This window comes from Nocardioides lianchengensis (assembly GCF_900101465.1).
Lineage (GTDB): Bacteria > Actinomycetota > Actinomycetes > Propionibacteriales > Nocardioidaceae > Nocardioides > Nocardioides lianchengensis.
In genome coordinates, this window is record NZ_FMZM01000010.1 from 112,406 (window position 1) to 224,739 (window position 112,334).

Annotated in this window: 115 protein-coding genes and 2 tRNA genes (1 of these 117 cut by a window edge); 36 read left to right on the forward strand and 81 right to left on the reverse strand. The window is 72.1% G+C overall.

What is annotated here, in order from left to right; genetic code table 11:
• On the forward strand, positions 1 to 949 hold the 3' portion of the coding sequence (locus BLT76_RS18095; RefSeq protein WP_090859374.1) for an AMP-binding protein. Its footprint begins 569 nt before the window's first position; the window shows 949 of its 1,518 coding nt (coding positions 570–1,518); the start codon falls outside the window, past its left edge; it ends in the stop codon at positions 947 to 949.
• Positions 950 to 953: 4 nt separating this feature from the next.
• Entirely contained in the window at positions 954 to 1,715 is a 762-nt protein-coding gene (locus BLT76_RS18100) for an SDR family NAD(P)-dependent oxidoreductase (protein WP_090859375.1), read from the forward strand.
• A gap of 187 nt (positions 1,716 to 1,902) precedes the next feature.
• Here BLT76_RS18100 and BLT76_RS18105 read toward each other — a convergent pair whose 3' ends face one another.
• Complete coding sequence (locus tag BLT76_RS18105) at positions 1,903 to 2,850, reverse strand: helix-turn-helix transcriptional regulator (protein ID WP_090859377.1); 948 nt, start codon at positions 2,848 to 2,850, stop codon at positions 1,903 to 1,905.
• Positions 2,851 to 2,921: 71 nt separating this feature from the next.
• Between BLT76_RS18105 and BLT76_RS18110 the strand changes: the two genes are divergently transcribed.
• Positions 2,922 to 4,376 (forward strand): flavin-containing monooxygenase, encoded by a 1,455-nt coding sequence (locus tag BLT76_RS18110; RefSeq protein ID WP_090859379.1) that lies wholly within the window; start codon positions 2,922 to 2,924, stop codon positions 4,374 to 4,376.
• Positions 4,373 to 4,975 (forward strand): acetoacetate decarboxylase family protein, encoded by a 603-nt coding sequence (locus BLT76_RS18115; RefSeq protein ID WP_090859381.1) that lies wholly within the window; start codon positions 4,373 to 4,375, stop codon positions 4,973 to 4,975. Before BLT76_RS18110 ends, BLT76_RS18115 begins: the two co-directional genes overlap by 4 nt.
• 146 nt (positions 4,976 to 5,121) lie before the next feature.
• On the opposite strand, the gene BLT76_RS18120 is transcribed toward BLT76_RS18115, so the two are convergent.
• Positions 5,122 to 5,652 (reverse strand): Dps family protein, encoded by a 531-nt coding sequence (locus tag BLT76_RS18120; protein WP_244509467.1) that lies wholly within the window; start codon positions 5,650 to 5,652, stop codon positions 5,122 to 5,124.
• 126 nt (positions 5,653 to 5,778) lie between these two features.
• Between BLT76_RS18120 and BLT76_RS18125 the strand changes: the two genes are divergently transcribed.
• The gene (locus BLT76_RS18125) at positions 5,779 to 7,488 is read left to right on the forward strand and encodes a GMC family oxidoreductase N-terminal domain-containing protein (RefSeq protein ID WP_090859384.1); all 1,710 of its coding nucleotides are present in this window, start codon (positions 5,779 to 5,781) and stop codon (positions 7,486 to 7,488) included.
• Here the strand turns inward: BLT76_RS18125 and BLT76_RS18130 are convergent.
• From BLT76_RS18130 to BLT76_RS18160, 8 genes are all read right to left on the reverse strand, one after another.
• Entirely contained in the window at positions 7,464 to 9,125 is a 1,662-nt protein-coding gene (locus BLT76_RS18130) for an acyl-CoA synthetase (protein ID WP_090859386.1), read from the reverse strand. The genes BLT76_RS18125 and BLT76_RS18130 overlap by 25 nt on opposite strands.
• A gap of 96 nt (positions 9,126 to 9,221) precedes the next feature.
• Positions 9,222 to 9,854 carry a sulfotransferase family 2 domain-containing protein gene (locus BLT76_RS18135; RefSeq protein WP_170867129.1) on the reverse strand — a complete coding sequence of 211 codons (633 nt, stop codon included), beginning with the start codon at positions 9,852 to 9,854 and terminating at the stop codon, positions 9,222 to 9,224.
• A 226-nt stretch (positions 9,855 to 10,080) separates the two neighbouring features.
• A tRNA-Ala gene (locus BLT76_RS18140) sits at positions 10,081 to 10,153 on the reverse strand.
• Positions 10,154 to 10,196: 43 nt separating this feature from the next.
• On the reverse strand, positions 10,197 to 10,844 hold the full coding sequence (locus tag BLT76_RS18145; protein ID WP_170867130.1) for a histidine phosphatase family protein: 648 nt from the start codon (positions 10,842 to 10,844) through the stop codon (positions 10,197 to 10,199).
• A complete protein-coding gene (rsfS, locus tag BLT76_RS18150; RefSeq protein ID WP_090859390.1) occupies positions 10,841 to 11,218 on the reverse strand; it encodes a ribosome silencing factor in 378 nt (125 codons plus the stop codon). The genes BLT76_RS18145 and rsfS overlap by 4 nt, the downstream gene beginning before the upstream one ends.
• Positions 11,215 to 11,796 (reverse strand): nicotinate-nucleotide adenylyltransferase, encoded by a 582-nt coding sequence (nadD, locus tag BLT76_RS18155; protein ID WP_090859636.1) that lies wholly within the window; start codon positions 11,794 to 11,796, stop codon positions 11,215 to 11,217. The genes rsfS and nadD overlap by 4 nt, the downstream gene beginning before the upstream one ends.
• Before the next feature lie 40 nt (positions 11,797 to 11,836).
• Positions 11,837 to 11,995 (reverse strand): hypothetical protein, encoded by a 159-nt coding sequence (locus BLT76_RS25810; RefSeq protein ID WP_170867131.1) that lies wholly within the window; start codon positions 11,993 to 11,995, stop codon positions 11,837 to 11,839.
• 28 nt (positions 11,996 to 12,023) lie between these two features.
• On the reverse strand, positions 12,024 to 13,283 hold the full coding sequence (locus BLT76_RS18160) for a glutamate-5-semialdehyde dehydrogenase (RefSeq protein ID WP_090859391.1): 1,260 nt from the start codon (positions 13,281 to 13,283) through the stop codon (positions 12,024 to 12,026).
• Between the two features lie 31 nt (positions 13,284 to 13,314).
• Here BLT76_RS18160 and BLT76_RS18165 point away from each other — a divergent pair, with 31 nt between their 5' ends.
• Both BLT76_RS18165 and BLT76_RS25815 read left to right on the forward strand, forming a co-directional pair.
• Positions 13,315 to 14,064, forward strand: coding sequence for a ZIP family metal transporter (locus BLT76_RS18165; protein ID WP_090859392.1), 750 nt, complete (start codon positions 13,315 to 13,317; stop codon positions 14,062 to 14,064).
• A 20-nt stretch (positions 14,065 to 14,084) separates the two neighbouring features.
• On the forward strand, positions 14,085 to 14,255 hold the full coding sequence (locus BLT76_RS25815; protein WP_170867132.1) for a hypothetical protein: 171 nt from the start codon (positions 14,085 to 14,087) through the stop codon (positions 14,253 to 14,255).
• A gap of 70 nt (positions 14,256 to 14,325) precedes the next feature.
• Here the strand turns inward: BLT76_RS25815 and BLT76_RS18170 are convergent, their stop codons facing one another.
• The 4 genes from BLT76_RS18170 to BLT76_RS18185 form a co-directional block, all read right to left on the reverse strand.
• Complete coding sequence (locus BLT76_RS18170; protein ID WP_090859394.1) at positions 14,326 to 15,279, reverse strand: electron transfer flavoprotein subunit alpha/FixB family protein; 954 nt, start codon at positions 15,277 to 15,279, stop codon at positions 14,326 to 14,328.
• Positions 15,280 to 15,295: 16 nt separating this feature from the next.
• Positions 15,296 to 16,075, reverse strand: coding sequence for an electron transfer flavoprotein subunit beta/FixA family protein (locus BLT76_RS18175; protein WP_244509468.1), 780 nt, complete (start codon positions 16,073 to 16,075; stop codon positions 15,296 to 15,298).
• A gap of 159 nt (positions 16,076 to 16,234) precedes the next feature.
• Positions 16,235 to 16,564: a hypothetical protein gene (locus tag BLT76_RS18180; protein ID WP_090859398.1), complete on the reverse strand. Its 330-nt coding sequence runs from the start codon at positions 16,562 to 16,564 to the stop codon at positions 16,235 to 16,237.
• A gap of 59 nt (positions 16,565 to 16,623) precedes the next feature.
• Complete coding sequence (locus BLT76_RS18185; protein ID WP_090859400.1) at positions 16,624 to 17,403, reverse strand: enoyl-CoA hydratase/isomerase family protein; 780 nt, start codon at positions 17,401 to 17,403, stop codon at positions 16,624 to 16,626.
• Positions 17,404 to 17,460: 57 nt separating this feature from the next.
• On the opposite strand from BLT76_RS18185, the gene glgX reads away from it, so the two are divergent.
• Positions 17,461 to 19,635, forward strand: a complete 2,175-nt coding sequence (gene glgX / locus BLT76_RS18190; RefSeq protein ID WP_218856223.1) for a glycogen debranching protein GlgX — start codon at positions 17,461 to 17,463, stop codon at positions 19,633 to 19,635.
• 115 nt (positions 19,636 to 19,750) lie between these two features.
• On the opposite strand, the gene glgP is transcribed toward glgX, so the two are convergent.
• The gene (gene glgP, locus BLT76_RS18195) at positions 19,751 to 22,339 is read right to left on the reverse strand and encodes an alpha-glucan family phosphorylase (protein ID WP_090859402.1); all 2,589 of its coding nucleotides are present in this window, start codon (positions 22,337 to 22,339) and stop codon (positions 19,751 to 19,753) included.
• 237 nt (positions 22,340 to 22,576) lie between these two features.
• On the opposite strand from glgP, the gene BLT76_RS18200 reads away from it, so the two are divergent.
• From BLT76_RS18200 to BLT76_RS18225, 6 genes are all read left to right on the forward strand, one after another.
• Positions 22,577 to 24,568, forward strand: coding sequence for an alpha-1,4-glucan--maltose-1-phosphate maltosyltransferase (locus BLT76_RS18200; protein WP_090859405.1), 1,992 nt, complete (start codon positions 22,577 to 22,579; stop codon positions 24,566 to 24,568).
• Between the two features lie 80 nt (positions 24,569 to 24,648).
• Positions 24,649 to 26,385: a maltose alpha-D-glucosyltransferase gene (gene treS, locus BLT76_RS18205; RefSeq protein WP_211753060.1), complete on the forward strand. Its 1,737-nt coding sequence runs from the start codon at positions 24,649 to 24,651 to the stop codon at positions 26,383 to 26,385.
• On the forward strand, positions 26,382 to 27,806 hold the full coding sequence (locus tag BLT76_RS18210; protein ID WP_090859409.1) for a maltokinase N-terminal cap-like domain-containing protein: 1,425 nt from the start codon (positions 26,382 to 26,384) through the stop codon (positions 27,804 to 27,806). The genes treS and BLT76_RS18210 overlap by 4 nt, the downstream gene beginning before the upstream one ends.
• On the forward strand, positions 27,806 to 29,980 hold the full coding sequence (gene glgB, locus BLT76_RS18215; protein ID WP_090859413.1) for a 1,4-alpha-glucan branching protein GlgB: 2,175 nt from the start codon (positions 27,806 to 27,808) through the stop codon (positions 29,978 to 29,980). The genes BLT76_RS18210 and glgB overlap by 1 nt, the downstream gene beginning before the upstream one ends.
• A complete protein-coding gene (locus BLT76_RS18220; RefSeq protein WP_244509469.1) occupies positions 29,977 to 30,675 on the forward strand; it encodes a transporter substrate-binding domain-containing protein in 699 nt (232 codons plus the stop codon). The genes glgB and BLT76_RS18220 overlap by 4 nt, the downstream gene beginning before the upstream one ends.
• A 10-nt stretch (positions 30,676 to 30,685) precedes the next feature.
• Positions 30,686 to 31,447, forward strand: coding sequence for an NUDIX hydrolase (locus BLT76_RS18225; protein WP_090859417.1), 762 nt, complete (start codon positions 30,686 to 30,688; stop codon positions 31,445 to 31,447).
• Between the two features lie 51 nt (positions 31,448 to 31,498).
• Here BLT76_RS18225 and BLT76_RS18230 read toward each other — a convergent pair whose 3' ends face one another.
• Positions 31,499 to 32,443: an EamA family transporter gene (locus BLT76_RS18230; protein ID WP_090859420.1), complete on the reverse strand. Its 945-nt coding sequence runs from the start codon at positions 32,441 to 32,443 to the stop codon at positions 31,499 to 31,501.
• 73 nt (positions 32,444 to 32,516) lie between these two features.
• Between BLT76_RS18230 and BLT76_RS18235 the strand changes: the two genes are divergently transcribed.
• Complete coding sequence (locus BLT76_RS18235) at positions 32,517 to 33,413, forward strand: LysR family transcriptional regulator (protein WP_090859421.1); 897 nt, start codon at positions 32,517 to 32,519, stop codon at positions 33,411 to 33,413.
• Positions 33,414 to 33,613: 200 nt separating this feature from the next.
• Here the strand turns inward: BLT76_RS18235 and BLT76_RS18240 are convergent, their stop codons facing one another.
• On the reverse strand, positions 33,614 to 34,573 hold the full coding sequence (locus BLT76_RS18240) for a co-chaperone YbbN (protein ID WP_090859424.1): 960 nt from the start codon (positions 34,571 to 34,573) through the stop codon (positions 33,614 to 33,616).
• 33 nt (positions 34,574 to 34,606) lie between these two features.
• Complete coding sequence (locus tag BLT76_RS18245) at positions 34,607 to 35,812, reverse strand: acetyl-CoA hydrolase/transferase family protein (RefSeq protein ID WP_090859426.1); 1,206 nt, start codon at positions 35,810 to 35,812, stop codon at positions 34,607 to 34,609.
• A gap of 178 nt (positions 35,813 to 35,990) precedes the next feature.
• On the opposite strand from BLT76_RS18245, the gene BLT76_RS18250 reads away from it, so the two are divergent.
• Positions 35,991 to 37,145, forward strand: coding sequence for an endonuclease/exonuclease/phosphatase family protein (locus BLT76_RS18250; protein WP_211753050.1), 1,155 nt, complete (start codon positions 35,991 to 35,993; stop codon positions 37,143 to 37,145).
• A 245-nt stretch (positions 37,146 to 37,390) separates the two neighbouring features.
• Here the strand turns inward: BLT76_RS18250 and BLT76_RS18255 are convergent, their stop codons facing one another.
• The 3 genes from BLT76_RS18255 to BLT76_RS18260 form a co-directional block, all read right to left on the reverse strand.
• The gene (locus BLT76_RS18255) at positions 37,391 to 37,912 is read right to left on the reverse strand and encodes a PH domain-containing protein (RefSeq protein ID WP_244509470.1); all 522 of its coding nucleotides are present in this window, start codon (positions 37,910 to 37,912) and stop codon (positions 37,391 to 37,393) included.
• On the reverse strand, positions 37,909 to 38,055 hold the full coding sequence (locus tag BLT76_RS25820; protein WP_170867133.1) for a hypothetical protein: 147 nt from the start codon (positions 38,053 to 38,055) through the stop codon (positions 37,909 to 37,911). Before BLT76_RS25820 ends, BLT76_RS18255 begins: the two co-directional genes overlap by 4 nt.
• A 118-nt stretch (positions 38,056 to 38,173) precedes the next feature.
• Positions 38,174 to 38,674, reverse strand: a complete 501-nt coding sequence (locus BLT76_RS18260; protein ID WP_090859642.1) for a VOC family protein — start codon at positions 38,672 to 38,674, stop codon at positions 38,174 to 38,176.
• 58 nt (positions 38,675 to 38,732) lie between these two features.
• Between BLT76_RS18260 and BLT76_RS25825 the strand changes: the two genes are divergently transcribed.
• Complete coding sequence (locus tag BLT76_RS25825) at positions 38,733 to 38,900, forward strand: hypothetical protein (RefSeq protein ID WP_170867134.1); 168 nt, start codon at positions 38,733 to 38,735, stop codon at positions 38,898 to 38,900.
• A gap of 4 nt (positions 38,901 to 38,904) precedes the next feature.
• On the opposite strand, the gene meaB is transcribed toward BLT76_RS25825, so the two are convergent.
• Together meaB and BLT76_RS18270 are read right to left on the reverse strand one after the other, a co-directional pair.
• Positions 38,905 to 39,867, reverse strand: coding sequence for a methylmalonyl Co-A mutase-associated GTPase MeaB (meaB, locus tag BLT76_RS18265; RefSeq protein ID WP_090859430.1), 963 nt, complete (start codon positions 39,865 to 39,867; stop codon positions 38,905 to 38,907).
• Positions 39,851 to 41,050, reverse strand: a complete 1,200-nt coding sequence (locus tag BLT76_RS18270) for an acetyl-CoA C-acetyltransferase (protein ID WP_090859432.1) — start codon at positions 41,048 to 41,050, stop codon at positions 39,851 to 39,853. Before BLT76_RS18270 ends, meaB begins: the two co-directional genes overlap by 17 nt.
• A 145-nt stretch (positions 41,051 to 41,195) precedes the next feature.
• Between BLT76_RS18270 and mce the strand changes: the two genes are divergently transcribed.
• Positions 41,196 to 41,633: a methylmalonyl-CoA epimerase gene (gene mce, locus BLT76_RS18275; protein ID WP_090859434.1), complete on the forward strand. Its 438-nt coding sequence runs from the start codon at positions 41,196 to 41,198 to the stop codon at positions 41,631 to 41,633.
• Here mce and BLT76_RS25445 read toward each other — a convergent pair.
• From BLT76_RS25445 to BLT76_RS18295, 4 genes are read right to left on the reverse strand one after another with little or no spacing between them, the layout of a single operon-like run.
• Positions 41,560 to 41,889, reverse strand: a complete 330-nt coding sequence (locus BLT76_RS25445; RefSeq protein ID WP_139175667.1) for a hypothetical protein — start codon at positions 41,887 to 41,889, stop codon at positions 41,560 to 41,562. The two genes, mce and BLT76_RS25445, sit on opposite strands and share 74 nt — an antisense overlap.
• 51 nt (positions 41,890 to 41,940) lie before the next feature.
• Positions 41,941 to 42,801 carry a 5-oxoprolinase subunit C family protein gene (locus BLT76_RS18285; protein ID WP_211753052.1) on the reverse strand — a complete coding sequence of 287 codons (861 nt, stop codon included), beginning with the start codon at positions 42,799 to 42,801 and terminating at the stop codon, positions 41,941 to 41,943.
• Positions 42,798 to 43,427 carry a 5-oxoprolinase subunit B family protein gene (locus BLT76_RS18290; RefSeq protein ID WP_090859438.1) on the reverse strand — a complete coding sequence of 210 codons (630 nt, stop codon included), beginning with the start codon at positions 43,425 to 43,427 and terminating at the stop codon, positions 42,798 to 42,800. The genes BLT76_RS18285 and BLT76_RS18290 overlap by 4 nt, the downstream gene beginning before the upstream one ends.
• Positions 43,424 to 44,185 (reverse strand): LamB/YcsF family protein, encoded by a 762-nt coding sequence (locus BLT76_RS18295; protein ID WP_244509471.1) that lies wholly within the window; start codon positions 44,183 to 44,185, stop codon positions 43,424 to 43,426. The genes BLT76_RS18290 and BLT76_RS18295 overlap by 4 nt, the downstream gene beginning before the upstream one ends.
• Before the next feature lie 101 nt (positions 44,186 to 44,286).
• Here BLT76_RS18295 and ccrA point away from each other — a divergent pair, with 101 nt between their 5' ends.
• From ccrA to BLT76_RS18310, 3 genes are all read left to right on the forward strand, one after another.
• Entirely contained in the window at positions 44,287 to 45,642 is a 1,356-nt protein-coding gene (gene ccrA / locus BLT76_RS18300) for a crotonyl-CoA carboxylase/reductase (RefSeq protein WP_090859648.1), read from the forward strand.
• Positions 45,643 to 45,783: 141 nt separating this feature from the next.
• A complete protein-coding gene (locus BLT76_RS18305; protein WP_244509472.1) occupies positions 45,784 to 47,022 on the forward strand; it encodes a coiled-coil domain-containing protein in 1,239 nt (412 codons plus the stop codon).
• Positions 47,019 to 48,155: an AI-2E family transporter gene (locus BLT76_RS18310; RefSeq protein WP_090859443.1), complete on the forward strand. Its 1,137-nt coding sequence runs from the start codon at positions 47,019 to 47,021 to the stop codon at positions 48,153 to 48,155. The genes BLT76_RS18305 and BLT76_RS18310 overlap by 4 nt, the downstream gene beginning before the upstream one ends.
• Positions 48,156 to 48,162: 7 nt before the next feature.
• On the opposite strand, the gene BLT76_RS18315 is transcribed toward BLT76_RS18310, so the two are convergent.
• On the reverse strand, positions 48,163 to 49,134 hold the full coding sequence (locus tag BLT76_RS18315) for an EamA family transporter (protein WP_244509473.1): 972 nt from the start codon (positions 49,132 to 49,134) through the stop codon (positions 48,163 to 48,165).
• Positions 49,135 to 49,182: 48 nt separating this feature from the next.
• On the opposite strand from BLT76_RS18315, the gene BLT76_RS18320 reads away from it, so the two are divergent.
• Entirely contained in the window at positions 49,183 to 49,722 is a 540-nt protein-coding gene (locus tag BLT76_RS18320; protein WP_090859446.1) for a CGNR zinc finger domain-containing protein, read from the forward strand.
• Between the two features lies 1 nt (position 49,723).
• On the opposite strand, the gene BLT76_RS18325 is transcribed toward BLT76_RS18320, so the two are convergent.
• Together BLT76_RS18325 and BLT76_RS18330 are read right to left on the reverse strand one after the other, a co-directional pair.
• Complete coding sequence (locus BLT76_RS18325; RefSeq protein ID WP_090859448.1) at positions 49,724 to 50,500, reverse strand: alpha/beta fold hydrolase; 777 nt, start codon at positions 50,498 to 50,500, stop codon at positions 49,724 to 49,726.
• Positions 50,501 to 50,510: 10 nt separating this feature from the next.
• Entirely contained in the window at positions 50,511 to 51,278 is a 768-nt protein-coding gene (locus tag BLT76_RS18330; protein WP_090859450.1) for an endo alpha-1,4 polygalactosaminidase, read from the reverse strand.
• 32 nt (positions 51,279 to 51,310) lie between these two features.
• Here BLT76_RS18330 and BLT76_RS18335 point away from each other — a divergent pair, with 32 nt between their 5' ends.
• Positions 51,311 to 51,811: an SRPBCC family protein gene (locus BLT76_RS18335; protein WP_090859452.1), complete on the forward strand. Its 501-nt coding sequence runs from the start codon at positions 51,311 to 51,313 to the stop codon at positions 51,809 to 51,811.
• 196 nt (positions 51,812 to 52,007) lie between these two features.
• On the opposite strand, the gene BLT76_RS18340 is transcribed toward BLT76_RS18335, so the two are convergent.
• From BLT76_RS18340 to BLT76_RS18350, 3 genes are read right to left on the reverse strand one after another with little or no spacing between them, the layout of a single operon-like run.
• On the reverse strand, positions 52,008 to 54,470 hold the full coding sequence (locus tag BLT76_RS18340; RefSeq protein ID WP_139175670.1) for a hypothetical protein: 2,463 nt from the start codon (positions 54,468 to 54,470) through the stop codon (positions 52,008 to 52,010).
• 27 nt (positions 54,471 to 54,497) lie between these two features.
• Positions 54,498 to 56,297, reverse strand: coding sequence for a 3-hydroxyacyl-CoA dehydrogenase family protein (locus BLT76_RS18345; protein ID WP_090859456.1), 1,800 nt, complete (start codon positions 56,295 to 56,297; stop codon positions 54,498 to 54,500).
• A gap of 35 nt (positions 56,298 to 56,332) precedes the next feature.
• Entirely contained in the window at positions 56,333 to 56,827 is a 495-nt protein-coding gene (locus BLT76_RS18350) for a GNAT family N-acetyltransferase (protein WP_090859458.1), read from the reverse strand.
• 35 nt (positions 56,828 to 56,862) lie between these two features.
• Between BLT76_RS18350 and nucS the strand changes: the two genes are divergently transcribed.
• From nucS to BLT76_RS18365, 3 genes are all read left to right on the forward strand, one after another.
• Positions 56,863 to 57,549: an endonuclease NucS gene (gene nucS / locus BLT76_RS18355; protein WP_090859460.1), complete on the forward strand. Its 687-nt coding sequence runs from the start codon at positions 56,863 to 56,865 to the stop codon at positions 57,547 to 57,549.
• 65 nt (positions 57,550 to 57,614) lie between these two features.
• A complete protein-coding gene (locus BLT76_RS18360; protein WP_090859462.1) occupies positions 57,615 to 57,986 on the forward strand; it encodes a hypothetical protein in 372 nt (123 codons plus the stop codon).
• Between the two features lie 5 nt (positions 57,987 to 57,991).
• A complete protein-coding gene (locus tag BLT76_RS18365; RefSeq protein ID WP_211753054.1) occupies positions 57,992 to 58,315 on the forward strand; it encodes a DUF952 domain-containing protein in 324 nt (107 codons plus the stop codon).
• On the opposite strand, the gene BLT76_RS18370 is transcribed toward BLT76_RS18365, so the two are convergent.
• On the reverse strand, positions 58,258 to 59,370 hold the full coding sequence (locus BLT76_RS18370) for a sensor histidine kinase (protein ID WP_090859465.1): 1,113 nt from the start codon (positions 59,368 to 59,370) through the stop codon (positions 58,258 to 58,260). The two genes, BLT76_RS18365 and BLT76_RS18370, sit on opposite strands and share 58 nt — an antisense overlap.
• Before the next feature lie 9 nt (positions 59,371 to 59,379).
• Entirely contained in the window at positions 59,380 to 60,291 is a 912-nt protein-coding gene (locus BLT76_RS18375) for an FAD-dependent oxidoreductase (protein WP_090859467.1), read from the reverse strand.
• Between the two features lie 72 nt (positions 60,292 to 60,363).
• Between BLT76_RS18375 and BLT76_RS18380 the strand changes: the two genes are divergently transcribed.
• On the forward strand, positions 60,364 to 61,422 hold the full coding sequence (locus tag BLT76_RS18380) for an alpha/beta hydrolase (protein ID WP_090859469.1): 1,059 nt from the start codon (positions 60,364 to 60,366) through the stop codon (positions 61,420 to 61,422).
• On the opposite strand, the gene BLT76_RS18385 is transcribed toward BLT76_RS18380, so the two are convergent.
• The 6 genes from BLT76_RS18385 to BLT76_RS18410 all read right to left on the reverse strand — a co-directional run bounded on the left by BLT76_RS18385 (position 61,419) and on the right by BLT76_RS18410 (position 65,997).
• Positions 61,419 to 61,943 (reverse strand): ferritin, encoded by a 525-nt coding sequence (locus tag BLT76_RS18385; RefSeq protein ID WP_090859471.1) that lies wholly within the window; start codon positions 61,941 to 61,943, stop codon positions 61,419 to 61,421. The genes BLT76_RS18380 and BLT76_RS18385 overlap by 4 nt on opposite strands.
• A 32-nt stretch (positions 61,944 to 61,975) precedes the next feature.
• On the reverse strand, positions 61,976 to 62,164 hold the full coding sequence (locus tag BLT76_RS18390) for a hypothetical protein (RefSeq protein ID WP_090859473.1): 189 nt from the start codon (positions 62,162 to 62,164) through the stop codon (positions 61,976 to 61,978).
• A 65-nt stretch (positions 62,165 to 62,229) separates the two neighbouring features.
• Positions 62,230 to 62,787, reverse strand: coding sequence for a hypothetical protein (locus tag BLT76_RS18395; RefSeq protein ID WP_139175673.1), 558 nt, complete (start codon positions 62,785 to 62,787; stop codon positions 62,230 to 62,232).
• A gap of 70 nt (positions 62,788 to 62,857) precedes the next feature.
• Positions 62,858 to 63,451, reverse strand: a complete 594-nt coding sequence (locus BLT76_RS18400) for a histidine phosphatase family protein (protein ID WP_090859477.1) — start codon at positions 63,449 to 63,451, stop codon at positions 62,858 to 62,860.
• A gap of 4 nt (positions 63,452 to 63,455) precedes the next feature.
• Positions 63,456 to 65,459: a protein meaA gene (locus BLT76_RS18405; protein WP_090859479.1), complete on the reverse strand. Its 2,004-nt coding sequence runs from the start codon at positions 65,457 to 65,459 to the stop codon at positions 63,456 to 63,458.
• 229 nt (positions 65,460 to 65,688) lie between these two features.
• Positions 65,689 to 65,997 (reverse strand): STAS domain-containing protein, encoded by a 309-nt coding sequence (locus BLT76_RS18410; protein WP_090859481.1) that lies wholly within the window; start codon positions 65,995 to 65,997, stop codon positions 65,689 to 65,691.
• Between the two features lie 151 nt (positions 65,998 to 66,148).
• Between BLT76_RS18410 and BLT76_RS18415 the strand changes: the two genes are divergently transcribed.
• Complete coding sequence (locus tag BLT76_RS18415; RefSeq protein WP_090859482.1) at positions 66,149 to 66,724, forward strand: cob(I)yrinic acid a,c-diamide adenosyltransferase; 576 nt, start codon at positions 66,149 to 66,151, stop codon at positions 66,722 to 66,724.
• Position 66,725: 1 nt separating this feature from the next.
• The gene (locus BLT76_RS18420; protein WP_090859484.1) at positions 66,726 to 67,670 is read left to right on the forward strand and encodes a lytic transglycosylase domain-containing protein; all 945 of its coding nucleotides are present in this window, start codon (positions 66,726 to 66,728) and stop codon (positions 67,668 to 67,670) included.
• Here BLT76_RS18420 and BLT76_RS18425 read toward each other — a convergent pair.
• The 26 genes from BLT76_RS18425 to argS all read right to left on the reverse strand — a co-directional run bounded on the left by BLT76_RS18425 (position 67,667) and on the right by argS (position 92,557).
• Positions 67,667 to 67,954 carry an Rdx family protein gene (locus BLT76_RS18425; protein WP_090859486.1) on the reverse strand — a complete coding sequence of 96 codons (288 nt, stop codon included), beginning with the start codon at positions 67,952 to 67,954 and terminating at the stop codon, positions 67,667 to 67,669. The genes BLT76_RS18420 and BLT76_RS18425 overlap by 4 nt on opposite strands.
• 1 nt (position 67,955) lies before the next feature.
• Entirely contained in the window at positions 67,956 to 69,146 is a 1,191-nt protein-coding gene (locus BLT76_RS18430; RefSeq protein ID WP_090859488.1) for an MFS transporter, read from the reverse strand.
• A 37-nt stretch (positions 69,147 to 69,183) separates the two neighbouring features.
• Positions 69,184 to 69,627: a DUF2550 domain-containing protein gene (locus BLT76_RS18435; protein WP_090859490.1), complete on the reverse strand. Its 444-nt coding sequence runs from the start codon at positions 69,625 to 69,627 to the stop codon at positions 69,184 to 69,186.
• 127 nt (positions 69,628 to 69,754) lie between these two features.
• Positions 69,755 to 70,150 carry a F0F1 ATP synthase subunit epsilon gene (locus BLT76_RS18440; protein ID WP_090859492.1) on the reverse strand — a complete coding sequence of 132 codons (396 nt, stop codon included), beginning with the start codon at positions 70,148 to 70,150 and terminating at the stop codon, positions 69,755 to 69,757.
• Positions 70,150 to 71,607 carry a F0F1 ATP synthase subunit beta gene (atpD, locus tag BLT76_RS18445; RefSeq protein WP_090859494.1) on the reverse strand — a complete coding sequence of 486 codons (1,458 nt, stop codon included), beginning with the start codon at positions 71,605 to 71,607 and terminating at the stop codon, positions 70,150 to 70,152. Before atpD ends, BLT76_RS18440 begins: the two co-directional genes overlap by 1 nt.
• A 5-nt stretch (positions 71,608 to 71,612) precedes the next feature.
• Positions 71,613 to 72,542: a F0F1 ATP synthase subunit gamma gene (locus tag BLT76_RS18450; protein ID WP_090859496.1), complete on the reverse strand. Its 930-nt coding sequence runs from the start codon at positions 72,540 to 72,542 to the stop codon at positions 71,613 to 71,615.
• Between the two features lie 7 nt (positions 72,543 to 72,549).
• A complete protein-coding gene (gene atpA, locus BLT76_RS18455) occupies positions 72,550 to 74,193 on the reverse strand; it encodes a F0F1 ATP synthase subunit alpha (RefSeq protein ID WP_090859498.1) in 1,644 nt (547 codons plus the stop codon).
• Between the two features lie 47 nt (positions 74,194 to 74,240).
• Positions 74,241 to 75,053, reverse strand: coding sequence for a F0F1 ATP synthase subunit delta (locus tag BLT76_RS18460; protein ID WP_090859501.1), 813 nt, complete (start codon positions 75,051 to 75,053; stop codon positions 74,241 to 74,243).
• A complete protein-coding gene (locus BLT76_RS18465) occupies positions 75,053 to 75,604 on the reverse strand; it encodes a F0F1 ATP synthase subunit B (RefSeq protein ID WP_090859503.1) in 552 nt (183 codons plus the stop codon). The genes BLT76_RS18460 and BLT76_RS18465 overlap by 1 nt, the downstream gene beginning before the upstream one ends.
• Positions 75,605 to 75,641: 37 nt before the next feature.
• On the reverse strand, positions 75,642 to 75,845 hold the full coding sequence (gene atpE, locus BLT76_RS18470) for an ATP synthase F0 subunit C (RefSeq protein ID WP_056908071.1): 204 nt from the start codon (positions 75,843 to 75,845) through the stop codon (positions 75,642 to 75,644).
• Between the two features lie 60 nt (positions 75,846 to 75,905).
• Positions 75,906 to 76,757, reverse strand: coding sequence for a F0F1 ATP synthase subunit A (gene atpB / locus BLT76_RS18475; protein ID WP_244509474.1), 852 nt, complete (start codon positions 76,755 to 76,757; stop codon positions 75,906 to 75,908).
• Between the two features lie 43 nt (positions 76,758 to 76,800).
• Positions 76,801 to 76,962 (reverse strand): AtpZ/AtpI family protein, encoded by a 162-nt coding sequence (locus BLT76_RS26430; protein ID WP_244509475.1) that lies wholly within the window; start codon positions 76,960 to 76,962, stop codon positions 76,801 to 76,803.
• Positions 76,963 to 77,079: 117 nt separating this feature from the next.
• Positions 77,080 to 77,577, reverse strand: a complete 498-nt coding sequence (locus BLT76_RS18485) for a hypothetical protein (protein WP_090859508.1) — start codon at positions 77,575 to 77,577, stop codon at positions 77,080 to 77,082.
• Between the two features lie 123 nt (positions 77,578 to 77,700).
• The gene (locus BLT76_RS18490; protein ID WP_090859510.1) at positions 77,701 to 78,849 is read right to left on the reverse strand and encodes a glycosyltransferase family 4 protein; all 1,149 of its coding nucleotides are present in this window, start codon (positions 78,847 to 78,849) and stop codon (positions 77,701 to 77,703) included.
• Between the two features lie 3 nt (positions 78,850 to 78,852).
• A complete protein-coding gene (locus BLT76_RS18495) occupies positions 78,853 to 79,512 on the reverse strand; it encodes an L-threonylcarbamoyladenylate synthase (protein WP_090859512.1) in 660 nt (219 codons plus the stop codon).
• A 40-nt stretch (positions 79,513 to 79,552) separates the two neighbouring features.
• Positions 79,553 to 80,416, reverse strand: a complete 864-nt coding sequence (gene prmC / locus BLT76_RS18500) for a peptide chain release factor N(5)-glutamine methyltransferase (RefSeq protein WP_090859515.1) — start codon at positions 80,414 to 80,416, stop codon at positions 79,553 to 79,555.
• Complete coding sequence (gene prfA, locus BLT76_RS18505; RefSeq protein ID WP_090859517.1) at positions 80,413 to 81,486, reverse strand: peptide chain release factor 1; 1,074 nt, start codon at positions 81,484 to 81,486, stop codon at positions 80,413 to 80,415. The genes prmC and prfA overlap by 4 nt, the downstream gene beginning before the upstream one ends.
• A 93-nt stretch (positions 81,487 to 81,579) precedes the next feature.
• Positions 81,580 to 81,795 carry a 50S ribosomal protein L31 gene (gene rpmE / locus BLT76_RS18510; protein WP_090859519.1) on the reverse strand — a complete coding sequence of 72 codons (216 nt, stop codon included), beginning with the start codon at positions 81,793 to 81,795 and terminating at the stop codon, positions 81,580 to 81,582.
• Positions 81,796 to 81,911: 116 nt separating this feature from the next.
• Complete coding sequence (locus BLT76_RS18515; protein ID WP_090859521.1) at positions 81,912 to 83,516, reverse strand: sensor histidine kinase; 1,605 nt, start codon at positions 83,514 to 83,516, stop codon at positions 81,912 to 81,914.
• Between the two features lie 8 nt (positions 83,517 to 83,524).
• Positions 83,525 to 83,896, reverse strand: a complete 372-nt coding sequence (locus BLT76_RS18520) for a response regulator transcription factor (RefSeq protein WP_090859523.1) — start codon at positions 83,894 to 83,896, stop codon at positions 83,525 to 83,527.
• Positions 83,897 to 84,003: 107 nt separating this feature from the next.
• Positions 84,004 to 85,995, reverse strand: coding sequence for a transcription termination factor Rho (gene rho / locus BLT76_RS18525; RefSeq protein ID WP_090859525.1), 1,992 nt, complete (start codon positions 85,993 to 85,995; stop codon positions 84,004 to 84,006).
• A 227-nt stretch (positions 85,996 to 86,222) separates the two neighbouring features.
• Positions 86,223 to 87,128, reverse strand: a complete 906-nt coding sequence (thrB, locus tag BLT76_RS18530; protein ID WP_090859527.1) for a homoserine kinase — start codon at positions 87,126 to 87,128, stop codon at positions 86,223 to 86,225.
• Positions 87,125 to 88,210 carry a threonine synthase gene (thrC, locus tag BLT76_RS18535; RefSeq protein ID WP_090859529.1) on the reverse strand — a complete coding sequence of 362 codons (1,086 nt, stop codon included), beginning with the start codon at positions 88,208 to 88,210 and terminating at the stop codon, positions 87,125 to 87,127. Before thrC ends, thrB begins: the two co-directional genes overlap by 4 nt.
• Positions 88,207 to 89,502 (reverse strand): homoserine dehydrogenase, encoded by a 1,296-nt coding sequence (locus BLT76_RS18540; protein ID WP_090859531.1) that lies wholly within the window; start codon positions 89,500 to 89,502, stop codon positions 88,207 to 88,209. Before BLT76_RS18540 ends, thrC begins: the two co-directional genes overlap by 4 nt.
• Positions 89,502 to 90,899, reverse strand: coding sequence for a diaminopimelate decarboxylase (lysA, locus tag BLT76_RS18545; protein WP_090859533.1), 1,398 nt, complete (start codon positions 90,897 to 90,899; stop codon positions 89,502 to 89,504). The genes BLT76_RS18540 and lysA overlap by 1 nt, the downstream gene beginning before the upstream one ends.
• A 2-nt stretch (positions 90,900 to 90,901) precedes the next feature.
• Positions 90,902 to 92,557 (reverse strand): arginine--tRNA ligase, encoded by a 1,656-nt coding sequence (gene argS / locus BLT76_RS18550; protein WP_170867135.1) that lies wholly within the window; start codon positions 92,555 to 92,557, stop codon positions 90,902 to 90,904.
• A 129-nt stretch (positions 92,558 to 92,686) separates the two neighbouring features.
• On the opposite strand from argS, the gene BLT76_RS18555 reads away from it, so the two are divergent.
• A tRNA-Arg gene (locus BLT76_RS18555) sits at positions 92,687 to 92,759 on the forward strand.
• A gap of 59 nt (positions 92,760 to 92,818) precedes the next feature.
• Here the strand turns inward: BLT76_RS18555 and BLT76_RS18560 are convergent.
• Genes BLT76_RS18560 through BLT76_RS18570 form a run of 3 tightly spaced genes read right to left on the reverse strand, consistent with a single transcriptional unit; the run spans position 92,819 to position 95,039 of the window.
• Positions 92,819 to 93,505 (reverse strand): HNH endonuclease family protein, encoded by a 687-nt coding sequence (locus tag BLT76_RS18560; protein ID WP_090859537.1) that lies wholly within the window; start codon positions 93,503 to 93,505, stop codon positions 92,819 to 92,821.
• Positions 93,499 to 94,398, reverse strand: coding sequence for an LCP family protein (locus BLT76_RS18565; RefSeq protein WP_090859539.1), 900 nt, complete (start codon positions 94,396 to 94,398; stop codon positions 93,499 to 93,501). The genes BLT76_RS18560 and BLT76_RS18565 overlap by 7 nt, the downstream gene beginning before the upstream one ends.
• Positions 94,395 to 95,039: a hypothetical protein gene (locus BLT76_RS18570; protein WP_139175675.1), complete on the reverse strand. Its 645-nt coding sequence runs from the start codon at positions 95,037 to 95,039 to the stop codon at positions 94,395 to 94,397. Before BLT76_RS18570 ends, BLT76_RS18565 begins: the two co-directional genes overlap by 4 nt.
• A gap of 177 nt (positions 95,040 to 95,216) precedes the next feature.
• Here BLT76_RS18570 and BLT76_RS18575 point away from each other — a divergent pair, with 177 nt between their 5' ends.
• From BLT76_RS18575 to BLT76_RS18590, 4 genes are all read left to right on the forward strand, one after another.
• Entirely contained in the window at positions 95,217 to 98,975 is a 3,759-nt protein-coding gene (locus BLT76_RS18575) for a multifunctional oxoglutarate decarboxylase/oxoglutarate dehydrogenase thiamine pyrophosphate-binding subunit/dihydrolipoyllysine-residue succinyltransferase subunit (RefSeq protein ID WP_090859543.1), read from the forward strand.
• Positions 98,976 to 99,003: 28 nt separating this feature from the next.
• Complete coding sequence (locus tag BLT76_RS25830; RefSeq protein ID WP_090859545.1) at positions 99,004 to 99,180, forward strand: DUF6104 family protein; 177 nt, start codon at positions 99,004 to 99,006, stop codon at positions 99,178 to 99,180.
• A 238-nt stretch (positions 99,181 to 99,418) separates the two neighbouring features.
• On the forward strand, positions 99,419 to 100,048 hold the full coding sequence (locus tag BLT76_RS18585; RefSeq protein WP_090859547.1) for an acetoacetate decarboxylase family protein: 630 nt from the start codon (positions 99,419 to 99,421) through the stop codon (positions 100,046 to 100,048).
• A gap of 13 nt (positions 100,049 to 100,061) precedes the next feature.
• Positions 100,062 to 100,466: an MmcQ/YjbR family DNA-binding protein gene (locus BLT76_RS18590; protein WP_090859549.1), complete on the forward strand. Its 405-nt coding sequence runs from the start codon at positions 100,062 to 100,064 to the stop codon at positions 100,464 to 100,466.
• A 168-nt stretch (positions 100,467 to 100,634) separates the two neighbouring features.
• Here BLT76_RS18590 and BLT76_RS18595 read toward each other — a convergent pair whose 3' ends face one another.
• The 3 genes from BLT76_RS18595 to BLT76_RS18605 are packed head-to-tail and all read right to left on the reverse strand — an operon-like array spanning position 100,635 to position 103,056.
• A complete protein-coding gene (locus tag BLT76_RS18595; RefSeq protein ID WP_090859552.1) occupies positions 100,635 to 100,841 on the reverse strand; it encodes a hypothetical protein in 207 nt (68 codons plus the stop codon).
• An 11-nt stretch (positions 100,842 to 100,852) separates the two neighbouring features.
• Positions 100,853 to 101,956, reverse strand: coding sequence for a fatty acid desaturase family protein (locus BLT76_RS18600; RefSeq protein WP_090859554.1), 1,104 nt, complete (start codon positions 101,954 to 101,956; stop codon positions 100,853 to 100,855).
• A 23-nt stretch (positions 101,957 to 101,979) separates the two neighbouring features.
• On the reverse strand, positions 101,980 to 103,056 hold the full coding sequence (locus tag BLT76_RS18605; RefSeq protein ID WP_090859556.1) for a ferredoxin reductase: 1,077 nt from the start codon (positions 103,054 to 103,056) through the stop codon (positions 101,980 to 101,982).
• Between the two features lie 125 nt (positions 103,057 to 103,181).
• Between BLT76_RS18605 and BLT76_RS18610 the strand changes: the two genes are divergently transcribed.
• Positions 103,182 to 103,799, forward strand: a complete 618-nt coding sequence (locus tag BLT76_RS18610; RefSeq protein ID WP_211753058.1) for a TetR family transcriptional regulator — start codon at positions 103,182 to 103,184, stop codon at positions 103,797 to 103,799.
• Here BLT76_RS18610 and BLT76_RS18615 read toward each other — a convergent pair.
• The 8 genes from BLT76_RS18615 to BLT76_RS26435 form a co-directional block, all read right to left on the reverse strand.
• On the reverse strand, positions 103,777 to 104,784 hold the full coding sequence (locus BLT76_RS18615; protein ID WP_090859559.1) for a lysylphosphatidylglycerol synthase domain-containing protein: 1,008 nt from the start codon (positions 104,782 to 104,784) through the stop codon (positions 103,777 to 103,779). The two genes, BLT76_RS18610 and BLT76_RS18615, sit on opposite strands and share 23 nt — an antisense overlap.
• Positions 104,781 to 105,560, reverse strand: coding sequence for an META domain-containing protein (locus tag BLT76_RS18620; RefSeq protein ID WP_090859561.1), 780 nt, complete (start codon positions 105,558 to 105,560; stop codon positions 104,781 to 104,783). The genes BLT76_RS18615 and BLT76_RS18620 overlap by 4 nt, the downstream gene beginning before the upstream one ends.
• Positions 105,560 to 106,807, reverse strand: coding sequence for an arginine deiminase (locus BLT76_RS18625; protein WP_090859563.1), 1,248 nt, complete (start codon positions 106,805 to 106,807; stop codon positions 105,560 to 105,562). The genes BLT76_RS18620 and BLT76_RS18625 overlap by 1 nt, the downstream gene beginning before the upstream one ends.
• A 25-nt stretch (positions 106,808 to 106,832) precedes the next feature.
• Entirely contained in the window at positions 106,833 to 108,284 is a 1,452-nt protein-coding gene (locus tag BLT76_RS18630) for a basic amino acid/polyamine antiporter (protein ID WP_244509476.1), read from the reverse strand.
• An 86-nt stretch (positions 108,285 to 108,370) separates the two neighbouring features.
• On the reverse strand, positions 108,371 to 109,042 hold the full coding sequence (locus BLT76_RS18635) for an SDR family oxidoreductase (protein ID WP_090859565.1): 672 nt from the start codon (positions 109,040 to 109,042) through the stop codon (positions 108,371 to 108,373).
• On the reverse strand, positions 109,039 to 110,007 hold the full coding sequence (locus tag BLT76_RS18640) for a zinc-binding dehydrogenase (RefSeq protein WP_090859567.1): 969 nt from the start codon (positions 110,005 to 110,007) through the stop codon (positions 109,039 to 109,041). The genes BLT76_RS18635 and BLT76_RS18640 overlap by 4 nt, the downstream gene beginning before the upstream one ends.
• 23 nt (positions 110,008 to 110,030) lie before the next feature.
• On the reverse strand, positions 110,031 to 111,224 hold the full coding sequence (locus BLT76_RS18645; protein WP_090859569.1) for an NAD(P)-dependent malic enzyme: 1,194 nt from the start codon (positions 111,222 to 111,224) through the stop codon (positions 110,031 to 110,033).
• Positions 111,225 to 111,388: 164 nt separating this feature from the next.
• Positions 111,389 to 111,670, reverse strand: a complete 282-nt coding sequence (locus tag BLT76_RS26435) for a S24/S26 family peptidase (RefSeq protein ID WP_244509477.1) — start codon at positions 111,668 to 111,670, stop codon at positions 111,389 to 111,391.
• An 89-nt stretch (positions 111,671 to 111,759) separates the two neighbouring features.
• On the opposite strand from BLT76_RS26435, the gene sodN reads away from it, so the two are divergent.
• Positions 111,760 to 112,233 carry a superoxide dismutase, Ni gene (gene sodN / locus BLT76_RS18655; protein WP_244509482.1) on the forward strand — a complete coding sequence of 158 codons (474 nt, stop codon included), beginning with the start codon at positions 111,760 to 111,762 and terminating at the stop codon, positions 112,231 to 112,233.
• The last annotated feature ends 101 nt before the right edge of the window (positions 112,234 to 112,334 follow it).

Sequence of the window (112,334 nt, forward strand, 5' to 3'; positions counted from 1 at the left end):
GTGGGAGGGCCGGCCGGTCTACCTCGCGCTGGCCCCCCTGACCCACGCCGCCGGCGTCCTGTGCTTCCCGGTCCTCGCGAAGGGCGGCGAGATCGTCGTGATGCGGCAGCCGGACGTCGGGGACTTCCTCGAGCACCTCGAGCGCCACCGCGTCACCCACACGTTCCTTCCGCCGACGCTCATCTACATGGTGCTGGCCCACGAGGCGCTGGAGCGCACGGACCTCACCTCGCTCCAGTGCTTCTGGTACGGCGCCGCACCGATGTCGGCCGCCCGCCTCGAGGAGGCCCTGATGAGGATCGGCCCGGTGATGGCGCAGCTGTTCGGCCAGACCGAGGCGCCGATGATGATCTCGACGATGGCCCCCCGCGACCACTTCCGCGCCGACGGCACGGTCGCCCGCGAACGGCTGTCATCAGCGGGGCGTCCGGCTCCGCTGGTGACGGTCTCCATCATGGGCGAGGAGGGTCGCCTGCTGCCGCCGGGCGAGCGCGGCGAGATCGTCGTGCGCAGCTCGCTGGTGATGGCCGGCTACCTCCGCGATCCCGAGGCCACCGCCGAGGCGTCGGCGTACGGCTGGCACCACACCGGCGACATCGGCTACCTCGACGAGGACCAGTACCTGTTCATCGTCGACCGGGCCAAGGACATGGTCATCACCGGCGGCTTCAACGTCTACTCCTCCGAGGTCGAGCAGGCGGTGATGCAGCACCCGGCGGTGCAGGACTGTGCGGTGGTCGGCCTGCCCGACGAGAAGTGGGGCGAGCGGCTCACGGTGGTGGTCCAACTGCGCCCCGGCCAGGACCTCGACCCGGCCGACCTGACCGCGTCGGTCAAGCAGCGGCTCGGCAGCGTGAAGACCCCGAAGCAGGTCGAGGTGTGGGACGACCTGCCCCGCTCCAAGGTCGGCAAGGTGCTGAAGTCGGAGATCAGGAGCGCCCTACAGTGACCGCATGACCGTTCCCGACATGTTCCGACTCGACGGCAAGGTCGTCGTGGTCACCGGTGCCTCCAGCGGCCTGGGGGTCGCCTTCGCCCAGGGCTTCGCCGAGGCGGGCGCCGACGTCGTGCTCGGCGCCCGCCGGGTCGACCGGCTCGCCGACACCGCCGCCCTGGTCGAGGCGACCGGCCGGAAGGCCCTGGCGGTGGAGACCGACGTCGCCGACCCGGAGGCCTGCACGAACATCGTCGCCCTGGCCGTCGAGGAGTTCGGCCACGTCGACGTGCTGGTCAACAACGCCGGCGTCGGCACGGCGGTCCCCGCCACCCGCGAGACGCCCGAGCAGTTCCGCGGCGTCATCGACGTCAACCTCAACGGGTGCTACTGGATGGCTCAGGCCTGCGGCCGGGTGATGCAGCCGGGCTCCAGCATCATCAACATCTCCTCGGTCCTGGGCCTGACGACCGCCGGCCTGCCGCAGGCGGCGTACGCCGCGTCCAAGGCGGGCCTGATCGGTCTGACCCGGGACCTGGCCCAGCAGTGGACCGGACGCAAGGGCATCCGGGTCAACGCGATCGCGCCCGGCTTCTTCACCTCCGAGATGACCGACCAGTACCCGCCCGGCTACCTGGAGTCGCAGAACCAGCGCAACCCCAGCGGCCGCAAGGGCGACCCGCGCGAGCTGGCGGCGACCGCGGTCTTCCTCGCCTCGGAGGCCGGCGGCTACATCACCGGCCAGACCCTCGCCGTCGACGGCGGCATGACCATCGCATAGGTCCTCGGGACCGAGGAGGTCATCCTCGTCCACCACACCCACTGCGGGATCGGACGATCGACCACCGCGTCGACCGCTATCCGGACGCCCCGAAGCTGTAACGCGATGTTCGCCGCACTAGGTACGCGCTGCAGCGCGTACCTAGTGCGGCGAACATCGCGTTACAGCTCGGCGGCCGCGGCCCGGGTCAGCCGCGATAGGCACCCGGCGTCGTCCCCGTCCACCGCCGGAAGGCGTGGGTGAACGCGGCGGCATCGGCGTACCCCAACCGGGCCGCGACGTCGGCGACCGGGATGGTCGCGCGGCCACCGAGCAGCGAGCGGGCCAGCGCCGAGCGGACCTCGTCGAGCAGCGCCTGGTAGCTCGTCCCCTCGGCACTGAGCCGCCGCCTCAGGCTGCGCTCGGTGAGCCCCAGCTCGGCGGCGACGGCGCCCATCGGCGCCCCGTCCGGCAGCTGCTGGGTGATCAGGACCCGTACGTCGCCGACCACCCCGGCCCGCTCGCGGCGAGGGGCCACGACGTCGCGGCACAGCGCCTCGGCCACCTCGGCGGAGCCGCGCGTCGGCAGCGGGCGGTCCAGCTCGCGGACGGCCAGCGAGATCCGGGCGACGTCCTCGCCCGGCACCAGCCGGGCCCCCACCCCGCCCGGCACCAGCCCCGCCAGCACCACGTCGATCGCGGTCGCGTCGCGTGCGACCAGGAACGACCGCACGTCGCGCGGCAGCCGCGTGCCGTCGACGGTGATCTCGACGCGGTCGCCGACGACGTCCGCGCGCGGGATCGCGAAGGTGTAGCTGAGGTCGATGAACCGCAGGGCCAGGTCCATGGCGTCCAGGACGGTGCGGCTCGCCAGCAGGCCGAAGCCGAAGACGCCGAAGCTGGCCGGGCGGTACGTCGCCCCCACGTCCGCGCCCGCCCCGGGGAAGTGCCGCTGCAGGGTGCGCACGACCCGCAGCTCCTGGGCCGCGGTCACCTCGCGGTCGGGGACGTCGAGGTCGGCCAGGCCCAGCCCGGTCCCGGCCAGCAGGGCCGCGGGCTCGGCGCCGCGCGCCGCGGCGTACCGGACGAGGTGGGCGATGCCGGCGACGGCCCGCGGGAACTCCCAGTCCTCGGCGGCCGGCGGCGGGAGACGCATGTCCGGAATTATCAACCATGAGGTCAACACCCCCTCCCCCCGACCCCGCGCGGATTCGTAGCGTCCTCGTCATGGGACAGCCGCGCGTGGTCGTGATCGGGGCCGGCTTCGGCGGCCTCGGCGTCGCGCACGCGCTGCGCGAGCAGGGGCTGAGCGACGTGACCGTGCTCGAGCGGGCCGACGGGGTCGGCGGGGTGTGGCGCGAGAACACCTACCCGGGCGCCGCGTGCGACGTGCCGTCGCCGCTCTACTCCTGGTCGTGGGCGGTCAAGCCCGACTGGAGCCGGCGCTACGGCACCCAGCCGGAGATCCTCGACTACCTGCGCTCGGCCGCCGCGGACGACGGACTGCTCGACCTGGTCCGCACCGGCGTCGAGGTCACCGCCGCGACGTACGACGAGAGCACCCGGCGCTGGCGCGTCGACACCGCCGGCGGGACGTCGTACGACGCCGACCTGGTCGTCGCCGCGCTCGGTCAGCTGTCCCAGCCCGTGGTGCCGCGGATCCCGGGCCGGTTCGACGGCCCGGCCTTCCACTCCGCCCAGTGGCGCCACGACGTCGACCTGACCGGGAAGCGGGTCGCCGTCATCGGCACCGGCGCGAGCGCGATCCAGCTGGTGCCCGGCATCGTCGACCGGGTGGCCGCGATGACGGTCTTCCAGCGGTCCGCGCCGTACGTCGTCCCGAAGCCGGACCAGGCCTACCACCCCCGCCACCACCGGCTGTTCCGCCGCTTCCCGGCCCTGGTGCGGGCCGAGCGGCGCGCGTGGTTCTGGCTGACCGAGCGGTTCAACGCGGCCCTGTCCGGCGACTCCCTGATCAGCCGCCCACTGCTCGCGACCCTCCGGCTGGCCTGGCGCGGGCACCTGCGCCGCCAGGTCTCCGACCCCGCGCTGCGGCGACGGCTGGTCCCCGACTACGCGCTGGGCTGCAAGCGGCTGCTCTTCTCCAACGACTGGTACCGCGCGCTCGACCGCCGACACGTCGACGTCGTCACCGAGGAGGTCACCGGCCTCGAGCCGACCGGCGTCCGCACCGCCGACGGCCGGCTGCACGAGGTCGACGCCGTCGTGTGGGGCACCGGCTTCGCCGCGACCCGGTTCCTGGACCCGCTGACGGTCACCGGCGTCGCCGGGCGCGATCTGCACGAGGCCTGGTCCGACGGCGCCCGCGCCCACCTCGGGCTGAGCGTGCCCGGCTTCCCCAACCTGTTCTGCATCTACGGCCCCAACACCAACCTCGGCGGCAGCTCGATCATCAACATGCTCGAGGCCCAGGCCGGCTACGTCGCCCAGGTCGCGCGCCGGATCGCCGACGGCGGGGCGCAGGTGGTCGGCGTCCGCGCGTCGTCGTACGACGCCTACGACCGCGAGATGCAGGAGCGGCTGGCCCACAGCGCGTTCGCGGGCTGCGACAGCTGGTACGTCGACGGCCGCCGGATCACCACCAACTGGCCGGGCCTGGTCGCGGAGTACCGCGCCCGGCTCGCCGCCGTCGACTGGGACGACCTCGAGGAGGTCTCGTGACCGCCCCCTATCCCCCCGAGCCCTGGGACCTGACCGGCGTCGGCCACGTGACCCTGTGGCGGGTGCCGGTGGACGCACTGCCCCCGCTGCCGTTCTCGGCCACGCCGCTCGCGGTGCGCGGCACGGCCCTGGCCGCCACCGCGTTCGTGTCGTACGACGACCGCGGGCTGATGGCCTACGACGAGCTGCTCGCCGGCGTGGTCGTCCGCACCGGGTGGAAGGTCGGCATCTCGATCACCGACATCTGGGTCGACAGCGAGACCTCGATGCTCGGCGGGCGTGCCCTGTGGGGCATCCCCAAGGACCTCGCGACCTTCGGGCCGCTCTTCGCGGAGACGGCCACCGGGCCGATCGCCTCCGCCTCGTTCTCCCCGCGGCGGGGACGGGTCCCCGTCCCGCCCCTGCTGCGGGGTACCACCGTCCAGACACGCGCGGGACGCACCCTCGTCAGCCCGATCCGCGCCGGCGGCCGGGTCCGCTCCGCGCAGGCCACGTGGTCACTGGACGCCGATGGCCCGCTCGCCTGGGTGCGAGCGGGCCGTCCGGTCACCTCGGTCGTGGCCGAGGACTTCTCCATGCGCTTCGGTGCCGCTGGTTGAGGTGCCCCGAAGCGACGAAGGAGCGGAGGGGCCTCGAACCCCGAGCCGGTCCCGAAGCAGGCTCGGGTAGGCGCCGGCTGACGACTCACCAGGCTTCGAGGCTCAGGACTTCGTCCTTCGCACCTCAACCACCGTGGCGCGTGACGTCAGCGGTGCACGGGGCGCGGCAGCGACTTGCCGGCGACCCGGTTCTCGGAGTCGATCATCCAGGCGAGCTGCTCGAGTCGCTCGAGGATGGCGTGGATGATGTCGGCCGAGGTGGGGTCCTCGGCGTCGACCTCGTCGTGGATGCGACGCGCGGTGCCGGCGACGGCGTAGAGCGCGCTGCCGATCAGGTCGACGGTCTCGGAGGTGTTGACCTCCGCGGCCGGGAACTCGGCGAGGCTGGTCTGCGCGGCCACGGTGGCGGCGCGGGCGTCGGGCTCGGCGTAGATGGCGCGCATCCGCTCGGCGACGGTGTCGGAGAACTCGCGGGCGGCGTCGACCACCTCGTCGAGGGCGAGGTGCAGGTCGCGGAAGTTGAGGCCGACGACGTTCCAGTGAGCCTGCTTGCCCTGCAGGTGCAGGTCGGTCAGGTCCACGAGCAGCTGCTGCAGGTGAGCGGCGAGGGTGGGCGAGGCCTGGAAGGCGGGGCGGGCGACGTGGGTGGGGGCGCCGGCGTGCAGGAGGTCGGACACGTGTGGTTCCTTTCGATCGGTGACGTTCTCACCTAACCACCTTTTCTGGATCGATTCCAGAAAGGTGAGGCTAGCCTCAGCGGGATCCCGACGACCGCCGTCCGGAATCTGTCGTACCGTCCCGGCATGACCGCCCACGACTCCCCCCACGACTACGACGTGCTCGTCATCGGCTCGGGATTCGGGGGCAGCGTCGCCGCCCTGCGCCTCACCGAGAAGGGGTACGACGTCGGCGTGCTCGAGGCCGGGCGCCGCTTCGCCGACCACGAGTTCGCCGCGACCTCCTGGGACAGCAAGCGGTACCTCTTCGTCCCCGCGCTGCGGATGTTCGGCATCCAGCGCTTCCACCTGCTGCGCGACGTGCTGGTGGTCAGCGGCGCGGGCGTCGGGGGCGGCTCGCTGGTCTACGGCAACACGCTCTACCAGCCCGGCCGCTCCTTCTACGACGACCCGCACTGGCGCGACCTCACCGACTGGGAGGCCGAGCTGGCGCCCTGGTACGACCAGGCCCGCCGGATGCTCGGGGTCACGACGTACGACCGGGTCACGCCCGCGGACCGGGTGATGCAGGCCGTCGCCGAGGACCTCGGGGTGCGGGACGGCTGGCGCCCGACCGACGTGGGCGTGGTGCTCGGCCCCGAGCCGGGCACCCCGGTCGGCGACCCGTTCTTCGGCGGCGTCGGACCGGAGCGGCACACCTGCCGTCACTGCGGCGAGTGCATGACCGGCTGCCGCCACAACGCCAAGAACACCCTGGTCAAGAACTATCTCCACCTCGCCGAGCGCGCCGGGGCGGTGGTGCACCCGCTCACCACCGTGACCGCCGTACGACCGCTGCCCGGGGGCGGGTACGCCGTCGAGACGCACCGCACCGACCGGCGCCGGGCCCGGCGTACCTTCACGGCCGGACACGTCGTCCTCGCGGCCAGCTCGCTCGGCACCCAGCAGCTGCTGCACGCCCAGCGCGACGCCGGCAGACTGCCCCGCCTGTCCCCGCGACTGGGCGAGCTGAGCCGGACCAACTCCGAGGCCGGGCTGGCGGTGCGCGCCCGCGGCGACGACGTCGACTACACCGAGGGCGTGGCCATCACCTCCTCGATCCACCTCGACGAGCGGACCCACGTCGAGCCCTGCCGCTACGGCCGCGGGTCGAACACGATGGGGCTGGCGATGGCCACGATGACCGACCCCGAGCCCGGCCGGAGCCGGCTGGGGGTGATGCTGCGCGCGATGTGGCGCGGACGACGCGACCTGCGCCGGCTGCACGACCCACGCGGCTGGTCCGAGCAGACGATCGGACTGCTGGTCATGCAGACCGACGACAACTCGCTCACCACCTACACCCGGCGCCGACGGCTCGGCCGCGGCCGCGTGATGACGACCCGCCAGGGCATCGGCGAGCCGAACCCCACCCACCTGCCGGAGGCGAACCTGGTCGGCCGGCAGGTGGCCGAGCGGATGGGCGGCATCCCCGGGGCCGGCTGGAACGAGGCCTTCGACGTCCCCATCACCGCACACTTCCTCGGCGGCTGCCCGATCGGGCTGACCCGCGAGACGGGCGTCGTCGACCTCTACCACCGCGTCCACGGGTACGACGGGCTGCACGTGATGGACGGCTCGGTCGTCGCGGCCAACCTCGGCGTGAACCCGTCGCTGACCATCACCGCGATGGCCGAGCGGGCCGCCTCGCTGTGGCCCAACAAGGGCGACCCGGACCCGCGGCCGGCCAGCGGCTACGTCCGGCTGCCCGCGGTCGCGCCGCGGGCGCCCGTCGTACCCCCGACGGCGCCGGCGGCGCTGCGGCTGCCGCTCTACGTCGTGGACGCGACCGACTGACCGGCCTGCTCCTTGGCCCAGCGGTAGTCGGCCTTGCCCGCGGGCGAGCGCTGCACCGACGGCACCCGCACGATGCCCTTGGGCAGCTTGTAGCGCGCGACGTGCCGGGCGCACTCGGCGACCAGCTCCTCGTCGGTGACGTCGCTGCCGTCCTCGAGCTGCACGATGGCGACCACCTCGCTCCCCCAGCGCTCGGAGGGCCGACCGGCGACGACGACGTCGCGGACCGCGGGATGGGCGGCCATCGCCCGCTCGACCTCCTCGACGAAGATCTTCTCGCCTCCGGAGTTGATGGTGACGCTCTCGCGACCGAGCAGCTGGATCCGGCCGTCCTCGAGCAGGTTGGCCCGATCGCCGGGCACCGCCCAGCGGACCCCGTCGATGACCGGGAAGGTGCGGGCGGTCTTGGCCGGGTCGCCCAGGTAGCCGAGCGGGATCTGGCCCTTGCGGGCCAGCCAGCCGCCGGACTCCCCCGGCTGCAGGACACGGGTCAGCAGGTCGTCGACGACCGTGGTGTCGGGGTTCTGGGGCGTGAAGACCATCGCCTCGCCACTGCCGCCCTTGCCGACCGCCTGGCTGGCCTGCAGCCCGGTCTCGGAGGCGCCGGCGGAGTCGAGGACCATCACGTGCGGCGCCACCGCGAACAGCCGCTCGCGCACCGTCGGCGTGAGGGCGGCGCCGCCGTTGCCGAGCGCGAACAGCCCCGACAGGTCGTACGACGTCCGCTCCATCTCCTCGACCAGCGGCCTGGCGATCGCGTCGCCGACCGTCGGGATGCTGGCCACCCGCTCCCGGGCCGCCAGCATCAGCGCGTTGGCCGGATCGAAGCGGTGCACGTCGTCGGGGAAGACGATCCGACCGCCGGAGGTGATCGCGAAGAAGGTCGACCACTGCGCCGCGCCGTGCATCAGCGGCGGGATCATCAACAGCCCCATGCCGCCGTCGGCCGCCTTCGCCGCCTCGCCGATGGCGTCGTACGACGCGAACGGCTCGCTGGCCCCGAACGGGGTGCCACCCATGGAGTTGACGTAGATGTCGGCCTGGCGCCACAGCACGCCCTTCGGCATGCCGGTCGTGCCGCCGGTGTAGATGAGGAACAGGTCGTCGCCGCTGGGCGTCGGCATGCCCGCGGCGGGCGGCGGCGTGCGCACCGCCTCCTCGTAGTCGACCGCCCCGGGGAGCAGCGCGTTGCCGGACCCGTCGGCCACCTGGACCAGGACTCGGAGGCCTGGTAGGCGGTCACGCACCGAGGCGACCATCGGGGCGAACTCCGCGTGGTAGACGAGCCCCTTCGTGTCCGCGTCGGAGAGCAGGTAGAGGAGCTCCTCCTCGACGTAGCGGTAGTTCACGTTGAAGGCGGCGGTGCGGGAGCGGTAGCCGGCGACCATCGACTCCAGGTACTCGGGCCCGTTGCGCAGGTAGATCCCCACGTGGTCCTGGCCCGACTCGTGCCCGGCCAGGTCGGCGCGCTCGGTGTGGCAGCCGAGCCCCTGCGCCACCAGGAAGTGCGCCAGCCCGTCGACACGCCGGTCCATCTCGGCGTAGGTCACGCGCCGGTCGCGCCAGACCACCACCTCCTGGTCCGGGACCGCGGCGGCCACGGTCGCGAAGACGGTCGAGAGGTTGAAGTCGGTCATCGGTCGCTCCCTGCAGTGACGTAGAACACGTTCTAGTCACGATAGGGGAATCGCCGTCACCCCGCAGCCGGCCGTTCCACTCGGGGCCGGCGCACGTCAGCCGGTCGGCAGCGGGTAGCCGAACCGCTCGAAGTCCGCCCGGTAGAAGTCGGCGAGCTCGGCGGCCAGCACCGGCGACACCTCGACGTCGTCGCTCGAGACCCCGACCCGGCGACTGTGGGAGGCGCGCGGCAGCCGGCCCTCCAGGCCGAGGTCGAAGCGCGCGTTGAGGTCCGCGACCACGCGCTCCAGCCCGTCCTCCAGGCGGTAGACCTCGGCGTCCGGGAGGAGGAACTCCGTCTGGGGACGCAGGTGGTTGTCGTGGACGAAGGGGTCCTCGTCGTACCGCGCGCGCGCCCAGCGCCACCAGGACAGCACCTGCGGGGCCGCGTTCCGCGCGTTGGCGCCGTGGCGCATGACGTACTCCGACCGGAATCGCGCGATCGGGTCCCGGACGACCAGGAACCGGGCGTCGAACCGGTCCAGGTGGAGCAGCTCGCCCAGCAGGGTCGCGTGGTAGTGCTGGGGCGAGCAGCGGATCAGGTCGAACGTGTCCGGGTCGGAACGCCGCGAGGCACGGAGGTGCATCGTCCAGCCCGACTTCCCGAACAGTCGCTCCAGGCTGGTGCCGCCGGTCTTCGGGACGTGCGCGAAGAGGACGGCCCGCCCGTCCTTGAGGAAGACCGGCACGTCAGCACCACGTCCCGTTGGCTCTGCCGACTCCACGTTCCCGCACGGTGCACCCCGTCCACAGCCCGACTTCAGTGATAGGCGAAACCTTTCACGAATTCCTGTGAGGAGCATCAGGAGGGATGCTCAATGAGACGAGGGGATGCCGGGAGCAGACGGCGTCGGCGGGGACGCGCCCTGAAATGACGAGAGGGCGTGGTCCGCAGACCACGCCCTCCTCATCGAGTGGAGCTGAGGGGACTCGAACCCCTGACCCTCTGCATGCCATGCAGATGCGCTACCAGCTGCGCCACAGCCCCATCAGTTCGCTCTTCGGTCTCCCGTCGAGCAACCTGCGGAATATTAGCCAACCGATGTCGCCGATGTGAAATCGGGGGTCGGTACGCCCCGGTTGTAGGCCTCCAGAGCCAGTCCGTCGGACCCGGGTCGCTCGACCAGGACCACCCAGCCACAGTTGCCGAGACCCCGCAGGGAGCGGTACTGGTCGGCCGGCCAGTCCAGCAGGCCGCCGACGGCGACCCGGATCGCCGCACCGTGCGAGACCGCGATCCCGGTCTCGCCGGGAGCCAGGGCGCGGCGCAGGTCGGTGACGGCGGCGACCATCCGGTCGCGCACGTTGGCCGTCCGCTCAGCGCCGGGCACCGCGTCGTACTGGCCCTGCCGGAACTGCGCGAACTCGACCGGGTCGAGCGCGGCGTACTCGTCGTGGGTCAGGCCCTGCCGCTCCCCCAGGTGGGTCTCCCGCAGCCGTGCGTCGTACGACGCCGCGAGGCCGGTGGCCTTCTCGACGTACGACGCCGTGTCCCGCGCGCGGGCGAGGTCGGAGGACCAGAGCAGCGTCGGGTCGAGGGTCGCCAGGACCGGCGCCACCGCCTCGGCCTGCGCGCGCCCGGTGTCGTCGAGGTCGGCGTCGATCTGCCCCTGGACGCGGAGCGCCTTGTTCCAGGCGGTCTGGCCGTGCCGGAGCAGGACCAGGCGCCGCGGGGTCACTGCTCGCGGGAGGTGACGTCGGCGGGCAGGGCGATCGACGGGCAGTCGCGCCAGAGCCGCTCGAGCGCGTAGAACTGCCGCTCCTCCTCGTGCTGGACGTGCACGACGATCTCGCCGTAGTCGATGAGGACCCAGCGTCCGTCGCGCTCGCCCTCCCGGCGGATCGGCTTGGCCCCGATCTCGCGGAGCTTGTCCTCGACCTCGTCGACGATGGACTTCACCTGTCGGTCGTTGCCGGCCGAGGCGAGCACGAAGGCGTCGGTGATGGCCAGCTGCTCGCTGACGTCGAAGGCGATGATGTTGGTGGCGAGCTTGTCGGACGCGGCGCGGGCCGCGGCGGTCACGAGCTCGAGGGCGTGCTCGGTGGCAGTCACTGCGAATCCTTGGGGTAGAGGTGGTGCTTGCTGATGTACTGCACGACGCCGTCGGGGACGAGGTACCAGACCGGTTCCCCGCGCCGGGCGCGCTCACGACAGGCGGTCGAGGAGATGGCGAGCGCCGGGATCTCGACGACGGTCACGCGGTCGGCCGGCAGCGCGGCGAGCGTCTCGGCGTCCATGGTGTAGCCGGGCCGTGTGCAGCCGACGAACTGGGCCAGCTCGAAGAGCTCGTCCGGGTCGCGCCAGGTGAAGATCTCGGTCAGGGCGTCGGCGCCGGTGATGAAGTAGAGCTCGGCGTCCGGCATCGCGACCTTCAGGTCCTGCAGGGTGTCGCGGGTGTACGTCGGCCCGTCGCGGTCGATGTCGACCCGGGAGACGGTGAACCGCGGGTTGGCCGCCGTCGCGATGACCGTCATCAGGTAGCGGTCCTCGGCCGGCGAGACGATCCGGTCGGACTTCTGCCACGGGTCGCCGGTGGGGACGAAGACCACCTCGTCCAGGTCGAACCAAGCCTGGACCTCGGAGGCGGCCACGAGGTGGCCGTGGTGGATCGGGTCGAACGTGCCGCCCATGACCCCGACGCGCCGGGGCCCGGGGGCGGCGGCGGTCACGTCAGCTGTGCTCGCGGCCGGCCCCGAACGCCATCAGGGCGAAGATCAGGCCGAAGAGGATCCCCAGGGTGAGCACGCCGATGCCCCAGGCCAGGGCCTGGTTGACCTCGTGGTGGGTCTCTTCGGCGGCGAGCACGGTGGTGGTCAGGGTGCTGAGCATGAACGCAGCCTACCCGTGAGGACCGGCGTCAGCGCACGTGGCCGTCACCGGTGACGACGTACTTGGTCGACGTCATCTCCGGCAGGCCCATCGGACCGCGGGCGTGGAGCTTCTGCGTGCTGATGCCGATCTCGGCGCCGAAGCCGAACTCTCCCCCGTCGGTGAACCGGGTCGAGGCGTTCACCAGCACCGCCGCGGAGTCCACGGCCGCGGTGAACCGACGGGCCGCGCGCTGGTCCTCGGTGACGATCGCCTCGGTGTGCCCGCTGGAGAAGCGCCGGATGTGGGCGATCGCGTCGTCGACCGACCCCACGACGGCAGCGGAGATGTCGAGGGAGAGGTACTCGGTCCCGTGGTCCTCGTCGGTGGCCGGCACGACGCCGTCGTACGACGCGAACGCCTGGTCGCCGTGGATGGTCACGCCGGCCGCCTGGAGTGCGGCGACGACCTGCGGCAGGAACGCATCGGCGACGTCGGCGTGCACGAGCAGGGACTCGGCCGCGTTGCAGACGCTGGTGCGGTGGGTCTTGGCGTTCAGCACGATGGCCAGCGCCTTCTCCAGGTCGGCGGCCGCGTCGACGTAGACGTGGCAGTTGCCGACGCCGGTCTCGATCACCGGCACCGTCGACTCCTCGACGACGCTGCGGATCAGCCCGGCGCCGCCGCGCGGGATCAGCACGTCGACGTGCCCGCGGGCCCGCATCAGCTCCTTGACGCTGTCGTGGGTGTCGCCGGGCACCAGCTGGACGGCGTCGGCCGACAGCCCGACCGCGACGACCGCATCGCGCAGCACGTCGACGATCGCGGCGTTGCTCGACCGCGCGCTCGAGCTGCCGCGGAGCAGGACCGCGTTGCCCGACTTCAGGCAGATCCCGGCCGCGTCGGCGGTGACGTTGGGCCGGGCTTCGTAGATGATCCCGACCACCCCGAACGGCACCCGCACCTGACGCAGCTCCAGCCCGTTGGCCAGGGTGCTCCCCCGCACCACCTCGCCGACCGGGTCCGGCAGCCCGGCCACGTCGCGCAGCCCCTGCGCCATGCCGGCCAGTCGGTCCGGCGTGAGGCGGAGCCGGTCGACGACGTTGGCGGGCGTCCCCGCGGCCTCGGCCCGGGCGACGTCCTCGGCGTTGGCCGCGAGCACCTCGGCCTCGCGGGCCAGGAGCGCGTCGGCCATGCCGTGCAGCGCCGCGTCCTTCTGGGCCCGCGTGGCCAGGGCGAGGTCGTGGCTGGCGGTGCGTGCGCGGACGGCGACGTCGATCACGCCGGGCGCTTCGGGGGTACTGCTCATGCGCCCAGCCTAGGACCGAGAGGAGCGCCGGATGCCCGTCTGGTTGCAGGCCGGACTGTGGGGACTCCTCGCCGGCGGCACGCTGGTCGTCGGCGCGGCGATCGCCTGGTGGGTGCGCGTGCCGCGACCCGTCGTCGCCGGCGTGATGGCCTTCGGCTCCGGGGTGCTGATCTCGGCGCTGTCGTTCGAGCTGGTCGAGGAGGCCGAGGCGACGGGCGGCCTGGCCGCGACCGCCGTCGGCCTGCTGGCCGGAGCGGTCACGTACGTCGGCGCGAACGTGCTGCTCGCGCGACGCGGCGCCCGGCACCGCAAGCGGGCCGGCGACGAGCAGCCCACCGAGGAGGAGCAGCAGGGCAGCGGGACGGCGATCGCGATCGGTGCGCTGCTCGACGGCGTCCCCGAGTCCGTCGTGCTCGGGCTCTCCCTGCTCGGCGGTGGCGGGGTCGGCGTCCCGGTGCTCGCCGCGATCGCGATCTCCAACCTGCCCGAGGGACTATCCAGCGCGGCCGGCATGAAGCGCGGCGGACGCAGCGCGTCGTACGTCTTCGGGGTGTGGGGGGCGATCGCCCTGGCCTCCGGGCTGGCCGGGCTGCTGGGCTGCCTGGCGCTGGACGGGGCGAGTCCCGAGACGCTCGCGGTGATCACCTCGATCGCCGCCGGCGCGATCCTCGCCATGGTCGCGGACACGATGATCCCGGAGGCCTTCGAGCGCACCCAGCTCTACACGGGCCTGCTGGCCGCGCTCGGATTCATCGCGGCGTTCTCGATCAGCCGGGCCTGATCCCGGCTAGCCTTCCTCCGGTGAGGGGCATCGTCGGGCAGACCGCGGTCAGCGTGAGCCGGATGGCCCCGTCGCGCCCGGCCTCGATCCGCGTGGTCACCACGTCGACCGCGGCGACCCGGATCTGGACCTCGGCCCGCATCCGCGGCGGCGGTGCCGCCGTCTCGTACGCCGTCCCCCGGTCGCGGTAGCCCGAAATGCCGAGTCGGCGCGAGTTCGCGCCGACTCGGCAGCGAACTCACGCCGACTCGGCGTGGTGGATCAGCCCTTGCGCTGGTTGATCTCCTCGGTGGCGGCGGGCAGCACCGCGTGCAGGTCACCGACGACGCCGAAGTCGACGAGCTCGAAGATCGGCGCCTCCTCGTCCTTGTTGACCGCGACGATGGTCTTCGAGGTCTGCATGCCGGCCCGGTGCTGGATGGCGCCGGAGATGCCGTTGGCGACGTAGAGCTGCGGGCTCACGACCTTGCCGGTCTGACCGACCTGGAAGCTGTGCGGCATCCAGCCGGAGTCGACCGCGGCGCGCGAGGCACCGACCGCGGCGCCCAGCGCGTCGGCCAGGCCCTCGATCGGCTCGAAGTTGCCGCCGGTGCCCCGACCGCCGGAGACCACGATCGCGGCCTCGGTGAGCTCGGGACGACCGGTCGCCTTGCGGGGCTGCTGGGCCACGATCTGAGCGGTCTTCGCCGCATCCGAGATGGTGGCCGCGAACTCCTCGACGGTGCCGGCGGCGCCCACCTCCTCCACCGGGGCGGAGTTCGGCTTGACCGTGATCAGCGGGGTGCCCTTCGTGACCTTGCCGGTCACCGTGTAGTTGCCGGCGAACACGCTCTGGGTGACGACACCGGCGTCGTCGATGTCGACGGCGTCGGTGATCAGGCCGGAGGAGGTCTTGATCGCCAGCCGGGCGGCGACCTCCTTGCCCTCGTAGCCCGAGACGAAGAGCACCGCAGCGGGGCTGGTCTTCTCGACCAGCTGCTGCAGCGCCTCGGCCTTCGGGGCCACCAGGTAGCCCTTGATCTGCGCGTCGTCGACGACGTAGACCTTCTCGGCGCCGTACTGGCCGAGCTTGGTGGCCACCTCGGCGCCCTGGTCCGGACTGCCGAAGAACACCGCGGACGCCTCGCCCAGCTTGCGGGCGAGCGTCAGCAGCTCGTAGGTGGGCTTGCGGATCGCGCCGTCGACGTGGTCGACGACGACCAGGACCTCAGTCATGTGTCTCTCCCCGTCCTCAGATGAACTTCTTCGACACGAGGAACTCGGTCAGCGCCGTGGCGCCCGAGCCGTCCTCGTCGGTGACGATCTCGCCGGCCGTGCGCGGCGGGCGGGCCGAGGTGTCCTCGACCGCGGTCCAGGCCGCGTCCAGGCCGACCTCGCCGGCGTCGACGCCGATGTCGGAGAGCGACCAGGTCTCCAGCGGCTTCTTCTTGGCCGCCATGATCCCCTTGAACGACGGGTAGCGGGCCTCGCCGGTCTGGTCGGTCACCGAGAGCACCAGCGGCATCGAGGCACCGATGACCTCGGTCGCGGTGTCGGAGTCACGCTTCACGCGGACCTGGTCGCCCTGGGTCTCGACGACCGCGGCGTAGGTGACCTGCGGCAGACCGAGGCGCTCGGCCAGCATCGCCGGGAGCACGCCGCCGGAGGCGTCGGTCGAGGCCATGCCGCACATGACGAGGTCGACCTTCTTCTCCGACCCGGCCTTCTCGACGGCCTTGGCCAGCACCAGCGAGGTGGCGACGTAGTCGGAGCCGGCGATGGCGTCGTCGATGACGTGGATGCCCTGGTCGGCGCCCATCTGCAGCGCCTTGCGGACCGCGTCGACACCCTTCTCCGGACCCACGCAGAGCGCGGTCACGGTGGTGTCGTCGCCGGCCTTCTCCTTCAGCTGGAGGGCCTGCTCCACGGCGTACTCGTCGAGCTCCGACAGCAGGCCGTCGACACCCACTCGGTCAACGGTGTTGTCCGACTCGAACTGCCGGTCGGCAGTGGCGTCGGGCACGTACTTCACACAGACAACAATGTTCATGGTGATGGCCGTGAAGGCCCCTCCTGTGCACTCGAATGTGTCCGTGAGGCTACCGGCCAGTCACCAGGGTCGAAACAGGCCGGACGGGTTGGATACCTCACAGTGTCGCTGTCACGGTACGGCGGGCGCCGTACCGGAGGCTCAGGGCCGGATCACCCGTTCGAGCACCCGGCCGATGACCAGCCAGACCACGGCAGCCAGGCCCCAGTTGACGAGGGCGTTGGCCGAGTCGGTGTCGAAGGTCATCACCCCGTCCCGGCGGTCGAAGACACCGAGGTCCACCGCGTCGGCGAGATCGAGGACGAACCGGACCAGGCCGTTGGACTCGTTGGTCTGGTCGATCGCGACGAGCAGGGCCCCGACCGCCAGCACCAGGGCCAGCAGCGCGGCCACGGCCCAGACCGCCTGGGCCGCGCGCACGCGGATCTTCGCGGTGCCGGATCGGGTCACGGTCTTGCTCTCTCTCGCCACGTCCCGAGGATGGCACAGCGGGGTGTGACCCAAACCTCCCCGGAACCGACGCCGACGGGTCAGCGACCCGTGAAGGTCGCCTTCCCCGGACCGCTCTCGACGAAGGAGCGCATCCCGGCCTCGCGGTCGCTGGTCGCGAACAGGGCCGCGAACTGCTGGCGCTCGATCTCGAGCCCGGTCCCCAGATCGGTCTCGAGGCCGCGGTCGACGCTCTCCTTGGCCGCGCGCAGAGCGAGCGCCGCCGCTTCGCTGAACTGGCCGGCCCAGGCGGCGGCCTCGGCGTACACGTCGGCGGCGGGGAGCACCCGGTCGACCAGCCCGATGGCCAGGGCCTCGTCGGCCTTCACGAACCGGCCGGTGAAGATCAGGTCCTTGGCCTTCGCCGGCCCGACAAGACGGGCCAGGCGCTGGGTGCCGCCGGCGCCGGGGATGATCCCGAGCAGCACCTCGGGCTGGCCGAGCACCGCGTCCTCGGCCGCGAACCGCACGTCGGCGGCCAGGGCCAGCTCGCAGCCGCCGCCCAGCGCGTAGCCGGTCACGGCTGCGACGACCGGCTTCGGGATCCGGGCGACGGCGGTGACCGCGTCCTGCAGCGGGCCGGAGGCCTTGACCATGTCCGCGTGGGACATGTCGGCCATCTCCTTGACGTCGTTGCCGGCGGCGAAGACCCGCTCCCCGCCGTACACGACGACGGCGCGGACGTCGTCGCGCTCGGTCGCCTCGGCCGCGGCGGCGCGCAGCTCGTCCTGCACCTGGAGGCTGATGGCGTTCATCTTCGGTCGGTCCAGCCGGATGGTCCCGACCCCGTCCGCGACCTCGAGCCTGACGTGCTCACCCATGTCCTGCCTGCCTCTCCTCCGACGGTGCTTGCCCGGCACTCTGCCGCATCGGCGACAATGGCCGGCGTGACCCCTGGCATCTGGACCCATCTCGGACAGCAGGCCAAGGTCTGGCCCGGGCGCAACTGGCCACTGGGCGCGACCTGGTCGCCGGAGTCGACCAACTTCGCCGTCTACGCCCCGAACGCCACCGAGTGCTGGCTCTGCGTCTTCGACGACGAGGACGTCGAGACCCGCCACCAGCTCACCGAGCGCTCGCTCGGCATCTGGCACGGCGCGCTCCCCGAGATCGCCCCCGGCACCCGCTACGGCTACCGGGTCGACGGCCCCTGGGACCCCGAGCGGGGGTTCCGCTTCAACGCGCAGAAGCTGCTCCTCGACCCCTACGCCCTGGCCACCTCGGGGACGATCCGCCCCGAGCAGCCCCTCTTCGGCTACGACTTTGCCGACCCGACCCGACCCGACGGGGCCGACTCGGCGCCGTACACCGCGCGCAGCGTGGTCGTCGATCCCTCCTTCGACTGGGAGGGCGACACCCCGATGAAGCACCGGTGGCGCGACACGGTGATCTACGAGGCCCACGTCAAGGGCATGACGAAGATGCACGACCGGGTCCCCGAGCACCTGCGCGGGACGTACGCCGGCCTCGCGGAGCCGGCCGTCGTCGACTACCTGCGCGACCTCGGCGTGACCGCGGTCGAGCTGCTGCCGATCCACCAGTTCTTCTCCGAGCCGGCGCTGCTCGAGCGCGGGACGGTGAACTACTGGGGCTACAACACGATCAGCTACTTCTCCCCGGATGCGTCGTACTCCAGCTCGGGCGACCGCGGACAGCAGGTCACCGAGTTCAAGCACCTGGTCAAGACCCTGCACGCCGCCGGCATCGAGGTGATCCTCGACGTCGTCTACAACCACACCGCCGAGGGCGGGCCACAGGGGCCCACGATCTCGTTCCGCGGCCTCGACGACCGCGGGTTCTACAAGCGGGTCAAGCCGACCGTCGACGCCGACACCGGGCTGGAGGTGTTCGACGACTCCTACTGGGACGTCACCGGCTGCGGCAACACCGTCGACTCCAACGACCCGCTGGCGCTGCGGATGATCCTCGACTCGCTGCGCTACTGGGTCACCGAGATGCACGTCGACGGGTTCCGCTTCGACCTGATGTCGGCGCTGACCCGCACCGGCTACGACATCGACATGAACTGCCGCCTGCTGGTGGCCATCGGCCAGGACCCGGTGCTGCGGCACGTGAAGCTGATCGCCGAGCCGTGGGACGCCTCGATGGACGGCTACCTCGTGGGCCGGATGCCGCCCCCGTGGGTGGAGTGGAACGACCAGTACCGCGACGAGATCCGCGACTTCTGGCGCAACCACACGTCCGGCATCCGCACCGTCTCGACCCGGCTCGCCGGTTCCTCCGACCTCTACGCCGACGACGGACGCTCGGCGTACAACTCGGTCAACTTCATCACCGCCCACGACGGCTTCACGCTGCGCGACCTGGTCACCTACGAGGGCAAGCACAACGAGGCCAACGGCGAGCAGAACCGCGACGGGACCGACAACAACCGTTCCTGGAACCACGGGTTCGAGGGCGAGACCGACGACCCGGCGCTGGTCGCCGTACGGCGGCGGCAGGCCGCGAACATGATGGCCACCCTGTGCCTGTCCAACGGGGTCCCGATGATCACCGCCGGCGACGAGCGGGGCCGGACCCAGGGCGGCAACAACAACGCCTACTGCCAGGACAACGAGACCTCGTGGGTCGACTGGCGTCCCGACGACGCCTGGCTGGACGTCTACGAGATCACCAAGCTGGCGCTGAGGCTGCGCCGCGAGCACCCGGCGCTGCGCCAGCGGCACTGGTTCGAGGGTCGCCCCACGATCCGCGGCGGCCCCAAGGACCTGGCCTGGCTGCACCCCAGCGGCCGCGAGATGACCGGCGACGACTGGCACGATCCCGAGCTGCGCACCGTCGGGATGTTCGTGTCCGGCCAGCCGCTGCGCGCCCCCGGCCCGCAGGGTCAGCAGCAGGTCGACAAGTCGTTCATGCTCTGGTTCAACTCCGGCTGGCTCCCCCAGCGCGTCGAGCTGCCCGAGAACGACTGGGTCCAGTCCGGCGAGGTGGTCCTCTCCACCGACGTGAAGCTCCCGATCGGCACCAGCGTCAAGGCCGGCGACCGGATCTCCATCGGTCGCCGTACGGTCGTCGTGCTCCGCGAGGTCTGACGCCGACGCGCCGCAAAGGTTCATCGGCTGGCCGATGAAACTCACGCCGGGACGATGAACCTTCGTCGTCCCGGGGTGAGGTCCGTCGGCCAGCCGATGAAACTCTCCCGGCCCCTCAGGGCAGGGCGACCACACCCAGCTCGGCGTACGACGTGAGCAGCGCGTTGCGGGGCACCACGCGGACGGTGTAGCCGAAGCCTCCGGCGTGGTCGAGGACCACGTCGCCGTCGAAGCGGTGGCGGCCGGCGTCGTACGACTCGGCGAGCGAGAGCGGCTCGGTGACGGTGTCGACCAGCTCGTCCTCGCTGGTGGTCCGGCCGTGGACGAGCTGGACGGCGACGTCCTCGGGGGCGAGGTCGCCGAGGGCGACGAACGCGCGGACGTGCATGGTGGCGCCGACCTCGGGGGCGTCGCCGACGCCGCTGCTCTCGACGTGCTCGACCCGTACGCCGGGCCAGCCGGCGCGGACCTTCTTCTTCCAGGCGGCCAGCTCGACCGCGCCGGCGTAGTCGCTGTTGAGCCGGCGGGCGTTCACGGCGGCCGGGGCGTAGAGCTGGCGTACGTAGTCGCGCACCATCCGGGTCGCCAGCACCTTCGGGCCCAGCGACTTCAGGGTGTGACGCAGCATCTCGACCCACCGGGTCGGCACGCCCTCGCCGTCGAGGTCGTAGAAGCGCGGGGTGACCTCGTGCTCGATCAGGTCGTAGAGGGCGTCGGCCTCGAGGTCGTCGCGGCGGTCGGTGTCGTCGACGCCGTCGGCGGACGGGATCGCCCAGCCGTTCTCGCCGTCGTACCACTCGTCCCACCAGCCGTCGAGGATCGACAGGTTCAGCCCGCCGTTCAGCGCCGCCTTCATGCCGGAGGTGCCGCAGGCCTCGTAGGGCCGCAGCGGGTTGTTGAGCCACACGTCGCAGCCGGGGTAGAGCGGCTGGGCCATCGCGATGTCGTAGTTGGGCAGGAAGACGATGCGGTGCCGGACCTCGGGGTCGTCGGCGAAGCGCACCAGCTCCTGGATCAGCCGCTTGCCGCCGTCGTCGGCCGGGTGGGACTTGCCGGCGATGACCAGCTGGATGGGCCGTTCGGGGTGCAGCAGCAGGCGCTTGAGCCGCTCGGGGTCGCGGAGCATCAGCGTCAGCCGCTTGTACGACGGCACCCGCCGCGCGAAGCCGATGGTCAGCACGTCGGGGTCGAGGGCCGAGTCGATCCAGCCCAGCTCGGCCTTGGCCGAGCCGCGCTTCTCCCAGGAGCGCAGCAGCCGGCGCCGAGCGTCGAGCACGAGCCGCTCGCGCAGCTGCCGCTTGACCGTCCAGACGTCGCGACCGGGCACCCGGTCGACCGCGGCCCAGAACGCCTCGGTGTCGTCGCCGTCGGGGTCCGCCCCCTGGCCCGCGGCCAGGTCGAAGACCTCGCGGGCCACCCAGGTCGGGGCGTGCACGCCGTTGGTGATCGAGCCGATCGGCACCTCGGCCTCGTCGAAGGCCGGCCACAGGCCGTTGAACATCCCGCGCGAGACGTGGCCGTGCAGGAGCGAGACTCCGTTGGCCCGCTGAGCCAGCCGGAAGCCCATCACCGCCATGTTGAAGACGGAGGCGTCGCCACCGTCGTAGTCCTCGCGGCCGAGCGAGAGGATCCGCTCGACGGGGACGCCCGGGGTCGCGCCGGCGTCGCTGAAGTACTGCTCGATCAGGTTCGCCGGGAACCGGTCGATGCCGGCCGGGACCGGGGTGTGGGTCGTGAAGACGGTCGACGCCCGGCTGACCTCGAGCGCGGTGTCGAAGTCGAGGCGCGGGCCGTCCTCGGCGACGGTGAGCTCGCGGATCCGCTCCAGGCCGAGGAAGCCGGCGTGCCCCTCGTTGGTGTGGAAGACCTCGGGCTCGGGGTGGCCGGTGATCCGCGCGTAGGCCCGCAGCGCCTTGACGCCCCCGACGCCGAGCAGCAGCTCCTGGCGCAGCCGGTGTTCGGAGTTGCCGCCGTAGAGCCGGTCGGTGACGTCGACGTAGTGGTCGGGGTTGCCCTCGACGTCGGTGTCGAGCATCAGCAGCGGGACCCGGCCGACGCTGGCCACCCAGATCCGCGCCAGCAGGTCCGGCCCGTCGGGCAGGCTGATCGCGATCATCGCCCGCGAGCCGTCGGGCTCGCGCAGCAGCGAGATCGGCAGCTCGTCGGGGTCGAGGACCGGGTAGGTCTCCTGCTGCCAGCCCTCCCGCGAGAGCGCCTGCTTGAAGTAGCCGTGCCGGTAGAGCAGGCCGACGCCGATGATCGGGACGCCGAGGTCGCTGGCCGCCTTCAGGTGGTCGCCGGCCAGGATGCCCAGGCCGCCGGAGTACTGCGGCAGCACGGCGGTGATGCCGAACTCGGGCGAGAAGTAGCCGATCGCGCGCGGACCACTGCCGTCGGAGCCACCGCCGGAGCGCTGGTACCAGCGGTCCTGGGTGAGGTAGGCCTCCAGGTCGGCGCGGGCGGTCCCGAGGCGGCCGAGGAAGCCCTCGTCGGTCGCGAGCTCGTCGAGCCGGGCGCGACCCACGGCCCCGAGCAGGCGCACCGGGTCGTGCCCGGTCGACTCCCACAGGCCCGGGTCGACCTCAGCGAAGACGTCCTGGCTCTCGGGGTGCCAGGACCACCGGAGGTTGCCGGCCAGGTCGCCGAGGGCGGCCAGAGCGGGAGGGAGGACGGGGCGGACGGTGAAACGTCGGATCGCTCGCACCTCCCGGACGCTAGCGGGTGGCCTGGATCGATCCAACCCCGTACGGGGCTTGCCGTCCGGCGTAACCCCGGCGTAGGGCACCGCGTTGCTGGTGCGGATCGGGCGGGTCGAACCATGGGGGTCGGCCCGCCCGATTCTCGCGGGGTGCAGATCCACGGCCGCTGGGTACTCGGAACTTCGTCCCGGGTCCGGCGTACGACTTGCCAGCCCACCTTTCGCCCTCGCTAAGTTGGAGCAATGGTCGGACGCATCCCCGTCATGAACGTCATGCCCGTCGTCGACCTCGGTCGACTCCCCGCGAAGGCCACGGTCGACGAGCCGTTCCCGGTCTCGGCGTCGGTGTTCCGCGAAGGACACGACAAGCTCGGGGCCGAGGTGGTCCTCACCGACCCCACCGGCACCCGCCGCGCGCCGGTCCGGATGGTCAAGCACGAGGAGGTCCCCGACCGGTACGACGCCTGGGTGACCCCGGACGCGCCCGGTGCGTGGACCTTCGAGGTGCAGGCCTGGTCCGACCCGATCGCGACCTGGCAGCACGCCGCCGGCATCAAGGTCCCCGCCGAGATCGACGTGGAGCTGATGTTCACCGAGGGCCGGCTGCTGCTGGAGCGGGTCCAGGCCGACCTGCCCCGCACCGACCGCTCCGCCCACGAGCTGGTCGCCGGCGCGATCGCTGCCTGCACCGACACCGCCCGGCCCGCCGCCGCGCGGCTGGCGGTGCTGCAGTCGCCCGACCTGGAGGCGCTGCTGCTGGCCCACCCGCTGCGCGAGCTGGTCACGGTCGAGGGCCCCTACCCGGCGTACGCCGACCGCACCCGCGCGCTCTTCGGCAGCTGGTACGAGTTCTTCCCGCGCTCCGAGGGCGCCACCCGCGACCCCCAGACCGGCGCGGTCACCAGCGGCACGTTCGTGACCGCGGCGAAGCGCCTGGACGCCGTCGCCGAGATGGGCTTCGACGTCCTCTACCTGCCGCCGATCCACCCGATCGGCGAGGTCAACCGCAAGGGTCCCAACAACACGCTGACCCCCGGCCCCGACGACCCGGGCTCCCCCTGGGCCATCGGCTCGAAGGACGGCGGCCACGACGCGATCCACCCCGACCTCGGCACGATCGACGACTTCGACGCGTTCGTCGCCCGGGCCCGTGAGCTCGACATCGAGGTCGCCCTCGACCTGGCCCTGCAGTGCGCACCCGACCATCCGTGGGTGACCAGCCACCCCGAGTGGTTCACCACCCGCGCCGACGGCACCATCGCGTACGCGGAGAACCCGCCGAAGAAGTACCAGGACATCTACCCCGTCAACTTCGACAACGACCCGACCGGCATCTGCCGCGAGGTGCTGCGCGTCGTACGGCACTGGATGTCCCACGGCGTGCGGATCTTCCGCGTGGACAACCCGCACACCAAGCCGCTGGCCTTCTGGGAGTGGCTGCTGAAGGAGATCCGGCGCACCGACCCCGACGTGCTCTTCCTCTCCGAGGCCTTCACCCGCCCCGCGATGATGCACGGGCTGGGCGCAGTGGGCTACCACCAGAGCTACACCTACTTCACCTGGCGCACCGCCAAGTGGGAGATCGAGGAGTATCTCCTGGAGGTCTCCCACGAGTCGGACCACCTGATGCGCCCGAACTTCTTCGTCAACACCCCCGACATCCTCCACGGCTTCCTCCAGTACGGCGGGCCCGCGGCGTTCAAGATCCGCGCCGTCGTGGCGGCCACCGGCTCCCCGAGCTGGGGCGTCTACGCCGGCTACGAGCTCTACGAGCACGTCGCGGTGAAGCCGGGCAGCGAGGAGTACCTCGACTCGGAGAAGTACCAGATCCGGATCCGCGACTGGGACGGCGCCGCGGCCGAGGGCCGCACGCTGGCGCCGTACCTGACCCGGCTCAACGAGGTCCGCCGCCAGCACCCCGCGCTCCAGCAGCTGCGCAACGTGACGGTGCACAGCACCGACGACGAGAACGTCCTGTGCTTCTCGAAGCAGACGACCGGCGCCGACGGCAGGCCCGAGGATCTGGTGATCGTCGTGGTCAACCTCGACCCCCACGCGGCCCGGGAGACGATGGTCCACCTCGACCTGCCCGCTCTCGGCCTGGGCTACGGCGACTCGCTGGTCGTCCACGACGAGATCACCGGTGCCGACTGGAGCTGGAGCCAGCACAACTACGTCCGACTCGACCCCTACGACGAGCCCGCCCACGTGCTGAGCGTCAGGAGGACCGCGTGACCCAGATCGAGACCGACCCCGCCACCACCGAGGACGGACCCACCCCCGTCCAGGACGGCCCCCCGCTGGGCGAGGACCCGATCGTCGACGGCCACACCGACTCCGGGGTCGACGCCGACTCGGCGGCGCACTCCACGCCCGACTGGTTCAAGACGGCCGTGTTCTACGAGGTGCTGGTCCGCTCGTTCCGCGACTCCAACGGCGATGGCACCGGCGACTTCCGTGGTCTGGTCGAGAAGCTCGACTACCTGGAGTGGTTGGGCGTCGACTGCCTGTGGATCCCGCCGTTCTTCCCCAGCCCGCTGCGCGACGGCGGGTACGACGTGGCCGACTACACCGGCGTGCTCCCGCAGATCGGCACCATCGAGGACTTCCGCTACTTCCTCGACGAGGCCCACAAGCGCGGCATCCGCGTGATCATCGACTTCGTCATGAACCACACCAGCGACCAGCACCCGTGGTTCCAGGCCAGCCGGTCCGACCCGGACGGCCCGTACGGAGACTTCTACGTCTGGTCCGACACCGACGACAAGTACGCCGACGCCCGGATCATCTTCGTCGACACCGAGCCGTCGAACTGGACCTGGGACCCGGTGCGCCAGCAGTACTTCTGGCACCGGTTCTTCTCCCACCAGCCCGACCTGAACTTCGACAACCCGAAGGTTCTCGAGGCGATGATCGACGCGATGAAGTTCTGGCTCGACATGGGCATGGACGGCTTCCGCCTCGACGCGGTCCCCTACCTCTACGAGCGTGAGGGCGGCGACGGCGAGAACCTGCCGGAGACCCACGAGGCGCTGAAGATCGTGCGCCGCTTCGTCGACGACAACTACCCGGGCCGGGTGCTGCTCTGCGAGGCCAACCAGTGGCCCGAGGACGTCGTCGACTACTTCGGTGACCCCGAGGTCGGCGGCGACGAGTGCCACATGGCCTTCCACTTCCCGGTGATGCCGCGCATCTTCATGGCGGTGCGGCGCGAGTCCCGCTTCCCGATCTCCGAGATCCTCGAGCAGACCCCCGCGATCCCGCACAACTGCCAGTGGGGCATCTTCCTGCGCAACCACGACGAGCTGACCCTCGAGATGGTCACCGACGAGGACCGCGACTACATGTGGGGCGAGTACGCCAAGGACCCGCGGATGAAGGCCAACATCGGCATCCGCCGGCGGCTGGCCCCGCTGCTCGAGAACGACACGAACCAGATCGAGCTGTTCAACGCGCTGCTGCTCTCGCTGCCGGGCTCCCCCGTCCTCTACTACGGCGACGAGATCGGGATGGGCGACAACATCTGGCTCGGCGACCGCGACGGGGTCCGCACGCCGATGCAGTGGACCTCCGACCGCAACGCGGGCTTCTCCTCGGCCAACCCCGGCAAGCTCGACCTGCCGGTGGTGCAGGACGCGATCTACGGCTACGAGTCGGTCAACGTCGAGGCCCAGCTGGAGAACTCCTCGTCGCTGCTGCACTGGACCCGCCGGATGATCCATGCCCGCCGGCACCACCCGGCGTTCGGGCTCGGGACCTTCCAGGACCTCGGCGGCTCCAACTCGACCGTGCTGTCCTACGTCCGCGAGCACGTCGACGAGGACGGCAACGAGGACGTCATCCTCTGCGTCAACAACCTCTCCCGATTCCCGCAGCCGGTCGAGCTCGACCTGCGCCGCTTCGAGGGCCACCGCCCGGTCGAGCTGCTCGGCGGCGTGCCCTTCCCGGTCATCGGCGAGCTGCCCTACCTGCTGACCCTGGCCGGCTACGGCTTCTACTGGTTCCGACTGACCGCGCCCGAGACGGCGTCCGAGGAGGGCCAGCTGCTGTGAAGGTCGACCACATCGATCCCTCGGTCCTCGTCGACTACCTCGGCCGGACCCGCTGGTTCGGCGGCAAGGGCCGTCCGTTCGAGGTCTCCGGCGTCGAGCGGGTCGGCGACGTCCCCGGGGCCGTCGAGGGCGGCCCCCGGGTCGTCGTCCACCTCGTCGAGCTGACGTACGGCGACCCCGAGGGCGGGACCGACCTCTACCAGGTGCCGCTCTCCCTCTACACCGACCCGCAGAGCCGGCTCGACCACGCTTTCGTCGGTTGGTGGGAGGAGCCCGACCACGGCTGGGTGCACGCCTACGACGCGCTGCACGACAGGGAGGCGATGGCCAGCTGGCTGCGCACCTTCGTCGCGGCGGAGACCGCACCCGACGGCCGCCTCACCGACGCGGACAGCGGGCTGAGCTTCCACCGGGTCCCCGGACACGCCCTCGACCCGGAGGCGCACTCCACCCTCTTCTCCGGCGAGCAGTCGAACTCCTCGGTGATGTACGGCGAGGACGCGCTGATGAAGGTCTTCCGCAAGGTCACCCCCGGGCGCAACCCCGACATCTCCGTGCACGACGTCCTGACCCGCGCGGGGTCCGAGCACGTCGCGGACCTCTACGGCTGGGTGGACCGCACCGATCCCGCGACCGGCGAGGTCTACCAGCTCGCCATGCTCCAGCAGTTCCTCCGCACCGCCACCGACGGCTGGGACCTGGCCCTGTCGAGCGTGCGCAACCTCTTCGCCGAGGCCGACCTGCACGCCCACGAGGTCGGCGGCGACTTCGCCGGCGAGGCCTCCCGCCTGGGCGATGCGCTGCGCGAGGTGCATGACGCGCTGGCCACCCACTTCCCCAGCGCCGAGCAGGGCGCCGACGAGGCCCGCGCACTTGCCGACGCCATGAAGGGGCGGCTCGAGGCCGCCCTGCCGGTCGTCCCGGAGCTGGCCGCGCACGCCGACCGGCTGCGGGCGACGTACGACGCCGTCGCGGCGCTGCCGGCCGTGAGCGTCCAGCAGGTCCACGGCGACCTGCACCTCGGGCAGACCCTGCGCACCGCCGTCGGCTGGAAGATCGTCGACTTCGAGGGCGAGCCCGCCAAGACCCTGGCCGAGCGTCAGCTGCCCGACTCCCCCTGGCGCGACGTGGCCGGGATGCTGCGCTCCTTCGACTACGCCCCGCGCGTGGTCGAGCGCAGCCACACCGAGGACGACCCGGAGGGCGCCACCCAGCGCGCCTACCGGGCCGAGGAGTGGGCGCACCGCAACCGCAACCACTTCCTCGTCGCCTACGCCGGCGGCGAGCTCGCCCCTGAGCAGCAGGTGCTGCTGGACGCCTACGTCGCCGACAAGGCCGTCTACGAGACCGTGTACGAGACGCGCAACCGGCCGACGTGGGTCTCCATCCCGCTCGACGCCATCGCGAGGATCGGAGCCTGATGAGCACCCCCACCGTCCAGCCCGTCGAGACCGACCTGCTCGCGCAGGTCGTGCGTGGCGAGCACGGCGACCCGCACGCCGTCCTCGGCCCGCACCCCCACGACGGCGCGGTGACGATCCGCGTCCTCAAGCCGCTGGCCTCGTCCGTCGTCGTCCAGTACGACGGCGCCGAGACCGCCCTCGAGCACGAGCACGAGGGCATCTGGGTCGGCGTCCTCCCGGTCGCGGACGTGCCCGACTACCGCCTCGCCGTCTCCTACGACGGCCCCGCGAGCGTGGTCGACGACCCCTACCGCTTCCTGCCCACGCTGGGCGAGATGGACCTGCACCTGATCAACGAGGGCCGCCACGAGCAGCTCTGGCAGGTCCTCGGCGCGCGGGTGCACCACTACGCCGGCGCGATCGCCCCGGTCACCGGCACCTCCTTCGCCGTCTGGGCGCCGTCCGCCCGCGCCGTCCGCCTGAAGGCCGACTTCAACGCCTGGGACGGTCGCGAGCACCCGATGCGCCAGCTCGGCAGCTCGGGCGTGTGGGAGCTCTTCGTGCCGTCGGTGGGCAGCGGGACGACGTACAAGTACGCCATCCTCGGCGCCGACGGGGTGTGGCGCGAGAAGGCCGACCCGATGGCTGCCTGGTCCGAGAAGCCGGCCCAGACCGCGTCGAAGGTCTTCGAGTCGACCTACCAGTGGGGCGACGACGAGTGGATGGCCGCCCGACCGTCGAAGCAGCCGGTCGCCTCGGCGATGTCCACCTACGAGATGCACCTGGCCTCGTGGCGGCGCGACAAGACCTGGGAGCAGCTCGCCGACGAGCTGCCGGCGTACCTCTCGGACCTGGGGTTCACCCACGTCGAGCTGATGCCGGTCATGCAGCACCCCTTCGGCGGCTCGTGGGGCTACCACGTGACGTCGTACTTCGCGACGGACGCGCGCTTCGGCGACCCCGACGGCTTCCGGCTGCTCGTCGACCGGCTGCACCAGGCCGGGATCGGCGTGATCCTGGACTGGGTGCCCGGCCACTTCGCCACCGACGAGTGGGCGCTGGCCCGCTTCGACGGCACCCCGCTCTACGAGGACCCCAACCCGCAGCGGGGCTGGCACAAGGAGTGGGGCTCCCACATCTTCAACTTCGGGCGCCACGAGGTGCGCAACTTCCTCTACGCCAACGCGCTCTACTGGCTGGAGGAGTTCCACGCCGACGGGCTGCGCGTCGACGGCGTCGCCTCGATGCTCTACCTCGACTACTCCCGCGAGGAGGGCGAGTGGACGCCGAACGTGCACGGTGGCCGCGAGAACCTCGAGGCGGTGCAGTTCCTCCAGGAGATGAACGCCACCGTCTACAAGCGGGTCCCCGGCATCACCACCATCGCCGAGGAGTCGACGTCGTGGCCGGGCGTCACCCAGCCCACCTCGGACGGCGGGCTCGGCTTCGGCTTCAAGTGGAACATGGGCTGGATGCACGACTCGCTCGGCTACGTCGAGCACCAGCCGGTGCACCGCGCCTACCACCACGGCGAGATGACCTTCTCCCTCGTCTACGCGTGGTCGGAGAACTACGTGCTGCCGATCAGCCACGACGAGGTCGTGCACGGCAAGGGCTCGCTGCTGCGCAAGATGCCGGGCGACCGGTGGCAGCAGCTGGCCAACCTGCGGGCCTACCTCGGCTTCATGTGGGCCCACCCCGGCAAGCAGCTGCTCTTCATGGGCGCCGAGTTCGGCCAGGAGTCGGAGTGGGCGGAGTCCCGCGAGCTCGACTGGTGGCTGACCGACCACCCCGAGCACCGCGGCGTGCAGTCGCTGGTGCGCGACCTCAACGCCGCCTACCGCTCGTCGGAGGCGATGTGGGGCCAGGACCACTCCCCCGACGGATTCGCCTGGATCGACGCCAACGACGCCGGCCGCAACACCTTCTCCTTCGTACGACGCGCGCCGGGCGCCCCGGACGTGGCCTGCGTGACCAACTTCGCCGCCGTGCCGCACTTCGACTACCGGCTCGGGCTCCCCGCCACCGGTGAGTGGGAGGAGGTCCTGAACACCGACGCGTCGGCCTACACCGGCTCCGGCGTCGGCAACCTGGGCTCCATCACGGGCGTCGAGGGCGAGTGGTCCGGGCAGCCGGCCCATGCCAACATCGTCGTACCGCCGCTCGCGACCGTGTGGTTCCGGAAGAAGTGATCGCCCCCACGGGCGTGCTGCGCGCCTCCATCAACCTCGGCAACCCGGTCCTCGCGTCCGGTTCGGCCGCCGACCCCGGCGGGATCACCGTCGACCTGGCCCGCGAGGTCGGGCGGCGGCTGGACGTGCCGGTCGAGCTGCTGTGCTTCGACGCCGCGCGCGACTCGTTCGCGGCACTGGTCGACGGGCGGGCCGACCTGGGGTTCCTGGCGATCGAGCCGGCCCGGGCCGCCGAGGTCTCCTTCACCGAGGCCTACGCGGTGATCGAGGCGGTCTTCTGTGTGCCCGCCTCGTCGTCGATCACCTCGGTGGCCGACGTCGACCGGCCGGGCGTGCGGGTCGGGGTGAAGCAGGGGTCGGCGTACGACCTGTTCCTGACCCGGACGCTGTCGCAGGCCACGCTCGTGCGCGGGTCGGAGGGCACCTCCGTCTTCGAGGAGGAGGGGCTCGAGGCCGGCGCGGGCATCCGGGCCCCGGTGACGGCGTACGTCGAGGGTCGCGACGGGGTGCGCGTGGTCGACGAGGCGTTCATGCAGATCCGGCAGGCGCTCGCCGTACCCCGGGACCGGCCGGAGGCCGACGTGGCCTGGCTGGCCGAGCTCGTCGAGGAGCTGAAGGCGTCCGGCTTCGTGGCCGAGGCGCTGGCGCGGTCCGGTCAGTCCGGCGCCGCCGTCGTCGCTCCGCCGTCCCACTAGGGTTGGCGTTGTGACCGAGCAGCCGACGACCGTGACCACGGTGGCCGACGGGACCGCCCGGATCGCCTGGACCGCCGACCAGCCGGTCGACGTCGTCCGGCACGAGATCGCCGCCGCGCTCACGGGTCACGCCCGGGTCGAGGCGCTGGTCGACCCCGACGACGAGGCCGGGCAGCGGATCGCCACCTGGTCCGGGATGCGGCGCGAGGGCGTGATGCGCGGGGTGACCGTCGACGGGACGCCGGTCGACCGGATCGTGTACGCCCGGCTGGCCAGCGACCTGCCGGTCCAGGAGCCCGAGGGCTTCCGCGCGCTGCTCAACTCGTTCCTCCCCCGCAAGCGGGCGATCGCGCAGCTGCTGGTGCGCGACGAGACCGACCGGGTGCTGCTCTGCCAGCTCACCTACAAGCAGGACTGGGACCTCCCGGGCGGGGTCGTCGAGGTCGCCGAGTCGCCGCAGGTGGCCGTGGGGCGCGAGGTCGAGGAGGAGCTCGGCCTGACGATCGCGCCCGGTCCGCTGGTGCTCACCGACTGGCTGCCGCCGTGGAGCGGCTGGGACGACGCGCTCACGCTGGTCTTCGACGGCGGCGTCCGGCCCGCGTCGCTGCTGGACTCCGTGGTCCGCCAGGAGCGCGAGATCCGCTCCGCGGAGTTCTGCACCCTCGAGCAGGTCGACGAGCGGTGCGCCGACTTCACCGCCCGGCGGGTGCGAGCCGCGCTCGCGAACCTGGACGGCCGGGGGTCGTCGTACACGGAGTCGGGCCGGGCGTAGCGCGGCGGCGGTGAGCGGGCCACCGTTCTCGGCCCGCGAACGGTCGCCGGCTCACCGTCGGTCGGCCGGCACCAGCGGCAGCGGTGCGTCAGCGACCTCCTCGGTGCCGGGAACGGTGGCCCGCTCACCGCCGAGCCGGGCGGGCCGGCCCGAGCGCAGCGCAACCAGCACCCCGACCACCAGCAGCAGCCCGCCCCCGGCCTCGGCCCGGTTCGGGACCTGGTCGAGCAGCAGCCAGGCCGAGGCCATCGCCACGACCGGGGCGAGCAGGATCCACGGCACGACCGCGGCCGAGGGGTTGCGGGCGAGCAGCGAGTTGAAGACGCCGTACCCGACCAGCGAGGCCAGCCCGGCGGTGTAGAGCGTCGAGAGCGCCGCCTGCCAGCCGAACGCGGCGAGCCCGTCGCCCACCGCGGCCGGGCCGTCGACGACCAGTGCGAGCGCCAGCAGCGGCACGGGTACGACGGTCGCCGACCAGACGGTCAGCGACAGCCCGCCGGGGACCTTCGCCGCGCGCGAGACGACGTTGCCGATGCCCCAGGAGAGCGCGCCCAGCAGGCAGAGCAGCAGCGCGCTAGCCGGGACGTGCCCGCCGCGGCCGAGACCGACCACGACCAGCCCGGTGACCCCGAGCAGCACCCCGCCGATCTGCGCCGAGGTCGGGATCTCGCGCAGCGCGCCGGCGGCGATCACGATCGTGAAGACGACCTGCGCCTGCAGCACCAGCGCGGCCAGACCCGGCGGCATCCCGGCGTCCATGGCGACGTACAGGAACCCGAACTGGCCGGTCGACATCAGCGTCCCGACGAGTGCCAGGGTGCGCCAGGAGACGGCCGGGCGCGGGATCAGGAAGAGAGCCGGGATGAGCACCACGACGAAGCGGATCCCCACGAACAGCAGCGGCGGGACGCCGTCCATCCCCCAGTCGATGACGACGAAGTTGAAGCCCCAGACGGTGGCGACGAGGGCGGCGAGGAGGGAGTCACGGCGGGTCACACCCCTATCCTTCGGCACGAGCACCATGAAGCACCAGCGAATTGATCTGCACCGATCCATGTAGCATCGCTGCATGATCGATCTGACCGCGCTCACCGCCCTCCGGGCCGTCGCGACCCACGGCTCCGTGGTCGGCGCGGCCGACGCCCTCGGGTTCACCCCCAGCGCGGTCTCCCAGCAGGTCAAGCGGCTGGAGAAGCAGACCGGGGTCCCGCTGCTGGAGCGGGTCGGCCGCGGCGTGATGCTCACCGGCCACGGCCGTCACCTCGTGGACGACGGCGGTCGGCTGCTTGCCGACCTGGAGCGGCTGGAGGCCGGCCTGCACCGGCAGGCCGGGGCGGTCTCGGGCCACCTGCGGCTGACCACGTTCTCCACGGCGATGCGCGGGCTGATCGCCCCGGTCGTGCGCGACCTGCTCGCCACCCACCCCGACCTGACCGTCACGCTGACCGAGCGCGAGCCCTGGGACACCGTCGACCTGGTGGCCACCGGCCAGACCGACGTCGGCGTCGTGCACCGCTGGGGCGACGTCGCCATCGCCGTCCCCGACCACCTGGCCACCATCCTGGTCGCCCAGGACGTCGCCGACGTGATCGTCCACCCGGCCCACCCGCTGGCCGCGCGCGAGCGGGTCACCCCCGCCGACCTGGTCGACGAGGGCTGGATCGCGACCCCCGAGGGCACCATCTGCCGACAGTGGCTCAACCGGATGTACGACGGCACCGGCCGCCTGCCCCGGATCGCCCACACGGCGATGGAGTTCGACTCCCACCTCGCCCTGGTCCGCGCCGGGCTCGGCATCGCGCTGGTCCCGCGACTGGGCCGACAACCCCTCGACGGCGTGGTCGCCGTACGCGCCCACGACCCGGTTCCCACCCGCGACGTCGTCGCCGTGCACCGGCGCAGCATGGCCGACTCCCCCGCCGTCAGCGCGGTGCTCGCCGCCCTGGCCACCTCGGTGGTCGAGTAGCGAGGCCCACGCCCCTCGCTGGTCGAGTAGCGAGGCCCACGCCCCACACCCTCGCTGGTCGAGTAGCGAGCGCCAGCGAGCGTATCGAGACCCTCGGTCACGGTCTCGATACGCCGGTCGCGACCTCCTTCGTCGGTCGCGCGGCTACTCGACCTTGCCACTGCTTCCTCGTCCCCGAGCGAGCTCCGGGACGAGGGCGGCTAATACAGCGCGGAGGCGAGGGCCTGGCGGCCCTTCAGGACGCGGGCGTCGTCGTTGCCGACAGCGGCGAACAGGCCGAGCAGGTGCTCACGGGCGGCGTCACGCTCCTTGCCGGAGGTACGACGGACCAGGTCGACCAAGCGCGTGAAGGCGTCCTCGACGTGCCCGCCGTAGAGGTCGAGGTCGGCGACCAGGGTCTGCGCGTCGAGGTCGTCGGGCGCGGCCGCGGCCGCGGCTCGGGCGGCGTACAGGTCGACGCCCTGGACGCGCTGGAGCACCTTGGCCATGGCCAGCCCGGCGGCCGCCTCGGCGTCGGCGGGGTTGGCGGCGACCAGCTTCTCGTACTCCGCGACGGCCCGGTCGACGTCGCCCTCGGCGAGCGCGTCCTGGGCGGGCGCGTAGCGCGGGTCGACGTACTCCTCGTCCTCCTCGCCGTCCGCGGCGGAGCCGGCCTGCCGCGGCTGGTGCCGGCCGCTGATGCCCTGCGCGGTGAGCTGCTGGGCGAGCTGGTTGAGCAGCGTGCTGAGCTCGTCGGCCTGCAGCACACCGGGGATCGGCTGCGTCGCCGGCCGGCCGTCGAGCAGCACCATCAGCAGCGGGATCTGCTGGACCTGGAGCGCCTGCGCGATCTGAGGCGTCACGTCGACGTCGACCAGGGCGGCCAGGAAGCGGCCCTCGTAGGCGGCGACGGCGGCGGCCACGTCCTCGGCGTACGTCGCGCTCTCGGGCGAGCGGCCCGGCGAGTAGAGCACCAGCACGACGGGCGCGGTGACCGACGCCTCGATGGTCTCCTGGAAGTTCTGCTCGGTCACGGAGACGGCGTACGACGAGCCGCTGCCCGGTGCGCCACCCGGCGCGCCCGCGGGCGCTCCGGCACCTGCCGGCGGGGCGCTCGGCGCGGGACGCTTCAGCGCCGACAGGTCGATGGCACCGGGACGGGAGAACGGCTGCTGACTCATGGGCCCAATCCTAGGGATCCCGGGGTCACCCGATCACGCCAGCCCGAGCTCGACCGCCTCTTCCAGCAGCTCGTCGCGCACGCTCGGGTGCGCCACGGAGATGATCTGCCGGGCCTGCTCGCGCTCGTCGACGCCGAAGACCTCGGCCAGCCCCTGCTCGGTGACGACCGCGCTCATCTGGAACGAGGTGACCGGCTCGTCGACGAGCGGCACGATCGTCGAGACGTCGGCCTTGGGGTGCCAGGATCGCAGCGCCATGAAGGCCTGGCCGCCCTGGCTGTGCAGGGCGCCGACGTAGAAGTCGGTCTGACCGCCGAAGCCGGAGTGGATCCGGGCCCGGATCCGCGAGGCGTTGACCTGGCCGAAGAGGTCGACCTGCAGGGCGGTGTTCACGCTGACCATCTGCGGATTCCGGGCGATCCGCGCCGGACTGTTGGTGACCTCGGTGCGTCTCATGACGATCCGGTCGTTGCGGTCGACCCACTCGAGCAACTCCGGCGATCCGAAGAGGAACGACGCCGTGATCGCGACGTTGCGGTCGAGCGCGCCGGCCTTCTCCAGGGCCAGCACGCTGTCGGAGAACATCTCGGTCCAGACCCGCAGCCCGGTCCGGTCGACCAGCCCGCGCAGGGTGGCGTCGGGGACGGCGCCGATCCCGGCCTGCATGGTGGAGCCGTCGCTGACCCGGCCGGAGACCAGCGCACCGATCCGGGCGGACGTCTCGTCCACGGCGTGCACCGGGGCGTGCGGCATCTCCGCGTCGCCCTCCACCAGGACGTCGACCTGGGCCAGGTCGAGCTCGGCGTCACCGTACGTCCACGGCATCCGGTCGTTGACCTGGGCGACCACCAGGCCGCCCCGGCGGCGGCAGGCCTCGATCGCGGCCGGCAGCACGTTGACCTCGACGCCCAGCGAGACCTTGCCGTCGCGCGGGCGGGTCGTGTGCAGCACGACCAGGTCGGGCGGCAGCCGGTCCGCGAAGAGCCGCGGCACCATCGACAGCCGGGCGGGCACGTAGCGCAGCCGCGGGCTGCGCCGCTGGGCCGGACCCACGAAGGACGACTCCAGGACGACGCCCTCCCGGTCGGGCAGGCCGGGCTGGCCGTTCAGCGCCCAGAGCCGGTACGACGCCAGCGCCTCGTCGACCAGCCCCAGCAGGTGCCACGGAGTGGCGTGGTTGCCGGTCACGACGACGCGGGGGTTCTCGGGCAGGCGGGCCAGGGCGGTACGGAGGTCCACGTCCCCATCCCACCACGCCCCCGGGCGCCGGTCCGGGGCCGAAGGTCACCCGCCGACGGGACGTTCGCTCGCGGTTCGGTTTCCCGACACCTGCCCCGGGGACGCTCGAGCCATGTCTCTCTCTCGGGGAGCCGCCGCTTGCGTCGCGGCTCTGATCACCACGTCCACCCTCACCGCCGTGACCGCCGGGCCCGCCGACGCGGGCCGCGGCCACCACGGCCATCACGGCCACCAGGACCGCACCCTGCGGTTCCAGACCTTCAACGCCTCCCTCAACCGGGCCACGGCCGGCGAGCTGGTCGCCGACCTGTCCACGCCCGACGACGCCCAGGCGGCGGCCGTCGCCGAGATCGTCCAGCGCACGCGACCCGACGTACTCCTGCTCAACGAGTTCGACTACGTCGAGGGCGGGAAGGCCGTCGACCTGTTCCGGGAGAACTACCTCGAGGTGCCGCAGGGCGACGCCGAGCCGATCCGCTACCGCTACTCCTACGTCGCCCCGTCCAACACCGGCGTCCCGAGCGGGCACGACCTCGACAACAACGGGACCGTCGGCGGCGGCAACGACGCCTTCGGCTTCGGCGAGTTCGAGGGTCAGTACGGCCTGGTCGTGCTGAGCCGGCTGCCGATCGACACCCGCAAGGTGCGCACCTTCCAGCACTTCAGGTGGGCCGACATGCCCGGCAACCTGATCCCGACCGCCTTCTACTCCCCCGAGGAGCAGGCCGACCTGCGGCTGTCGTCGAAGTCCCACTGGGACGTCCCGATCAAGGTCGGGCGCCGGAGCGTGCACTTCCTGGTCTCGCACCCGACCCCGCCCACCTTCGACGGGCTCGAGGACCGCAACGGCCGCCGCAACCACGACGAGATCCGGTTCTGGGCCGACTACGTCGCCGGCGCCCGCTACCCGTACGACGACCGCGGCCGCCGCGGCGGGCTGGCCCGGGGCGAGTCCTTCGTGATCGCCGGCGACCAGAACGCCGACCCGCTCGACGGCGACTCCGTGGACGCCGCGATCGACCAGCTCCTCGGCTCCCCGCGACTGCGCGACCCGCTGCCGACGTCGGCCGGCGGTCCCGAGGCGGCGGCCCGGCAGGGCGGCGCGAACGCCACCCACCGCGGCGACCCGTCGTACGACACGGCGGACTTCGCCGACACCGCCCCGGGCAACCTGCGGGCCGACTACGTGCTGCCCTCGCGCGACCTGAGGGTGCGCGACGCCGGAGTGTTCTGGCCCGAGCCGAGCGACCCGCTCTCGCGGCTGACCGGCGAGTACCCCTTCCCGTCCTCGGACCACCGGGCGGTCTGGGTCGACGTCAAGGTCCGCCGCTAGCCGTTCGGGGTGGCGGTGGTGGGGCCACCGTCACCTCTGGGCTGCGGGGGTTTCGACACGGTTGCTGCGCAACCTGCTCAACCACCCGCTCCCGGTGGTTGAGCAGGGACGAAAGTTGCGCGTCGAAACCCCCGGGAGCGCCGGTGGTTGAGCAGTCCCGTGTCGAAACCCCCGCAGCCCGACCGCCCACCTGGATCGAGACCATCGCTCGACCACCATCAGCGGATCCGCTGGCGTGTCTTCTGCTAGTTCATGCGGGGACCACGGAGCCCGCTGCGCTGCACCACCCGCTGGATGGACAGGTCCCGCTCGTCGGGGCGGCCGACGTAGCGGATGTCGCGCAGGCCCTGCTCCTGGGCCGCGGACTCGAACACGAAGTGGCCGAAGCCGAGGACCCGGCCGTGCAGCGGCTTGACGACGGTGATGTCGAGGATCCGGCTGAGCGGCATCGTGGCCAGGTTGCTGGAGAGCACGCCGTGCACGCGGAAGACGCGCATGTTGGTGATCACAAACCGGTCGCGGTGCTCGCGCAGCACCCCCCAGAGGCCGTACAGGAAGACCGCCAGGGCGATCAGCATCACGACCCCGGCCACGTCGACGTGGATCCAGGGCGTGGTCGCGAGGAGCACGATCGAGGCGACGATCGCGAGACCCGGCCGCAGGTAGGCCATCCAGTGATGGACGACCTCGTCGACGATCACCTCGCCCTCCTCGCGGAGCAGGTGGCGGGCGATCTGGGGGTCGGCGAGGGAGCCGAGGAGCGTCACAGCTCGCCGAAGAACGTGATCGCCGACGAGAACACGTCGCCGGTCGCCTCCCAGGCCCGGCCCCCGCCGTCGCTCGCCGTGTCGGCGAGCCCTCGAGGGTCGGAGACCAGCCAGAAGCCCAGGAACACCACGAGCACAGGCACGACTGCCTTCTTCACTACGACACCATCCTCAGACACCCGGAGTCAGACATGGATCGCCGTCGATGATGGCGTACGGCGGGCCGCGGACCCGGCAGGCGCGCCGGTCCAGACCAGTCGGCTACCCGGCGCGGACCGCGTCGTAGAACGCCTGCATGGCCGGGCCGATCCGGGCCAGCTCGACGTACGGGACGCCGGAGGCGGAGCCGTCGACGTAGGCGAACTCGATCTCGCCGTCCATCATCGAGCCCCGCATCAGCACCGGTACGCCGGCCGCCTCGGCCCGACGACAGGCCGCGTCCACGTCGTCGACGGCGAAGCAGAGGTGGTGCAGCCCGGGCCCGTTCCGGTCCAGGAACTCCCGGTGGATGGTGGGGCCGCTGACCGGCTCGATGAGCTCGAGCTGCAGGTCGCCGGCGTACCCGAGCGAGACGTGGGCGGTGAAGTCGACCGGCCGCCCGCGCAGGGTCGTGGTGTCCGGACCGAACCGGACGTCGGGGATCCGGGTCCAGGCGCCCACGCCGAACTGCTCGCTCAGCAGCCGCTCGGTGGCGGCGACGTCGTCGGTGACCCAGGCGAGCTGGATGACCGGACCCTCGGCTATCCCTGGGGCGATCGTCATGGCCGGACCGTAGACCGGATCGCCGCAGGTCGGGCCCGCGCCGGCCGATGAGCGGGGCATGGACACCCTCTTCGACGGTCTGATGACCGTGGCGGCCGGCCTCCTGGTCGGCGCCGCCTGTCGCGTCGCGATCGACGCCTGGGACCCCGCCCGCGCGGAGGCGCGCACCTCGCTGACCGACGCCCGGCTCGAGGCGTTCCTCGAGGCGGCCGGTCGCTACCGCTGACCCGTCAGGAGTCGGCGAGCAGCTCGTCGGCCGCGGCGTAGGGGTCGCACTCCCCCGCCACCACCCGCTCGGCCAGCGCGTCCAGCTCGGACCGCCCGCCGAGGTCGGCCCAGCGCGACCGCAGCGCGGTGACCGCGATGGTCTCGATCTCCCGTCGCACCCGACGGGTACGACGGCGCGCCAGCTCCCCCGTCGACTCCAGCCACGCGTGGTGGTCGGCGATCGCCGCCGCGACCTCGTCGAGCCCGGTGCCGGCCCGGGCGACCGTCTTCACGATCGGCGGTCGCCAGGCGTCCTCGGTCCGCTCGGCGAGCGCCAGCATGGAGCGGAGGTGGCGTCGTACCTCGTCGGCGCCGTCGCGGTCGGCCTTGTTGACGACGTAGACGTCGCCGATCTCCAGGATCCCGGCCTTGGCCGCCTGGATCCCGTCGCCCATCCCGGGCGCGAGCAGCACCAGGGTGGTGTCGGCCTGGGCCGCGATGTCGACCTCGCTCTGGCCCACGCCCACGGTCTCGACCAGGACCACGTCGTAGCCGGCGGCGTCCAGGACCCGGATCGCCTGCGGGGTGCTCCAGGCCAGCCCGCCCAGGTGGCCGCGGGCGGCCATCGAGCGGATGTAGACGCCGTCGTCGGAGGCGTGGTCCGACATCCGCACCCGGTCGCCCAGGAGCGCGCCGCCGGAGAACGGCGACGAGGGGTCGACGGCCAGGACGCCGACCCGGTGTCCCGCGCCTCGCAGCTCGCGGACCAGGGCGCTGGTGGTGGTGGACTTGCCGACGCCGGGCGAGCCGGTGACGCCGACCACCTGCGCGCGGCCGGCGTACGGCGCCAGCGCGGCCATGACCTCGCGCAGCAGCGGCGACTCGTCCTCGACCAGCGAGACCAGGCGCGCGACGGCCCGGACCTCGCCGGCGCGGGCGCGCTCGACGAGGTCCGGGACGTGGACGGCGCTACTTCTTCGGGACACGCACGATCAGCGCGTCGCCCTGGCCGCCGCCCCCGCAGAGCGCGGCCGCGCCGACGCCGCCGCCGCGGCGCTGCAGCTCCAGCGCGAGGTGCAGCACGACGCGGGTGCCGGACATGCCGACCGGGTGGCCGAGCGCGATGGCGCCACCGTTGACGTTGACCTTCTCGGGGTCCAGGCCCAGCGCGCGGGTCGACTCGATGCCGACCGCGGCGAAGGCCTCGTTGAACTCGACCAGGTCGAGGTCGTCGACGGTGAGGCCCTCCTTGTCGAGCGCCTTCCGCGTCGCGTTGGCCGGCTGCAACTGCAGGCTGGAGTCGGGGCCGGCGACCATGCCGTGCGCGCCGATCTCGGCCAGCCACTCCAGGCCCAGCTCCTCGGCCTTGGCCTTGCTCATCACGACCACCGCGGCCGCGCCGTCGGAGATCTGCGAGGCGGAGCCGGCGGTGATGGTGCCGCTCTTGGCGAACGCCGGGGGCAGCTTGCCGAGCGACTCGGCGGTGGTGTCGCCGCGGACGCCCTCGTCGGCGGAGACCACGATCGGCTCGCCACGACGCTGCGGGATGGTCACGGGGACGACCTCGTCGTCGAAGACGCCGTTCTTCCAGGCGGTCGCGGCCTTCTGGTGCGAGGCGGCCGCGAAGGCGTCCTGCTCCTCGCGGGTGAGCTGCACGCCCTCGGCGTTGACCTGCTCGGTCAGCCCGCCCATCGCCTGCTGGGTGGCCTGGTCGTAGAGGGCGTCGTACGCCATCGAGTCGACGAGCTTCACGTCGCCGAACTTGAAGCCCTCACGCGACTTCGGCAGGAGGTGCGGGGCGTTGGTCATCGACTCCATGCCGCCGGCCACGACGATCTCGCACTCACCGGCACGGATCAGCTGGTCGGCCATCGCGATCGCGTTGAGGCCGGAGAGGCAGACCTTGTTGATGGTGATCGACGGCAGGCTCCACGGCAGGCCACCGGCGATGCCGGCGGCCCGGGCCGGGTTCTGGCCGGCGCCGGCGAGGATGACCTGGCCCATGATCAGGTAGTCGACCTGCTCCGGCTGCACGCCCGACTTCTCGAGGGCACCCTTGATCGCGATGCCGCCGAGGTCGGAGACCGACAGGGACTTCAGACCGCCGAGCAGGCGGCCGATCGGGGTGCGGGCACCGGCGACGATCACCGAGGGCGAGGCGCTAGACATGGGTTCCTCCAGAGCGGGGCGGACAGGCCGATGTCTCGGACCTTACCCACGGGTCACATGCCTGGCGAGGGGCTGTGAGATGCCCGGATGAGGCACATGTCACAAGGCGTCGCCGCACTGCGCGCCGTCGTACGACGATGGGGCCATGAGCCTGCCGACCCACCTCTTCACCGCCATCGACCACGTCGGCATGGCCGTGCCCGACCTCGACGAGGCGATCGCGTTCTACCGCGACGTCTTCGGCATGACGCTGGCGCACCAGGAGGTCAACGAGGAGCAGGGGGTGCGCGAGGCGATGATGGCCGTCGGCGACTCCGGCTCGTCGGTCCAGCTGCTCGCGCCGATCGACGAGACGTCGACGATCGCCACGTTCATCGGCCGCAACGGCCCGGGCTGCCAGCAGGTCGCCTACCGGGTCGAGGACGTCGAGCAGGTCAGCGCGATCCTGCGCGAGCGCGGCGTCCGCCTGCTCTACGACGCCCCGAAGCGCGGGACGTCGGACTCGCGGATCAACTTCGTGCACCCCAAGGACGCCGGCGGCGTGCTGGTCGAGCTGGTCGAGCCCGCGGGCTCGGCGCACTGACCTGCAGCAGGACCGTGGCGAGGTCGCCCATCGCGTCGTGCACGCAGCGGTAGGCGCGGCGCAGCCGCTCGTCCCGCGACTCGCGGTGCGGGCCCAGCGCGACGAGCGCGACGCTCAGCCGGTGGCCGACGTCCTCCAGACCGTCGTCGGCGCGCGTGGCGTCCACCCGCCCGGCCACCCGGCCGGAGCGCAGCAGCAGCTCCGTGGCGTTGCAGGGCTCGACCTCGGCCCGACGTGACCACGCCCACACGGTCATGGGGCCACGGTACGCCCGAACCGTCCGGACGCCGCGTGAGCCGCCGGTCGGTCAGAGGCGGGTCCAGCGGAACCGGACCGCCTGCCCCGGCCGGACCTGGGCGGCCAGGTCGACGTCGGCGTCGACGACGACGCCGACCACCGGGTAGCCGCCGGTCACCGGGTGGTCGGCCAGGAACAGCACCGGCTCGCCCCCGGGCGGCACCTGCACCGCGCCCCGCCAGGCTCCCTCGCTGGGCAGCTGACGGTCGGGGTCGCGGTGACGCAGCGGGGAGCCGTGCAGCCGCACGCCCACCCGGTTGCTCTCGTCGGACACCGTCCACGCGGTGCTGACGAGGCGGTCGGCGTCGGCCAGCCAGCCGTCGCGCGGACCGCGCACCACGCGCAGCTCGACCACCTCCGGCAGCCGTAGCGGGGGCAGCAGGTCGGTCGCGGGCAGGTCGCCGGTCGGCGCCCCGACCGGCAGCTCGTCGCCCTCGGCCAGCGGCTCGGGCCCGAGGCCGGCCAGCACGTCGCGGCTGCGCGAGCCGAGCACGGCCGGCAGGTCGAGCCCGCCGCGGACCGCGACGTACGAGCGCAGCCCGGAGGGCGGCCTCCCGAGGCGGACGACGTCGCCGTCCCGCGCCCTCGCGACGTACGACGACCCCGTGTCGCGGTCGCCCACGCGCACGGGCGCCGGGGCACCGGTCACGCAGAGCGTGACCGCCCCCCCGACCACCTCCAGCTCCAGCCCGCCCAGCAGCACCTCGATCCCCGCCGCCGCCTCGGGGTTGCCGACCGCCCGGTTGGCCAGCCGGAGCGCGGCCCGGTCGGCGGCGCCGGAGCGGCCGACCCCGATCGCCGCGTGGCCGGGCCGGCCGAGATCCTCGACCAGCGCCAGCGGCCCGGTACGACGCACCCGCAGGACGGTCACCGGCCGACCTCCACGAACCGCACCCTGAGGCCGCGCTGCAGCAGGGCCGGCGGGTCGCGGTCGAGGTCCCACAGCCGCAGGTCGGTGCGGCCGAGCAGCTGCCAGCCGCCGGGCGAGGCGCGCGGGTAGACGCCGCTGAACTCCCCCGCCAGGCCGACCGCACCGGCCGGGACGGCGGTGCGGGCCCGCTCCCGGCGCGGCACCCGCAGCCGCGGGTCACCGCCGACCAGGTAGCCGAAGCCGGGGGCGAAGCCGCCGAAGGCGACCCGCCACGGCGTACCGGTGTGCGCGGCGACCACCTCGGCCGCGGACAGCCCGGTCAGGGCCGCGATCTCCGCGAGGTCGGGGCCGTCGTACACGACGGGGACCTCGAGCACGCCCGTGTCCGGCTGGCCTGCGCTCGTCGTACCGGCTCGGACGGCGCGCAGCGCCTCCCGCACGCGTTCGTACGGCGCGTGCTCGCCCAGCACCACGAGCACCGTCTCTGCGGCCGGCACGACGTCGACGACGCCGGTCGGCCGGTCGGACTCGAGGGCGTCGACCCAGGCCAGGGCCCGCTCGGTGCTGCCGAGCTCGACGAGGACCGCGCGGTCGCCGTACGGCAGCAGCGTCGGGGGCTCGCTCACGCGAAGGCTCGCAGCTCGACCCCGGCCTCCCGGAGCCGGGCGTTGACGGCCTGAGCCGTGCGAACGGCACCCGGGGTGTCACCGTGGACGCAGAGCGAGTCGGCCCCGACCTCGACCACCGTCCCGTCGACCGCCACGACCGTGCCCTCCACGGCCATCCGCACCGCCCGGTCCGCGACCTCGTCGGGGTCGGTGACCAGCGCGCCGGCCTCCGAGCGCGGGACCAGGGTCCCGGCGGCGGTGTAGCCGCGGTCGGCGAACGCCTCGCGGACCGTCCGCAACCCGGCCCGCTCGGCGGCGGCCAGCAGGGCGGACCCGGGCAGACCGAGCACGGCCAGGCGGCCGTCGTACGCCGTGACCGCGTCGACCACGGCGCCCGCCTGCTCCTCGTCGTGGACGGCGGTGTTGTAGAGCGCGCCGTGCGGCTTGAGGTAGGCGACCCGGGTGCCTGCGGCCCGCGCGATGCCGTCCAGCGCGCCGAGCTGGTAGAGCACGTCCGCCGTCAGCTCGGCCCGCTCGTAGGCGATGTAGCGACGGCCGAATCCGGCGAGGTCGCGGTAGCCGACCTGGGCGCCGACGCTCACCCCGAGGCCCTGGGCGACCTCGCAGACCCGGCGCAGGGCAAGCGGGTCGCCAGCGTGGAACCCGCAGGCGACGTTGGCACTGGTCAGGGCCTGGAGGAGGGCGGCGTCGTCGACGAGCTCCCAGCGCCCGAACGACTCGCCGACGTCGCTGTTGAGATCGATGGTCCGGGCCACGGGCCCACGGTAGAGCCAGATAGATCACAGGTGGTCGCGCTGGGCGTTACCGACCGGTAATACTCGGCCCACTCGTGACCCCGACCACGCAGGAGCCCGACGTGCAGCACATCCTCGACGCCATCCTCGCCGCCTCCACCGATCCCGGGAGCACCTCCCCGGAGGACTTCGCGAACCTGGAGATCCCCGAGTCCTACCGCGCCGTGACGGTGCACAAGGACGAGGTCGACATGTTCGAGGGCGTCGCCTCGAAGGACAAGGACCCCCGCACGTCCCTGCACGTCGAGGACGTGGCACTCCCCGAGCTCGGCCCGGGCGAGGCGTACGTCGCCGTCATGGCCAGCGCGATCAACTACAACACCGTCTGGACGAGCATCTTCGAGCCGGTCTCGACCTTCGGGTTCCTGGAGCGCTACGGCCGGGTCTCGGAGCTGACCAAGCGCCACGACCTGCCCTACCACGTGGTCGGCTCGGACCTGGCCGGCGTCGTGCTGAAGACCGGTCCCGGCGTGACCGCGTGGAAGCCGGGCGCCGAGGTCGTGGCCCACTGCCTGTCGGTCGAGCTCGAGGACCCGGCCGGCCACGACGACTCGATGATGGACCCGCAGCAGCGGATCTGGGGCTTCGAGACCAACTTCGGCGGTCTCGCCCACATCGCGCTGGTCAAGTCCAACCAGCTGCTCCGCAAGCCCGACCACCTGACCTGGGAGGAGGCGGCCTCCCCCGGCCTGGTCAACGCCACGGCGTACCGCCAGCTGGTCTCCAAGAACGCCGGACAGATGAAGCAGGGCGACAACGTCCTCATCTGGGGCGCCTCCGGCGGCCTGGGCGGCTTCGCGACCCAGTACGCCCTCAACGGCGGCGCGAACCCGATCTGCGTCGTCTCCAACGAGGAGAAGGCCAAGATCGTCCGCTCGATGGGCGCCGAGCACGTCATCAACCGCTCCGAGGAGAACTGGCAGTTCTGGAACGAGGACGGGACCGAGCAGAACCCGAAGGAGTGGCAGCGACTCGGCAAGCGGATCCGCGAGCTCACCGGCGGCGAGGACATCGACATCGTCTTCGAGCACCCGGGCCGCGAGACCTTCGGCGCGAGCGTCTACGTCACGCGCAAGGGCGGCACCATCACCACCTGCGCGTCGACCACGGGTTTCATGCACGAGTACGACAACCGCTACCTGTGGATGAACCTCAAGCGCATCGTCTCCAGCCACTTCGCCAACTATCGCGAGGCCTTCGAGGCCAACCGGCTGATCGCCCAGGGCAAGATCCACCCGACCCTGTCGCGCACCTACTCCCTCGACGAGGTCGGCCAGGCCGCGCTCGACGTCCACCACAACCTGCACCAGGGCAAGGTCGGGGTCCTCTGCCTGGCCCCCGAGGAGGGCCTCGGCGTCCGCGACCACGAGCTCCGCGCCCGCCACGAGACCGCGATCAACCGCTTCCGCGGCGTCTGATCCGCCCCGCCCGCACCACCCACCACCCCGGTTCCTGCCCGGTCGCCACACCGTCGGGAACCGGGGTGGGAAGTTTTCAGGGTCATCGGGGAGGATGGGCCAGCGAGACCTCCCCCGATGCGGAAGAAGGATGCTTCGACCATGAGCGACCAGGGCCTGTCCATCTTCGACGACGAACCCGACAAGGAGTCGGCCGACGGCGAGAAGACCCAGGTCATCCCCGTCGTCGACCAGAAGGGTGCGGCCCAGGCCGCTCCCGCCGCGAAGCCTGCCGCGCCGAAGCCGGCGGCCGCGGAGCCGACCCAGAAGCGTCCGGTGATCCCGCCGGCCCGGCCCGCCCCGAGCCCCTCGCGGTCGACCGCCGCCGCTCCGCGCACCACCTCCACGACGCCGTCCTTCCCGGTCGTCCGGCGCAACGGCTACGACCCTGCCGCGGTCGACGGCGCCTTCACCCAGCTGGCCGGCGAGAAGGCCGGCCTGGGGGCCAGCCTGGCCGAGTCCGAGCGCCGCGCGGTCGCCCTGGAGGAGCAGCTGGAGGCCGCCCGCCAGGAGCTCGCCGAGCACGCGAACCCGTCGTACGCCGGCCTCGGCGGTCGGGCGAGCGCGATGCTCCGGCTGGCCGAGGAGGAGGCCAACGAGATCCGCGAGACGGCCGACCGCGACGCGGCCGAGATCCGCGACCAGGCCACCCGCGACGCCAAGGCGATCCGGGCCGACGCCAGCCGCGAGGCCGAGGACATGCGCACCGTCCAGCTCGCCGAGCTCGACGAGATGCGGCAGCGCGCGACGGCCGACGCCGAGCAGGAGCGCACCCTGGCCCGCGGCGAGGCCGAGGACCTGCGCGCCTCCGCGCGCCGCGAGTCCGAGCAGCTGCGCCTGGCCGCCCAGCAGGAGACCACCGAGCAGCGCACCACCGCCCAGCGCGAGGTCGAGCAGGCCCGGGCCGCGGCCGACCGCGAGGTCCAGGAGGCCCGCCGGATGCTGGCCGTCGAGAAGGAGCGGCTGGCCCGCGAGGCGACCGACTTCCACAACAGCGCCACCGCCGAGACCCGCAAGCTGGTCCAGGAGGCCGAGGAGCGCGCGACCGCGGCCGAGGAGCGGGCCCGCCAGGCCACCTCGCAGGCCACCGAGCACCGCCAGCAGGCCCAGACCGAGGCCGAGGCGCTGCTCAGCCGGGCCCGGCGCGAGGCCGAGCAGATCGTCACCTCGGCGCGCACCCAGGCCGAGTCGATCAGCTCCTCCGGCAACGCCGAGGCCGAGCGCGAGCTGGCCCAGACCCGCGCCGAGCTCGAGCGGCTGCGCAAGCGGCGCGATGCGATCACCGCCCAGCTCGCCTCCCTGCGCGACGTGGTCGCGGGCTTCGGCGAGGACGACGCTTGAGCGACGCGCCGGAGGCGGCCGCCCCGGCCGTCCCGCCCGAGGACACCCTCCCCGAACGCACGACCGTCGCGAGCCCCGACCACCTCGGCGAGCCCGGCCCGCCGCTCGACCACAAGGCCCCCTTCTTCGTGGGTCTGGTCGGCGGGCTGGGCTTCGCCCTGGCCTGGTGGCTCTTCGACCTGGTCACCGGCATCGGGTCGACCCTCGTCCTCATCGTGGTGGCGTTCTTCATCGCCGCCGGCCTCAACCCGGTCGTGCTCCTCCTCGAGCGACGCGGCCTGAAGCGCTCGTACGCCGTGATCGCGGTGATCATCGCGTTCCTGGCCGCGCTGGCCCTGTTCTTCGTCGCGATCGTCCCGGTCATCACCGACCAGATCACCAAGATCACCGACAACGCCCCGCACTGGCTCGACGAGCTGCAACGCAACCGTCGGGTCCAGGACCTCAACGACGAGTACGAGGTCGTCGACAAGATCCGCGACTACGTCACGAACGGGGACTTCGCCGGCGCCGTGTTCGGCGGCGCGCTCGGCATCGGCCTGGCGGTCGTCGGCGCGCTCTTCAACGCGTTCATCGTGCTGGTCCTCACGCTCTACTTCCTGGCCTCGATGAAGTCCACGACGGGCGCCCTCTACAGCCTGGCCCCCGCCTCGCGCCGCGACCGGGTCAGCCGGCTCGGGGACCGGGTGATCGCCGGCATCGGGGGCTACGTCTCGGGCGCGTTCGTCGTCGCCCTCTGCGCCGGCACCTCGACGCTGGTCTTCCTCTTCATCGTCGGCCTCGGCGAGTACGCCGTCGCGCTGGCCTTCGTGGTCGCGCTGCTCGACGTCATCCCGATGATCGGCGCGACGCTCGGCGCCGTGGTCGTGACCGCGATCGCCTTCGCCACCGACGTCAAGACCGGGATCATCTGCGCGATCTTCTTCATCATCTACCAGCAGCTCGAGAACTACGTGATCTACCCGCGGGTGATGTCGCGCTCGGTCGACATCCCCGGCGCGGTCACCGTGATCGCGGCCCTGGTCGGCGCGGCCCTGCTCGGCGTCGTCGGCGCGCTGCTGGCGATCCCCACCGCCGCGGCGATCCTGATGCTGGTCCGTGAGGTCTACGTACGCCGGCAGGACGCCCGCTGAGCGATGCTCAGGCCGGTGTCGGCACCTCTGTCCGCACGGTCCGCTCCCCCAGCTTCACGCCGACCACGCCGGCGAGGATGAGCAGGCCCCCGAGGAGCTGCACCGCCCGGGGCAGCTCGTCGAGCAGCAGCCAGGCGAACCCGACGCTCGCGACGACCTCCAGCAGCGCGACGAACGACGCGAGCCGCGAGCCGAGGCGCCGGTTGGCGGCGACGCCGGCGACGTAGGCGAGGGCGGCGGTGATCACGCCGAGCCCGATCAGCGGCACCCACCAGGCCACGTCGCCGACGGCGTACGACGCCCGCGCGGTGCTGGCCGTCATCGGCATCAGCCCGACCAGCCCGAGGGTGCCGAGCACCGCGGTGCCGACGACCAGGCCGCCGGCGGCCAGGGTCAGCCCCGGCAGGCCGTTGGACTCGTCGGCCGAGATGATGAAGTACGACGCCGCGCCGACCATCGCGGCCAGCGCCCACAGCACGCCGGCGGTGCTGAGGTCGGCACCGGACAGGAGGTCGAGGACCAGCACCAGGCCGAGCGCGGCGACTCCCGCGCCCGCGAGGGTGAGCGGGCCGGGCCGCTGCCCGTGGCGCAGCCACAGGAAGACGACGACGGCGGCCGGCGCGGTGTACTCGATGAGGATGGCCGGGCCGACCTGCATGTGGGTGATGGCCTGGAAGTAGCAGAACTGCGCCCCGGCCACCGCGAGCAGGCCGTAGAGGCCGATCAGCCCGGCGTTGCGGCGGACCAGCCGCCAGCGCCCGCGCAGCGCCACGATGCCGAACGGGAGGACGACGGCGGCGGCCAGCGCCACCCGGACCAGGACGACCGAGCCTGCGGTCCAGCCCGTGTCGAGCAGGCCCCGGGCGAGGGCGCCGGACATGCCGAAGGACGCCGCCGAGACGATGGCGAGGAGCAGCCCGGCCGCGAGGCGTGACCCGTCCGCGACGATCGGGGCGACCGGATCGCTGTCATGAGTCATTGCCGTCATGGAACATGACAGTAGGGGCCCATGGAGTAACCTGTCAACGTGGTATTCGCCCATGACACCGAGATGGCCCTGCAGGCGGCGGCGACGCTCGCCAACAGCGCACTCGACCCCGACACCCTCGAGACCGTCGCCGACCTCGACGAGATGTACGCGCGCTTCGAGTACACCGGTCGCCACGAGCGCACCCGGGCCGAGCTCGACGAGGTCCGCGCCCTGCGGCCCCGGCTCTACGCGCTGCTGACCGCCGACCGCGACCGCGCCGTCGAGCTGGTCAACGAGATGCTGGCCGAGGCCCGGGCGCTGCCCCGCCTGGTGCGCCACGACCGCTGGGACTGGCACCTGCACGCGGTGGCCGACGACGCCCCGCTGGCGACGCGGTTCCTGGTCGAGACGGCGATGGCCATGATCGACGTGATCCGCGCCGACGAGATGTCCCGCCTGGACATCTGCGCCGACGACGACTGCGAGGGCGTCGTCCTCGACCTGTCCCGCAACCGCTCGCGGCGCTTCTGCTCCAACTCCTGCGGCAACCGCAACGCCGTGGCCGCCTACCGCGCCCGCCAGGCCGCGAGCGGCTGAGTCAGGCCAGGAACCGCTTCAGCACCTCGAGGAACACCGCCGGCTGCTCGGAGTGCACCCAGTGGCCGGCCCCCTTCACCGTCACCTTGCGCACCCGCGGGAACCACCGCTCCATCGCGGCGGCGTACTCGTCCTGCACGTACGACGAGGTCTGGCCGGCGACCCACAGCACCGGCCCGTCGTACGGCGCGGTGCCGGCCAGGGCGTCCTCGGGCCAGCCACCGAGCACCGGAAGGTCGCGGCCGAGCACGTCGAGGTTGGGCTGCCAGGCCCAGCCGTCGCCCTCGCGACGCAGGTTCTGCAGCAGGAAGCCCCGCACGGTCGGGTTCGGCACCGCCTCGACCAGGGCCGCGTCGGCCTCGTCGCGCCGGGTCAGCGCAGCCAGGTCGAGACCCTGCATGGCGTCGATGTAGCGGCCGAACTCCGACAGACCGTGGTAGTCGACCGGCGAGATGTCGACGACGCAGAGTCGCTCGACCAGCTCGGGGTGGCGCAGGGTCAGCACCATCGCGGCCTTGCCCCCCATCGAGTGGCCGATCAGCGCCACCGGGTCGTCGGCGGACAGCAGCGCGGCGACCTCGTCGGCGACGTCGAGGTAGTCGAACCGGTCCTGCCACGGTGAGCGGCCGTGATGGGGCATGTCGACCAGGAGGACCCGGTGGTCGGGCGCCAGGGCCTTGGCGACCGAGGTCCAGTTCTTGCCCTGGCCGAAGAGCCCGTGGCAGAAGACGACCCGGGGCCCCGACTCGCCGTACGACGTGGTGTGCAGGCCGGCCATGGCGGCGAGGCTACTTCCGGCAGTACTCGCGCACGCCGTCGGGGCTCAGGTCGCGGTCGCGGTAGACGACCGCGAGCCGGTCGCCGTACTCGCGACAGGTCTTCACGAGGTCCTGGCGGCGGTACTCGATGACCAGGACGCGCCGGCCGTACTCGGCGGCGTACTGCCCGCACTCGTCGTAGCGCCCACACTCCTCGGCGACGGCGAAGTCGAAGCCGACCCGACGGCCGTGGAAGCCGGCGAGGTTCTTCTGCCCGACGGCCAAGCCGACCCGGTGGGCCCGCCGGGTGAGCAGCCTCGAGAACGCGACGGCGTGCCGCTTGCGGACCAGGCCGTGGCTGCGGGTGAAGGAGTCGAGGTTGTCGTACTCGACGGCCTCGTAGCCGGCGCGCGCGCAGCCGGCCGTCCAGCGGCCCACCACCCGAGCCAGGGCTCGGCGCTTCTGCGGGGTGCGGATGTCGAGCAGCCACTCGCCCCAGGCCTCGTCGACGACGACCTTGCCGGCGCCGTCGCGCAGCAGCAGGTGGCGGCGCTTCTTCCAGAACCGCTTCTCGTTGGGCTGGGTCTGGAAGCCGTTGACGTAGCAGACGTCGTAGCGCCCGGCCGGGCGCGCCGTACGCTCGCGCACCACGATGCCGACGTCGTCGGGGACGCTGCGGTTCCCCCCGAGCTGGTAGTCGACGCCGGTCCCGACCGGCAGCTGGTCCACGGCGTACGACGGCGCGACGCCGCCCACCAGCAGACCCAGCACGACGAGCATCCCCATGATCTTGCGCATGCCCGACGGTAACCCGGGGCACGGACCGAAGCATGACCGAGCCTGCCCGCTCCGAGACCCGCCTGGAGACCAGCCGCCTGATCGCCGCTCCCGCCGCCGACGTCTTCGCCCTGCTCTGCGACCCGCAGGGTCACGTCGCCATCGACTCCTCCGGGATGCTCCAGGACGCCACGGGCGAGCCGGTCACCGCGGCGGGTGACAGCTTCGTCGTGCACATGGACCGCGAGTCCTTGAACGACTTCCCCGAGATGGGGCGGTACGACGTCACCGTCACCATCCAGGAGTACGAGCCGGACCGGCTGATCTCCTGGAACATCCTGGGCCGGGTCCGCCCGCAGATCGGCCACGTCTACGGCTACCGGCTCGACACGGACGAGTCCGGCGGGACCCTGGTCACGTCTTTCTACGACTGGTCCGACATCCACCCCGACTGGGCCGCGGCCGGCATCTTCCCGGTCATCTCCGAGGACGCCCTGCGCGCCACCCTCGGCATCCTCGACCGCACGGTACGACGGGGCTTCGTCCGGCCGTGAGGGTCTCGATACGCTCGCTGGCGCTCGCTACTCGACCACCGAGACGGGGCTCGACGGCGGCCCTCGGTGGTCGAGTATCCCGCGAGGCACGAGCGGGCGTCCCCTGCTCGATGGTCGAGTAGCCCGCGAGGCACGAGCGGGCGTCCCCTGCTCGGTGGTCGAGTAGCCCGCGAGGGACGAGCGGGCGTATCGAGACCTAGTCGTCGCCCTCGCCCGCGTCCTCGTTGCACTCCAGCTGCGGCGGCTCCTCGCCCGGGAACGCCAGCAGGCTGAGCTGCGGGAGCCGGGGTCGGTCCAGGTCGAGGACCAGCGCCCGCCGGCGCGAGGGCCGGCCGGCCCGGTCGCGGTAGTCGTACCCGGCGTCGACGCGCGCCCCGACCGTGTAGAGACACTCGTCGAAGCGGGTGATCGCGGCGACCGGCCCGCGCAGGTCGGCGACGTCCTCGCGCAGCGCAGCGATCCGGGACCGGCGATCGCGCGCGCTCGCCCGGTCGACACCCTCGCCGGGGTCGCGGTCGCAGCGACCGAGGGCCAGCAGCTGGTAGTCCGGGTCGTCACGCTCGCTGCGGTCCAGGTCGAGCGCCGGCCGGTACGCCGTCCGACCGCCCACCCGGGCCAGGTAGCCCAGCCGCTGCTCGGCGTCGCCGTCCTGGGTCACCGGGACCGACGTCAGGCAGGACTCCCACGCGTCGAAGCGGGCCGCCTTGCGGTCGATCACCCGGACCGCCCGCTCGAGCCGGGCCAGCCGCGACCGGCGGGTCGGGCGGGCGGCTCGGGCGTCGGCTCCCGTCCCGTTCGGCGCCGGCGCCCGGCTCAGGCAGCGACGGGCCGGCGACAGGGCGAGCAGCCGCCACCGGGGCGCCCCGACCGTCGGCGCCAGCGCGGGTCGCCGGTCGAGACCGGTGCCGTCGCGCTCGTCGTAGGCGTAGCCCCAGCGGTGCCGCGGGTCCCCCAGCCGGTCCACGCCGACCGGGCGCGTGCAGCGGCGCAGCGTGTCGAAGCGTCGTACGCCGCGGCGCAGCCGCTCGACCCGCACCTCCAGGCGGCCCAGCCGGGACCGGGGCCGGGTCCGGTCCCGGGACCTGGCCGGAGCCGCCTCGTGGACGGCCGCCGGCTCCGTGGCCGCGGGCGGGGGCGGGACCGGGGGCGCACTCCTCTCCGGGCCGGGCAGCGGAGCCGACTGCACGGCGCCGATGTCGCACGGCGCGCCGGTGTCGCGGCGGTTGCCGAGGGCGTCGTGGGCCAGCACCCGGTCCCAGACCAGCCAGGCCTCCAGCAGCTGCCCGGCCGGGACGCGGGCGGGCAGCCGGCCCCGGCAGGACCCGGACGGGATGCGGGCGCGGACCGGGCTGTCGTCGTACGGCTCGAGCACGAAGCCGCCGGGGTCGTCCTCCAGCCGGGCCAGCTGCGGGCTCTCGCCCATGATGTCGGTGGCCGCCGACAGACCGCAGGACGACTCGGTGGTGAAGTTATGGCCCCCCGAGACCGGGTGGTGCAGGCGACAGCTGCGGCGGGTCGGGATGGTGTCCCCGGTGACGCCCTCGAAGGCCGGCGGCCCGAGGATCGAGCCGAAGACCTCGCTCGGCCCGGCCGCCCCGAGGTCGCCCGCGATCGACGCGATGTTGCGGGTGACGGTGGAGGAGACGACGTAGGCCCGGCCCGCGGTCAGCAACCCGCCGCCCTCGCCCTCGGCGTAGTTGTCGGTGACCGTCGAGTTGACCACCGCCAGGTCGCCGCGGGCCCAGACACCACCGCCGGCGTGGGCGACGGCCAGGTTGCGCGCCACGGTCGTGTTGACCAGCAGGACGTCGGCCTCGCCGGCGATCGCCCCGCCACGATCGTCGGCCCGGTTCCCGATCAGGGTCGAGTCGAGCACCGCGACGTCACCGTCGACGGTGAAGATCGCGCCCCCGGGACCGTCCGCGTCGCTGCCGTCGATCAGCGAGTCGACGACCGTGACGTCGCCGTCCTCGTCGGCGTACAGCGCGCCTCCGTCGCCGTCGGTCGTGTTGCCGTCGGCGTACGACCGGACGACCAGGACGTCGCCGGTCGAGCCGATCGCCCCGCCCGAGCCGTCGACCAGGTTGTTGCTGAGCACCGAGTCGTGGACCCGCACCCCGCCCCGCCGCGCGTAGAGACCCCCGCCGTCGTCGTTGGCGAGGTTGCCGCTGATCCGGCACCGGCGGGCGGTGATCCGCCAGCTCGCGAACACCCCGCCGCCCGGCTCCTCGGACAGGTTCTGCGCGACCACGCAGTCCGACAGCAGCACCTCCCCGCGGGAGATGAGGCCGGCGCCCGGTCCGTCCGCACCGCCGCGCGTCAGCGTCACGTGCCGCAGGTCGACCAGGCCGGTGCCGTCCTGGCGCAGCACCCGTTTCTCGAAGCAGGTCTGGCGCAGCACGTGGCCGTGCCCCTCCAGCACCACCGGGTACGGCGACTCGCGGATCGGGTCGCCGAGGTGGCAGTCGCGCAGCACCACGTCGGCGCCGAGGTCGATCCGCCGGCGGGTCGGATCGGCCCAGGCGGCCCGCAGGGCGGACTCGGTCGTGACCGCGCTCCCGGCCCCGTCGGCGGCGGACGCCGCGTCCGCGGGCACCATCAGGACGAGCAGGACCATGGCACCTGCCAGGGTGCTCGAGCCGGCCTGCGCGCGGGGCACGTCCGCGACGCTACGGCAACGCTGGCCTCAGCGGACGCTGTAGTCCCGGAAACCGCGCTTGGTCTTGCGGCCCAGGTAGCCGGCGGTGACCAGGTGCTCCAGCAACGGCGCCGGTGCGAAGCCCGGCTCGCGGAACTCCAGGTAGAGCTCGCGCTGGATGGCCAGCGAGACGTCGTTGCCGACCACGTCGAGCAGCTCGAAGGGCCCCATCGGCAGCGCGCACCCCTGCTTCATCGCGGTGTCGATGTCGTCGGCCGTCGCGTAGTGCGCCTCGAGCATCTTCACGGCATCGTTGAGGTAGGGGAAGAGCAGCGCGTTGACGATGAACCCGGCCCGGTCCCCACAGGTCACCGCGACCTTGCCGACCTTCGCGCACAGGGCGCGGGTGGTCTCGGTGACGGCGTCGTCGGTGGCCACGGTCGAGACCACCTCGACGAGCTTCATGATGGTGGCCGGGTTGAAGAAGTGCATCCCGATGACGTCCTGGGGACGGCTGGTCACCTTGGCCATCGCGATGATCGGCAGCGACGACGTCGTGGTGGCGAGGATGGCGCCGGGCTTGCAGATGTCGTCGAGGTTCTCGAAGAGCGTCGTCTTGATCGCCAGGTCCTCGGCGATCGCCTCCACCACCAGGTCGACCGCGGCCAGGTCGTCGAGCGAGGCGGAGCCGGTCAGCCGGGACAGCACCTCGACCTTCTTCTCCTCGGTGGACCGCCCGCGCTGGATCTGCTTGTCGAAGCTCTTGGTGATCGCGGCGACGACGCCGTCGACCTTCTCCTGGCTGCGGCCGACGTACGTGACGTCGTACCCGCTCTTGGCGAAGACCTCGATGATGCCGGTGGCCATCGTGCCGGTGCCCACGACGCCGACGGTGGTGATCTCGTGGCGCAGCGCCGGCTCGTCGTCGGCCGACGGGGTGAGGGCGTCGGCGACCACGACCGGACTGTCGGGGGCCTCGTAGGTGTAGAAGCCACGCCCGGTCTTGCGGCCGAGCAGGCCCGCGGTGACCATCTGCTTGAGGATCGGCGACGGGGCGTGCAGCCGGTCGCGGCCCTGCCGGTACATCGTCTCGAGGATCTCGTACGCCGTGTCCAGGCCGATCAGGTCGAGCAGCGCGAGCGGGCCCATCGGGTAGCCGCAGCCGTAGCGCATGGCGGCGTCGATGTCCTCGCGGGTCGCATAGCGGCCCTCGTACATCGCGACCGCGTGGTTGAGGTAGCCGAACAGCAGGGTGTTGGCGATGAAGCCGGCCTTGTCGCCGCAGACCACCGGGTTCTTGCCGAGCGCCTCGACCAGTGCCTTCACCTCGCCCAGGACCGTGTCCTCGGTGACCACGGTGCGCACGATCTCGACGAGGTCCTGGACGGGCGCGGGATTGAAGAAGTGCACGCCGACGACGCGACCGGGTCGGGCCGTCGCCGTCGACAGGTCGGTGACCGAGAGCGAGGAGGTGTTGGTCGCCAGGATCGCGTCGGGCGCGACGATCGCGTCGAGCTCGCGGAAGATCTGCTTCTTCAGCTCCATCGACTCCACCACGGCCTCGACCACGAAGCCCGCCCCGGCGAGGTCGCTCAGCTCGGTCGTCAGCGAGATCCGGCCCAGCAGCTCGGCCTGCTCGGCCTCGGTCAGCTTCTCGCGCTTCACCGCGCGGGCCGTGGAGTGCTCGAGGTACTGCCGACCCCGGGCCAGCGCCTCCTCGTCCTTCTCGACGCCGACGACGGCGTACCCGTGACGGGCGAGGACCTCGGCGATGCCGGCACCCATGGTGCCGAGGCCGACGACGCCGACGGTGGTGAGCGTGCGGGCGGTGGCGGTGGTCTCGGTCATGTCGGGGATGCTGCCAAAGATGACCGGTGAGTAACTTAATTAGTGAGCGACGTCACCATCATCAGTCGTGGGCCGTGCTCCAGCAGGCCCATCCGCTCCTCCGTGCGCTGCGCCGCGCGGTGCCAGTGCTCCAGCCGCTCGAGCTCGCGGAACCCGAGCCGCTCGTAGAACGGCGCGTTCCACGGCACGTCGCGGTAGGTGCTGAGGGTCAGCCGGCGGTGGCCGCGCGCCCGGGCCTCCGCCTTCGCGGCGGCGACGAGCGCGGTCCCGATCCCCTGCCGCCCGTGGTCCCGTCGTACGGCGAGCAGCTCCAGGTGGGCGTCGCCGTCGATCTCCAGGACGTGCGCGAAGCCGACCGGCGGACGAGCGGCCACCAGCAGGAAGCCCGGCTCGAAGGCCCGGTCCTGCCCTGGCGTCGGAGGGTCCCACGGCGGGTTGCCGAACCGCTCCAGGAAGAGCTCGTCGGCGTCCGCCTCGATCCCGGCCAGCAGGGGGAGGTCGGCGGCCCGCGCGGGGCGTACGTCGGTCACGCCGCCACCGTAGGCGACCTGTAGATTCACCGCCCGTGAGAATCGTCGTCGCGAAGTGCCAGGTCGACTACGCCGGGCGGCTGACCGCCCACCTCCCGATGGCCACCCGGGTCCTGATGATCAAGGCGGACGGGTCGGTCCTCGTCCACTCGGACGGCGGCTCCTACAAGCCGCTCAACTGGATGTCACCGCCCTGCACCCTGCGTGAGGGCACCACCGAGGACGGCGTCGTCGAGTGGACGGTCACCAACCCCAAGACCGACGACACCCTGCGGATCCTGCTGACGGAGATCCTCAGCGACTCCAGCCACGACCTCGGCGTCGACCCGGGCCTGCAGAAGGACGGCGTCGAGAAGCACCTGCAGGAGCTGCTCGCCGAGCACCCCGCCACCCTCTCCCCCGGCCTGACCCTCGTACGTCGTGAGTTCCCCACCGCGATCGGCCCGGTCGACCTCATGTGCCGCGACGGCGAGGGCGTCTCCGTCGCCGTCGAGATCAAGCGGCGCGGCGAGATCGACGGGGTCGAGCAGCTCACCCGCTACCTCGAGCTGCTCAACCGCGACCCGCTGCTCACCGGCAACGGGGCCGTGAAGGGCATCTTCGCCGCCCAGGAGATCAAGCCCCAGGCCCGCGTGCTGGCCACCGACCGCGGCATCGCCTGCGCCGTCGTCGACTACGACGCGCTGCGCGGGCTCGACGACCCCAGCCACCGGCTGTTCTGAGGGGCATCGTCGCTCGTCCACAGCCGTGGCGGATCCACTGGCGACTCCCGCCCCCTCGACGTAGCGTGACCGGCATGACGAGCGAACCCAGCCTCACCCGCCGGGTGACCCGACTCGAGAACGACGTCGAGGCGGTCTATGAGCTCATCACCGACATCAGGTCGGTCCAGGACGAGCACAGTCGACGGTTCGAGCAGGTCGACGCACGGTTCGACGGCCTTGAATCCCGCTTCGACAGCCTCGAATCCCGCTTCGACGGCCTTGAATCCCGCTTCAGCGGCGTCGAATCCCGCTTCGGCAGCCTTGAATCCCGCTTCAGCGGCGTCGAATCCCGCTTCGGCAGCCTTGAATCCCGCTTCAGCGGGGTCGAATCCCGCTTCGACGGGGTCGAGGCCACGCTCGCCGAAGTCGTCCGGCGCTTGCCCGAGCCCGGCTGAGCCGCGTGCTGATCTACCACGTCGCGACCGCCGCCGACTGGGTCGCGGCGCAGGAGGCTGGCACCTACACGACCTCGACGTACGGCGTGAGCCTGGCGCAGGAGGGGTTCATCCACGCCAGCCGCGAGGAGCAGTGGCCCGCCGTGCTCGAGCGCTTCTACGCGGAGGTGATCGAGCCGCTGGTGCTCCTCGTCATCGACACCGACCGGCTCGACGTACCGCTCGTCGAGGAGGCTCCGGCGCCGGGGGTGGAGGAGACCTTCCCCCACCTCTACGGCGCGCTGGATCCCGCGTCGGTGGTCGACGTGCGGCCGTTGGGCGCGGAGTAGGGCAGCTCGACGCGGAAGGTCGTCCCGACTCCGAGCCGGCTCTCGACGCTCACGTCCCCGCCGTGTGCCTCGACGATCTTGCGGACGATCGAGAGCCCCAGCCCGGCGCCCTGTGCGTGCGCGGCCACGGCACTGGGGGTCCGGTAGAGCCGGTCGAAGATGCGGGAGGTCTCCTCCTCGCGCAGGCCCACGCCCGTGTCGGCCACCTCGAGCCGCGCCCCGCCGTCCGTCTCGGCGACGAGGACCCGCACCTCGCCGCCCGAGGGCGTGAACTTGAGGGCGTTGGTGAGCAGGTTCTCGACCACCTGGACCAGCCGGTAGAAGTCCCCCGATACCGGACGCACCGGCCCGTCGGCCTCCAGCCCCAGCCGTACGCCGGCCTCCGCGGCGGCCGCGCGCTGGTCACCGACCACGCGGCGGGCCAGCGCGGCCAGGTCCATCGGCTCACGCACGATGCGCAGCCGGTCGCCGTCCAGGAAGGCCATCGTCAGCAGGTCGTCGACCAGCCGCATCTCGCGGGCGGCGTTGCGCTCGATGACCGAGACCAGACTGCGGGCGGTCGGTCCGAGCTGGTCGGGACCGAGGTCGGCCAGCAGCTCGGTGTAGCCGATGATCGAGGTGAGTGGGGTGCGCAGCTCGTGGGAGACCGTCGCGATCAGCTCGTCCCGCAGCCGGTCGGCCTCCTCCTGGATCCGGCGCCGCTCGGTGATGTCGCGGATGGCGGCGGAGACCATCACCCCGTCGTCGGTCTCCAGCGGTGAGAGGGAGACCTCGACCGGGACCTCCCGACCGTCGTGGTGCAGGACGGCCAGCTCGTGGTTGCCGGTCGACCCCGGACCCGGGCTCTCGAGGAAGCGCTCGGCGCCGCGCCGGTAGCGCTCGGGCAGCAGCACGTCCACCGACTGCCCGACGAGCTCGTCGCTCGACCATCCCAGCACGTGGAGCATCTGCCGGTTGGCGAGCACCACCCGCGCCTCGCCGTCGACGATGACCGTCGCGTCGGGAGCGGCGTCCAGCAGCTTGCGGAACAGGCTGGCATCACCGGCGATGGCCACGTGTGAAGCCTAGGCCATGGCCTCGGCGAGGCCGGCCACCTCGTCGGCGCAGCCCCACGACAGTGTGACGCCGGCGCCGCCGTGCCCGTAGCAGTGCACGACGCGACCGACCCGCTCGAGCCGGACGGCCGGACGCGCGGGCCGCAGCCCGACCCTGTGCCGCAGCACCCGGGCCCCGGCCAGCTCCGGCACCAGCCGCGCGGCCCGCTCGAGGATGGCGGTGGCGGTCTCCGGCGAAGGCGTGCGGCTCCAGTCACCCTCCTCGTCGGTGCCGCCGACGACCACGTGCCCCGAGAGCGGTACGACGTAGGTCGGCCCCGCCGAGTCGAGCCACCAGCGGTCCAGGCCCCACTGCTCGAGCACCACGACCTGCCCGCGGACGGGGGTCACCGACAGGTCGGCGCCCAGCAGCCGCGCCCCGAGACCCGAGCAGTTGACCACCAGGTCGCCACCCTCCGGCAGACCCCGGACGTTGAGGCGGGTCAGGGTGCCGCCGAGGTCGAGGACCCGGGCCCGCAGCCAGTCCAGGTGCACCGGCATCTCGACCACGGGCGTGGTGAACGACCAGCCGTCGTCGTACCCCGGCGGGAGGCCGGTCGCCCGCTCCAGGCCGGGGACCGCAGCGGCCCACCACGGCTGGACGCGGGGCTCGGCGAGCACCTCGGTCCCGGGGACCATCCGGACCCCGGTCGCGTCGTCGGCGGACAGCTGCTCGAGGACCTCGAAGGTCCGACTCGCCCAGGCCGCGACCCGGTCGGGCGGGAAGGCGCGGTAGGGGTACCAGAGCGCCGCCGCCACGGCCGAGGTCGTCTCCCGGGGCAGGTCGCGCGCCACGACGTCGACGCGGTGCCCGGCCTCCAGCAGGCGCGCCGCGCAGGTCAGCCCCACGACGCCCGCTCCCACCACGATCACCCGGCTCACGCCTGCAGTGTGGCAGGCCGGGCGTCGTCCAGGTCACAGCGTCGGACCTCGGAGCGGGGGTACTACTGAACCATGTTCAACAACCTGCGCGCGCAGATGCTCCTGCTCGGCCTGGTCGGCGGGCTGCTGGTCGCCCTCCCCGCAGCCCCCGCGACCGCGGCCGATCGGGCCCGCACCCCACGGATCGTCTCGCAGGCGGTCACCTTCCCGGTGGTCAACCGGGGCCCCGGGTGGTGCGCCGCCGACGGCGGGACCCATCAGGTCCGAGGTCGCCTCGTCGGCACCCGCGCGGCCGTCGAGGGCCGCACCGGCGCGCGCCGGCTCAACGTCCTGGTCCACGATTTCGCCGCCGGCTCCTGGTTCTGGCACCTGCGCAGCCACCCGGCCTACGACTACGCGACCCAACTGGCCCGGCGCGGTGAGGTCTCGCTGGTCCTCGACCGGCTCGGGTACGGCGCCAGCCCGCTCGCCGACGGTCGCGCGACCTGCCTGGGCGCCCAGGCCGAGATGCTGCACCAGGTGGTCCAGCGGGTCCGGTCCGGGCTCTACTCCTTCTCCCCCGACCGCGGCACCCGGCCCCTGCACGCAGCCAGCGTGGTCCTGCACGGCCACTCGGTCGGCGCCGCGATCGCCCAGCTCGAGGCCGGGACGCACGACGACGTCGACGGGCTGGTGCTGATGTCGTGGGCGGACTCCGGCGCCTCGACGCGAGCGGTCCGCGCGGCCTCCGACCAGGTGTCGACCTGCCTGCGCGGCGCGGACTACGCGACGTACGGCGGTGACGCTGCGGCGTACCGGGCGCTGATGTTCCGGACGGCGCCGGCGGCCGTCCAGCGCAGCGCCGTACGACGCCGCAGCGCGGATCCCTGCGGCGACGCCACCAGCCTCGCCCCGGCACTGCTCCCGTCGGCCCTGGCCGCTCGGAAGGTCGACGCCCCGGTGCTGCTGCTCGTCGGCAGCGCGGACGTCCAGGTCCGCCCGGGCGCGGCCGAGCGCCAGGCCCGGTCCTACCCGCGCGACGTCGCGGTCACGACGCGCACCATCCCCGGCGCCGCGAGCGCACTCCCGCTGGAGCGCTCGGCGCCGGCGACCCGCCGGACCGTGCTGCGCTGGCTGCGGGCCTTGCGCTAGGCCCCGGCGACGCGCGGGGCGGTCGGGTCGGCGCCCTCGCCACCCTGCTCGCGGGCGACGTACTCCTCGATGTCCTCGACGTCGTCGAGGTTGCGGTTCACCACCGCGAGCAGGTCGGTCATGGTGGCGACCTCCTCGACCTGCTCCTTGATGAACCACTGCATGAACTGCTCGGAGGCGAAGTCGAACTCCTCGCGGGCGATCCGCAGCAGGCCGTTGATCTGCTCGGTGACCCGCTTCTCCTGCTCGAGGGCGAGCGCGACGGGCGCGGCGACGTCGGCGAAGGTGGCGATCGGTGCCTCGACGCCCGGGATGACGACGTCGGCGTCGGTGTCGAGGAGGTACTGGACCATCATCATCGCGTGGTCGCGCTCCTCGAGCGCCTGCGCGTAGAAGAACGCGGCCATCCGCGGCATCGTCAGCGCGTCGTAGTAGACCGCGCAGGCGAGGTACTGGTTGTGGGCGGAGAGCTCGTTGCCGATCTGGACGTTGAGCTGCTCGGCGAAACGGGCGGCGGGCATCGGTGCTCCTAGCAAGGACGGGAGGTCGGGGATCAGGCGGCCTTGGCCAGCTTCTTCTTGCTGACCTTCTTGCCGTCCAGTCGGACGAGCTTGCGCCTCTTGACCGTATACCCGTCGGGCAGCGTGCCCTCCTTCAGCATCCGCAGCGGGCACCGACCGCACTTCGACTTCGAGACGCAGCACTCCACCTTGGGGAGCTTGGTCTTGGTCTTCTTGCCCACGCTGGCATCGTACGCGACGTCCCTTAGGTGTGCCTTGCCTTCGTGACGCGCGACACGGGGGCGGGTCAGGCCCGCTCGCCGACGAGGGTCAGCAGGTCGACCGTCAGCTGCCGGACGTCGTCGGCCGGCAGGTCCTCGGCCTGCAGCACGGACACCTGGACCGTCGTCCCGCCCACCAGCACGGCGCCGCCGCCCTGCTGGTTCTCCCCACCCAGAGCGGTGCCGACCGCGACGAACGCGTCGTCCCCGACGCCGCCCAGGGTCTCCGCGGTGGCCCCGTCGAGCACGCCCGTGACCCCCTGCCGGGTGCCGTCCATCCCGCCGGACCCCTCGTCGTACGGCGTCGCGACGATGCTCGCCGAGACCGCGCGCGGGTCCTCCTGGTTGAACGAGCAGCCCCCGCCGGGCACCTCGGTCGTCGTCACGGTCGCGCCGAGGACCTCCCCGACGTCCTCGGCCGAGACCAGCGAGCAGACGTCGACCAGCTCGGACGAGCCGGACCCTCCGTCGGCAGGCGAGTCTGCCGAGGACGACCCGGACGACCCGGACGATTCGTCACCGCCACAGGAGGTCAGGACGGCGAGGGCGGCGGCGAGGGCCAGGGCAGGGAGGGTACGGCGCATGCCGCGACCGTAGGGACCGGTCACCCCGGGGGTCTGTGGCCCGAACGGGCCATGGCGCTGCGGGTCGACCTCAGTCCAGCCGCAGGTGCTCGGTGGCCACGGACCAGGTCGCCCCGGCCCGGACCAGATCGACGTACCCGCCACCACCGAGCAGCAGGTCCCAGGCCGATGCGCGGGGACGACCCACCAGGACCGGGACGGTCGCCATGATCGCGCCGCCGTGGCTGACCACCAGGGCGGTGCCGCCCTCGTGCCGGTCGGCGACCTCCTCGAGCACGGCGCGCACGCGCGCGACCACCCCCGAGACGGCCTCCCCGCCGGGGATGGTGGCCTCGTCGTCACCGCCGACCCACCGCTCGAAGACCGGCCCGATCACCTCGGTCTCGCTCCCGTCGGTGCCCGCGAGCGAGCCGACGCCGTACTCGCGCAGGCCCTCGCGGACAGTCACCTCGACGCCCAGCACGCCGGCGGCGAGCTCCGCTGTCTGCACGGCCCGCGAGAGCGGGCTGCACCAGACCGCCTCGACGCCCTCCGACCGGAGCCGGCCGCCGAGGGTGCGGCCCTGGCCCCGCCCCTCCTGCGTGAGGGAGCCGCCGTCGTCGGTGACCAGCTCGGTCTCGTAGTCGGCGAGACCGTGCCGGGCCAGGAGGATCCGCGCCGCCATCGGGTCAGTCCAGCCCGTTGGCCCGGCGGATGACGTCGACGATGCCGCCCATGATCTCGGTGAGCCCGAAGTCCTTCGGCGTGTAGACCGCCGCCACCCCGGCCTCGCGGAGCCGGCGCGCGTCGGAGTCGGGGATGATCCCGCCGACGATGACCGGTACGTCGTCGAGGCCCGCCGCGCGGAGCCCGTCGAGGACGGCGGGGACCAGCTCCATGTGGGAGCCGGAGAGGATCGACAGCCCGACGCAGTGCACGTCCTCGGCCACGGCCGCGGACACGATCTGGTCGGGGGTCAGCCGGATGCCCTGGTAGACGACCTCGAAGCCCGCGTCCCGCGCCCGTACGGCGACCTGCTCCGCACCGTTGCTGTGCCCGTCGAGGCCGGGCTTGCCGACCAGCAGCCGCAGCCGGCCGCCCAGCTCCTCGCCCGTCTCCCGGACCCGCTCACGGACCGCGGCCAGCTCCGCGCCGGCCTCGGCCACGACCGCGCCACTGACGCCGGTCGGGCCGCGGTACTCGCCGAACACCTCGCGCAGCGTGCCGGCCCACTCCCCCGTCGTCGCGCCCGCCCGGGCCGCGACCAGGGTGGGACCCATCAGGTTCGCCTCCGTCTTCGCGGCCGCCGCCAGCGCGGCGAGCGCCTCGGCGACCTCGGCCTCGTCCCGCTCGGCCTTCCAGGCCTCGACGCTCGCCCGGGCGGAGTTCTCCGCCTCCGGATCGGCGGCCATGATCGCGCCGTCCAGGTCGGCGGTCAGCGGGGACGGCTCGGTGGTCTCGTACTTGTTCACGCCCACGATGACCTCCTCGCCGGACTCGATCCGCGCGCGGCGGGCCGCGTGGGAGGAGACCAGCTCGGACTTCATGTACTCGACGGCCGCGATCGCACCGCCCATCGCCTGCACCCGGTCGATCTCGGCCTTGGCGCCCGCCACCAGCTCGGCGACCTTGGCCTCGATCACGTGCGAGCCGTCGAAGATGTCGTCGTACTCGAGCAGGTCGGACTCGAAGGCCAGCACCTGCTGCAGCCGCAGCGACCACTGCTGGTCCCACGGGCGCGGCAGGCCGAGGGCCTCGTTCCAGGCGGGCAGCTGGAGCGCACGGGCCCGGGCGTTCTTCGAGAGCGTGACGCCCAGCATCTCCAGCACGATGCGCTGGACGTTGTTCTCCGGCTGGGCCTCGGTCAGGCCGAGCGAGTTGACCTGGACGCCGTACCGGAAGCGGCGCATCTTGGGGTCCTGCACGCCGTACCGCTCGCGGGTGATCTCGTCCCACAGCTGGACGAAGGCCCGCATCTTGCAGGTCTCCTCCACGAAGCGCACGCCCGCGTTGACGAAGAACGAGATGCGGCCGACGACCTTCTCGAAGTCGCCCTCGTCGACCTGGCCCGAGTTCTTGACCTGGTCGAGGACGGCGATCGCGGTGCTCAGCGCGTAGGCGAGCTCCTGCGCCGGCGTCGCGCCGGCCTCCTGCAGGTGGTAGCTGCAGATGTTGATCGGGTTCCACTTCGGGATCCGATGGACCGTGTAGGCGATCATGTCGGCGATCAGCCGCATGGAGGCCTCGGGCGGGAACGCGTAGGTCCCGCGGGAGAGGTACTCCTTGATGATGTCGTTCTGGGTCGTGCCGGCCAGCTGGGCGGCGACCTCCTCCGGGGTGCTGTCCGGGTTCTGCTCCTCGGCCACCACCTGGTACATAGCGAGCATCCACATGGCGACCGCGTTGATCGTCATGGAGGTGTTCATCCCCGTGAGCGGGATGTCCGCGAAGAGCTTGCGCATCTCGCCCAGGTGCGGGACCGGGACGCCGACCTTGCCGACCTCACCCCGCGACATCACCGAGTCCGGGTCGTAGCCGGTCTGCGTGGGCAGGTCGAAGGCGACCGAGAGCCCCGTCTGCCCCTTGGCCAGGTTGCCGCGGTAGAGCGCGTTGGACGCCTCCGCGGTGGAGTGCCCCGCGTAGGTGCGCATCACCCAGGGACGGTCGCGAACCGGTCGAGCGTTCTCGGTCATGGGACGAGAGTAGGACGCAGGCTACCGATTGGTAACCGTCCGGCGTGTGGTCAATCCGACAGTGTCAGCCCCTGTCCCCCCGCGCTGACCCGTCACTGGATGTCCTGATTCGTCGGCGTGTCGGCGCCGGATCGACGGTTCGCCCAGAGGTACGACGGCGTCCGCTCAGCGACCCGTCAACGGCGGCACGACACGCCGACGAATCAGGACATCCAGTGACGGGTCGGCGTCAGGCGGGGGTGGCGGCTCGCTCGACCTCGAGGACGCGGATCATCCGGGTCATGTGCAGCAGGCGCCGTACGGCGGGCCGGCAGCCGCGGAGCGTGAGGTGGTGACCGTCGCGGGCTGCCTGGCGGGTGGCGACGCCGAGGACCTTCAGCGCGGTGAGGTCGATCGAGTCGACCCCTGAGAGATCGACGACGACGTCGCCGTCGTGGAGGGCCAGCAGCTCGTAGAGCGCGTGGCGAACCTCCATCGTGCTGCGGACGTCGAAGTCACCGGCCAGCACGAGCGTCGACCCGTCCGTCTCGATGTCCATCGCAGCCTCCCGCGGCGCCAGGGTGTGGTCCTTTACCCACAATGACGCGCGGCACGACCGTTCGGTTGCACCGAGCACCGAACTTTCTTGCTCGTGTCGGTCGTGACTTCTTCAACCACCGTCCGCTCGGGTCCGTCGCTACCCTCGGCGCATGGTCAACCTCACCCGCATCTACACCCGCACCGGCGACGGCGGGGAGACCCGGCTCGGAGACATGAGCACCACGACGAAGAACGACCTGCGCCTGCACGCGTACGCCGACGTCGACGAGGCGAACGCGACCATCGGCCTCGCGCTGGCCGTCGGGAGCGTCGAGGACGACGTCGTCACCGTGCTCACCCGGGTGCAGAACGACCTCTTCGACGTGGGTGCCGACTTCTGCACCCCGGTCGTCCCCGACCCCGAGTACCCCCCGCTGCGCATCGAGCAGGAGTACGTCGACCGCCTCGAGGGGTGGTGTGACCACTACAACGAGGACCTGGAGACGCTGCGCTCCTTCATCCTCAGCGGCGGCACGTCCGCCGCCGCGCACCTGCACGTCGCGCGCACCGTCGTACGACGGGCCGAGCGGTCGGCCTGGGCCGCCTTCGAGGTGCATCACGACACCATGAACAAGGTGGCCATCACCTATCTCAACCGGCTCTCCGACCTGCTCTTCATCCTGGCCCGGCACGCCAACCGGGCGCAGGGCGACGTGCTGTGGGTGCCGGGCGGCGAGCGGGGCTGACGTGGCCCGGTTCCTCGGCCCGGTCGTCGCGCTGGTCCTCCTCGTCGGCTGCGCCTCGGCCCCGACGCCGGACGCCCCCGAGCAGGACGTCACGCCGTCGGCCTCGGCGACGCCGGACGCCGCGGCCGCGGAGCGCCGTACCGGGCTGACGCCACCGGCGGTCGCCCGGTCACCGCGCGAGCTGGCCGACCGTCTGCTCGCCGCCGAGCGGACCACTCGCAGCGCGAGGACCGGGGACGCCGAGGTGGCCGCGGCGGCGTTCGAGAGCCAGGTGCTCTACCGCCAGCTCGCGCGGCGGGAGGCCTGGCGGCGCCCGGTGGGCCGGTTGCTGCCCCGCTGGCTGCGCGCCACCGCGCGCGCCCACGTCGCCGCTCGCCGCGACTTCCGCGGGATGCACCGCTCGCTGTCACGGACCCTGCCCGCCTGGCGCATCGTCGCCCCCGTGAGCGAGGCGGACCTGATGTCCTTCTACCGCCAGGGCGAGCGGCGCTTCGGGGTCCCGTGGGAGGTGCTCGCCGCGGTCAACCTCGTCGAGACCGGCTTCGGCCGGATCCGCGGTACGTCGGTCGCGGGCGCCCGGGGGCCGATGCAGTTCATGCCGGCCACCTGGCAGGCGTACGGGCGCGGTGACATCGACGACCCGCGGGACTCGATCCTCGCGGCGGCCCGCTACCTGGCCGCCAACGGCGGCGGGCGCGGCCGGGTGGCCGAGGCGCTGTACGCCTACAACCGGCACCCGGCGTACGTCCGCGGCGTGCAGGCGTACGCCGGGATCCTGCGGGCCGCGCCCGAGGCCTTCGGCGGGCTCTACCACTGGCAGGTCGTCTACCTCTCCGCCCGCGGAGACGTCTGGCTCCCCACCGGGTACGACCGGGAGCGACCGTTGCGGGTGGACCGCTACCTGCAGCGCCACCCCGAGCGACTGCTCGACACGCGGACCGACTAGTCGTCGGCCGCGCGGTCGGCGTGTCCCAGCGACCTGTCCGGGGCCACGAGGTCGCGCACCCGCCGCTTCAGCTCGGTGATCTCGGGGAAGCCGCCGTCGCGCTTGCGGTTCCAGACGGGCTCGCCGTCGACCTCGACCCGGAACACACCCCCGGTCGTCGGTGCGAGGGCCACCTCACCGAGCTCGTCGGCGAAGGTGGTCAGCAGCTCGCCGGCGTACCACTGCGCGCGCAGCAGCCAGCGGCACTGGGTGCAGTAGGTGATGAGGACACGAGGCGCGGGCACGTCAGCCATTCTCCGGTACGACGGGCCGCGCCGCGGACGCGCTGAGGAATGCGGGGACCATCAGCACCGCGACGACCAGCAGTGCGTCCAGCGTGCCGACCTGGTCGCCCACCAGGCCGAGGAGCGGCGGGCCGGCGAGGAAGGCGCTGTAGCCGATCGTCGACACGACGCTGACCCGGGCGGCCGAGCGGCGGCTGTCGTCGGCGGCGGCGCTCATCCCGACCGGGAACCCGAGCGACGCGCCCAGCCCCCAGACCAGGATCCCCAGCGCGACCACCAGCGGGTGCGGACCGAGCACGACCAGCACGATGCCGACGGCGGCCGCAGCAGCGGTCGCCCGCAGGACGGGCACCCGGCCGAAGCGGTCCAGGACGACCGGACCGAGCAGCCGCCCGGTGGTCATCGCGCAGACGAAGACCGAGAACCCCGCGACGCCGACCCAGTGGCGGACGTCGTACCCGTCGATGAGCGCGAGCGAGAGCCAGTCGTTGGCCGTGCCCTCGACCAGGGCGAACGCCAGCACCATCGCGCCGATCGCCAGCGTCCGGGACTCGGTCCAGGCCGAGGCGGCGCTGCCGGACGGCTCGGCGTGGTCGACCTCGGCCGGCAGGAAGCGGCGTGACGTGATCACGGCGAGGATGAGTGCGACCAGGGCGACGGCGCCCAGGTGCAGGACCAGCGGTACGTCGGCCGCCGCCATCGGGATCCCGATCGCGGCGCCGGCGATCGACCCGAAGCTCCAGCCCGCGTGGAAGCGGGGCATCACGGTGCGCTGGAGGCGACGCTCGACCTCGGCCGCCTCGACGTTCATCGCGACGTCCCAGATCCCGATGCCGATGCCGTGGACGAACAGGCCGACCGCCGCCAGCGGTACCAGCTCGAGAACGCCCGCGCCGAGCGAGGCGAGCACCAGCCCGCACGCGTCGAAGGCCGCGCCCAGGCGCACCACGGTGGCCGCGCTCGAGCGCTGGATGAGCGCCCCCGTGGTCGGCAGGGTCAGCACCGAACCGGCCGCGATCGCGAGGAGCAGCAGGCCGAGCTGCCCGTTGCCGAGGTCGAGGTGCTCGCGCACCGCCGGGATGCGGGAGACCAGGGTCGCGAAGAGCAGGCCGTTGAGCGCGAACGACAGCCCGACGGCGTTGCGCGCGGGGATCACGTCGACGGCCACGCCGCCCAGTCCATCAGAGGCCATGGCCACCGCGACGGGTGGGCCGCCGGATGAGCGGGAGCTAGCGCTGGTCCCAGTCGGTGCCGGGCGGCCGGGCCTCGAGCCAGGCCTGGAAGCCCGTCAGCGACGCCGTGCTCATCGCCAGCTCCAGGTCACCGTCGCGGGTGCTGAGCTCGATGACCAGGTGGTCGGGGTAGAGCGAGATCTCCTCGGGCCCCTCCGGGACCCGGCGTCCGTCGAAGGAGAGCTCGGCCCGGCTCCAGCAGGCCTTGGGCCGGGCGGACAACGAGAAGATGCGGAACCACTCCAGGGTCTCCCCGGAGTAGCGGCCCAGCCCCAGAAGCCAACCGCGCCCGGCCCTCGTGGACCGGACGCGGTAGCTGAGCTCGAAGGTGCCGCCGTGGCGCGAGATGACGCGACGACGGACGATCAGGGCGACGCCGTACACCAGGAACAGCCCGAGCAGCAGTCCGGCCCCGTCCAGCAGCCACTGCCACACCGGCATTCCGTCCCCCTTGCACCGGACGCGACCCGGCGATCGCTCGCGGGCTCACCCTAGCGGGCGATGGACGCACGAACGCGGCCGGGTCCGGCGTACCGGACCCGACCGCGCTCGGGGGTGAAGCGGTTGTTCAGGAAGCCTTCTCGACGGCCCGGATCCGGGCCTCGGCGAGCCGGATCCGACGCTCGGTCTCGTCCGGTACGTCGAGCTCGCCGGACCGAGCCGCCTCGAGCTCCGCACGGGCCTCGTCGACGTTGATCTCGCTGGCCAGCACCGAGCGCTCCGACAGGATCGAGACCCGGTCGTTGGCGACGGAGAGGAACCCGCCGTCGACCGCCGCGACGACGACGTCACCGTCGACCTCGGCGATCTCGACGACCGCCTCGGTCAGCAGGGACAGCATCGGCGCGTGCCCGCGCAGCACGCCGACGTCACCCTCCACCGTCCGTGCGATGACCATGGTGGCCTCGCCCGACCAGACCGTGCGGTCGGCCGCGACGAGCTCCACCTGAAGGTTGTCAGCCATCAGAGACCCTTCTGGATCTCGGCCCACTTCGCCTCGACGTCGTCGAGGCCACCGCACATGAAGAACGCCTGCTCGGCCACGTGGTCGTAGTCCCCGTCGGCGATCTTGTTGAACGCCTCGATGGTGTCCTTGACCGGGACGGTCGACCCCTCGATGCCGGTGAACTGCTTGGCGACGTAGGTGTTCTGCGACAGGAACCGCTGGATGCGGCGGGCGCGGGACACGATGATCTTGTCCTCTTCGGACAGCTCGTCGACACCGAGGATGGCGATGATGTCCTGGAGCTCCTTGTTGCGCTGCAGGATCTGCTTGATCCGGATGGCGCAGTCGTAGTGCTCCTGCCCGATGTACTGGGCGTCGAGGATCCGCGAGGTCGACGTCAGCGGGTCCACCGCGGGGTAGATGCCGAGCGACGCGATCTCACGGGAGAGCTCGGTCGTCGCGTCCAGGTGGGCGAACGTGGTCGCCGGCGCCGGGTCGGTGTAGTCGTCCGCGGGGACGTAGATCGCCTGCAGCGAGGTGATCGAGTTGCCTCGCGTCGACGTGATCCGCTCCTGGAGCTGACCCATCTCGTCGGCCAGGTTGGGCTGGTAGCCCACGGCGGAGGGCATCCGACCCAGCAGGGTGGAGACCTCGGAGCCGGCCTGGGTGAACCGGAAGATGTTGTCGATGAACAGCAGCACGTCCTGGTTCTGCACGTCGCGGAAGTACTCCGCCATCGTCAGCGCGGACAGCGCCACCCGCAGCCGGGTGCCCGGCGGCTCGTCCATCTGGCCGAAGACGAGCGCGGTCTGACCGAGAACGCCCGCCTCCTCCATCTCGGCGATGAGGTCGTTGCCCTCACGGGTGCGCTCACCGACGCCGGCGAACACCGACACACCGCCGTGGTCCTTGGCGACGCGGGCGATCATCTCCTGGATGAGCACGGTCTTGCCGACGCCGGCACCGCCGAACAGGCCGATCTTGCCGCCGTTGACGTAGGGCGTCAGCAGGTCGATGACCTTGATGCCGGTCTCGAACATCGTGGTCTTCGACTCGAGCTGGTCGAAGGCCGGCGCCTTGCGGTGGATGCCCCAACGCTCGGTGACGTTGTACTCCTCGCCCTCCTCGAGGTTGAGGACGTCACCGGTCGCGTTGAACACGTGACCCTTGGTGATGTCGCCGACGGGGACCGTGATCGGCCCGCCGGTGTCGAGGACGGAGGCGCCGCGCACCAGGCCGTCGGTCGACTGCATCGAGATGGCGCGGACCATGCCGTCACCGATGTGCAGCGCGACCTCGAGGATCAGCGTCTTGGTCTCGCCGTTGAGCTCGAGCTCGACCTCGAGCTTGTTGTACATGTCGGGCATCGCGTCCGCGGGGAACTCGATGTCGACCACGGGGCCGGTCACGCGGGCGATCCGACCGGTGCTCCCGGCGCCCGAGGCCTGGTCGGTCTCTTCAACAGTGGCAGTCATGTCTCTCACTCACTCCCGGCGTTGGCGTCGGCCAGCGCGTTGACGCCACCGACGATCTCGCTGATTTCCTGGGTAATGCCGGCCTGGCGGGCCTGGTTGGCGATGCGGGTGTACTTCTTGATCAGCTCGTCGGCGTTGTCCGTGGCGGACTTCATCGCCTTCTGCCGGGCGGCGAGCTCGGAGGCCGCCGCCTGCAGGAGGGCGAAGAAGATCCGGCTCTGGACGTACTGCGGGAGCAGCCCGTCGAGCACCGCCTCCGGCGACGGCTCGAACTCGTAGAGCGGCAGCACCTCGGACGCGCCGGGCTTCTCCCCCGGACCACCGTCCTCGGCCTCGACGACCTCGAGCGGCAGCAGCCGCACCGCGGTCGGCTCCTGGGTGAGCATCGAGCGGAAGCGCGTGTAGACCACGTGCACCTCGTCGACGTCGCCGTCCTCGCCCTGCTCCTTGAGGAAGGACTCGATCAGCGCGTGCCCGATCTCCGCGGCCACGTCGTACGACGGCTGGTCGGAGAAGCCCGTCCAGACCCGCACGACCGGGCGGCTACGGAACTTGAAGTACGCCTCGCCCTTGCGACCGGTGATGTACCAGTCGATCTCCTTGCCCTCCTCGCGGAGCCGCTCGGCGAGCCGCTCCGCCTCCTTCAGCACGCTGGAGGAGTAGGCACCGGCGAGACCACGGTCGCTGGTCACCACGAGGACGGCGGCCCGCTTGGGGTTCTCCTCCTCGCGGGTCAGCGGGTGGTCGACGTTCGAGAACGTCGCGACGGCCGAGACCGCACGGGTCAGCTCACGGGCGTACGGCGCTGCCGCCTGTGCCCGCTGCTGCGCCTTGATGATGCGAGACGCAGCGATGAGCTCCATGGCGCGCGTGATCTTCTTCATCGACTCCGTCGACTTGATCCGCGCGCGGTACTCACGCAGCGATACAGCCATGGTGTCGTCAGCCCCGCTTCTGCTTGACGATCTGCTCCTGCTCGAGCTCCTCGTCCTCGAGGGCCTCGGCCTGGGCCTCGTGACCGACCTTGATCGAGCCGCCGTCCGACGTCTCGAACTGGTCGAGGAACGAGGTGTAGGCGTCCTCGAGCGAGGAGGCCGTGTCGTCGTCGAACTTCAGCGACTCACGGATCGCGGCCAGGATGCCCTCGTGCGAGCGGCGCAGGTAGTCGAGGAACTCGTTCTCGAAGCGCAGCACGTCGTCGACCGGGACCTTGTCGAGGCGACCGGTGGTGCCGACCCACAGGGAGACGGTCATCTCCTCGACGGGGTACGGCGAGTACGCCGGCTGCTTCAGCAGGGCCATCAGCCGCTGACCGCGGTCGAGCTGCTGGCGCGAGGCCGCGTCGAGGTCGGACGCGAACATCGCGAACGCCTCCATGGCACGGAACTGGGCCAGGTCGACCTTCAGCGAGCCGGTGACGGCCTTCATCGCCTTGGTCATCGCCGAGCCACCCACGCGGGAGACCGACACACCGACGTCGATCGCCGGGCGCTGGTTGGCCGCGAACAGGTCCGACTGCAGGAAGATCTGGCCGTCGGTGATCGAGATGACGTTGGTCGGGATGAACGCCGAGACGTCGTTGGCCTTCGTCTCGATGATCGGCAGGCCCGTCATCGAGCCCTTGCCCATCTCGTCGGAGAGCTTCGCGCAGCGCTCGAGGAGCCGGCTGTGCAGGTAGAAGACGTCACCCGGGTAGGCCTCGCGGCCCGGCGGGCGACGCAGCAGCAGCGACACGGCGCGGTAGGCCTCGGCCTGCTTGGTCAGGTCGTCGAACACGATGAGGACGTGCTTGCCCTCGTACATCCAGTGCTGGCCGATGGCCGAGCCGGTGTAGGGGGCGAGGTACTTGAAGCCGGCGGAGTCGGACGCGGGGGCGGCCACGATGGTCGTGTACTCCAGCGCGCCGGCCTCCTCGAGGGCGCCACGCACGGAGGCGATGGTGGAGCCCTTCTGGCCGATGGCGACATAGATGCAGCGGACCTGCTTCTCCGGGTCGCCGGTCTCCCAGTACTGCTTCTGGTTGATGATCGTGTCGATCGCGACCGTGGTCTTGCCGGTGGCGCGGTCGCCGATGATCAGCTGGCGCTGGCCGCGGCCGATCGGCGTCATGGCGTCGATCGCCTTGATGCCGGTCGCGAGCGGCTCGTGCACCGACTTGCGCTGCACGACCGACGGAGCCTGCAGCTCCAGCGCGCGACGACCGCTGGTCTCGAGGTCGCCGAGGCCGTCGATCGCGTTGCCGAGCGGGTCGACGACGCGACCGAGGTAGCCGTCACCGACGGGCACCGAGAGCACCTCGCCGGTCCGGCGGACCGTCTGGCCCTCCTCGATCTTGTCGAAGTCACCGAGGACGACGGCGCCGATCTCGCGGGTGTCGAGGTTCAGGGCCAGGCCCAGCGTGCCGTCCTCGAACTCGAGCAGCTCGTTCGCCATCGCCGAGGGCAGTCCGCTGATGCGCGCGATGCCGTCACCGGCCTCCGCGACCGTGCCGACCTCTTCCTTGCTGGCCGCCTCGGGCTGGTAGTCGGCGACGTACTTCTGCAGCGCGTCGCGGATCTCCTCCGGACGGATGGAGAGCTCCGTCATCGTTGTGCCTTCTCTCTTGTCTCTACTGACGTCTGGGTGGTGTGGGGTCAGCCCACGAGCCGGCGGCGGGCGTCGTCGAGACGGCTGGAGACCGTCCCGTCGATGACGTCGTCGCCGATCTCGACACGGATGCCGCCGAGCACGCTCGGGTCGACGACGAGGTTGAGGTGGACCGGGCGGCCGTACTGGGTCGACAGCGCCTGCTCGAGGCGCCCCCGCTCCGCGTCCGACAGGTCCCGGGCGACCCGGACGGTGGCGACACCCTGTCCGTGCACCTCGGCCGCGATCTTCTGGTACTCGTTCAGCGCAGCGCCCACCGTGCGGTGGGTGCCCGAGAGCGACTGCACGGCGAGCGTGACGGTGGCCGGGAGGGCCTTGCCGTCGAGCAGGCCGTGGAGCAGCGAGCTCTTGTCCTGGATCGACCGGGCGGGGTCCGAGAGCGCGTCGCGCAGCTCGGGGTTCGCCTTGACGACCTGGGCGAAGGCGAACAGCTCGTCCGAGAGCCGCCCGCCGTCCTGACCCGCGGACCGGACCACGGCGACAGCACCGAGGTGCTCGAGCGTGTCGGCGAGGTCGCGCGCCGCCGTCCAGCGGCTCGACACGGCCTTCGTGAGGACCCCGAGGGTCCCCCCGTCGACCTTGCCCGCGAAGACCTGCTGGACCAGCCCGGCCTTGGCCTCGGCCGGGATCGAGCCGTCGGTCGCGAACCGTCGCAGTGCCCCTTCGGAGCGCAGCGTCGCCGCGACGGAGAACAGCTCGTCGCCGACCGTGGACGCCGACGATCCGGCGCCGGAGAGCACGCTCTCCAGCTCAGTGGTCAGCGCCGCGAGGGCGTCGGCCGAGGCACCGCGCAGGCTCATCAGTTGACCCCGCTCCCGGGCGTGCCGGCCTCGAGGTCGGCGAGGAACCGCTCCACGACGCGCGACTGACGCTCGTCGTCGTCGAGGCTCTCGCCGACGATGCGGCCGGCCAGGGTGGTGGCCAGGGTGCCGACCTCGGCGCGCAGGGAGGTGACCGCCTGCTGGCGCTCCGCCTCGATCTGGGCCTTGCCGTGGTCGACGATCCGCGCTGCCTCGGTCTGGGCCTGCTCGCGCATCTCGGCGACGATCTGGGCACCCTGCTCACGCGCTTCCTCACGGATGCGCGCGGCCTCGTGCCGGGCGTCGGCGAGCTGCTTCTCGAGCTCGGCGAGCTTGGCGTCGGCCTCGGCCTGCTTGGTCTCGGCCGCCGCGAGGCCGCCTTCGATCGCCTTGGTGCGCTCGGTGTAGATCTCCTCGAACTTCGGCGCCACGAACTTGCTGACGGCGAAGAAGAGGATGCCGAACACGACGAGCGAGAGAACGATCTCGACGGTGTGCGGGAGCAGCGGGTTCAGCTCACCCGCCGCGAGGGGGACGAGTTGTGTCTGCATGGGCAGGTCCTTCCGGGTCCTACGTCAGTGGGACCGGTCAGAGGACGAACGCGAGGGCGATACCGATGATCGCGAGCGCCTCGGCGAGCGCGAAGCCCAGGATGGCGATCGACTGCAGGCGGCTCTGGGCCTCCGGCTGACGGGCGACACCGCTGATGTAGGCGGCGAAGATCAGACCGATGCCGACACCGGGGCCGATGGCAGCCAGGCCGTAACCGATCATGTTGAGGTTGCCGTCCACGGCGATTTCCTTTCGGTTGTTTCTACTTCAGAGGGGTGAAGCTGGGTGGTGCGGTGGAGATCAGTGCTCGTCCGCGAGCGCGCCCTGGATGTACATGGCGTTCAGGAGGACGAAGACGTAGGCCTGGAGGAACTGGATCAGGATCTCCAGGAAGGCGACCAGGGCGAAGAGCACCCAGGCCAGGACGCCGACCGGCGCGTAGGCGCCACCCATCTCGACGATGAGGTACTCGCCACCGAGGGCGAACAGGATCAGCAGGAGGTGGCCGGCGAACATGTTGCAGAACAGTCGCAGCGCCAGGGTGACCGGGCGGACCAGGATGTTCGACATGAACTCGAGCGGGACGAGCAGGAGCAGCATCGGGCCGCCGATGCCCGAGGGCACGCACTGCAGCTTCAGGTAACCGAGGAAGCCGTGCTTGCGGATGCCGACCGCGTTGTAGATGACCCAGCTCAGCAGCGCGAGGCCGTAGACCATGCCCGAGCGCGAGAACGTCGGGAACTGGATGAACGGGATCGTCGCGAACAGGTTGTTCAGCAGGATGAAGAAGAACAGCGTGAAGAGGTACGGCACGAACCTCGCGAAGTCGTGGCTGCCGATGATGTCGCGGCCCAGCGAGTTGCGGGCGAAGCCGTAGGCCTCCTCGCCGACGAACTGCAGCTTGCCGGGGACCATCGCGCGCTTGCGGGACGCGAGGTAGAAGAAGACGAAGACGAGGACGCCGGCGAGGACGATCTGGAGCATCGGCTTGGTGACGCCGGCGACGAAGTCCTGGCCGAACATCGAGAAGGTGTCGTGGCCACCGCCGATCGCGGGGAGGTCGAAGTCCGCCGGACCGGGGGCGTGGAAGGACTCGCCACCCGAGCCCTCGCCGCCTTCGCTGCGGATGATGACGCTGCCGATGCCGCTCACCGTGTCTCCTGTGTCTGTGCTGCTACGTCGGTCGCTGCTGAATTCACTGCTTGCCGCCGTCCTGCGGATCGTCGTCCGGGATCTGGAAGCGCTTGTAGGTCTGGTAGGTGCCGAGCGCGGCACCCGCGATGATTCCGATCGCCACCAGGAACGACGTCCCCAGCCAGCGGTCGAGCCCCCAGCCGATCAGGCCGTACAGCAGCACGCCGGAGACGAGGTACCCGAAAGCGTTCCAGGGGTCGCCCTGGGGCCGGTTGGGGTCGCGTTGCCCTGCGGGGGGTTCGTGCGGAGCCATCGCGAACCGGACAATAGCAGTCGGACTTCATGCTCGATCACCCCCCTGCTCCGGGCGCCCACGACCGGCCGCCACCGGCTCCGGGGACTCCCCCGCCGGGAGGTCGTAGGCCGGGATCCGCATCCGGGTCGTCAGGACCACCTGGGCCGTCAGCCACACGAAGGTCCCGACGATGACGACGCCCGCGAGCCACTCACGGTCGAGGGTGTCGTCGAGCAGGCCCGAGCCGGACAGGGCGGCGAAGACCAACCCCATCAGCACGACCTGGAGCGTGTAGGTCAGCAGCGCGACCATCAGCGAGGCCGCCGGCATCACGGTCGCGACGACGTTGACGACCGTCGAGCCGAAGCCGATGACCGCGAGCACGAGGGCGGTGCCGACGAGGGCGCCGTACGCCGCGGCCGAGCCGGCCGTCAGCGCACCCGCGAGGGCGCCGACGAGACCCAGCGACAGGGCCGCGAGAGCCGCGAGCAGCAGGACTCGTGTCCCGCTGGCGCGTGGGTCCTTCTTCGACTCGGTCGTCATCTCGGCGGCCCGTCCATGGAGGTGTGCGGCGTGCTGATCAGTGGTGCAGGCGGCCCGGCGGGGCCGCTCGTGAAAACTATCACAAAGTCTCCGCAGCCCTGAACTCGAACGATCCAAGACCCCTCAGGGGTCGACCGGCTCGTCGAGCGCCTCGAGGACCTTGGGCTTGTGCAGGACCGGCAGCGCGAAGGTGAGCACGACCGTCACGGCCGTCATGACCGCGAGCGAGACCCACATGCCCACTCCCTCGTACAGGCTGGCCAGGACCGTCCCGAAGGCCACCAGCGCGGCCCACAGCCACATGATGACGACCGCGCGGCGCTGGGAGTGCCCGATCTCCAGTAGCCGGTGGTGCAGATGCTGCTTGTCCGGGGCGAACGGCGAGCGACCGGCACGGGTACGGCGTACGACGGCCATCACCAGGTCCAGCAACGGGACCAGCAGGATCGAGACCGGGAGCAGGACGGGGAGCAGGGTCGGCAGCAGGCTGGCGGTCGCGCCCGCGCCGCCCTGGCTGAGGTCGGAGCTGGAGAACTGGCCGGTGAGGGTGATCGCGCTGGCCGAGAGCACCAGGCCGATGAGCATCGAGCCGCTGTCGCCCATGAAGAGCCGGGCGGGGTGGAAGTTGTGCACGAGGAAGCCGATGCACACACCGGCCAGGGCCACGCTCAGCAGGGCGGCCGTCGTCGCGCGCGGGGCGCTGTTGAGGCGGGTGAGCTCGTAGCAGAAGACGAAGAAGGCCAGCGCGCCCACCGCGACGACGCCGGCGGCGAGACCGTCGAGACCGTCGACGAAGTTCACCGCGTTGACCGTCGCCACCACGATGAACCCGGTCAGCAGGGCCCCCTGGGCGGCGTCGACGGTGTACTGCTGGCCGTCCCAGGTGAAGAAGTAGTACTGGATCTGGTAGCCGATGAGGAACGCCGCCGCCAGCACCTGGCCGCCGAGCTTGGTGAGGGCGTCCAGCTCGAAGAGGTCGTCGAGCACCCCGACCGCGCAGATCAGGGCGCCCGCGATGAGGACGACCCCGGCGTCGCGGAAGACCAGGGGGCCGGCGCCCGACAGGAACGGCAGCTCGCGGGCCACCAGGTAGGCCGCCACCAGACCGCCCAGCATGGCCAGGCCGCCGAGGTACGGGATCGGCTCGGCGTGGACGTCGCGGTCGCGGACCTTCGCGACCGCACCGGTGCGGAGCGCGATCTCGCGCGCGACCACCGTCAGCAGGTAGGTGACAGAGGCGGCGACGAGGAAGACCAGGATGTACTCCCGCAACCGCTACCCCTCGTCCGTGAGCGTCGCGCCGAGAGGCTCGAGCGCGGCGTTCAGGGTCCAGATCCCCAGGGCACCGCGGCGCAGGATCCGGCCCTGGGTGCCGGTGCAGTCGACGATCGTCGAGGCCTCGCCTCCCGGCGACGTCCCGTCGTCGACCACGACGGCGACCGACTCGCCGAGCATCTCCGTCGCCTGGTCGGCGTCCGTGGCCGCCGGCAGCCCGGTCCTGTTGGCCGAGCTGACCGCCAGGGGGCCGGTGCGCTCGAGGATCTCCAGGGCGACCGGGTGGTCGGGCATCCGGACCGCGACCGTGCCGCGGGTGTCCCCGATGTCCCACTGCAGGGACGTCTGCTGGTGGCAGACCAGGGTCAGCGGGCCGGGCCAGAAGGCCTCGACCAGCGCCCGGGCGTAGCCCGGCACCTTGGTCGCGAGGGCGTCGAGGGTCGTCGCGGAGCTGACCAGCACCGGCGGCGGCATCTCGCGGCCGCGGCCCTTCGCGGCGAGCAGGGCGCGGACGGCGTGCGGGTCGAACGCGTCGGCACCGATGCCGTAGACGGTGTCGGTCGGGATCACCACGAGCTCGCCGCGCTGGACCGCGAGGCTGGCCGCCTCGATGGCCGCCTCGCGCTCGTCCTCCGACGAGGTCGGGAAGCGCTCGCTCACGGCAGGATCACCACTGTCGTCACCAGGGTCGTCACAGGGGTCATCGTGCCAGCCGCGCGGTCAGGAACCGTGCCCGACCTGCCAGGTCCGGGTGGTCGCGGACGTCGCGCCAGCGTCCCGCGCCGGCGAACACGGCCGGTGCGGACTCGCCCTGGAGGTCGGCGTGCTCGGCGCCGACCACTCCCCCAGGCCTCAGCAGCCAGGCGGCCCGGGTCTCGAGGACGCGCATCGCGTCCAGTCCGTCGTCGCCCGAGAAGAGCGCGAGGTGCGGGTCGTGGTCCCGGGCCTCGGTCGCCACGGACTCCCAGGCGTCGAGCGGGATGTACGGCGGGTTGCAGACCACGATGTCGACCGTGCCGGCCAGGTCGTCGAACGCGGTCCCCATGTCACCGAGCCGCAGGTCGACTTCCGTGCCGGCCAGGTTGCGCTCGGCCCAGGCGTGCGCGGCCGAGTCGAGCTCGACGGCGTGCACGCGGGCGCCCGGGACCTCGTCGGCGACCGCCTTGGCCACCGCCCCCGAGCCGGTGCACAGGTCCACGACGACGCACCCGCCCTGCTCGGCCACGACCTCCTCGGCCCGGGCGATCGCCCAGCCGGCCAGTAGCTCGGTCTCGGGCCGCGGCACGAACACCCCCGGGCCCACCTGCAGCTCGACGTGCCGGAACCAGGTCACCCCGGTGAGGTGCTGGAGCGGCTCGCGGGCGGCTCGGCGGTCCAGCAGCCCGTCGTACGTCTCCTGGGCGCTGGGCGCCACGTCCTCGACCAGGAACAGCCGCGACCGCTCGGTGCCGAGGACGTGCGCGAGCAGCACCGCGGCGTCGGTCTCGGGGCTGGCGACCCCGGCTGCGGCCAGCCGGGCCGCCGCGGCACGGAGCAGCTCGCGGGCCGCCGTCGGTCGGCTCATTGCTCCAGTGCCTCGAGCCGGGCCGCGAGATCGGCCTCGACGCTGGATGCCACCACCGGACCCAGGTCGCCGTCCAGGACCTGGTCGAGGTTGTAGGCCTTATAGCCGGTGCGATGGTCGGAGATCCGGTTCTCCGGGAAGTTGTAGGTGCGGATCCGCTCGGAGCGGTCCACCGTGCGGACCTGGCTGCGTCGTACGTCGCTGGCCTCGGCGTCCGCGGCCTCCTGGGCGGCCGCGAGGAGCCGCGCGCGGAGGATCCGCATCGCCTGCTCCTTGTTCTGCAGCTGGCTCTTCTCGTTCTGGCAGCTGGCGACGATCCCGGTGGGGACGTGGGTGATCCGCACCGCGGAGTCGGTCGTGTTGACGCTCTGGCCGCCTGGCCCGCTGCTGCGGTAGACGTCGATGCGCAGGTCGTTGTCGTTGATCTCGACGTCGACCTGCTCGGCCTCCGGCAGCACCAGCACGCCCGCCGCGCTGGTGTGGACCCGCCCCTGGGACTCGGTCACCGGCACCCGCTGGACGCGGTGCACGCCGGCCTCGAACTTCAGGAGCGCGTACGGCGTCTCCCCCGGCTCCGGCGTGCCCTTGGTCTTGACCGCCACGGTGACGGACTTGTAGCCGCCCAGATCGGACTCGGTCGCGTCGAGCACCTCGGTGCGCCAGCCCCGGGCCTCGGCGTATCGGGTGTACATGCGGAGCAGGTCGCCGGCAAACAGCGCCGACTCCTCGCCGCCCTCCCCCGACTTCACCTCGAGGATCGCGTCCTTCTCGTCGGCCGGGTCGCGCGGCACGAGCAGCCGGCGCAGCCGCTCCTCCCCCTCGTGCAGCCGGGTCTCCAGCGACCGGGCCTCCTCGGCGAAGGCGGCGTCCTCGCCGGCCAGCTCGCGAGCGGCCTCGAGGTCGTCGCCGAGCCGCTGCCAGTCACGCCAGGCTCCGATGATCGAGGAGAGCGCGGCGTACCGCTGGTTGAGCTGCTTGGCCAGCCGGGCATCGGCGTGCGTCTCGGGAGCGGCCAGCCGCTCCTCCAGGTCACGGTGCTCCGCGAGCATGCCTTCGACAGCCTCGAACACTCGGGTCCCCTCGTCGGTCAGGTGGTGTGGGGTGGCGGAAATACGACGAGCGCCGGTCCCCGCCTGTGGGCGGGGACCGGCGCTCGGACGCAGCTACTTCTTGGCAGCCTTGGCGTAGCGGGCCTCGAAGCGGGCGACGCGGCCGCCGGTGTCGAGGATCTTCTGCTTGCCGGTGTAGAACGGGTGGCACTGCGAGCACACGTCGGACTTGATGACGCCCGACGTCACGGTGCTGCGAGTGGTGAACGACGCGCCACAGGTGCAGGTCACCTGGGTCTCGACGTACTCGGGGTGGATGTCGCTCTTCATGGTGTCTTCCTCTCAGTCGCCGGGTCGCCTCCGCGCCGTGCGGAGCAGCGTGAACCGGAACCAGCGCACAAGTGTGCCACCGACTCCAACACCGTGGTAATCGGCGACATTCCCCCTCAGGTGGCGCTGGGGAACTCGACCACCCGGGCGAGCGGGGAGGTGTCCTCGGCGTGCAGCCGAAGCCGGATCGACACCGTCGTGCCGACCCGCTCCTGGGACTCGATCCGGACGTCGCCCGCGTGCTTGTCGACGATGGTCTGCACGATGCGGATGCCGAGACCGGTGCCGGCGATCTCGTTGGTCACGGCATTGGACGCCCGGAAGAAGCGGGTGCCGAGCCGCTCGACCTCGGCCTGCGGGATCCCGATCCCGTGGTCGGCGACCGTCACGGTCACGCGGCCCATCTCATCGGTGATCCCGACCTCGACCCGGCCGCCGTCGTGGCTGAACTTCACCGCGTTGCTGAGGACGTTGAGGAAGGCCCGGTTGAGCATCGCCCGGTCGGCGAGCACCGGCAGCGGCTCCGCCGGAGCCGTCACCGCGACGTCGATGCCGCGCCCGGCAGCCGTGATCCGGACGTCGGTGACGGCGTCACGCACGACCTGGATCAGGTCGACCGCCTCCAGGTCGGTGGCGCGGTTCTCGGCCTTCGACAGGGTGAGCAGGTCGTCGATGAGCGCGCGCAGGCGCGAGACGTTGCGTCGGGTGGCCTCGAGCATCCGCTCGTGGCGGGGGCCCATCTCGCCCTCGAACTCCTCGGCGACCATCTCGAGGTACCCGCTGATCGTGGTCAACGGCGTCCGCAGCTCGTGCGAGACGTTGGAGACGAAGTCGTCCTTGGCGGTGTCGAGCGTGCGCAGCTCGTGCTGGATCCGGTTCTCGACGGCGCGAGCACGAGCCTGCGCCTCGGCGAAGTCGTTGAGAGCGGCCGCGACCGCCCGGACCTCCTTGGGCCCGTCGTTGCGCGCTCGCACCTCGGGCTCGTTGCGCGACATCTTCTGCACGACGTTCTCGAGCGCGATGAGCGGCGCGGAGAGCTCGCTGAGCAGCCGGGTGCGGGAACGGGACACCCCGAGCCAGGCCAGGCCGGCGACCAGGACGATGGCCAGGATCGTGCCGCGGAATCGCCACCCGGCGTCCTCGCGGGCCTGTCGCACCCGCTGGTCGAACGCCTCGGACGTCGCGGCGTGGGTGTCCTCGACGGTCCCGAAGAGCGCCCGGCCGAGCTCGAAGCGCTGCTGGTCGAAGGTGCGCGGACCGCCCGGCGCGCCGATGCGGGGGTCGGCGTACTGGCTGATCCAGGCCTGGGCCGCCTCCTCCTGGCGGGTGACCAGGATGTCGAGCTGGGCATCGTCGGCGGCGAACTCGCGGACCCGCTGCTGATCGCCCGGCAGCCGTTGGAGCAGCTGCTGATAGGCGTCCTGGGCCGTCGGGTCGTTGCTCGCCGCCCAGGACTCGACCGCGGCCTCCATCGAGGTCAGGTCGAGCAGCACGTCCTGGTTGGCGGCCGCGGCCGGCTGCAGCTCGTCGGTGAGGTGGTCGACCGCACGGGTCGAGAGCACCACGCCGAGGATGCCGATGACCGCCATCAGCCCGACGAGCGTGCCGAGGCGGAAGATCACCGGCGCGACGAGCCGGGCGACCGGTCGACCGCTGCTCGGCAGCGGTGCCGCCTTCCCCGGTGAGCGGTGCTGGATGCCGGACTGGACCGACGGTGCCACGGGGCCGCCTACTGCGAGCGCGAGAGGAGGGCCTCGACGCGCGAGGCCAGCTCCCGGGGGCTGAACGGCTTGGTGATGTAGTCGTCGGCGCCGGAGTCGAACCCGGTCTCCACGTCGGACTCCTGGGCCCGCGCCGTCAGCAGGATCACCGGCAGGTCGGCCAACCCGGGATCGGCGCGGATCGCCCGGATCGCATCGAGACCGGAGACCCCGGGCATCATCACGTCGAGCACCGCGAGGTCAGGACGCTGCGCCTGGCAGGCCTCGATGGCCGCCTGACCGTCCGAGACCGCCGTGATGTCGTGCCCGAGGGTCGAGAGCTTGAACTCGACGAGCTCCCGGATGTCGACGTCGTCGTCCGCCACCAGGATCCGTGCCACGTCCGTGTTCCTCCCTGCCATGATCCTCGCGCTTGCCCCCTGCGCGACGGCCTCGGCGAGCAGCCTAGCCGCAAGCCGCGACAGCCACGCCGCATTGGGGGCAAGCCTCAGTCGTCGCTGCCCGCGGTGGGCGTGGTCTTCTGCACCTGCATCAGGAACTCGTAGTTCGTCTGCGTCTTCTTCAGCCGCTCCAGCAGCAGCTCCAGCGCCTGCTGCCCGTCGAGGGACGACAGCACCCGCCGCAGCTTCCAGACGATCGCCAGCTCCTCCTTCGACAGGAGCAGCTCCTCGCGCCGGGTCCCGGACTGGATCGCGTCGATCGCCGGGAAGAGCCGCTTGTCGGCGAGGTCGCGCCGCAGCCGGATCTCCATGTTGCCGGTGCCCTTGAACTCCTCGAAGATCACCTCGTCCATCTTCGAGCCGCTCTCGATCAGCGCGGTCGCGAGGATGGTCAGGGAGCCGCCGTTCTCGATGTTGCGCGCGGCGCCGAAGAACTTCTTGGGCGGGTAGAGGGCCGCCGAGTCCACGCCGCCGGAGAGGATCCGACCGCTCGCCGGCGTCGCCAGGTTGTAAGCACGGCCCAGGCGGGTGATCCCGTCGAGGAGCACCACCACGTCGTGACCGAGCTCGACCAGCCGCTTGGCCCGCTCGATCGCCAGCTCGGCGACCATCGTGTGGTCGGCGGCCGGCCGGTCGAAGGTCGAGGAGATGACCTCGCCCTTGACCGAGCGCTCGAAGTCGGTGACCTCCTCCGGACGCTCGTCGACCAGGACCACCATCAGGTGGCACTCGGGGTTGTTGGTGGTGATCGAGTTGGCGATCGACTGCAGCACCATCGTCTTGCCGGCCTTGGCCGGGGACACGATCAGCCCGCGCTGGCCCTTGCCGATCGGCGCGGCGATGTCGATGACCCGGCCGATCATGTTGTCGTGACCGGTCTCGAGGCGCAGCCGCTCCGAGGGGTAGAGCGGCGTCAGCTTGGAGAAGTCGACCCGGTGCTTCGAGCTCTCGGGGTCGGCCCCGTTGACGCTGTCGATGCGCACCATCGGGTTGAACTTCTCCTTGCGCTCGCCCTCGCGCGGCTGGCGCACCTGTCCGACCACGGCGTCGCCGCGTCGCAGGCCGAACTTCCGGACCATCGAGAGCGACACGTAGACGTCGTCCGTGCCCGGGAGGTAGCCGCTGGTGCGCACGAACGCGTAGTTGTCGAGCACGTCGAGGATGCCCGCAGCTGGCACCAGCACGTCGTCCTCGAGCACCGTCGTGTCGGGCTCGTTGCGGCCCCGCGGCGCGTCGGCGGCGCGGCCGGCCGGCGCCGGGCGGTCGCGGTCGCGGTCGCGGCCACGGCGACGCCGGTTGCGGCCCCGGCCCTCGCCGTCGACGTCCTGCTCCTGGTCGCGATTCTGGTCGCGGTTCTGCTCGCGGTTCTGCTCGCGGTTCTGCTCGCGGTTCTGCTCGCGGTTCTGCTCGCGGTTCTGGTCGCGCTGCTGCTCGCGGTTCTGGTCGCGCTGCTGCTCGCGGTTCTGGTCGCGCTGCTGGTCCCGGTTCTGCTCGCGCTGCTGGTCGCGCTGCTGGTCCCGGTTCTGCTCGCGCTGCTGGTCCCGGTTCTGCTCGCGCTGCTGCTCGCGGTTCTGCTGGCCCCGGTCGCGCTGCTGGCCCTTCTCGGGTCGCTCCTCCGGCTCGGACTGCTCAGCCCGCTCCTCGGCCGGGGCGTCCTGCTTGGCCTGCTTGGCCTGGCGCGACTGCCGCGGCTTGCGCTCGGCCTTGGGCTGGTCCGCCGGCTCGCCCGCGACGGGCAGCTCGGGCTGCGCCGGCGACTGCTCGGGCTGCGCCGGCTGCTCGGGGTCGGCCTTGCGGCGGGTCGCGCGCTGGCGCGCCGGCTTCTCCGCCGTCGGCGCCGGTCCGCTCTGGGCAGCCTTGATGGCCTCCACCAGCTGCGCCTTCTTCATGGCGCCCGCGCCCGCGATCCCCAGGCCGCCGGCCAGGGACTTCAGGTCGGCGAGGAGCATGGAGTTGAGCCCACCACCGCGCTTCTTGGGCGCCCCACCGGCCGGGGCCGAGTCGGGGGCTGCGGTGGAGGAGTCGAGGGTCTCCGTCACGTGAGGTCCTTCGCACGTATCAGTGCCGAGGGCGGCCTACCGGGGCCGTCGGCTGCTGGTCGGGTCCTCTCCCCGACACCCGCGCCCGTCACAGGACGAACGGAGGGGCACGGAGGTCCGTGCGGGAGAGGAAGGGTGGCGCACCAGGGCGCATACGCCGAGCTGAGCGGCGTGCCGTCAATGTATCACCCGGGTGTCCGACTGTGACGCGGACCGCGCCACTCCCGCTAGTCCACCGTGGCGCCCCTCGTGTCGACGCTCAGCCGGTGCACCGCCCAGCCGTCCGGGCAGCGAGACTCCAGGGCAGCGACGCCCGCCTCGTCGGCGGTGACACAGAACGCCAGGACCGTCGGCCCCGCACCCGAGACCACCGCCGGGTGTCCGTCCGCGCGCAGGGCTCCGACCAGGTCGAGGGAGGCCGGCATCGCGGGCCGGCGATAGTCCTGGTGGAGGTAGTCGCGGGTGGCGATGAGCAGGTGCTCGGGACGGCCGGCCAGCGCCGCGACCAGCAGCGCGGCGCGGCCGGCGTCGGCGGCCGCGTCGGCGTGCGGGACCTCGGCCGGGAGCAGGCCGCGAGCCACCTCGGTCGAGACCGGATCGGCCGGGACGAACACCACGGCGCCGACGGCGGGGTGCACGGGCGAGCCGACGGCGTACCACTGGTCGGCCTCGCGGCCGGAGATCACGAACCCGCCGAGGAGCGCGGGGGCGACGTTGTCGGGGTGCCCCTCGAGGTCGGCCGCGAGCCGCAGCACGGCGTCGTCGTCGAGGCGGGCCGCGCCGTCGGCGACCAGCGCGCGGGCCAGCACCAGGCCGCCGACGATGGCGGCCGACGACGAACCCAGCCCCCGGGCGTGCGGGACCACGTTGTCGCAGGTCAGACGCAGCCCCGGGGGCTGCTCCCCCAGCGCGGCGAACGCGGTGCGCATCGCCCGCACGACCAGGTGCGACCCGTCGAGGGGTACGGCGCCCGCGCCGGCCCCCCGCACCTCGACGACCAGCCCCTCGGCCAGCACCTCGCCCTCGAGCCGGTCGCGCAGGTCAAGCGCGAGGCCCAGCGAGTCGAAGCCGGGGCCGAGGTTGGCCGAGGTGGCCGGGACCGAGACCCGGACCGGACCCTCGACGAACGTCACCTCAGGCCGGCGGCCTCGGCCGCCGCGGTGACGTCGACGTCGACGACCGTGTCGACGAGCGGGCCGAAGCCCTCCAGCGCGGTAGCGGTGTCCTTCAGCCCGTGGCCGGTCACCGTGACGACCAGCTGCTTTCCGGCGTACGACGTGCCGCCGGCGAGCTGCTGCAGCAGACCCGCGACGCCCGCGGCGGAGGCCGGCTCGACGAAGACCCCGTCGTGGCAGGCCAGCTCGCGCTGGGCGGCCAGGATCTGGTCGTCGGTGACCGACTCGAACGAGCCACCGGACTCGTCGCGGGCCGCCTCGGCCAGCTTCCACGAGGCGGGGTTGCCGATGCGGATGGCCGTGGCGCGGGTCTCGGGGTCGGGGAACGGCTCGCCGGTGACCAGCGGCGCGGCGCCCTCGGCCTGGAAGCCGCGCATCACCGGCTTGCGGGTGGCCAGCCCGAGGTCGGCGTACTGCCCGTAGCCGAGCCAGTACGCCGAGATGTTGCCCGCGTTGCCGACCGGCAGCAGGTGGTAGTCGGGCGCGTCCCCGAGGAAGTCGCAGATCTCGAAGGCGGCGGTCTTCTGGCCTTCGAGCCGGACCGGGTTGACCGAGTTGACCAGCGCGACGGGGTAGTCCCAGGCCAGGCCCTTGGCCATCGCCAGGCAGTCGTCGAAGTTGCCGCGGACCATGATCACCTGGGCGCCGTGCAGGATCGCCTGGGCCATCTTGCCGGCCGCGATCTTGCCCTCGGGCACCAGCACGAGCGGCTTCAGCCCGGCCTTGGCGGCGTAGGCCGCCATCGAGGCGGAGGTGTTGCCGGTGGAGGCGCAGACGACCGCCTCGGCCCCGTCGTGCTTGGCGACGCTGATCGCCGCGGTCATGCCGCGGTCCTTGAAGGAGCCGGTCGGGTTGTCGCCCTCGACCTTCAGCCACACCTCGCCGCGGGTCAGCCCGGAGAGCCACTCCGAGTGCACGAGCGCGGTGCCGCCCTCGCGCAGCGTGACGGCCGCGGTGCCCTCGGGGATCTCCAGCAGGTCGCGGTACTCCTCGATGACGCCACGCCACTGGTGGGTGCGGGCTCGGGTCGCGGTGCTCACTCTGCTTCTCCTTCGACGCGCATCACCGAGGTGACCTCGCGGACGATCTCCATGCCACGCAGGTGCTCCACGGTGGCGCTGAGCTGGGCGTCGGTGGCCTCGTGGGAGACGACGACGAGCTGGGCGTCCAGGTCGCGGCCCTCCTGGCGCACCGTCTGGATGGACACGTCGTGCTCGGCGAACGCCAGCGCGACCTGGGCGAGCACGCCCGCGCGGTCGTCGACGTCGATGGCGACGTGGTAGCGGGTCCGGGTCTCCCCCATCGGCAGCACCGCGCGGTCGGCGTACGCCGACTCGCCGACGCCGCGGGTGCCGGCCCGGGCGTTGCGGGCCACGGTCACCAGGTCGCCGAGGACGGCGGAGGCGGTCGGCGAGCCACCGGCGCCGGGGCCGTAGAACATCAGCTGGCCGGCGGCCTCGGACTCGACGAACACCGCGTTGTAGGCCTCGCGCACGCTGGCCAGCGGGTGGGACCTCGGGATCATCGCGGGGTGGACCCGGACGGCGACCGCGTCGTCCTTCAGCTCGCAGATGGCGAGCAGCTTGACCACCGCCCCCATGTCCTTGGCGGACTGCACGTCGGCGGCGGTGACCTCGGAGATGCCCTCGCGGTGCACGTCGGAGGCGGTGACACGCGAGTGGAACGCCAGCGAGGCCAGGATCGCGGCCTTCGCGGCGGCGTCGAAGCCCTCGACGTCGGCCGTCGGGTCGGCCTCGGCGTACCCGAGCTCCTGGGCCTCCTCCAGCGCCTCGGCGAACCCGCTGCCGGCGGTGTCCATCTTGTCGAGGATGAAGTTGGTGGTGCCGTTGACGATGCCGAGCACCCGGGTCACCTTGTCACCGGCGAGCGACTCGCGCAGCGGGCGCAGGATCGGGATGGCGCCGGCCACGGCGGCCTCGTAGTAGAGGTCGCGGCCGTGCTTCTCCGCGGCCTCGAACAGCGTCGGGCCGTCCTCGGCCAGCAGCGCCTTGTTGGCCGTCACGACGCTCGCGCCGTTCTCGAGCGCGGCCAGGATGAGGGTGCGGGCGGGCTCGATGCCGCCGATCACCTCGACCACCACGTCGACGTCGTCCCGGCTGACCAGGGCCAGCGCGTCGGTGGTCAGCAGCCCCTCGGGGACCTCGACCTCCCGCGGCGCGTCCAGGCGTCGTACGGCGACGCCCACCAGCTCGACCGGCGCTCCCACCCGGGCCTCGAGGTCGGCGGCCTGCTCGTCGAGCAGCCGCACCACCTGGGACCCGACCGAGCCGCACCCCAGCACGGCGACCCTGAGGGCCTTGTCGCTCTCCATTACTGATCACCCATGTCCGTTGCCAACAGGTCGTCCTCAGTCTCGCGGCGTACGACGACGCGCGCGACCCCGTCCCGCACCGCGACGACCGGAGGACGCAGCGCGTGGTTGTAGTTGGAGGCCATCGACCGGCCGTACGCGCCGGTGCCCGGGACGGCCAGCAGGTCGCCCGGGGCGACGTCGCCGGGCAGGAACTCGTCCTTGACCACGATGTCGCCGGCCTCGCAGTGCTTGCCGACCACTCGAGCCAGCACCGGCGGCGCGGTCGAGGTCCGCGAGGCGACGGTGCAGGAGTAGTCGGCGTCGTAGAGCGCGGTGCGGATGTTGTCGCTCATCCCGCCGTCGACGCTGATGTAGGTGCGCACCGCTCCCCCGTCGAGGCGGACCGGCTTGACGGTGCCGACGGTGTAGACGGTGCACATGGCCGGGCCGACGATCGCTCGGCCGGGCTCGATGGACAGCCGCGGCGCAGGGATGTCGAGGGCACGGCACTCGTGCTCCACGATCTTCGACAGCTCGGTCGCCAGCTGCGCCGGGTCCGACGGGTCGTCCTGGGTCGTGTAGGCGATGCCGAAGCCGCCGCCGAGGTCCATCTCGGGCATGGTCACGCCGAGCTCGTCGGAGACCCGCGCGTGCAGGGCGAGGACCCGGCGGGCGGCGACCTCGAATCCGGAGGAGTCGAAGATCTGGCTGCCGATGTGGGAGTGCAGGCCGAGCAGCTCCAGGCCGGGAGCGACCTGGACCTGGCGGACCGCCTCGAAGGCGTCGCCGGAGGTGATGGAGAACCCGAACTTCTGGTCCTCGTGGGCGGTGGCGATGTACTCGTGCGTGTGGGCCTCGACGCCGGCGGTGACCCGGACCATCACCCGGGCGCTGAGGCCGGTGTCGGCGACGATCATGGCCAACCGCTCGATCTCGACGAAGGAGTCGACGACGATCCGCCCCACGCCGGCCGCGACGGCGCGACGCAGCTCGGTCACGGTCTTGTTGTTGCCGTGGTAGCCGATCCGGGCCGGGTCGAAGCCCGCCCGCAGGGCGACGGTCAGCTCGCCGTTGGAGCAGACGTCGAGGCTCAGCCCCTCCTCCTTGACCCAGGCCGCGACCGCGGTGCAGAGGAAGGCCTTGCCGGCGTAGAAGACGTCGTACGCCGAGAACGCGTCGCGGAAGGCGCGCGCCCGGGCCCGGAAGTCGGCCTCGTCGAGGACGTACGCCGGGGTGTTGTGCTCGGCGACCAGGTCGGCCACCGCGAGGCCGCCGACGTGCAGCTCGCCGTCGACCTTCTGCGCGGTGGTCGACCACAGGTGCGGGACGAGGTCGTTGGGGTCGGCGGGCTCGCGGAGCCAGGACGGTCCGCGGAGGGCGCCGGGCGCGTGGGCCCAGCCGGCTTCGTGGCTCATGCCTACATCCGCTCCGGGGCGCTCACACCGAGCAGCTCGAGGCCGTTGGCGAACACGACCCGGGTCGCGGCCACCAGGGCCAGCCGGGCGCGGTGCAGGTCGTTCGGCTCCTCGTCGCCCATCGGCAGCACCCGGCAGTTGTCGTAGAAGCGGTGGTAGATGCCGGCGGTGTCCTCGAGGTAGCGGGCGACCCGGTGCGGCTCGCGCAGCTCCGCGGCGCTGGCGACGACCCGCGGGAGCTCGGCGAGGGCGCGGAGCAGCTCGCCTTCCTTCTCGTGAGTGAGCAGCTCCATCGCCGTGCCCGGCTCCAGGCCGAGGTCGGCGGCGTTGCGCAGGATCGAGGAGACCCGGGCGTGGACGTACTGGACGTAGTAGACCGGGTTGGCGCTCTCGGCCTTGGTCCACAGGTCGAGGTCCAGGTCGATGTTGGAGTCGGAGCTGTAGCGCGCCAGGGCGTAGCGGGCCGCGTCCTTGCCGATCGCGCCGACCAGGTCCTCCAGCGTGATGACCGTGCCGGCCCGCTTGGACATCCGGACCGGCTCGCCGTCCTGGAGGAGGTTGACCATCTGGCCGATCAGGATCTCGAGGTTCTGACCGGGTACGTCGCCGAACGCCGCGCACATGGCGTTCATCCGGCCGACGTACCCGTGGTGGTCGGCGCCGAGCATGATCAGGCAGCGGTCGAAGCCCCGCTCGCGCTTGTCGAGGTAGTAGGCCAGGTCGCCGGAGATGTAGGCGCCGTTGCCGTCGGACTTGATGATCACCCGGTCCTTGTCGTCGCCGAACTTCTCGGTGCGCAGCCACAGGGCGCCCTCGGACTCGTAGGTGTTGCCCATCTCGGTGAGCCGCGCGATGGCCCGGTCGACCGCGCCGCTCTTGTGCAGGTCGTCCTCGTGGAAGTAGACGTCGAAGTCGACGCCGAACTCGTGCAGGCTCTGCTTGATCTCGCCGAACATCATGTCGACACCGATCGCCCGGAAGACCTCCTGGGCCTCGTCGTCGGCGAGGTCCTTCACGTCGGGGCGCTGCGCGACGACCGCCGAGGCGATGTCGTGGATGTACTGGCCGCCGTACCCGTCCTCGGGAGCGGGCTCGCCCTTCGCGCTGGCCAGCAGCGACCGGCTGAACCGGTCGATCTGGGCACCGTGGTCGTTGAAGTAGTACTCGCGGGTGACCTCGGCGCCGGTCAGGGTGAAGATCCGGCCGAGCGCGTCGCCGACGGCCGCCCAGCGCACCCCGCCGATGTGGATCGGACCGGTCGGGTTGGCGGAGACGAACTCGAGGTTGATCTTCTCGCCGGCGAAGGCGTCGTTGGCGCCGTACCGCTCGCCGGCGGCGAGCACGTCGAGCGCGACCTGACCCTGGGCCCCGGCCTCGACGGTGATGTTGAGGAAGCCCGGACCGGCGATCTCGACGTCGCCGATGCCATCCGTCGCGGTCAGCCGGGCCGCGACCAGCTCGGCCAGGGCACGCGGGTTGGTGCCCGCCTTCTTCGCCAGCTGGAGGGCGACGTTGGTGGCGTAGTCGCCGTGACCCTTCTGCCGGGGTCGCTCCACCGTCACGCTGGCCGGGACGCCGTCCGGGAGGGCGAGCGTGCCCTCGTCGGTCAGGGTCGTCAGGACGTCGACGATCGCGGTGGAGAGCTGCTCGGGAGTCACCGGTCCAGCGTATCGGCGCAGCGACGCGCGCCCCGCATCGATATCGGCGGTGGGACGCGCGGGCCGATTGCACGTCGCCCACACTGCGGTTGTAAGGTTCACAACCGCACCGGCTTGGCCGGTGCACGCGCCTCCGTAGCTCAGGGGATAGAGCACTGGTTTCCGGTACCAGGTGCCGCAGGTTCGAATCCTGCCGGGGGCACGCGTCGATCGAGGCCCCGTCCCGCTGCTGCGGGACGGGGCCTCGTCCGTTCCCGGGACTCAGCAGGTGCCGAGCATCTCCCGCAGCGCCGCGACCTCGCTGCGGTCGGCCGACAGCGACCAGGCGGCCTTCACCGCGATCCAGTGCGCGGCGTACGCGCACTGCTGGGCCCGGCGCGGGCGCCAGGCGGCGGGGTCGTCGTCGGACTTGGCGGCGTTGGTCGGACCGTCCGCGGCCTGCAGGACCGCGAGGTCGTTCGCGAACGCGCGCCGGCGCGCGTCGGTCCACGAGTCGGCACCCGAGCGCCAAGCCTCCGCGAGCGGGACGACGTGGTCGATCTGGACGGCCTGGGCCTGCGCGGGGTCCTTCAGGTCGTCGAAGACCAGGGTCCGACCGGTGGAGGGGTCGATCCAGGTGCCGGCCAGGACGTCGTGGTCGCAGCGGCCCTGCTGCGCGACCACGGTCGACCCGGCGACCGCGTCGCGCAGCAGCACGTCGTCGCGCTGGTTGCAGCCGTTGCCGTCCGTGTCGGCCCAGGCCGAGCCGAACGCGTCGCGGTCGTACGACGCCACCGCGGGCGATCGGTCCGCCACCCGGAGCCCGTCCAGCGCCCGGGCCGCCTCCGCTGCCGACAGCACGGCGAGCGGGGTCGGGCCTGCGGGCGCCGGCGCCGGGTCCGCCTCCGTGATCTCGCAGCCGGTGAGTGCCACCAGCGCGGCGAGCCCGGCGACGGCCCGCCTCAGCACCGCTTGATCGTCGCGTCCCGGCGCGCGTCGTCGCCGTAGCGGCGGGCGGCCGCGACGTTCGGGATGACCACGCTGGCGCCCCCGATGTTGCCGATGCCGCCGGGCAGCACGCACGTGGTGATCCGGCGCGGCTCGACCTGGGCGATCGCCTGGGCGAGCCGGTAGAGCTCGGCCGGCCCCAGATCGGTGTGCAGGTGCCGCATCACCGACACCACGCCCCGCTCCACGAAGCCGGGCCGGTCGGCGCGGGCGCGGATCGCGGCACCGATGCCGCGCAGCACCCGCTGCTGGTTGGCCGAGCGGTCGAAGTCGCCGCCCGGGAGGCTCTTGCGGATCCGGGCGAAGGCGTGGGCCTGGTAGCCGTCGAGCCGGATCCGCCCGGCCTTGAACCCCTTCTTCTTGAGGTACTGGTCGGAGAAGGCGCGCGGGTTGCGCACCTCGATGCCGCCGATGTCGTTGACCATCCGCTCGAAGAACTCGAAACGGGTCACGAAGACGTAGTCCGGCTGCACGCCGACGAGGTTGCCGACGGTCCGGCCCAGCAGCTGGGGCCCGCCGAAGGTGAGCGCGGCGTTGACCCGGCTGGAGCCGTGGCCCGGGATCGGGACCCACGAGTCGCGCGGGATGCCGATCGCGGTCGCGGCCCCGGTGCGGGTGTTCAGGCCGATCAGCTGCAGCGCGTCCCCGCGCGAGCGGAGCATCGACTCCCCCGGCCGCGCGTCCGACCCCACGGCCAGGATCCAGACGACCCCGGGCGAGACCGACAGACCCGCAGACCGGTCGACCTTGACCAGCGCCACCTGCTCGGCCCGCGGGGCGGAGTCGGGGACGACGACCGCGGCCACCGCCAGCACGAGTCCCAGGGACAGCAGTCGCCTGAGCACGCGGTTCATCGGGTCCTCCCCTGGCCGGCCTCGCCCGCCGACACGTCGTAGCCGAACACCTTCCATCCCCGGCCGCCGCCCTTGGTGAGGAACAACCGGCCCTGCACGGTCTCGGTCCGGGCCACCTCCCCGGTCGTGGTGAAGGTGAGCGAGACCCGCGCGGTCACGGCCGCCGCCTTGCGCCGTACGGCGAGCACGTCGAGAGCCACGGCGCGGCGGCGCACGGTCACCGCCGTGATCCGCTCGCCGATGTCGACGTTGGTCATCACCTTCAGGTCCCGCCGTACGTCGCGTCGCGCGCCGGCGGTGAAACCCGCGAAGGCGTCGCCCACCGTGCGGCGCGGCCAGGTGCCGCCGACGTACGCGCCGTCGAACCAGGCGTCGACGATCGGCACCACCTGCCGCAGCAGCGTCTCGCGGGTCGTCCGCGAGATCCGGGTGCCCTCGACCTGGCCGATCCGGGCGTTGGTCGCCGGGGCCGTCGGCTCCGCGGGCGCCGGCGCGGACGACGCGGACGGGCTCGCCGTCGGCTCCTCGCCGCCCCCGCTGTCGTCGTCGCCGCTGCAGGACGTGGTCGCCAGGACCACGGCCACGGCCAGTGCGGCCGTGCCCCGGGCGCGTCGCCGGGCTGTCGTCGTTCTCGCCGTCATCGTCGGCATCATCCTCAAGGACTCCCCATTTCGTCCGATTGAGTGAGGTGTGGTGCGGATCGCATTCACACCCTGCCCGAATGCTGCCCCTGACCTCGGCATTTGCCCGGGCGGGGGCTAGCCTGGAACACCGGAAACCCATCCAAGTCGCGCGCATCGGAAGAGGCGAAGCAAGTCGTGCCGCAGCCCTCAGGCAGCCAGTCCACCCACTCCACCACCGCAGGCCCGCCTGACGACGACTTCGGGGCCAACGAGTGGCTCGTGGAGGAGATGTACGAGCAGTACAAGCTGGATCCCGGGAGCGTCGACGCGCGGTGGGTGTCGTACTTCAAGGACGGTCACGACGGCGGTACGACGACCAACGGGTCCGCACCCGCCCCGGCCGCGGCGAAGGCCGAGCCCGCGAAGCCGGCCCCCGCGAAGGCCGCGCCGGCCCAGGCGGAGTCGAAGCCTGCCGAGGCCAAGCCCGCCGCGAGCAAGCCCGCGCCGGTCGCCAAGCCGCGCCCCGACGCCAAGGCCGCCGAGCCGGCCAAGGGCACCTCCGCCCCGGTGCCGAAGGAGTCCCCGAAGGCCGAGCCGGCCGCGGCGAGCGACCAGCCGACCTACACCGTCCTCCGCGGGGCCCCGGCCCGCACCGCAGCCAACATGGACGCCTCGCTGGAGGTGCCGACCGCCACCTCGGTGCGCACGGTCCCGGTGAAGCTGCTGTGGGACAACCGCATCGTCATCAACAGCCACCTCGCCCGGGCCCGCGGCGGCAAGGTCTCGTTCACCCACCTGATCGGCTACGCGCTGGTCAAGGCCGTGCGGTCGATGCCCGAGATGAACAACGGCTTCGACGTCGTCGACGGCAAGCCCAACCTGATCACCCCGGCCCACATCAACCTCGGGCTCGCGATCGACGTACCGAAGCCCGACGGCTCGCGCCAGCTGCTCGTCCCGAGCATCAAGGCCGCCGAGGGCATGGACTTCGCCGGCTTCTGGACCGCCTACGAGGAGATCGTCCGCAAGGCCCGCGACGGCAAGCTCGGCGTCGTCGACTTCCAGGGCACCTCGATCTCGCTGACCAACCCCGGCGGCATCGGCACCACCCACTCCGTGCCGCGCCTGATGAAGGGCCAGGGCGCGATCATCGGCGTCGGCTCGATGGAGTTCCCGGCCGAGTGGCAGGGCGCCTCGCCGGAGGCGATCGCCCGCAACGGCATCTCGAAGGTCATGACGCTGACCTCGACGTACGACCACCGGGTCATCCAGGGCGCCCAGTCCGGCGAGTTCCTCAAGCGCGTGCACCAGCTGCTGCTCGGTGCCGACGGGTTCTACGACGAGATCTTCCGCTCGCTGCGCATCCCCTACGAGCCGATCCGCTGGAACGCCGACATCTCGACGTCCCACGACGACGACATCAGCAAGCAGGCCCGGATCCTCGAGCTGATCCATGCCTACCGGGTGCGCGGCCACATGATGGCCGACACCGACCCGCTGGAGTACCGCCAGCGCAGCCACCCCGACCTCGAGGTGGAGTCGCACGGCCTGACCCTGTGGGACCTCGACCGCGAGTTCGCCACCGGCTCGTTCGGCGGCGAGGGCCGGCGGTTCATGAAGCTGCGGGACATCCTGAAGATCCTGCGTGACTCCTACTGCCGCACGACCGGCATCGAGTACATGCACATTATGGACCCCGAGCAGCGCCGCTGGATCCAGGAGCGCGTCGAGCAGCCGCACACCAAGACGCCCCGCGAGGAGCAGCTGCGGATCCTGCTCAAGCTCAACCAGGCCGAGGCCTTCGAGACCTTTCTGCAGACCAAGTTCGTCGGCCAGAAGCGCTTCTCCCTCGAGGGCGGCGAGACCACGGTCCCCGTGCTCGACGAGATCTGCGAGGCCGCGGCCGAGGCCAACCTCGACGAGGTCGCGATCGGCATGGCCCACCGTGGCCGGCTCAACGTGCTGGCCAACATCGTCGGCAAGAAGTACTCCCAGATCTTCCGCGAGTTCGAGGGCAACATCGACCCGCGCACGGTCCAGGGCTCCGGCGACGTGAAGTACCACCTCGGCGCCGAGGGCGAGTTCGTCGCCGAGGCCGGCGACACGATCAAGGTCTCGGTCGCCGCGAACCCGTCCCACCTCGAGGCCGTCGACCCGGTCCTCGAGGGCATCGCCCGCGCCAAGCAGGACGTGCTCAACCGAGGCGCCGAGTACCCCGTCCTCCCCCTCCTCGTGCACGGCGACGCCGCGTTCGCGGGCCAGGGCGTGGTGGCCGAGACGCTCAACCTGAGCCAGCTGCGCGGCTACCGCACCGGCGGCACCATCCACGTGGTCGTCAACAACCAGGTCGGCTTCACCACCTCCCCCGGCTCCTCCCGCTCGTCGCTCTACTGCACCGACGTCGCGCGGATGGTCCAGGCGCCGATCTTCCACGTCAACGGCGACGACCCGGAGGCGTGCATCCGCGTCGCCCGGCTCGCGTTCGAGTACCGCCAGGCGTTCAACAAGGACGTCGTCATCGACCTGGTCTGCTACCGCCGCCGCGGTCACAACGAGGGCGACGACCCGTCGTACACGCAGCCGCTGATGTACGACCTCATCGAGCAGAAGCGCTCGGTCCGCAAGCTCTACACCGAGTCCCTGATCGGTCGTGGCGACATCACGATCGAGGAGGCCGAGCAGGTGCTGCGCGACTACCAGCAGCAGCTGGAGCGGGTCTTCACCGAGGTCCGCGAGGCCAGCACCCAGCCGTCGGAGTGGACCACCGTCCCGGACTACCCCGAGAAGTCGGTCGGCGAGACCGACACCGCCGTACCGCTGGAGTACCTCAAGCGGATCTCGGACGCCTACGTCACGCCGCCCGACGGCTTCACGGTGCACCCCAAGGTGATGCCGCAGCTGCAGCGCCGGGCCACCGCGATCACAGAGGGCCCGATCGACTGGGGCACCGGCGAGATCCTCGCCTTCGGCTCGCTCCTCATGGAGGGCCGCCCGGTCCGTCTGGCCGGCCAGGACTCGCGGCGCGGCACCTTCGTGTCGCGGTTCGGCACGATCATCGACCGCACCAACGCCGACGAGTGGACGCCGCTGGCCTCGCTGACCGAGGACCAGGCGAAGTTCTACATCTACGACTCGCTGCTCTCCGAGTACGCCGCCCTCGGCTTCGAGTACGGCTACTCCGTGGCCCGTCCCGACGCGCTGGTGCTGTGGGAGGCGCAGTTCGGCGACTTCGTCAACGGCGCCCAGACGGTCATCGACGAGTTCATCACCGCGGGCGAGAGCAAGTGGCGCCAGCAGTCCGGCGTCGTCCTGCTGCTGCCCCACGGCTACGAGGGCCAGGGCGCCGACCACTCGTCGGCGCGGATCGAGCGGTTCCTGCAGATGGCCGCCGACGAGGCCCTGGTGATCGCCCAGCCGAGCACGCCGGCGTCGTACTTCCACCTGCTGCGCCAGCACTCGCTCGGCGAGGAGCACCGGCCGCTGATCGTCTTCACGCCGAAGTCGATGCTCAAGCGCAAGGAGGCCGCCTCCCAGCCCGACGACTTCACCTCCGGCTCGTTCAAGGCCTTCGTGCCCGACGCGACCGCGGACGCGGAGAAGGTCGACACGCTGCTGCTGTGCTCGGGCCGCGTCACCTGGGACCTGATGGTCGAGCGGGCCAAGCGCGAGGACAGCGAGCGCTTCGCCATCGGCCGCGTCGAGCAGCTCTACCCGCGTCCGATCGACGCCATCAGGGCCGAGATCGCCCGCTACCCGCACCTCAAGCAGGTCCGCTGGGTGCAGGACGAGCCGCTCAACATGGGCCCGTGGCCGCACTACGCCCTGAACGTCTGGCCCGAGGTCGACGCCCAGGTCGTGCCGGTCACCCGGCCCGAGGGGTCCTCCCCCGCGGTCGGCACGGTCAAGCGGCACCAGGCGGAGCAGAAGGAGCTCATGGAGCGGGCCTTCGCCTGACGGCGTTCGTCGGTCGACAGGAGAGCAGATGTACTTCACCGATCGTGGGATCGAGGAGCTGCAGAAGCGCCGGGGTGACGAGGAGGTCACCCTGGAGTGGCTGGGTGACCAGCTGCAGGCCTTCACCGACGCCCACCCGGAGTTCGAGACCGCCGTCGAGCGGTTCGCGACCTGGCTGGCGCGCCTGGACGATCCCGAGGACTAGGACGCGGCAGCGGACTAGTCCCTTGGTGGTCGAGCGAGCGCTCTGACTGAGCCTGCGAAGTCAGAAGGCGCGTGTCGATCCGGGACGCGTCAGCGGACCGGATGATGGTGGTCGAGCGAGCGCTCTGACTGAGCCTGCGAAGTCAGAAGGCGCGTGTCGAGACCCATCTGGTCTCGCGGACCCACTCATCAGCACGGCCCGGCGACGACTGTCGCCGGGCCGTTCTACTGTGTCGGCCATGACCAGCCCCGCTGATCCGTCGTACGACGTGGACTACCCCGCCGCCCCGTGGGACATGGTGGGCCAGCTCTGGCTCTCGCTGTTCCGGGTCCGCGAGGCCGTGGACGCGCTGCGACCGGCGGGGGTCTACGGGGTCGCGTTCGTCTCCTACGAGGAGGGCAGTCCGCTCACCTACTCCGAGCTCCTGGTCGCGCGGCCGGTGCAGGAGGACGGACTGAAGGCGGTGTCGATCACCGACATCTGGGTCGACTCCCCCGCGTCGGTCGCCGGCGGGCGGGGGCTCTGGGCGATCCCCAAGGAGCTGTGCGACTTCCGGCTGGAGTCGTCCTACCGCGGCCCGCTGTCGCGGACCGAGTGGACGGCGACCGCCGGGCGGCGGCCGATCGCCCGGGCCGAGTTCACCGACGTGTCGCGGCTCGCCGTACGGATCCCGTTCAAGGGCGCCACCTGGCAGCCGCCGATCGACGACCACACGAGCCCGGTCACGGCCGCCCTCACCGGCTCGGCGAAGGCGCTGCCCTGCCGGGGTCGCTGGGAGTTCGCGCCCGACGGCCCGCTGGGCTGGCTCGCCGACGCCCGGCAGCTCGCCTCCTTCCGGCAGGCCGGCTTCCGGATGTCCTTCGCCTGACGGCGACCGCGCCGTGCCCCGCCGGATCGAGCCCGCCGCCGACGTCGTACGACGGGTCGCGACGACCGCGACCGCCCTCCCCGAGGCCTACGAGGAGGACGCCTGGACCGGCGTGCGCTGGCGGATCCGCACCAAGACCTTCGCGCACGTGATGGTGGCGCAGGAGGGCTACGAGTCGGCGTACCGGGACATCACCGGGGACCCGACGCCGCGGACCGTGCTGACCTTCCACTCCGTCGACGACGAGCTGCTCGCCCTGACCCACGCCGGGCTGCCGTTCTACAAGCCCCCGTGGTCCGGCTCGATCGTCGGGCTGGTGCTCGACGACGGCACCGACTGGGACGAGGTGGCCGAGCTGGTCACCGACTCCTACCGGCTGTGCGCGCCGAAGTTCCTGGTGCGGCGGCTGGACGGCTGAGCGACCCGGGCGGCGGTGAGCTGTCCACCGTTCTCGGCACCCGATCGGTGGAACTGCCACCGCCACCGTGGCGCGCCGCGCCGACACGCCGGCCGGGCGGTGACCGGTCCACCGACCGACGGCGCAGATCGGTGGACAGCTCACCGCTGGACGGGAGCGTTCGGCGGCTCAGTCCTCCCCGTGCTCCGCCGACGCCCGGCGGGCGGACTCCCGGATCTCGAAGACCTCGGTGGCGAACCCGCCGACGGCGGAGGCGACGTCGCGGACGGCGCCGGTGATGATCGAGGTCACCTGGCCGACGGTCGAGGCGGCGGCCTCGACCGTGCCCTGCACGGCGTCCTTGCGGATCTCGGCCTTGCTCAGGTGGTCGCTCATGGGCACCAGTGTCATGCCGCGGCGGGCTCCGCGACAACGGGGGCGGCGGTGCGAGACCGGTCACGTCGGTCGGGCAGGGCGAGGCGGCAGATCTTCTTCGCCACGCTGCCGAGCTGCCGACCGAGGGAGCCGGTGTTGTAGGGCAGGCCGTAGCGGTCGCAGATCTCGCGGACCTCGGTGGCGATCTCCGGGTAGCGACGGGCCGGCAGGTCCGGGAAGAGGTGGTGCTCGATCTGGTGCGAGAGGTTGCCGGTCAGGACGTGGAACAGCCTGCTGCCCGTGATGTTGGCCGAGCCGAGCAGCTGGCGGTAGTACCAGTGGCCGCGGGTCTCGTCCTCGCACTCCTCGGCGGAGAAGGTCGCGACGCCGGCCGGGAAGTGGCCGCAGAAGATGATGTTGAAGGCCCACACGTTGCGCACCAGGTTGGCGGTCGCGTTGCCGGCGAGGGTGAGCGGGAACAGCGGCCCGGTCAGGGCCGGGAAGAGCACGTAGTCCTTCAGCGCCTGGCGCTTCACCTTGCGCATGATCCCGGCGTGCAGGGCGGCGTTCTCCGACACCTTCCGGCGCCCGGCGACGATGTTCTCGACCTCCAGGTCGTGCATCGCCACGCCCCACTCGAAGAACACCATCAGCAGGAAGGCGTAGACCGGGTTGCCGAGGTAGTAGGGGTGCCAGGGCTGGTCCTCGTCCATCCGCAGCACGCCGTACCCGATGTCGCGGTCCTTGCCGAGGATGTTCGTGTAGGTGTGGTGGAGGTAGTTGTGGGAGTTCTTCCACTGCTCGGACGGGCAGACGTTGTCCCACTCGTACATCCGGGAGTTCAGGCCCGGGTCGCCCATCCAGTCGTACTGGCCGTGCATGACGTTGTGGCCGATCTCCATGTTGTCGAGGATCTTGGAGACGCTCAGCGCCGCGACGGCGAGCGGCCACGCGGGCGGCAGGTAGAACAGCGCGCGGCCGGCGACCTCGAAGGCCCGCTGGGCCCTCACCACGTCGCGGATGTACGACGCGTCGGCCTCGCCGAGGTCGGCCAGGACCCGCTGACGGATGGCGTCGAGCTCGTCGCCGAACTCCTCGAGCTGCTCGGCGGTCAGGGTGGTGCGGTTGGTCTTCACGGTTTCTCCTCAGAGGTCGACGGTCAGAGGTCGACGGTGCAGTCGCCCACGGGGGCGGAGACGCAGATCCGGACGTCCTCGTCGGGCAGCGAGGACTCCTCGCCACTCACGACGTCGCGGACCGTTCCTTCGGTCTTGCGGGACACGCAGGAGAAGCAGATGCCCATCCGGCAGCCCGACGCGGGGGTGAGCCCGGCGGCCTCGGCCTGCTCGAGCAGCGGTGCGCCGGAGTTGGGCACGGTGCGCCCGGAGCGGGCGAAGACGACCTCGCCCCCGCTCGCGCCGGTCGAGACCCGGGGCGGGCGGAACCACTCGGTCCGCAGCGCGTCCGAGCCGTCGTACGACGCCAGGACCGCCTCCATCAGCGGCGTCGGCCCGCAGGCCCAGGTGGGCACGTCGCGGTAGCCGGGCACCAGACGCTCGAGGTACGCCGGGGACAGGTTCGGGTCTCCGTGCTCGGGGTGCAGCAGGTGCACGTCGACCCCGTGGCCGGAGCGGCGCACCTCGTCGAGCTCGGCGGCGAAGATCAGGTGCGCGGGACTCTGCGCGTAGTGCAGGAAGGTGATCCGACCGCGGTGCGTACGCCGCTGCAGCGAGCGCAGCATCGACATCACCGGGGTGATGCCGGAGCCGCCGGAGATCATCAGCACGTGCTCGGGCACCCGGTCGGGCAGCACGAACTCCCCCTGGGCCTGCGAGAGGTGCAGCATGGTGCCGGGGCTGGCCTGCTCGACCAGCCACCGGGAGACGACTCCCCCGGGGTTGGCCCGCAGGGTGATGGTGAAGCGCTCGCCGGGTCGGGAGTCGGAGCTGGAGATCGTGAACACCCGCGTCGTACGACGGGCGCCCTCGACCTCGACGCCGACCTGGACGTGCTGGCCGGCGCGGTGGCCGCGCCAGGTGGCGGTGGGCTGGAGGGTCAGGGTGGCGACGGGCGGGTGGCCGGGCACGTCGACCTCGCGGGTGACGTCGACGATGCGGGCCCGGACCTCGTGGGCCGCCCACATCGGGTTCACCAGCTCCAGGTAGCGGTCCACGCCGTGGGGCGAGGTGAGCGCGGCCAGGGCCCGGGAGCGGAGGACGGTGTCGACGACGCTCATCGGAGCTCCTTCCGGAGAGTTTGGGTGTACGTGTGTACACCCAAACTCTCGCCGGGACGCGCGGCGACCGTCAACCCGCGTCGCTCGTGACGGTGCACACATGTGCACTGATAAGATGGGTGCTTGTGACCGAGACCCGTGTCGAGCGCAAGGAGCGCACCCGGCGCGCCATCCTCGACGCGGGACTGGCCCTCTGCGAGGACAGCAGCCTGATCGCGCTGTCGCTGCGCCAGGTCGCCAAGGAGGTCGGCATCGTCCCGACCGCGTTCTACCGCCACTTCGAGTCGATCGAGTCCCTCGGCCTCGCGCTCGTCGACGAGTCGTTCGTGTCGCTGCGCGCCATGCTGCGCGACATCCGCCAGGGCGCGCCGTCGTACGCCGACATCGTCGACCGCTCGGTCGACATCCTGGCCCAGCACGTGCGGCAGGAGCGCGCCCACTTCGCCTTCATCGGCCGCGAGCGCGGCGCCGGTCCGCCCCAGGTCCGCGACGCGATCCACCACGAGATCGACCTGTGTGAGCACGAGCTGGCCACCGACCTGGCCCTGCTGCCCGGCACCGAGTCGTGGTCGGCCGAGGACCTGCGGGTGCTGTCGAACCTGATCGTGACCGCGATGGTCGCGACCGCCGAGCGGCTGATCAGCGCCCCGCAGCCGGCCGCCGAGAAGCCGATCACCGAGACCGCCCGCACCCAGCTGCGGATGGTCCTGGTCGGTGCGCTCAACTGGCGCTCGCGGACCTGACGCCGCGCCGCCAGAGCGCCAGCGCGACCAGACCGAGGAGCATCGGTCCGGCGACGGTGAAGACCCGCCACACCACGAGCCCGGCCAGGGCGGCCGCCTCGACCTGGTGCCCGCCGGCCTCGACCAGGGCGGCCAGGACCAGGGCGTCGACGACCCCGAGGCCGGACAGCGGGAAGAGCGTGAACGGGTAGGCGAACAGGTAGGCGACCGCCACGGCCGCGAACCCGACCTCCCCGCGCTCCACCCCGACGAAGCGCAGGCACAGCGCCAGCAGCGCGAGGTCCACGGCGAGCATCCCGGCCAGGGCCAGGAGCGAGCGGGGGAAGCCGTGCCGGAACCGGCCGGCGACGTCGTGCCGGAACTCCGCGCACGAGCGCGCCCACGCCTCGGGGTCCACGCTCCGGCGGACCCGCCGCACCAGCCGACCGGCCCCGCCGCCGATCGCCAGGGCGAGCGGCTCGCTGCGGACCACGAGCACCACGCCGACCACGATCGTGAGGGACACCGCCACGCTCAGCAGCTCGAACCACCGCGGCCCGGGCGGCTGCCCGAGGACCAGCAGGAGCACGAAGCCCACCCCCGGAGCCGCGAACCGGACGACGTAGAAGGTCAGCGTGTTCATCACCGTCCCGGCGACGGCCCGCGCCGCCGGCACGCCCCAGGAGCCGAAGATGGCGATCCGCAGCGCCAGGTCGCTCGGCGGTGGCGCCACGGTCACCATCAGGATGGCCGCCTGGTCGTTGACCGTCGCCCGGTACGGCGTGATGCCCGGGATGAACAGCGCGAGGGGCAGCGCGTTGAGCACCTGCCGGACCAGCAGCACGACCAGCAGCACCAGCGGGTGCCACCAGGTCAGCTTCCCGAGTGCGTCCCGCACGGCACCCCAGTCGACCTCGCCCACGAGCCGGACCACCACCACGGCGACCAGCAGCGCGACGGCGAGCAGGCCGAGCCGGATCAGCCACCGGCGGCGGCCCGCGCTCATCCCACCTCGACCACCAGGCCGCGATCGCCCTTGGTCACGACCAGCACCCGGCCGTCGAAGGTCACCTCGTCGCTGCGCCCGTCGAGCACCGCGAGCACGTCCCGCTCCAGGCCGGCGGCCGGCTCGGGGCAGGCCGCGCGGGTGATGGCCGCGTGGCCGAAGGTGATCGTGCCGTCGGCGACCCGGACCGTCGTCCGGCCGTTGTTGCAGCCGGTGTCGAGGCTGGCCAGGCCGTCGGCCCGTACCGACAGCCGCGGCCGCCGTACCCCGTCGGGGACCGGGGTGAGCTGCCCGTCGGTGAGGGTGCCGACCACGGTCCAGGACGTGCCGAGGACGTCGTCCAGATCGGCCACGTCGGCCGGCGCGAGGGTGATCGTGACGTCGTCACCGGCGAGGCGGAGGTCCCCGCCCTCCCGGGACACGGTGACGCCGTCGGTGAGCCAGGCGGTGAGCCACTCGTCCTGCGCGGCCTCCTCGGTGAGGCAGCCCATCACCGTGCTGGCGGGGGCACCGGTCCAGGCCAGGGTCTCCCCCGCGACCTCGTACGGCCCGAACATCGTGTTGCACCCCGCCGAGACCGACATGGTGTCGTCCTCGAACGCGAGCCGGACCCGGGTCCCGGCGGCCAGGTCGCGGCCCTCCACCCCTGTCGAGACGTACGCCGACCCCTCCAGCCCGTCGGCCGTCACGGGCGTCGGCTCGGTGGCCGAGTCGGCCTCCGACCCGCAGCCGAGCAGCAGCACCAGCGGGAGCGACGCCACCGGGAGGGTCCTCATCACAGGTCCACGGGGTCGCGGATGATGGGGCAGGTCATGCAGTGCCCGCCCCCGCGTCCGCGCCCCAGCTCGGCCCCGACGATCGTGACCACCTCGATCCCCGCCTTGCGCAGCAGGGTGTTGGTGAGGGTGTTGCGGTCGTAGGTGATCACCACCCCCGGCTCCAGCGCGACGGCGTTGTTGCCGCTGTCCCACTGCTGTCGCTCGGACTGGTAGACGTCGCCGCCGGTCTCGATCACCCGCAGCGCCGGCAGCCCCAGCGAGCGGGCCACCACGTCCACGAACGGGGTGCCCCCCTCGTCGATCACCTCGACCCCCGGCGGGCGGTCGGACGGCACCAGGCTGAAGGTGTGCACCGCGTCCATGATCGTCGGGTAGAGGGTCACCACGTCGCGGTCGGCGAAGGTGAAGACCGTGTCGAGGTGCATCGCGGCGCGCAGCTTGGGCATCCCGGCCACCACGACCCGCTCGGCCGCCCCCTGGGCGAAGAGCGCGGCCGCCACCTGGGTGATCGCCTGACGCGAGGTGCGCTCGCTCATCCCCACCAGGACGACGCCGTTCCCGACCGGCATCACGTCGCCGCCCTCGAAGGTGGCCTGGCCCCAGTCCTGCTCGGGGTCACCCCACCAGACCGTGGAGCCCACGAAGTCCGGGTGGAAGCCGTAGACCATGCCGTAGAGCAGCGTCTCGTCCTTGCGGGCCGGCCAGTAGAGCGGGTTCATCGTGAGCCCGCCGTAGAGCCAGCAGGTCGTGTCCCGCGTGTAGAGCGTGTTCGGCAGCGGCGGCATGAGGTACTCCCGGGCGCCCGTCGACTCGCGGGCGAGGGCGACGTACCCGGAGCGGACGTCGTCGGGCAGGTCGTGCGTCGCGAGCCCGCCGATCAGCACCTCCGCGAGGTCGGCCGGGGCGAGGGACTCCAGGTAGGCCCGGGTGCCCTCGACCAGCCCGAGGCCGACCCGGTTCGGGATCACCTTGCGGTCCAGCACCCAGTCCCGCGCCCCGGGTACGGCGAGGCTCTGCGCCACTAGGTCGTGCAGCTCCACCACCTCCACCCCGCGACCGGTCAGCTTGTTCACGAAGTCGGCGTGGTCGCGCTGCGCGTTCTCGACCCAGAGCACGTCGTCGAAGAGCAGCTCGTCGCTATTCGACGGGGTCAGTCGGCGGTGCGCGAGACCGGGCCGGCAGACCAGCACCTTGCGCAGCCGGCCCACCTCCGAGTGGACGCCGTACGACGTGGAGTCGGTCATGGGTTCCTGCCTTCCTTCGGAGCGGTCAGAGCACGATCCGGCCGGTCCACAGCCCGACGGCGCCGATGACGGCGCCGACCGCGACCAGCGCGAAGACGCCCATCTCGGTCGGGGTGAACAGCCGCAGCCCGCGCTCGCTGCGGGCCTTGACGAACAGCAGCGCCGAGGGCGCGAGGATCACCGTCGACAGCAGCAGGAACTGCAGCCCGGCGGCGTCGAAGAGGAAGATCGTGTATGCCGTGGCCGCGCCGGCGACGATCGTCTCGCGCCGTCGTACGGCGGGCGCGACGCCGTCGTACGACTCCCCGGTGAGGCCGAGCTTGAGGGCGTACGCCGCCGCGAGCAGGTAGGGCAGCAGGGCCAGGCTGGTGGCCAGGTCGAGCAGGAAGTTCAGCGCGTCGGTCACGACCAGGGTCAGCGCGAGCAGGGCCTGCACGCCGAGCGAGGTGACCACCAGCGCGGTGATCGGCGTGCCCGCGGCGTTCTCGCGGCCCAGGAAGGCCGGGAAGTCGTCGGCGCGGGCGGGGATGAACATCACCTCGGCGGCCATCAGGGTCCAGGCCAGGTAGGCGCCGAGGACGGAGACGATGACCGCGACGCTGATGAACACCTCGCCCCAGTCACCGACGACCGACTCGAAGACCCCGACCATCGACGGCTGGCGGGTGGCCGCGAGCTCGGGCTGCGGGACGACGGCGTAGCTGGAGAGGGTCACCAGGGCGAAGATCGAGAGCACGCTGAGGAAGCCCAGGACCGTGGCCCGGCCGACGTCCTCGCGGCGGCGGGCGTAGCGCGAGTAGACGCTGGCGCCCTCGATGCCGATGAACACGAACGTCGTGATCAGCATGGTGCTGCGGACCTGGTCGCCGAGGCCGTCGAGGTCGCCGTACCCGGTGGCGAGCCAGTTGTCGGCGACCACCCCGGCATCGAGCGAGACCAGCAGCACCACGATGAACACCAGGATCGGGAGGATCTTGAAGACCGTGACGATCCGGTTGATGACCGCGGCGTCGCGCACCCCGCGGGCGATCAGGTAGTGGAAGAGCCACACGCCGCAGGTCGCCAGGCCGACGGCCAGCACCGTGTCGCCGTCGCCGAACCCGTCGAAGAACGCGCCGAGGGTGGCGCCGATGAAGACCCAGTAGAAGGTGTTCCCGGCGACCGAGCTGGCCCAGAAGCCGATCGCGGAGTTGAAGCCGGCGTAGTCGCCGAACCCCGCCTTCGCGTAGATGAAGACGCCGGAGTCGAGGTCGGGCCGGCGGATGGCCAGGTTCTGGAAGACGAAGGCCAGCATCAGCATGCCCGCGCCCGCGATCGCCCAGGCGATCAGCGAGCCCAGGATGCCGGTGGCCACGCCGAACCGCGCCGGCAGCGAGAACACCCCCGCCCCGACCATCCCCCCGACCACCATCGCGGTGAGCGTGGGGACGCTCATCGTCGCCACCGGAGCGGCCTGCTCCTCCGCCTGCTGCGCCACGCTCACTCCTCCGGGCCGGGGAGCCCGAGGCTAGGAACGCGAGGACGTCGCGGGCCTCCCACGAAACGGGTGAGGCCCGGCGGACGTCAGGTGGGCCGGACGGTCAGGTCGCTGATCGTGGCGTCGCGCGGCAGGTCGAGCACGTGCAGCACGGCGTCGGCCACGGTCTCGGGCCGGATCCACGCGGCGGCGTCGTACGCCTTGCCCTCCTGGCGGTGCACCTCCGCCTGCATCGGCGTCGCCGTGCGGCCCGGGTAGACCGTGGTGACCCGGACGCCGGACGACGCCTCCTCCGCGCGGAGCGAATCGGCGAGGGCCTTCAGGCCGTGCTTGGAGGCGGCGTACGCCGACCACTGCGGGTGGGCGTGCAGGCCGGCGCCGGAGTTGACCAGCACCACGGTGCCGCGCCGGGCGCGCAGGGCCGGGAGCGCCAGTCGGGTCAGCAGCGCCGGGGCGACCAGGTTGACCTGGAGCTGCTCGGTCCACGCCGTCGCGTCGAGCTCGGCCACCGCCCCGAGGGTGACGACGCCCGCGGCGTGCACGACCGAGTCCAGGGCGTCGGGCAGCACCAGCCCCGCCAGCGACGCGGGGTCGGCCAGGTCGGCGACCAGCGTGGTCGCGCCCGGCAGCCCGTCGGCGAGCTGCTCCGCCCGCTCGGCGGATCGGACCACCGCGACGACCTCGTCGCCGCGCCCGAGCAGGCGGGCCGCCAGCACCGCGCCGATGCCGGACCCGGCACCGGTGAGCAGGTGGATCATCGGGTGAAGACGATCTTGCCGAAGAGGTCGCCGCCGGCCATCGCCGCGAAGCCGTCGCGAGCCTCGGTCATCGGCAGCACCCGGTCGATCAGCGGCCGGGCTCCGGACGCGTCGAGCAGGGCGACCAGGGCGGCCAGCTCGTCGCGGGTGCCCATGGTGGAGCCGATGACGCTGAGCTGCAGGAAGAAGATGCGGGTCAGCTCGGCGTCGTCGAGGTTCGGGCCGGACGTCGTACCGGAGGTGATGATGCGGCCGCCGGGACGCAGCGCGCGGATGGAGTGGGACCAGGTGGCCTTGCCGACCGTCTCGATGACCGCGTCGACCTTGACCGGGAGCCGGGCGCCGGACTCGAAGACGTCGTGGGCGCCGATCTCGAGCGCCCGGGCGCGCTTGGCCTCGTCGCGGCTGGTCGCCAGCACCCGCAGGCCGGCGGCCCGCCCGAGGATGATCGCCGCCGTGGCGACGCCGCCGCCGGCACCCTGGACCAGCACCGTCTCGCCGGCCTTCAGCTGGCCGCGGGTGAAGAGCATCCGGTAGGCCGTGAGCCACGCGGTCGGCAGGCAGGCCGCCTCCTCGAACGACAGCGAGGCCGGCTTGGCGACCACGTTGCGGCGCGGGACCGCGACCTTGTCGGCCAGGGTGCCCTGGTAGCGCTCGGACAGCAGCGACCGCTTCGGGTCGAAGGTCTCGTCGCCGCTCCAGGACGGGTCGCTGATCACGGCGTGCACGACGACCTCGTTGCCGTCCTCGTCGTACCCCGCGGCGTCGCAGCCGAGGATCATCGGCAGCGACTCCTCACGCAGCCCGACCCCGCGGAGCGAGAACAGGTCGTGGTGGTTCAGGGACGCGGCCTTGACGGTGACCGTGGTCCACCCGTCCGGGACCTCCGGATCGGGTCGCTCCCCCACCTGCAGGACCGAGACCGGGTCGTCCTTCGAGAACTGGTCGGCGTAGACGGCGAACATGCTCCGAACCTAGCGACCGCGGGCTAGCGCCGGGCCACGCCGTCGCGGCGTGCGGCCTCGGCCACCGCCGACGACACCGCGCCGGGCACCCGCGGGTCGAACGGCGACGGGATGATCATGTCCTCGGCCAGGTCGTCGCCGACCAGCGCGGCCAGCGCCTGCGCCGCGGCGAGCTTCATGCCCTCGGTGATCGCCGTCGCGTGGACGTCGAAGGCACCGCGGAAGATGCCCGGGAAGGCCAGCACGTTGTTGATCTGGTTGGGGTAGTCCGAGCGACCCGTGGCGACCACGCGGGCGTGCCGGTGGGCCACCTCGGGCAGCACCTCCGGAGTCGGGTTGGCGAGCCCGAAGATGATCGCGTCGGGCGCCATCGGTGCCACGTGCTCCTCGGGGACGTTGCCGCCGGAGACCCCGATGTAGACGTCGGCGCCGACCAGCACGTCGGCCAGGGAGCCGGTGCGGCCGGTGACGTCGGCGGTCATCTCCGCCAGCGCCTTCTTGGTCGGCGTGAGGTCCTCGCGCGAGGAGTGCAGGACGCCCTTGCGGTCGACGACGACGCAGTCCTTGATGCCGGCCTCGAGCAGGATCTTGGTGACCGCCACGCCCGCCGCGCCCGCGCCGCCGATGACGACGCGGGTCGTCTCGAAGAGCCGGCCGGTCAGCTTCAGGGCGTTGGTCAGCGCGGCCAGCGCCACGACCGCGGTCCCGTGCTGGTCGTCGTGGAAGACCGGGATGTCGAGGAGTGCCTTGAGCCGGTCCTCGATCTCGAAGCAGCGCGGCGCCGAGATGTCCTCGAGGTTGATGCCGCCGAAGCTCGGGGCCATCCGGACGACGGTCTCGATGATCTCCTCGACGTCGGTCGTGTCCAGGCAGATCGGGATGCCGTCGACCCCGCCGAACTGCTTGAACAGCACCGCCTTGCCCTCCATCACCGGCATCGCCCCCGCCGGACCGATGTCGCCGAGCCCGAGCACCGCGGTCCCGTCGGTCACGACGGCGACGGTGTTCGGCACCCAGGTGTAGTGCTGGGTCAGCGAGGGGTCTTCGGCGATCGCCTCGCACACCCGCGCCACGCCCGGGGTGTAGGCCATCGACAGGTCGTCGCGCCCGAGCAGCGGGACCGTCGAGGCGATCTGCATCTTGCCCCCGACGTGGAGGTCGAAGACCGGGTCGCCGGCGAGCGGGTGGGACGGAGCAACAGACGGAGCTTCAGACATGGACTCGAGTGCCTTCCAGGCGTGGGCCGTACGTGGCGCGGTGGTCCGGCTCGACGCGACGGGGTGCTGCCGCGGGGCCAGGCTGGGACTGCTCGGTCTCCGCAGTGTGGCACAGCGTCCGGCTCACGCCAGGGGTGCTGTCCCGACCGCTTTCGTGTGCTCCGTCACAGCGCGGCGGGGCGGCGGGGTCGCGGCCAGATCCGGGCGATGACGACCGCCCGGACCTCCTCCTCCGCGACCGGTCCGCGGTGCCGGGAGTCGACCCCGATCGGGTTGTCGCTCAGCAGCCACCAGCCCGCGCCTCCGGCGCGCGTCGTACGACGCTCGGTCGCGCGCTTGACCGCCTGGGTGCCGTCGACGAACCGGGCCACCACCAGCCGGCCCGGCCGGACCGTCCCGCGGTGGTCGACGAGCAGCCAGTCGCCGGCCCGCAGGGTCGGCAGCATGGAGTCCCCCGTCACATGCGCCAGACCCAGCAGGGGTACCCGTCCCACCAGACGTCGGACCCCTCGATCGGCTCGTGCCACGCGGAGTAGTGTCGCAGTCGAGACCGACCGCTCCGGCGTCGTGCTCCACAACCGAAGACGACACGACGAGAGGACCCGCATTGTTCGCGCGACTGTTCGCACCCACGCTTGAGGTTTCCGCCCACTGCGACCTGCCCTGCGGTGTCTACGACCCGGCCCAGGCCCGCATCGAGGCCGAGTCCATCAAGGCTGTCATCGCCAAGGTCGCCGACAACGACGACCCGGACTTCCGCACCCGCGCCATCCTCATCAAGGAGCAGCGCTCCGAGCTGGTCAAGCACCACCTCTGGGTGCTGTGGACCGACTACTTCAAGCCCCCGCACTTCGAGAAGTACCCGCAGCTCCACACGCTCGTCAACGAGGCCACCAAGCTCGCCGGTGCCTCCGGCACCAAGGGTGAGCTCGACGCCGCCAAGGCCGACGAGCTGCTCGCGAAGATCGACGAGATCGCCGAGATCTTCTGGGAGACCAAGAAGGGCTGACGCCCTCCGCAGGCCTCTGACCTGCAGTTTTACCTTCTCGACGCCGCCCCAGTCCGCAAGAGGACTGAGGGCGGCGTCGAGCACGTTCCGGGTCCGGTCCT

Bases quoted from the DNA above. Each gene is read 5' to 3' on its own strand.
- BLT76_RS18100 (WP_090859375.1), top strand. From the start codon at position 954: ATGACCGTTCCCGACATGTTCCGACTCGACGGCAAGGTCGTCGTGGTC.
- BLT76_RS18105 (WP_090859377.1), bottom strand. From the start codon at position 2,850: ATGCGTCTCCCGCCGCCGGCCGCCGAGGACTGGGAGTTCCCGCGGGCC.
- BLT76_RS18110 (WP_090859379.1), top strand. From the start codon at position 2,922: ATGGGACAGCCGCGCGTGGTCGTGATCGGGGCCGGCTTCGGCGGCCTC.
- BLT76_RS18125 (WP_090859384.1), top strand. From the start codon at position 5,779: ATGACCGCCCACGACTCCCCCCACGACTACGACGTGCTCGTCATCGGC.
- BLT76_RS18130 (WP_090859386.1), bottom strand. From the start codon at position 9,125: ATGACCGACTTCAACCTCTCGACCGTCTTCGCGACCGTGGCCGCCGCG.
- nadD (WP_090859636.1), bottom strand. From the start codon at position 11,796: ATGGGCGGCACGTTCGACCCGATCCACCACGGCCACCTCGTGGCCGCC.
- BLT76_RS25810 (WP_170867131.1), bottom strand. From the start codon at position 11,995: ATGCTCAGCACCCTGACCACCACCGTGCTCGCCGCCGAAGAGACCCAC.
- BLT76_RS18160 (WP_090859391.1), bottom strand. From the start codon at position 13,283: ATGAGCAGTACCCCCGAAGCGCCCGGCGTGATCGACGTCGCCGTCCGC.
- BLT76_RS18165 (WP_090859392.1), top strand. From the start codon at position 13,315: ATGCCCGTCTGGTTGCAGGCCGGACTGTGGGGACTCCTCGCCGGCGGC.
- BLT76_RS18170 (WP_090859394.1), bottom strand. From the start codon at position 15,279: ATGACTGAGGTCCTGGTCGTCGTCGACCACGTCGACGGCGCGATCCGC.
- BLT76_RS18185 (WP_090859400.1), bottom strand. From the start codon at position 17,403: ATGGGTGAGCACGTCAGGCTCGAGGTCGCGGACGGGGTCGGGACCATC.
- glgX (WP_218856223.1), top strand. From the start codon at position 17,461: ATGGCCGGCGTGACCCCTGGCATCTGGACCCATCTCGGACAGCAGGCC.
- BLT76_RS18200 (WP_090859405.1), top strand. From the start codon at position 22,577: ATGGTCGGACGCATCCCCGTCATGAACGTCATGCCCGTCGTCGACCTC.
- glgB (WP_090859413.1), top strand. From the start codon at position 27,806: ATGAGCACCCCCACCGTCCAGCCCGTCGAGACCGACCTGCTCGCGCAG.
- BLT76_RS18235 (WP_090859421.1), top strand. From the start codon at position 32,517: ATGATCGATCTGACCGCGCTCACCGCCCTCCGGGCCGTCGCGACCCAC.
- BLT76_RS18240 (WP_090859424.1), bottom strand. From the start codon at position 34,573: ATGAGTCAGCAGCCGTTCTCCCGTCCCGGTGCCATCGACCTGTCGGCG.
- BLT76_RS18260 (WP_090859642.1), bottom strand. From the start codon at position 38,674: ATGACGATCGCCCCAGGGATAGCCGAGGGTCCGGTCATCCAGCTCGCC.
- BLT76_RS25825 (WP_170867134.1), top strand. From the start codon at position 38,733: ATGGACACCCTCTTCGACGGTCTGATGACCGTGGCGGCCGGCCTCCTG.
- BLT76_RS18270 (WP_090859432.1), bottom strand. From the start codon at position 41,050: ATGTCTAGCGCCTCGCCCTCGGTGATCGTCGCCGGTGCCCGCACCCCG.
- mce (WP_090859434.1), top strand. From the start codon at position 41,196: ATGAGCCTGCCGACCCACCTCTTCACCGCCATCGACCACGTCGGCATG.
- BLT76_RS25445 (WP_139175667.1), bottom strand. From the start codon at position 41,889: ATGACCGTGTGGGCGTGGTCACGTCGGGCCGAGGTCGAGCCCTGCAAC.
- BLT76_RS18305 (WP_244509472.1), top strand. From the start codon at position 45,784: ATGAGCGACCAGGGCCTGTCCATCTTCGACGACGAACCCGACAAGGAG.
- BLT76_RS18315 (WP_244509473.1), bottom strand. From the start codon at position 49,134: ATGACTCATGACAGCGATCCGGTCGCCCCGATCGTCGCGGACGGGTCA.
- BLT76_RS18325 (WP_090859448.1), bottom strand. From the start codon at position 50,500: ATGGCCGGCCTGCACACCACGTCGTACGGCGAGTCGGGGCCCCGGGTC.
- BLT76_RS18330 (WP_090859450.1), bottom strand. From the start codon at position 51,278: ATGCGCAAGATCATGGGGATGCTCGTCGTGCTGGGTCTGCTGGTGGGC.
- BLT76_RS18335 (WP_090859452.1), top strand. From the start codon at position 51,311: ATGACCGAGCCTGCCCGCTCCGAGACCCGCCTGGAGACCAGCCGCCTG.
- BLT76_RS18345 (WP_090859456.1), bottom strand. From the start codon at position 56,297: ATGACCGAGACCACCGCCACCGCCCGCACGCTCACCACCGTCGGCGTC.
- BLT76_RS18380 (WP_090859469.1), top strand. From the start codon at position 60,364: ATGTTCAACAACCTGCGCGCGCAGATGCTCCTGCTCGGCCTGGTCGGC.
- BLT76_RS18385 (WP_090859471.1), bottom strand. From the start codon at position 61,943: ATGCCCGCCGCCCGTTTCGCCGAGCAGCTCAACGTCCAGATCGGCAAC.
- BLT76_RS18395 (WP_139175673.1), bottom strand. From the start codon at position 62,787: ATGCGCCGTACCCTCCCTGCCCTGGCCCTCGCCGCCGCCCTCGCCGTC.
- BLT76_RS18400 (WP_090859477.1), bottom strand. From the start codon at position 63,451: ATGGCGGCGCGGATCCTCCTGGCCCGGCACGGTCTCGCCGACTACGAG.
- BLT76_RS18405 (WP_090859479.1), bottom strand. From the start codon at position 65,459: ATGACCGAGAACGCTCGACCGGTTCGCGACCGTCCCTGGGTGATGCGC.
- BLT76_RS18410 (WP_090859481.1), bottom strand. From the start codon at position 65,997: ATGGACATCGAGACGGACGGGTCGACGCTCGTGCTGGCCGGTGACTTC.
- BLT76_RS18415 (WP_090859482.1), top strand. From the start codon at position 66,149: ATGGTCAACCTCACCCGCATCTACACCCGCACCGGCGACGGCGGGGAG.
- BLT76_RS18430 (WP_090859488.1), bottom strand. From the start codon at position 69,146: ATGGCCTCTGATGGACTGGGCGGCGTGGCCGTCGACGTGATCCCCGCG.
- BLT76_RS18435 (WP_090859490.1), bottom strand. From the start codon at position 69,627: ATGCCGGTGTGGCAGTGGCTGCTGGACGGGGCCGGACTGCTGCTCGGG.
- BLT76_RS18440 (WP_090859492.1), bottom strand. From the start codon at position 70,150: ATGGCTGACAACCTTCAGGTGGAGCTCGTCGCGGCCGACCGCACGGTC.
- atpD (WP_090859494.1), bottom strand. From the start codon at position 71,607: ATGACTGCCACTGTTGAAGAGACCGACCAGGCCTCGGGCGCCGGGAGC.
- BLT76_RS18450 (WP_090859496.1), bottom strand. From the start codon at position 72,542: ATGGCTGTATCGCTGCGTGAGTACCGCGCGCGGATCAAGTCGACGGAG.
- atpA (WP_090859498.1), bottom strand. From the start codon at position 74,193: ATGACGGAGCTCTCCATCCGTCCGGAGGAGATCCGCGACGCGCTGCAG.
- BLT76_RS18460 (WP_090859501.1), bottom strand. From the start codon at position 75,053: ATGAGCCTGCGCGGTGCCTCGGCCGACGCCCTCGCGGCGCTGACCACT.
- BLT76_RS18465 (WP_090859503.1), bottom strand. From the start codon at position 75,604: ATGCAGACACAACTCGTCCCCCTCGCGGCGGGTGAGCTGAACCCGCTG.
- BLT76_RS18485 (WP_090859508.1), bottom strand. From the start codon at position 77,577: ATGACGACCGAGTCGAAGAAGGACCCACGCGCCAGCGGGACACGAGTC.
- prmC (WP_090859515.1), bottom strand. From the start codon at position 80,416: ATGAGCCGACCGACGGCGGCCCGCGAGCTGCTCCGTGCCGCGGCGGCC.
- rpmE (WP_090859519.1), bottom strand. From the start codon at position 81,795: ATGAAGAGCGACATCCACCCCGAGTACGTCGAGACCCAGGTGACCTGC.
- BLT76_RS18540 (WP_090859531.1), bottom strand. From the start codon at position 89,502: ATGGAGAGCGACAAGGCCCTCAGGGTCGCCGTGCTGGGGTGCGGCTCG.
- lysA (WP_090859533.1), bottom strand. From the start codon at position 90,899: ATGAGCCACGAAGCCGGCTGGGCCCACGCGCCCGGCGCCCTCCGCGGA.
- BLT76_RS18565 (WP_090859539.1), bottom strand. From the start codon at position 94,398: ATGAACCGCGTGCTCAGGCGACTGCTGTCCCTGGGACTCGTGCTGGCG.
- BLT76_RS18570 (WP_139175675.1), bottom strand. From the start codon at position 95,039: ATGACGGCGAGAACGACGACAGCCCGGCGACGCGCCCGGGGCACGGCC.
- BLT76_RS25830 (WP_090859545.1), top strand. From the start codon at position 99,004: ATGTACTTCACCGATCGTGGGATCGAGGAGCTGCAGAAGCGCCGGGGT.
- BLT76_RS18585 (WP_090859547.1), top strand. From the start codon at position 99,419: ATGACCAGCCCCGCTGATCCGTCGTACGACGTGGACTACCCCGCCGCC.
- BLT76_RS18595 (WP_090859552.1), bottom strand. From the start codon at position 100,841: ATGAGCGACCACCTGAGCAAGGCCGAGATCCGCAAGGACGCCGTGCAG.
- BLT76_RS18605 (WP_090859556.1), bottom strand. From the start codon at position 103,056: ATGAGCGTCGTCGACACCGTCCTCCGCTCCCGGGCCCTGGCCGCGCTC.
- BLT76_RS18615 (WP_090859559.1), bottom strand. From the start codon at position 104,784: ATGAGCGCGGGCCGCCGCCGGTGGCTGATCCGGCTCGGCCTGCTCGCC.
- BLT76_RS18620 (WP_090859561.1), bottom strand. From the start codon at position 105,560: ATGAGGACCCTCCCGGTGGCGTCGCTCCCGCTGGTGCTGCTGCTCGGC.
- BLT76_RS18625 (WP_090859563.1), bottom strand. From the start codon at position 106,807: ATGACCGACTCCACGTCGTACGGCGTCCACTCGGAGGTGGGCCGGCTG.
- BLT76_RS18635 (WP_090859565.1), bottom strand. From the start codon at position 109,042: ATGATCCACCTGCTCACCGGTGCCGGGTCCGGCATCGGCGCGGTGCTG.
- BLT76_RS18640 (WP_090859567.1), bottom strand. From the start codon at position 110,007: ATGTTCGCCGTCTACGCCGACCAGTTCTCGAAGGACGACCCGGTCTCG.
- BLT76_RS18645 (WP_090859569.1), bottom strand. From the start codon at position 111,224: ATGTCTGAAGCTCCGTCTGTTGCTCCGTCCCACCCGCTCGCCGGCGAC.
- BLT76_RS26435 (WP_244509477.1), bottom strand. From the start codon at position 111,670: ATGCTGCCGACCCTGCGGGCCGGCGACTGGCTGCTCGTCGACCACCGC.